Here is a 115,343-nt window from a genome sequence, read left to right on the forward strand (position 1 = left end):
TCCCCGTTCCCCGTTCCCCGTTCCCCGTTCCCCGTTCCCCGTTCCCCGTTCCCCGTTCCCCGTTCCCCGTTCCCCGTTCCCCGTTCCCCGTTCCCAGGCCCCAAGCCATGAAATTCGTCGACGAAGCAATCATCAAAGTCCAGGCCGGCGACGGCGGCAACGGCTGCGTCAGCTTCCGCCGCGAGAAGTTCATTCCGTTCGGCGGCCCCAACGGCGGCGACGGCGGCCACGGCGGTTCGGTCTGGCTGGTCGCCGACGAGGGTCTCAACACGCTGATCGATTTCCGCCACCAGCGCAGCTTCAAGGCCCAGCGCGGCGAGAACGGCATGGGCTCGGACATGTACGGCAAGGGTGGCGAGGACACCACCATCCGCGTGCCGGTCGGCACCGTGGTCACCAACGTGGATACCGACGAGACCATCGGCGACCTCACCCAGCACGGCCAGCGGCTGCTGGTGGCCGAGGGCGGCAAGGGCGGCCTGGGCAACATCCATTTCAAGAGTTCGGTCAATCGTGCGCCGCGCAAGTCCACGCCGGGCACGCCGGGCGAGGTGCGCGAGCTCAAGCTGGAGCTCAAGCTGCTGGCGGACGTGGGGCTGCTGGGCTTTCCCAATGCCGGCAAGTCCACCTTCATCCGCGCCGTCTCGGCCGCGACGCCGCGCGTGGCCGATTACCCGTTCACGACCCTGCATCCCAATCTGGGCGTGGTGAGCCTGGGCACCGACCAGAGCTTCGTGATCGCCGACATCCCCGGCCTGATCGAGGGCGCCGCCGAGGGAGCCGGACTGGGCATCCAGTTCCTGCGCCACGTTTCGCGCACGCGGCTGCTCCTGCACCTGGTGGACATCGCGCCGATCGACGACACCGATCCGGTGGAGCAGGTGCGCGCCATCGAGCAGGAACTGGTCAAGTTCGACCCGCAGTTGCTGGAGCGTCCGCGCTGGCTGGTGCTCAACAAGGCCGACGTGCTGCCGCAGGACGAGCGCGAGGCGGTGGCCCAAGAGATCGTCACGCGGCTCGGCTGGCAGGGACCTTGGTTCCTGGTGTCGGCGATCGCGCGCGAGAACACCATGGCGGTGTGCCAGCAGGTGCAGCGCTTCTTCGAGGCGCAGCACCAGGCGCGCGAGGAGCGCACGGACATGCTGCCGGGAGACGTACGACTGCGTGGCGAGCCGTAGGCGGTCTTCCCCAAGGCTTCCCCATCAGCCTGTCCGCAACTTCCCCCCGTAGGCGGGAGGAGGTCTCAGTAGTGGGGCGTTGCGCACGGTCTCGCGCAGGACTGCCGAAGGCTCGCCTGTCCAGCCTCGATGACGCATCATGCGGAGCCTCTACCCGAGGAATCCTCTGCCCATGCCCTCCCGCCGCGAGTTCCTGAAGGCCTCCATGCTGACCGCCGGTGCGCTCGCCGCGCCACGCTTCGCGGCCGCCGCCACCGCACCATCGAGGGGCGCCCTGCCGGGCGCGGGCGGCGCCCGCGTGGTCTCCACCTGGGATTTCGGCGTCCCCGCCAATCGGGCGGCCTGGAGCGTACTCGCCACCGGCGGCAAGGCGCTGGATGCGGTGGAGCGGGGCGCGCAGGTGCCCGAGTCCGACCTCAACAACCACAGCGTCGGCAAGGGCGGCTATCCGGACCGGGACGGCCACGTCACCCTGGACGCCAGCATCATGGACGGTGACGGTCGATGCGGCGCGGTGGCCTGCCTGGAGCGCATCGCCCATCCGATCCGCGTGGCGCGCCGGGTGATGGAGGCCACGCCGCACGTGCTGCTGGTCGGCGACGGCGCGCTGCAGTTCGCCCGCGAACAAGGCTTCCACGAGGAGAACCTGCTCACGCCCGAGGCCGAGCAGGCCTGGCGCGAGTGGCTCAAGACGGCCAGGTACAAGCCCGTGGCCAACAGCGAGAATCTCGACTACCACCGCAGCATGCTGCCGGGCGGCAAGCACAACCACGACACCATCGGCATGCTCGCCGTGGACGCGCATGGCCACCTGGCCGGCGCCTGCACCACCAGCGGCATGGCGTGGAAGATGCACGGGCGCGTCGGCGACAGCCCGATCATCGGCGCCGGACTCTACGTGGACGGCGAGGTCGGCGGCGCCACGTCGACCGGCGTGGGCGAAGAGGTGATCCGCAACGCCGGCAGCTTCCTGGTGGTCGAGTTGATGCGCCAGGGGCGCAGCCCGCAGGAGGCCTGCGAGGAGGCCGTGCGGCGCATCGTCAAGAAGCGGCCCGACGGCGCCAAGGAAATCCAGGTCGGTTTTCTCGCGCTGCGGCGCGACGGCGCGGTGGGCGCCCATGCGATCCAGCGCGGCTTCACCTACGCCGTGTGCGATGCGGGCAAGCAGGACGGCCTGTTCGCATCACCCAGCGTGTGAATCGCCCAGGGTTTCCTGAAGTCCTCGGCTCCGGCGCACAGCCGGGGCCGCCTGCCTTTCTTGCGGACAAACGAAAAGGCCGGCTTGCGCCGGCCTTTCCACCAACCCGGATGGGACGCTGGCTTACGCCAGCTCGCGGATCTTCGCGTTCAGGCGGCTCTTGTGGCGAGCGGCCTTGTTCTTGTGGATCAGGCCACGCGCGGCGTAGCGGTCCATGACCGGCTGGGCGGCGGCGAAGGCTTCCACGGCGGCGGCCTTGTCCTTCGCCTCGATGGCCTTGACGACCTTCTTCAGGGCGGTGCGCACCATGGAACGGGCGCTGACGTTGCGCAGGCGGCGCTGCTCGGACTGGCGCGCGCGCTTCTTCGCGGACTTGATGTTGGCCAAGGTAGAACTCCAGAGAAGGCTTGGGTTGGAAAAAGACGGGCAATTATGGGCCCAATGCATTGGCCGGTCAACTGTTTAGGGCCTCTGCCGCGGCAAGGGGCGCGCCAGCCACCACGCCGCCACGCGGCCGCTACCTGCGCGCCCCGGCAGGCTGTCACACTACGCGCTTTGATCGCGCCCGGATTCCGTTCCACGCATGAAGTCTCCCAGCATGTTCCGCGGGCTGCTCTCCTTCAGCAGCATGACGATGGTTTCGCGCGTGCTCGGGCTGGTGCGCGACATGGCGATCAACGCCGCCTTCGGCGCGAATGCCGCGACCGACGCATTCTGGGTGGCGTTCCGCATCCCCAATTTCATGCGCCGGCTGTTTGCCGAGGGCTCCTTCTCCACCGCCTTCGTGCCGGTGTTCACCGAGGTCAAGGAGAAGGGCAGCCACGCGCAGCTCAAGGACCTCATGTCCCGCGTTTCCGGCACGCTGGGCGGCGTGCTGCTGCTGGTGACGGCGCTGGGCCTGATCTTCGCTCCGCAGGTCACCACGCTGTTCTCGCCGGGCGCGCTCGACGAGCCGAGGAAGTTCGAGCTGACGGTCGAACTGCTGCGGCTGACCTTCCCGTTCCTGCTGTTCGTCTCGCTGACGGCGCTGTGCGGCGGCGCGCTCAACAGCTTCCACCGGTTCGGCCTGCCGGCGCTGACGCCGGTGATCCTCAACCTGTGCATGATCACCGGCGCCTTGTGGCTGTCCCGGCGCCTGCAGACGCCGATCCTGGCGATGGGCTGGGCGATCCTGGCCGCGGGCATCCTGCAGTTGCTGTTCCAGTTGCCGGCGCTGCGCGGGCTGGACCTGCTCACGCTGCCGCGCTGGGGCTGGGGCCATCCGCAGGTGCGCCGGATCATGCGCCTGATGGTGCCCACGCTGTTCGGCTCTTCGGTCGCGCAGATCAACCTGCTGCTGGACACGGTGATCGCCTCGCTGCTGATCGCCGGGTCGCAGAGCTGGCTCTCGCAGGCGGACCGGTTCCTGGAGCTGCCCTTGGGCGTGTTCGGCGTGGCGCTGGGCACGGTGATCCTGCCGTCGCTGTCGCGCCACCACGTGGCGACCGACCACGCGGGGTTTTCCAAGGCGCTCGACTGGGGCCTGCGCACCACGCTGCTGATCGCGGTGCCGGCGATGTTCGGGCTGATGCTGCTGGCCGAGCCGCTGGTGGCCACCTTGTTCCAGCACGGGCATTTCAATGCCTTCGACACGCGCATGGCCACCTTGTCGATCACCGCGCTGAGCTTCGGGCTGCCGGCCTTCGCCCTGGTCAAGGTGCTGCTGCCGGCGTTCTACGCGCGGCAGGACACGCGCACGCCGGTGCGCGCCGGCGTGGCTTCGCTGATCGCCAACATGGTGTTCAACCTGCTGTTCGTGACGCTGCTGTTCGCGCTGTGGGCCACGCCGGCGCAGAAGCAGGCGCCGTGGCTGCAGGCGCTGGCGCAGGTGCCTGGCCTGCACATGGCGCTGGGCATGGCCAGCGCGCTGGCCAGCTACATCAACCTGGGCCTGCTGTGGCACTGGCTGCGCCGGGCCGGGGTATACGAGCGCCAGCCGGGCTGGACGCGCCATGCGGCGCGCCTGGCGGTCGCCTGCCTGGCGATGGTCGCGGTGCTGCTGTTCGGGCGCTGGCTGTGGCAGGACTGGACGGCGGTATCGACCTTCACGCGGGCCTGGCGCCTGGCCGTGCTGGTCGGAGCGGGCGGGCTGACCTACATGGTTTCGCTGTTCGCCATGGGTTTCCGGCTCGGCGAGTTGCGCGGGGTCTGAGGCTCTGGGCCTGCCTGCGGGCGGGAGAGCGCACAGGACGTCGGCACGGCTTTCGTATACTGGCCGGATGACAACACTTTCCCGGGACCTCGTGGGCCCCTGCCTGGCGCCTGCGGGCAGCGTGGTGGCCATCGGCGCCTTCGACGGCCTGCATCGTGGCCACCAGGCCCTGTTGGCCGAGGTGCGCATCCGCGCCCAGGCGCTGGAGGCGACGCCGGCGGTGATCAGCTTCGAGCCGTTGCCGCGGGCCTTTTTCTCGCACGAACCGGTGCCGCGGCTGTCGAGCGCGCGCGAGAAGCTCCAGGGCTTCGCCGCCGCCGGCATGGCACGGGTGCTGCTGCTGCGCTTCAACGCGGCGCTGACCGCGCTATCGGCGGAGGATTTCGTGCGCCGCGTGCTGGTCCAACGGCTGGCCGCCCGCGAGGTCTGGGTGGGCGAGGACTTTCGCTTCGGGCACAAGCGGGCCGGCGACGTCGCCCTGCTCGAGCGCATGGGCGCCGAGCTGGGCTTCGGCGTGCGGGTGATGCCGCCGGTGCTGCTCGAAGGCACCCGCGTTTCGGCCACGCGCGTGCGCGCGCTGCTGGCCGCGGGCGAGTTCGCCGGCGCCGCGCCGCTGCTCGGGCGGCCGTTCGTGATCGAGGGCCGGGTCGAGCGCGGCAACCAGCTCGGTCGAACGCTGGGGTTTCCCACGGCCAACATCCACCTGCGCGGGCGCGCGAGCCCGGTGCAGGGGATCTTCGCCGTGCGCGTGGGCCTGGGCGAGGCCCCATGCAGCTGGCCGGGAGTCGCCTCGCTGGGCCTGCGGCCCACCGTCAACCAGGTCGCGCAACCGCTGCTCGAAGTGCATCTGTTCGATTTCGAGGGCGATCTCTACGGCCGCCGCATGGCGGTGGAGTTCGTCGCCAAGCTGCGCGACGAGCAGAAGTTCGATGACCTGGCGGCGCTCACTGCGCAGATGCATTCCGACGCCCGCCTGGCGCGCGAGCTGCTAGGCATGAACCCGCGGCTGGCCGAAGCCTGACCCGCTTTGATCGGGGCGCTTCGGGCGCGGCCGGGCACCGAGGTCTCGCCTGCCGCTACCGCAGCGCAGCAATTTCCACTAGCTTTAATGGTTCGCCAGCGCGTGTCGCGTCTTGCGCGACCCACGGACACCCACCATGACGCACGACTACAAGAGCACGATCAACCTGCCGCAGACGGAATTTCCGATGCGCGGCGACCTGCCCAAGCGCGAGCCGCACTGGCTGGCCGAATGGGAGCGGGTCGGCCGCTACGCGCAGATCCAGCAGCACGCCGCCGGGCGCGACAAGGCCTTCGTGCTGCACGATGGCCCGCCGTACGCCAATGGCGCGATCCACATCGGCCATGCGGTCAACAAGATCCTCAAGGACATGGTGGTCAAGTCCAAGCTGCTGGCAGGCCATCGCTCGCCGTACGTGCCCGGCTGGGACTGCCACGGCCTGCCGATCGAGATCGCGGTGGAAAAGAAGTACGGCAAGCCGGGCGAGAAGCTGGACGCGCGCGCGTTCCGCCAGAAGTGCCGCGAGTATGCGCAGGAGCAGATCGACGCCCAGCGCGCCGACTTCAAGCGGCTGGGCGTGCTGGGCGACTGGTCGCATCCGTACAAGACGATGGACTTCCGCTACGAGGCCGACATGCTGCGTGCGTTGGCGCGCATCGTCGCCAACGGCCACGTGGTGCGCGGCGCCAAACCGGTGTACTGGTGCTTCGACTGCGGCTCGGCGCTGGCCGAGGCGGAGATCGAATACGGCGACAAGGTCTCGCCCGCGGTGGACGTCGCCTACGACGCGGTCGATCCGAAGGCGCTGGCGGGCAAGTTCGGCGTCGACCCGGGCGATGCCGTCGTCGCCGTGCCGATCTGGACCACCACGCCGTGGACGCTGCCGTCCAGCCAGGCGGTGGCGCTGGGTGCGGAACTCGAATACGCGCTGGTCGAAGGCCCCGCACGCGAGGGCCGGCGCGTGCTGCTGGCGATCGCCAGCGCGCTGGTCGAGCCGGCGCTCAAGCGCTACGGCGTCGATAACGCGAGCGTGCTCGGCCACGCCAGGGGAGCGGACCTCGACGGTCTCAGGCTGCGTCACCCGTTCTACCCGCGCGAAGTTCCCATCCTGCTCGGCGAGCACGTGTCCGCCGAGGACGGGACGGGCGCCGTGCACACCGCGCCCGACCATGGCATGGAGGACTTCATCGTCGGCCGCGACAACGGCATCGGCACGCTCAACTATGTCGGCTCCCGCGGCGCCTACCGCGAGGACGTGCCGGCGGCCGACGGCCTGGCGCTGGCCGGCATGCACATCTGGAAGGCCAACGACGCCATCGTCGAGCTGCTGCGCGGCCGCGGCGTGCTGCTGGCGCACGCGAAGATCGAGCACAGCTACCCCAACTGCTGGCGCCACAAGACGCCGGTGATCTTCCGCGCCACGCCGCAGTGGTTCATCGGCATGGAGCAGGCGGACCTGCGCGCGACCGCGCTCAAGGCGATCAAGGACGTCCGCTGGGTGCCGACCTGGGGCGAGGAGCGCATCGCCGGCATGGTCGCCGGCCGCCCGGACTGGTGCATCAGCCGCCAGCGCACCTGGGGCGTGCCGATCGCGCTGTTCGTGCACAAGGCCACGCAGGAACCGCACCCGGATTCCGTCGCGCTGCTGGAACAGGTGGCGAAGAAGGTCGAGCAGGGCGGTGTGGATGCCTGGTACGAACTGGATGCCGCCGAACTCCTGGGTGATCAGGCCGGCGACTACGAGAAGGTCACCGACATCCTCGACGTCTGGTTCGATTCGGGCGTCACCCATTTCTGCGTGGTCGGCCAGCGGCCGGAGCTGCAGCAGGGCGATGCCGCGCAATACAAGGTGATGTACCTGGAAGGCTCGGACCAGCATCGCGGCTGGTTCCAGTCCTCGCTGCTGACCTCCTCGGCGATCCACGGCCGCGCGCCCTACGACGAGGTGCTCACGCACGGCTTCACCGTCGATGCGTCCGGCCGCAAGATGTCCAAGTCGATCGGCAACGTGGTGGCGCCGCAGAAGGTGATGGACACGCTCGGCGCCGATGTGCTGCGCCTGTGGGTGGCCTCGGCCGACTACCGCAATGAGATGACCGTCTCCGATGAGATCCTGAAGCGCGTCTCCGACAGCTACCGGCGCATCCGAAACACCGCGCGCTTCCTGCTCGGCAACCTGGACGGCTTCGATCCGGCCAGGCACCTGCTGCCGGTGGAGCAGACCCTGCCGCTGGACCAGTGGGCCGTGCAGCAGGCCTACGACGTGCAGCAGGCGGTGATCGGGGCCTACGAACGCTACGATTTCCCCGACGTGGTCGCGCGCGTGCAGAACTTCTGCACCAACGAGATGGGCGCCTTGTACCTGGACATCACCAAGGACCGGCTCTACACGATGCCGACCGACAGCCACGGCCGGCGCAGCGCGCAGAGCGCGATGTTCCGCATCGCGCAGGCGCTGGTGCGCTGGCTGGCGCCGATCCTGGCTTTCACCGCCGAGGAGATCTGGCAGCAACTGCCCGGTGCGCGCGGCGAAAGCGTGTTGTTCGAGACCTGGTACGACGGCCTGGCCGCCACGCAGGGCTCGCCCGAGCAGCGCCGCTGGTGGGCCGACCTGCTGGCGATCCGCGAAGCCGGCGCGCGCGTGCTCGAGGGCATGCGCAAGGCCGAGCGGATCGGTGCGTCGCTCGAAGCCAGCCTGGCGATCCACGCCGATCCCGCGCTGGCGGAGCGCTACGCGTCGGCGCAGGAAGAATTGCGCTTCTTCTTCATCACCTCCGAGGCCTCGCTGGGGCCGCTGATGCCGCGCGCGGACGATGCCGCCAAGGTGGAGCTGGCCAGTGGCGAGGCCTGGGTTTCCGCGGCGGCGACCGACGCGGCCAAGTGCGTGCGCTGCTGGCACCGCCGTCCCGACGTGGGCAGCCATCCGGATCATCCGGAGCTGTGCGGCCGCTGCGTGGAAAACGTGGCGGGGCAGGGCGAGACGCGCCGCTGGTTCTGACTTCGAGCCCCTCTCCCTCCGGGAGAGGGGGTTGGGGTGAGGGTTCGGGCGAGGCTCACTGTCGCGCTCCGCCCGAACCCTCACCCGCCCTGTCGGGCACCCTCTCCCGGTGGGAGAGGGAACAAGCGAGAGGCCCATGCACCCCAAACCCAACGCCTTGCCCTGGTTGTTTGTTTCCTTGCTGGTCATCGCACTCGACCAGCTCAGCAAGTTCTGGGCATTGCACGCCCTGCAGCCGGCCGGCATGCCGCACCCGGTGATCCCGGGTTTCCTCAACTGGACGCTGGCCTTCAACACGGGCGCGGCCTTCAGCTTCCTGGCCGAAAGTACCGGCTGGCAGCGCTGGTTCTTCGTCGCGCTGGCGCTGCTGATCAGCGGCGCCCTGGTGGCATGGCTGGCGCGGACCCCACGGCGCGACTGGCGTACCGCCCTGCCGTTGGCGTTCGTCGTCGGCGGCGCGCTGGGCAACCTGGTCGACCGCCTGCACGCAGCCCAGGTGACCGACTTCATCCAGGTCTACTACCGCCAATGGAGCTATCCGGTCTTCAACGTGGCCGACTGCGGCATCACGGTGGGCGCGGTGCTGCTGATCCTGTTCGGCATGCGGAGCGGGAAGGACGCGGGCTACGTGCGATAATCGCGTGATGTCCATGGATATCCTCCTTGCCAATCCCCGCGGCTTCTGCGCCGGCGTCGACCGTGCCATCGCCATCGTCGAGCGCGCGCTGGAGTCCTACGGCGCGCCGATCTACGTACGCCACGAGGTGGTGCACAACCGCTACGTGGTGGAAAAGCTGCGTGCCGACGGCGCCATCTTCGTCGAGGAACTGCACGAGGTGCCCGACGGCGCCACGGTGATCTTCAGCGCGCACGGCGTATCGCAGGCGGTACGCGAGGAAGCGGCCGGGCGCGGGCTCAAGGTGTTCGACGCCACCTGTCCACTGGTCACCAAGGTGCACATGGAGGTGGCCCGGCTCGGGCGGATCGGGCGCAGCGTGGTGCTGATCGGCCATGCCGGCCATCCCGAGGTCGAGGGCACCATGGGCCAGTGGAACGGTGCCCACAGCGGCGAGATCCTGCTGGTGGAATCGGTCGAGGACGTCGCCGGGCTGGCGCCGCGTTTCGCGCACCAGTTGTCCTACGTCACCCAGACCACGCTTTCGGTGGACGACACCAAGGCGATCATCGCCGCGCTGCGCGAACGCTTTCCCGATATCGAAGGGCCGCGCAAGGACGACATCTGCTACGCCACGCAGAACCGCCAGGACGCCGTGCGCCGGCTGGCCGGGGCGGTTGACCTGGTGCTGGTGGTGGGCTCGGTCAACAGCTCCAACTCCAACCGCCTGCGCGAGCTCGCGGAAAAGCAGGGCGTGCGCGCCTATCTCATCGACGGCGCGGAACACATCGAGCGCAACTGGCTCGATGGCGTGTCCCGCATCGGCCTCACCGCAGGCGCCTCCGCCCCGGACAAGCTCGTGCGCGATGTCATCGCCAGGCTGCAGTCCTGGGGCGCGGGCCCGGTGCGCGAGCTGGAGGGCGAGGCCGAAACCATCACCTTCGCCTTGCCTCGCGAGCTGCGCCTGGACGGCGGCAACGTTCCCGCCAGCCTCTGATCCGCGTCAGCAACGAAAAAGGCCCGCGCGAGCGGGCCTTTTTCGTTGCGACTGGTGCCGGAAATAGGATTCGAACCTACGACCTACGCATTACGAATGCGCCGCTCTACCAACTGAGCTATTCCGGCAAAGAGGCGGAAATTCTACGGATCGGCCGCGGCACACGCAAGCGCGGCGAGCGTGGCAAGCTTGAGGCCGGAGCGGTTGGCGCAGGGATCGACAGGGGGCGTCGCCCGCTACAGTTTCGAGTGCTCCGGCCGCTAAGGGGACGCATGCTGCCAGAGCTCGCCAGGGAAGGGCGCCCACCGGATTCCTGATCTTGCCCATACTGACGCCTCGAACAACACTGACGCTGCGATTCGTGTCGATGTTGTTGTTGTGCGTCCTGCTGGGACGCGCGTTCGCGACCGTGCCTCCGGGCAAGGCGGAGGCGTTCGACCAGCTCGCCGGCAAGCTGGAGCGTGGCGAGATCGCGCCTGACAACCAGGCGGGCATGCTCCAGGTGCTCGAGCAGGTGAAAGGCCTGGTGCCTCCAGGCGACGCGCGCCGCGAGCTGCGCTACCGCTACCTGTTCTGCATCCTGGGCATGGACGCTTCGCCCGCCGAAGGCATCGCCTATGCGGAGCGGGGGTTGGCCGACGCCCGGCGGATCGGCTACGCGGAAGCCGAGATCAACTTCCATTTCTGCCGCGGCTCCAACCAGGAGGCGCTTACCACGTCGCGTGATGCGCTGGTCGACTACGACGCCGGCATCGCGCTGGCGCGGAGCCACGAGAACACGCGCCTGGTCGCCGACGGCCTGACCTGGCGCGGCAGCGTGCAGTCGCTGCTGGGCGAGCACGCCCTGGCGCTGGTGGATTTCCTGGAGGCGCAGAAGTTCTACGCGACCAGCGGCGCGCCGATCGAAAGCGAGCAAAACCTGTTCAACATCGCGGTGGCCTACCGGCGGCTCGGCGAATCGGCGCAGGCGCGCGAGTACCTGGACAAGCTGTTGGCCCTGGGCGAGCAGCGCCACGACCGGGCGCAGCAGCTCGCCGCCCACATGCAACTGGGTTTCCTCGACAGCGAGGTGGGTGAGCAGGCGTCCGCCGAAAGCCATCTGCACAAGGCGCTGGCGCTCGCCAGGGCAGTCGACAACCGCTCTCAGGAAGCCGGCATCCACCTGGGGCTGGCGCAGGTGGACAACCAGCAGGGGCGCTACGCCCAGGCGCTGGACGAGCTGGCTCTGGCGCAACCCGGGTTTGCGCGCATGGGCGACCGTTCCAACCGCGACATGATCTTGCTGCAGACCGCCAAAGCCCATGCGGGCCTTGGCCAACACGACCAGGCGATCGCCGAGTACGCCCAGGCCGAGACGCTGCTCCAGCAGAGCGGCAACCTGCGTTACCTGGCCGAACTGCTCGATGCGCGTGCGCGCAGCTACCAGGCGCTGAACCGTCTGCAGCCGGAGGTGACGGATCTGCGCCGCCTGGTAAAGGTGCGTGAGGCGCTGGACCGCAAGGCGCATTCGGACAACGCCACACTGATGAACTACCAGTTCCAGACCGCCCAGCGCGACCAGGAGAACCGTCGCCTGGCCGCCGACCGCGCGCTGAAGGAACAGCAGCTGCAGTCGCTGGAGCACGTGCGGCACTGGCAGCGGGTGGCGCTGATGCTGGGCGGAGTGCTGATCCTCATGCTGCTGTGGCTCGCGGCCCGCCAGTTCCGCCGTTCGCGCAAGCTGCACAGGCTGGCGATGACCGATCCGCTCACCGGCATCGCCAACCGCCGCCACATCGAGGAGCTGGCGCGGCGCGCCCTAAACGATGCCCGCGCGCAAGGCGAGTCCCTGTGCGTGCTGGTGGTGGACGTGGACCACTTCAAGGCGGTGAACGATGCCTTCGGCCATGCGGTGGGCGATCAGGTGCTGGTGCGCATCGCACAGGCCTGCAGGCAGGTGTTGCGCCGCTTCGACATGCTGGGCCGGATGGGCGGCGAGGAGTTCCTGATCGTGCTGCCGGACACCTCGCTGGAGGTGGCCCTGCAGATGGCCGAGCGGCTGCGGCGCAAGCTCGAATCGCTGTCACTGGCCAATCTCGCTCCGAGCCTGAAGGTCACCGCCAGCGTCGGCGCGGCCGAAGCCGACCACGAGTCCGACGACCTGTCCGAGTTGATCCGCCGTGCCGACACGGCGATGTACCGCGCCAAGGACGCCGGCCGCAATCGGGTCGAAACCCTGGCGGCACGGGCCGCCGTAGTGTGACGTTCGCCACGGCCGGCTGAGGCTCCGCTACCGCTAATCGGGGAAAAGCCACCTTTCGTCTGCTGACGTCTGGCAGGCCGCGCCGTGCTGCCTATGCTGGCGGCCGCGTGATCCGGGAGGGGCCGAATGAATCGTTACGCACCGCGCAGCCAGCGCGGCGTCTCGCTGATCGAGGTATTGGTGGCCGTGCTGGTCTTCAGCGTGGGCATGATCGGCGTGGCCGGCCTGCTGATCATGGCGACGCGCTCCAACCACACGGCCTACCTGCGCACCCAGGCCGCCTTCCTCGCCAGCAACATGGGCGACCGCATGAGCGCCAACCCGGTGGGCGTGTGGATGGGCAACTACGATTCCTCCAGCTATCCGGTCAGTGCCAGCACGGCGGCCAACAACGATTGCAGCGCGGGCTGCACGCCTGATGCCCTGGCGCAGTCCGACCAGCGTGCCTGGAGCCGCCAGCTGAAGACCTTCCTGCCGCAGGCATCTGCCAGGATCCGCTGCGACAAGACCAACGCAGGGTACACGCCGGACGCCTGGGTGCCGCCCTCGGCGTCGACCAGTCCCACGGCGCCCGTCACCACACCCGGCCAGATCGGCATGCGCCCGCCTTATGGCGGCACCTGCTCGATGCACATCTCCTGGTACGAGCAGGACTCCCTCGGTCCCTCCAGCCAGCAAACGTTCGACTGGGAGTTCCAGCCATGAGGAGCTGGGCAATGCAGGGCGTGGCTCGCCGCCACGCGGGCGTGACGCTCATCGAACTCATGGTAGCCATGGTGCTGGGCCTGATCGTCGCGGCCGGCATCGTCTCGGTGTTTCTCTCGACGTCCAAGAGCAACCGTGTGCAGAACCAGATGGCGCGGCTGCAGGAGGAGGGGCGCTTCGCGGTGACACGCCTCAAGGACGAGCTGCGCATGGCGAACAGCCAGTACTGCACCAATTCCGGTGGCGTGGCCAAGGCCGCCCCGACCTCGCAGGTGTACCTGGACGGCCTGCGTTCGCCCAAGGTCTACGCCAAGGGCGGCAAGACCGTCACCGGCGCCATGGCCGACGTGACCACCGGCTGGGGGTCGACCAGCGGCACCAACACCTATCCGTCCGAGCCCACCGCGGCCTACAGCTTCCCTTCCTACCTGTCGATGCGCGGCTACGACTGCGGCAAGACCACCTGTGCGCCGGACGACCCGAACAGGACGGTGCCCGCCATTCCCGCCATGGGCACCGCGTTGAACAAGCGCGTGGTGGGCACCGACGTACTCACCCTCCGCTACATGGATTCCTCGCGCGGCTGGTCGGTGGTGGCGCCGGGCGTCACCGGCACGCACCTGGCGGTGTCGGCGAGCAGCCCCAACATCATCCAGAGCATCACTTTGGCGCAGGCTATTTCCAGCGAACCCCCCGCGAGTGATTTTGCTTCCGGCCACCTCGCGGTGCTTGCCGACTGCTCCGCGGCACAGGTGTTCGCGGTGGCCAAGGCGAGCAGCACGGTGCTCACGCCCGACAGCTCTAACAACTACGGTGCGCCCGCCCCGCAGCAGCCGCTGTCGGCGCCCAAGGTGTTCGACTTCAACACCGACTACCAGACCGTCACCTATTACGTGAAGGTGATCGACAACGGCAACGGGCAGCGCACCGGTGCCCTGATCCGGCGCGTCAACGGCACCGACCAGGAACTGGTGCGCGGTGTCGAGCGGCTGGATTTCCGCTACGGCGTGCAGGACGCCAGCGGCACGATCCGCTACATGCACGCGGGCGACGTCGACAAGGCGACTGGCATCACCTGTCCGCCCGGTGAGCCGCAGGCCATCACCACGGCTGGCTGCCTGTGGCGCGCCGTCGCCACCATCGAGGTGAACCTGGTGATGGATGGACAGGATCCGCTGTACACCCTGACGGCGGCGGACCTTGCATACAGCTATGCGATCGACGGCAACTACACGCCGGTGGCCCCGTCGGCGCATGCCATCAAGCCCAGCGACCAGGGCTTCGTCGATCCGCTGATCCGCCGCGAGTTCACCGCGGTGGTCGCCGTGCACAACTTCAATCCGTGACCGGCGAAATCCGACCCATGGTGCATGTCATGAAACATTCCCGTCCCCTGTGGAATCGCCGCCATGCCCAGAAGGGCGCGGTGCTGGTGGTGGCCCTCGTGTTCATGGTCCTGTTGACCATCCTGGCCATCAGCGCCTCCGGCCGGTCGCTGCTGCAGCAGCGCATGGCGGGCGGCCTGCGCAACGCCGGTCTGGCCGAAATGAGCGCGGAAACCGCCCTGCGCGGCGCGGAGTGGAAGCTGTGGACGAGCACCTCCAAGCTCACCAGCACCCCGCTGCTGTGCGGCACCGGCGTGCTGGCGGGGAGTTGCTACGTCTACGACCCGGGCAACGCCGCGGTCTACGGCTCCAGCGGCATCGTCACGACGTTCCGCACGAGCCCTACCTGGACCGACGCCGGCGCGCAGACCTACAAGGGGCCGGGCAGCTCCATTGACTACACAAGCAGGACCACCACCGACCGGCTCGCCAGGAATCCGGTCTACCTCATCGAGGACATGGGCGTGGAGCTCCCCCCGGGCGTGAACGGCGGCCTGCACGAATCCGGCGCCACCGGGGCGGGTGGCGGCGGGGTGGGCAGCACCAGCCGCCACATCTACCGCATCACCGCCCGCGCCACGGGTGGCGACAACAACACGGTGCGCGTGCTGGAGAGCACGTTCGCCGCCAAGAGCAACTGAGCCGGAGTCATTGCCATGCTGCGTATCCGTTCCGCACCGTCTGGCAAGCACGCCCTCGCCATCGGCCTTGCGCTTTCCCTGCTCGGCGGGTGGGCAGCGCCGTTCGCGCCGCAGGCGCGCGCCGAAGGGTCGGCCCTCTGGGTCGGCGCGGCGCTGGCCGTTGCCGCCACCACGAGCACGCCGGTCGCGGCGGTCGAACTGAGTCCGACCCCGCCCAACGACACCCAGGGCGTCGCGCCGAACATCGTGGTGACGTTCGACGACTCCGGTTCGATGGCGAGCAACTACATGGGCGACAACCGGCCGTTCGACAACGGCAGTTGGAGCGGCCCGTGGCGCTGTGCCGGTGTGATCGACCCCCGCATCACCGATGCCACCGATATCCGCTCGAACGCCATGAACGGCGTGTACTACAACCCCAACGTGCGCTACGTACCGCCCATCAAGGCCGATGGAACATCGTTCCCGAATGCCGATGCCACCCTCGTGCGAGTGCCGCAGGACGGCATCGGCGTCAACCGGCCCTACAACAAGAAGACGCTGGCCGCGGCCGGCGGCTACAACAACAATCCCAATCTCACCTTCGACACGACCGCAGCCACCGACCTGACCGGCACCGTCAAGGTGACCTATCCCACGGTAGTGACCACCTACGCCGCGTTCGGTAGCACCTGTCCGGCCGACGCAGACGCCGGTTCGTGCTCGAACAATACGTCGGGCACCTCCGGCAGCGGCAGCAATGCGGTCTATGCGTTCTGGTATTCGGGAGCCGGCAACGTCAGCGGTTCGGGGGCGAGCATCGTCGTGTCGGGCGTGGGCCTTGTGATCAGCAGGACCTCCAAGAACAACTATATGGTCGCCACCGGCGACAAGACCAGTCAGAGCAACACGCCCACCAAGAATTACGTGACCTGGACGGTGACGAGCACCAACACGTCGGGCACGCCGACCTTCAGCAGCGACAACCGCTGGAAGTGCGGCTATGGTTCCTCGCCGATGGATCCGAGCAAGACGGGGCCGGACGGCAGCACCTACCCCAACGGCGGCCCCTATTACTACCGGTACAAATCGACGGCTCCCGCCATCACCACGAATGCGTACGGCAAGCCCGATGCCGGCGGCCTGGCCAATCTCTACACGGCCGGCAACTGGGAGGCGGTGGCCATCCCCAACACCAACACGACGATCAACGGCGTCACCGTCAACCAATGGCAGAACTTCGCCAACTGGTATGCCTATTACCGTACGCGCAACCAGATGACGCGCACCTCGCTGTCGCGCGTATTCGGCGGCCTGGGCAGTGCCAGCTCCAGCGGCGGCTACGGCAACCCGTTCCGGGTCGCCTGGCAGAACCTCTATACGACCAGCACCTTCAACTTGCAGGCGAACACCATCATCAGCGCCCTGATGGATACGAACTCGCCATCGACGTGCGATGCGAGCCAGACCGATCCGGTCGCCGTCGGGCTGGTGGCAGGCTCGGCCAAGACTCCGCCAGGCTGCTACCGCAGCGCCTTTTTCAACTGGATCTTCAGCGTCAACGCCACCGGCGATACGCCAGCGCGCGCCGCCGCGATCCGTGCCGGCAAATTCTTCCAGCGCGGGTACAACGCCGCCACCAGGACGGGCAACACGGGGGCGACGGGCGACCTCCACGATCCCTACTGGGAACCGCCCAAGACTTCCGGCGCCGACGGTCTGGAGCTCGTCTGCCGGCAGAACTTCCACATGCTGGTGACCGACGGCTACTGGAACGAAACCAACCCGGCCCTGCCTACGCCCTTCAAGGACGGGCAGACGGCCACGACCCTGCCCGACGGCACGGCGTACAGCGTCACCGCGGCGGAGTCGCGCGTGTTCTGGAACGTGCAGGGAGCCAAGCTGGCGTCATCGCAGGCGAACATCGCCTACAACTACTGGGCCACCAACCTGCGCCCGGACCTGTATGACCCGGCCAACGGCAAGGTCGTGCCTCCCTACATGCCCGATACGTCCACCGGCGTGATCTCCGGCGCGACCTCCGCGAGCCTGGAAAAATATTTCAATCCCAACAACGACCCGGCCAACTGGCCGCACATGGTCGAGTACATGGTCACCCTGGGCGTGCCGGGCAACCTGATCCATTCCAGCGACGTCGACTGCAACAACGCCACCGCCAACGACATCTGCGCCCTGCGTCGGGGCAGTACGAATTCCACCGGCGCCATCGGCTGGTCCACACCCCTGAACAACGATCCGACCGGCATCGACGACACCTGGCACGCGGCGATCAACAGCCGCGGCGCCTATTTCAATGCCGCCAATCCGCAGAATCTGGTGGACCAGATGAGCGCGATCCTCACCAACATCAGCGCGCGCAGTGCGCCTGCGCTGACCGGTGCGGTGAACACGTCCGTGCTCGTACCGGGGGCGCTGGCCTTCAGTACCGGCTACAGCACGTCCGACTGGTCGGGTGTGCTGCAGGCGGTGGGCGTCAATGCCGACGGATCCCTCTCGAAGTCGGCGCTGTGGGACTCGGGCGCCCTCCTGGACGATGCGACCAAGACGCCGCCCAGCTCCCGCGCGATCTATACGGCGAAGGAGGGGAGCGACGGCAGCTTCGCCGGCGGCGTGGATTTCAGGACCTTCACGGCCCTGGACACGGCCGCCCAGGCCTTGCTGGGCGGTACGCCGGCAAGTGCCGGCGCGACCGACACCGGCCAGGCCCGGCTCGACTACCTGCGCGGCGATCGGACGAACGAGGGCGCGACCTTCCGTACGCGCGCCCATCTGCTGGGCGCCATCATCGGTTCGCAGGCGCTCTACCTGTCCTATCCGGCCAGCGGCTATCGCAGCACCTGGCCTGCCGGAGCGCCGGAGAACGATGCGGCCGGCTGCGCCAGCGCCACGCCGCCGAGCTGCCATAGCTACGAGTATTTCGTGAACGCCCATCTCGACCGCAAGCCGGTGGTGTACGTGGGCGCGAACGACGGCATGCTGCACGCTTTCGACGCTTCGCAGTACGAGGACACCTCCGTGACCCCGAGCGTCATCAAGCCGACCGCCGGAGCGGGCAAGGAGCTCTTTGCCTATGTGCCGCGCTCGGTCTACGCCAACCTCGGCGCGTTCATGTCCAAGAGCAACTTCAAGTTCATGCCCACCGTGGATGGCACGCTGGCCACGCGCGACGTGTACTTCAGCCAGGACGTCAGCTCGCCCGTCAGCACCAGCAAGGGCTGGCACACACTGCTGGTCGGTAGCCTGCGCCTGGGCGGGCGTGGCATCTATGCGCTGGACGTCACCGACCCGACGTCGATGTCGGCCAGCAAGGTGCTGTGGGAGTTCAACGCCGACCAGCCCGACCAGAGCACCTGGACGGACGGGACCCACACCAACCCCGGCGGCAAGCCTGCCCATCTCGGCTATACCTTCGCCCAGCCGAACATTGGCCGCCTGCCCAACGGCAAGTGGGTGGTGCTGGTGGCGGGCGGCTATTTCCCGGATTGCAGCAAGGCGCCCTTTACCTCGTCCAATTGCTCCTATCCGGCAGCGGCATCGAACAAATACAGCTCGCTGTTCATCCTCGATGCGCAGACGGGCAAGCTCATCCGGGAGATGACCACGCCGGATCCGGCCGCGGTTCCTGGAGCGGTGGCGAGCCATGGCCTGGCCACGCCCGTGCTCGGCGACTACAACAACGACCAGGTGGACGACGTGGCCTTCGCCGGTGACCTGGACGGCAACGTCTGGCGCTTCGACCTGAGCTCGTCCGATCCGAACCAGTGGAGCGTGAGGCTGCTGTTCAAGCCGGCGACGGCCGGCGCGCAGCCGATCACCTCGATGCCGCGCCTGTTCGCCGATCCGGTGAGCAGCCGCTTCATGGTCGTGTTCGGCACCGGCAAGTACCTGGGCACCTCCGACAACACCAGCGGTAGCGCCACGACCCAGGCCGTCTACGGCATCCGCGACAACAACACCAACCCGTGGACGGCGGCGGACCTCATCCAGCAGACGCTGAGCGAGACGACGTCCACCGACGGCAAGACGCTGGCGCGCGGACTCACCAATTACGCGGTGCCCAGCGCAAAGGGCGGGTGGTACTTCAACCTCGGTCCCAGCACGTCCTCGCAGGGCGAACGCGTGGTGGTGACGCCGGGGGCGCTTTTCGACACGGGGCGAGTGGTGATCCAGACGCTGATTCCCGGCACCAACGATCCCTGCAGCGCCACCATCCAGGGCGCACTGATGGTGGTGGACGCCTCCAGCGGCGGCTCGGGTGGTGGCCTGGCCGGTCCGCCGGTGTCCGGCTGGGGCGGCGGGAACCCCGGCGACACCTCGGTGGTCGGCGGGCGCGTGGACAACCCCCGCACGAACGGGTCGGTGCCGCTGGTCACCACCATCGGCGGCGGCAACATCCTCATCCCGGGCCTCAAGCTCTCGGGCGGCAATGTGCTCAACATCAACGACGCCATCTGGCGCCGCCGCTCGTGGCGGCAGGTAAACAACCCATGAGGAGGCGCTGCATGCGCAAGTACAGGGGCTTCAGTTTGATCGAGCTGATGGTGGTGGTCGCCATCATCGCGATCATCGCCGCGTTTGCCGTGCCGAGTTACCTCAACTACGGCATCCGCGCCCGCCGCAGCGACGGGCAGAACATGCTTCTGCGCGTGGCGGATGCGCAGGAGCGCTATTACGCGGCCCACAACAGCTACGGCTCGCTCAACCAACTGGGCTACACCACCGCTGCCTCCAAGCTCTCCGAGAAGGGTTACTACCAGCTCGGTATGGAACCGTCCTCGGACAGCACATCGGCGGTGGCGTACACGGCCACCGCAACGCCCGTGAGTGGCAGCCCGCAGGTCAAGGACACCTGCGGTGCGCTCACGATCGACAATGCGGGCGTGAGAGGGCAGGCCGGCAGCACTACCAACGGCACCTGCTGGTGAGCGCCATGAATGCGCAGGGACAGGGCCGGGGGTTCACGCTGCTGGAGCTGATGGTCACGCTGGCGGTGGCCGCCATACTCGCCGTTATCGCCTTGCCGAGCTTTCGCGACCTGCTGCGCAAGAACCAGGTGGGCTCGGCGAGCAACGCCTTGCTGGCGGATCTTTCCTACGCGCGCAGCGAAGCCATCACGCGCGGAAACATCGTCTCGATCTGCCCCTCCTCGGACGGAGCGAGTTGCACGACGAACGGGCAGGCCTACGAGTCGGGCTGGCTGGTCTACAGCTACACCCCCGGCAACGGCAAGGCCACGACCGCCTTCGATTCATCCAAGGCGAGCGCAACGGGCACCAACCAGCTGCTTCGCTATACCCAGGCACGCGCCGGGGTATCCGTGCAGTCGAACTCCACCAGCATCATCAGCTTCGGTCCCCAGGGGCAGACCCTGCCGGCGACCAGCACGTACACCTTCTGGACCTGTTTTCGCGCCGAGGGCGAGCCCGGCACCGGCACCAGCACCACGCGCGTGCCCGGTACGGCGCTTTCGGTCAGCGCATCCGGCAGCGTGACCTCGCAACCGCTGGGCAGCCAGGCGGCTTGCACGCCGTCCTGACGCGAGCGCGCGGGCAAAGAAAAACCCGGCACGAGGCCGGGTTTTTTTATGCGTGGTGGGCGATGCAAGGATCGAACTTGCGACACCTGCCGTGTGAAGGCAGTGCTCTACCGCTGAGCTAATCGCCCGCCGGGAGCGCGAAACTATACGGAGGCGGCGGCGGAAGGTCAATGGGTGCGGCGGCGATCCATGGCGTTGGGTAGAATGCGCGCCTTTCCGGCACGGCCAATCCCATGGGCATCTTTCCGCACATCATCGAGTCCATCCAGCGTTTCCAGCTCACGCCATGGAAGCTGGTGGGGTTCGCCGGCACCTTCATGTTCACCAGCCGCTGGTTCGTGCAGCTGTACTACACGCGCAAGCACAAGCGGGTGGTGATGCCGCTGTCGTTCTGGTGGCTGTCGGTGTTCGGCAGCGCGCTGCTGCTGGCCTACTTCGTCGTGGGCAAGAACGATTCGGTGGGCATCCTTTCCAACTTTTTCCCGGTGTTCGTGTCGGTCTACAACCTCATCGTGCACCTGCGTCACCGCAGGGACAGCGTCACCGGCGACGAGGTATGAAAGCCTGATCCAGCAAACGGGCGGAACTTGCCTGCATAGGCCCTGCCTTAGCTGAAGCTGGATTCCCGTTTTCGCGGGAATGACGACACGGAAGCGAGCCGCCGTCGGTTCAGTCGGGGTCGTAATCCAGGTTGGAAGCGAGCCAGCGCTCGGCTTCCTGGAGGCTCCAGCCTTTGCGCCGCGCGTAATCCTCGACCTGTTCGCGGGTTAGGCGGCCCACCACGAAATACTGGCTGTCCGGGTGCGAGAAATACCAGCCCGACACCGCGGCTGCCGGGTACATCGAGAAGCCCTCCGTGAGTTCGATGCCGGCGTTCGCGGTGGCGTCGAGCAGGCGGAAGAGGGTGGTCTTCTCGGTGTGGTCGGGGCAGGCGGGATAACCGGGGGCGGGGCGGATGCCCTGGTAGTTCTCCGCGATGAGCGCCTCGTTGTCCAACGCTTCGCTCGGCACGTAGCCCCAGAACTCGCGGCGCACGCGTTCGTGCATGCGCTCGGCGAAGGCTTCGGCGAGGCGATCGGCCAGGGCTTTGAGGATGATCGCCGAATAGTCGTCGTTGTCGACGCGGAAGCGTTCCAGGTGGGGCTCGATTCCCAGACCCGCGGTTACGGCGAAGCCGCCGATCCAGTCGGGTTTGTCGTATTCCTTCGGTGCGATGAAGTCGGCCAGGCAAAGGTTGGGCCGTTCGATCGGCTTGTCGGCCTGCTGGCGCAGATGGTGGAGCGTCACCTTGCCGCCGTCCGTCCGGATCTCGACGTCGTCCATCACATTGGCGGCCGGCCAGAAGCCGATCACCGCGCGGGCGGTGAGCCACTTCTCCGCGATGATGCGATCGAGCATTTTCTGTGCGTCGCCGAACAGTTCGGTCGCCTGTGCACCGACCACCTCGTCGGTGAGGATGGCCGGGTAATGGCCGGCCAGTTCCCAGGCCTGGAAGAACGGTGTCCAGTCGATGTAGCGGCGAAGCTCCGCCAGGTCGTAGTCGTCGAACACGGTGAGCCCCGGCTTGGCCGGCTGCGGCGGCTCGTAGTTCGCCCAGTCGCAGGTGAAGCGCTGCGCGCGGGCCTTCTCCAGCGGCACCAGCTGCTTGCCGGGGCCACGATGGCGGTGTCGCTCGCGCACCTCGGCGTACTCGGCGCGGATCTTCGCCATGAAGCCGTCGACCAGCTCCTTGCTGACCAGCGACTGCGCCACGCCGACCGCACGCGAGGCGTCCTTGACCCAAACGCAGGGCGACTTGTAGTGCGGCTCGATCTTGAGCGCCGTATGCGCGCGCGAGGTGGTGGCGCCGCCGATCAGCAGCGGCACGGTGAAGCCCTGGCGCTGCATCTCGCGGGCGACGTGGCCCATCTCTTCCAGAGACGGCGTGATCAGGCCGGACAGGCCGATCATGTCCGCCTTCTCCGCGATGGCGGTGTCCAGGATCTTCTGTGCAGGCACCATCACGCCCAGGTCCACCACGTCGAAGTTGTTGCAGCGGAGCACCACGCCGACGATGTTCTTGCCGATGTCGTGCACGTCGCCCTTGACCGTGGCCATCACGATCTTGCCGTTGCTCTTGCCGACGTCGCCGGTGCGCGCCTTTTCGGCTTCGATGTAGGGCAGCAGATAGGCCACCGCCTTCTTCATCACGCGCGCGGACTTGACCACCTGCGGCAGGAACATCTTGCCGGCGCCGAACAGGTCGCCGACGACGTTCATGCCGTCCATCAGCGCTCCCTCGATCACGTCCAGCGGCCGGGCGACCTGCTGGCGGGCTTCCTCGGTGTCCTCGACCACGTACTGGTCGATGCCGTGCACCAGCGCGTGGGCGAGCCGTTCGCGCACGGGCTTCTCGCGCCAGGCGAGGTTCTCGACGACGGCCTCGCCTTTCTTCTTCTTGTAGTTGTCGGCGATCTCGAGCAGGCGCTCGGTGGCATCGGGACGGCGGTTGAGCACCACGTCCTCCACGCGCTCGCGCAGCGTGGGGTCGAGGTCGTCGTAGATCGCCAGCGCGCCTGCATTGACGATGCCCATGTCCATGCCCGCCTTGATGGCGTGGTAGAGGAACACCGAATGGATCGCCTCGCGCACCGTGTCGTTGCCGCGAAAGGAGAACGACACGTTGGAGACGCCGCCGGAGACGTGGCTGGCGGGGAAGCGTTTCTTCAGTTCGCGGGTGGCCTCGATGAAGTCGACCGCGTAGTTGTTGTGCTCCTCGATGCCGGTGGCGATGGCGAAGATGTTGGGGTCGAAGATGATGTCTTCGGGCGGGAAGTCGAGCTGTTCGGTGAGCAGCTTGTAGGCGCGCGAGCAGATCTCGATCTTGCGCTCGGCGGTGTCGGCCTGGCCTTCTTCGTCGAAGGCCATCACCACGGCGGCGGCGCCGTACTGGCGCACCTTGCGCGCGTGCTCGAGGAACGCTTCCTCGCCTTCCTTCATCGAGATCGAGTTGACGATGCCCTTGCCCTGCAGGCAGCGCAGGCCGGCCTCGATCACGCTCCACTTGGAGGAGTCGACCATCACCGGCACGCGGGCGATGTCCGGTTCGGCGGCGATCAGGTTGAGGAAGCGCACCATGGCCGCTTCCGAATCGATCAGGCCTTCGTCCATGTTGACGTCGATGATCTGCGCGCCGTTGGCGACCTGCTGGCGCGCCACCTCCACGGCTTCCTCGTAGCGATCTTCCTTGATCAGCTTCTTGAACTGCGCCGAGCCGGTGACGTTGGTGCGCTCGCCGACGTTGACGAACAGCAGGTCAGGGGTGATGACCAGCGGCTCGAGGCCGGAAAGACGGGTGTGGCGGATAGTGGTCATGCGTCTACTTTGGCTTTTGCTCCCTCTCCCGCGTCCTTCATCAAGGATCGGGGAGAGGGCTGGGGTGAGGGGGCGGGGCTTGCGAACAGACCCGAAAGAGCCGGCCTTGATGCCGGGATATCGCTAGAGCGGCCCCTCACCCCAACCCTCTTCCCCATCCTGGACAAGGGACGGGGGAGAGGGAGCTGGTGCGCGGTGTTCATGCAGCCACCTGCACGGCGCCGGGCAGCCGCCTGGGCGCACAGCCCCGCACCGCCTCGGCGATCGCAGCGATATGCGCCGGCGTGGTGCCGCAGCAGCCGCCGACCAGGTTGAGCAAGCCGTCGCGGGCGAATCCGCCGATCACCGCGGCCATCTGCGCGGGCGTTTCGTCGTACTCGGCGAAGGCGTTGGGCAGGCCGGCGTTGGGATGGGTGCTGACGTAGCAGTCGGCGATGTCGGCGAGGGTCTGCACGTGAGGCCGCAGATCGGCCGCGCCGAGCGCACAGTTGAGGCCCACGGCCAGCGGCCGGGCATGGCTGACCGAGTAGTAGAAGGCTTCGGCCGTCTGGCCCGAGAGCGTGCGGCCGGAGCGGTCGGTGATGGTGCCGGAGATCATCACCGGCACGCGCGCGCCGCGCTGGCGGAACAGTTCGGACAGCGCAAACAGGGCCGCCTTCGCATTGAGCGTGTCGAAGATGGTCTCCACCATCACCACGTCCGCACCACCGTCGACAAGGCCGGCGGCCGACTCGGCGTAGTTCGCCGCCAGTTCCTCGAAGGTGACGTTGCGGAAGCCCGGATCGTTGACGTCCGGCGAGAGCGAGGCCGTGCGGCTGGTCGGGCCGAGCACGCCGATGGCGAAGCGCGGCCTGTCCGGCGTTTTGGCCGTGAAAGCGTCGCAGGCCAGGCGCGCCAGCCGGGCGCCTTCCCGGTTCAACTCGTAGGCCAGATGCTGGAGGTGATAGTCGGCCTGGCTGATGCGGGTGGAGTTGAAGGTATTGGTCTCGACCAGGTCGGCGCCGGCCGCGAGATAGGCCTCGTGCACGCCGCGGATCAGCTCCGGGCGGGTGAGCGTGAGCAGGTCGTTGTTGCCCTTGAGGTCGCAGCCGCCGGGATGGGCATGGTCGTGCTGGCTGTCGTGCCCGTGGGTGAAGCGCTCGCCGCGGAAGCCGGCTTCGTCCAGCGCGTGCCCTTGCAGCATGGTGCCCATGGCGCCGTCGAGGATCAGGATGCGCTCGCGCAGCGCCCGTTCGAGCTGGGCGACGCGGTCGGGGTGAAGCCAGGGCAGGGTGGTCATGTTCGTTCTTCCAGCGGTTCGGGCCTGGGGCGGCTTGCCCATCGGCCCTTGGGCACTTTCCCCGCGCGGGGAGAGGATCGGGTTCAGGGCTTTCGGGCGAGCAGGCTGATGACTTCGAAGTGCGGGGCCTTGCGCTCGCGGCTCAGGCGGACGCAACTGGAAACGGTCAGCCCGGCGTCGGTAGCCAGGCGGGAAAGCTCGTCCGCGGCGAACCCCAGGTTGCGGTGGTCGAACGGCTCGACGACCGCGCGATGGGCGTGCTTGCCCAGCGTCACCGCCAGCAGCCGGCCGCCGCTGCGCAACAGACGCGCGGCCTCGGCCACGGCCTGGGCCGGGCGCTCGGCGTAGGTCAGCGCGTGCAGCATCAGCACCAGGTCGAAGCGGCGCTTGCCCAGGTCCAGCGCATGCATGTCGCCCTGGCGCACTTCGACGTTGCCGAACGCTTTCAGGCGCTGCGCGGCAGCGGCCGCTACGCGCTCGCTGGAATCGACGCAGACGATCGAGCGCGCATGCGGCGCCAGCAGCTCGGCGGTGACGCCGTCGCCCGAGGCGATGTCCAGTACGTCGCCGGTTTCCAGCAGTTGCAGCAGCGAGCGGGCGAGGGTTTCCCAGGTGCGGCCGGGGGAGTAGTGGCGCTCCATGTCGCCGGCGACGGTGTCGGCCCAGCCTTCCTCGCGGGCGCGGTTGGCGAGCACCGCTGGCAGGCGCGCGGCATCCTCGCGCAGCAGCGCGTCGTCGATGCTCTCGCGCAGCGAGTGCAGCAGCGCGTGCTGGTGCGAGTCGCCCTCGTTGTTGGCGCGGTAGTAGGCGGACACGCCGGCGCGGCGGTCGCGCACCAGTTCGGCCTCCTTGAGCTTGGCCAGGTGCGTGGAGACGCGCGGCTGCGCCAGGTGCAGCACCTGCGCCAACTCGGCCACGGTCAGTTCCTCGCGCTCCAGCAGGGCGAGCAGGCGCACGCGGGTCGGGTCGGCCAGCAGGCGCAGAACGCCGGAGGCGGTCGCCAGATCCATTTCCATCCTTTTATCGCGATGCGAAGATGGATAGGCTAGGCGGCGATGCCATGGGCGTCAAGGGCGGCGCGCCGTTGGTGCGGGATCGCGGGCCCGATCCACCCCACGGGGGCGCACGCCGATCCGCTAAACTAGCGGGCTTCGCCAAGCCTTGGAGCCGCCCATGGATTTCCGTTTTACCGAAGACCAGCTCTCGATCCAATCCATCGCCCGCGATTTCGCGCAAAAGCGCATCGCGCCGGTGGCGGCCGAGCTGGACGCCAAGGGCCAGTTCCCGCTCGAGAACATCCAGGAAATGGGCCAGCTCGGCCTGATGGGCATCGAGGTGCCGGCCGAGTACGGCGGTGCCGGCATGGACCCGATCGCCTACGTGCTGGCGATGATCGAGATCGCCGCGGCGGACGCCGCTACCTCGACCATCATGTCGGTCAACAATTCGCTGTTCTGCAACGGCATCCTCAAGCACGGCACCGAGGAGCAGAAGCAGACCTACGTGCGCGCGATCGCTTCGGGCGAGGCCATCGGCGCCTATGCGCTGACCGAGCCGCAATCCGGCTCCGACGCGTCCAACATGCACACCCGCGCGGTGAAGAACGCCGACGGCGACTGGGTGATCAACGGCAAGAAGAGCTGGATCACCTCAGGTCCCGTGGCGCGCTACATCGTGCTGTTCGCGATCACCACGCCGGGCATCGGCGCCAAGGGCGTGTCGGCGTTCATCATCGACACCAAGCGCCCGGGCTTCCACGCCGGCAAGACCGAGCCGAAACTCGGTATTCGCGCATCCGCTACCTGCGAGATCGAGTTCAACGACTACGTCTGCCCGAAGGAAAACCTGCTCGGGCAGGAGGGCAAGGGTTTCGCCATCGCCATGGGCGTGCTGGATGCCGGCCGCATCGGCATCGCCTCGCAGGCCGTGGGCATCGCCCGCGCCGCCTACGAGGCCACGCTGCAGTGGTCGCGCGACCGCAAGGCGTTCGGCACGCCGATCGGCACGTTCCAGATGACCCAGGCCAAGATCGCCGACATGAAGTGCAAGCTCGATGCGGCCACCCTGCTCACCCTGCGCGCCGCATGGGCCAAGGGCGAGGCCGAGAAGAACGGCGGGCGCTTCGGCACCGAGGCGGCGATCGCCAAGCTGACCGCTTCGGAGGCGGCGATGTGGATCAGCCACCAGGCCGTGCAGATCCATGGCGGCATGGGCTACTCCAAGGAGATGCCGCTGGAGCGCTATTTCCGCGACGCCAAGATCACCGAGATCTACGAAGGCACCAGCGAGATCCAGCGCATCGTGATCGCCCGCAACGAGACCGGGCTGCGCTGAGCCCCCTGCTCCCTTCTGGAGCGGGGTGAAGGTTTGCGGTAACGGTGACCATCGCCAGGTGGTTTGCACGCTTGGCAAGGACACAAGTAAAGAGCCCGGGCATTGCCCGGGCTTTTTCTTTGCGAGTCCGAGGCGAGCCCCGGCCCCTCACCCGGGCTCTCTCCCCCATCCTTGATAAGCAACGGGGGAGGGAGCGTCGGTCGGCTAGTGCCCGCGACGTGGATCCGAATCGAAGGTGTGCGGACCGTCCAGGCCGGGCCTGGCCGGGCCGTCGCCATCGAGCTTGTCGCCCAGCAAGCGGCGCACCACCACGTAGAACACCGGGATCAGCAGCACGCCCAGGAAAGTGGCGAACAGCATGCCGCCGATCACGCCGGTGCCGATCGCATGACGGGCGTTGGCGCCGGCGCCGGAGGAAATGAACAGCGGGAACACGCCCAGGATGAACGCCAGCGAGGTCATCAGGATCGGCCGCAATCGCAGGCGCGCCGCTTCGATCACGCCGGCGCGCAGCGTCTGGCCGTGGGCTTGCTGCTCCACCGCGAACTCCACGATCAGGATCGCGTTCTTCGCCGCCAGGCCGATCACCGTGATCAGGCCGACCTTGAAGTAGATGTCGTTGGGCAGCCCGCGCAGCAGTGTGAACACCACGGCGCCGAGCAGGCCCAGCGGCAGCACCAGCAGCACCGACACCGGGATCGACCAACTCTCGTAGAGCGCGGCCAGCGCCAGGAACACGATCACGATCGACAGCACCATCAGCAGCGTGGCGGCGTTGCCCGAGAGGATCTCCTGGTAGGACTGGCCGGTCCAGTCGAAGCCGTAGCCCTTGGGCAGATCGTTGGTCACGATCTTCTCCATCTCGTTCATCGCCTCGCCCGAGGCGTGTCCGGGGGCGGGCGAGCCGACGATCTCCACCGCGGCGTAGCCGTTGTAACGGGTCAGCGAAGGCGAACCCATCTGCCAGTCCGCATGCACCACGTTCGACAGCGGAATCATGTCGGGCGTGCCGGCACCGGCGGTCTGCGTGCTGCTGGGCGTGAAGAAGTGCTGCAGCGCATCCGGGCTCATGCGATAGGGCGCGTCGGCCTGCATGATCACGCGCTTGACGCGCCCACCGTAGGTGAAGTCGTTGACGTATACGGGGGCCAACATCAGGCCGATGGCGTTGTAGATGTCGCCTACCGACAGGCCCATCGACTGCGCCTGCACGCGGTCCACGTCCAGGTGCAGCTGCGGCGAATCCTCCAGCGCATTGGGCCGCACCCCGGTCAGCAGCGAATCCTGGCTGGCCTTGCCCAGCAGCATGTTGCGGGCCTGCGTCAGCGCCTCGCGGCCGGCGCCGCTGCGGTCCTGCAGGTACATGTCGAAGCCGCCGAACTGGCCCAGGCCCTGCACCGTGGGGATGTTCACCACGAAGATGCGCGCGTCATGGATCTGGAACAGTTCGCCATTGGCGCGCTGGATGAACTCCGCCGCGGTGTCCTTGCGGTCGGCCCAATCCTTGAGCTTGATGAACGCCATGCCCGCGTTCTCGCCCGAACCGATGAAGCTGAAGCCGGCCACCTGCAGCACGGTGTCGACCGAGGGATCCTTCTTCAGGATCTTCAGCATCTGGCCCATCACTTCTTCGGTGCGCTGCTTGGTGGCGCCCGGCGGCAGCTGGATCACCGAAAGCGCGTAGCCCTGGTCTTCCTCCGGCAGGAAGCTGCCGGGCAGGCGGGTGTAGAGAAAGCCGGCCAGCACCGCGATCAGCACGAACAGGAGCATCCAGCGCGGCGCGTGCCGCACGGCGCCGCCGACGTGGCCGGTATAGGTGCGCGTGGTCCATTCGAAGAACTGGTTGAACTTGCGGAAGACCACGTTCTTCTTCTTGTGGTGTTCCGGCTGCAGGAAGCTCGCGCACAGCGCCGGCGTGAAGGACAGCGCCAGGAAAGCCGAGAACGCCATCGACACCGCGATGGTCAGCGCGAACTGCTTGTAGATGATGCCCGAGGCGCCCGGCTGCAGCGCCGAGGGCACGAACACCGCCGTCAGCACCACGGTGATCGCCACCACGGCGCCGGTGATCTGGGCCATCGCCTTGCGGGTGGCCTCCTTCGGCGGCAGGTTCTCCTCGGTCATGATGCGTTCGACGTTCTCGATCACCACGATCGCGTCGTCCACCACGATGCCGATGGCCAGCACCATGCCGAACAGGGTCAGCTGGTTGATCGTGAAACCCAGCACCAGCATGCCCAGGAAGGTTCCCAGCAGGGCCACCGGGATGACCAGCGTCGGGATGATCGTGGCGCGGATGTTCTGCAGGAACAGCCACATCACGAAGAATACCAGGATGATCGCCTCGATCAGCGTGTGCACCACCTCGTCGATGGAGATCCTCACGAACGAGGTGCTGTCGTACGGGCTGAACCAGCTCACGCCCGGCGGGAAGCTGGGGGCGAGCTCGTCCATCTTGCCGCGCACCGCGGTGGCCACGTTGAGCGCGTTGGCGCCGGGCAGCAGCTGGATCGCGAAGGCGCCGATCGGCTTGCCGTCGACGGTGGTGTCGAAGCCGTAGTTGCCTGGGCCGAAGCTGATACGCGCCACGTCGCCGAGCTTGACCGTGGTGCCGTCCGGATTGGCGCGCAGGATGATCCCGGCGAACTGGTCGGGGCTGGTGAAGCGGCCCTCGGTCGACACCGTTGCCGTGAAACCCTCGCCGGGCAGGGCCGGATCGGCGCCGATCGAACCGGCGGCGAACTGCACGTTCTGCTCCTTGATCGCGTTCAGTACCTGGGTGGCCGACAGGCTGTAACCCTGCAGCTTGTCCGGGTCGAGCCAGATGCGCATGGCGTACTCGGAGCCGAACTGCTGGGTGCTGCCCACGCCGGGTACGCGCGAGATCTGGTCGAGCACCTGCGAGCCGACGATGTCGCTCAGCCGGTCGCGGTCGATGTTCGGATTGTCGGACTTCAGCGCCACGACCATCAGGAAGCCGGCGTTGGCCTTGGCCACCACCACGCCTTGCTGGGTCACTTCCGAGGGCAGGCGCGGCGTGGCCAATGCGACCTTGTTCTGTACCTGCACCTGCGCGATGTCGGGATCGGTGCCGCTTTCGAAGGTCAGCGTGATGCTGGCGCGGCCGCTGGAGCTGGAGGAGGAGCTGAAGTACAGCAGGTGGTCGATGCCGGTCAGCTGCTGCTCGATCACCTGGGTGACGGCTTTCTCGGTGGTCTCGGCGCTGGCGCCGGGGTAGGAGGCGTTCACCGTCACCGAAGGCGGCGCGATGTTCGGGTAGGACTCCACGCCCAGGTTGAGGATGGCCAGCACGCCGCCCAGCGAGATCAGGATGGCCACCACCCACGCGAAGATCGGGCGGTCGATGAAAAAACTCGGCATGGTCTTGGCTCCGTTACTTGCCGCGCGCGGTCGCGGCGGCGGCAGGGGCCTTGCCAGCGGATGCCGGCGGCTGCCACGGAGAGGCATTGGCCGGGGCCCCTTCCTTGACGTTCTGCACGCCCGAGACGATCACCTTCTCGTCCGCCTTGAGGCCGCCGGTGACGACCCAGTCGTTGCCGGCCATCCCGCTGGTGGTCACGTCGCGGCGGACGACCTTGCCGTCGGCGCCGACGGTGAAGACGTAGGCGCCCACCGTGTCGCGCAGCACCGCCGGCTGCGGGACTAGGAACACGTTGTGGCGCTGGCCCAGCGAAGCGGCGATGGTGACGTACATGCCCGGCAACAGGGTGCGCTGCGGATTGGGAATGCGTGCGCGCAGCTTCACCGCACCAGTGGCCGGATCGACCGTAGTGGAAGAAAAGTCCAGCGTGCCCGCCTCGCCGTACGTGCTGCCGTCGGGCAGCGTCACCCGCACGGTGGCGTTGGCGTTGCCTGCCAGCGACACGTTGCCCTGGCCCTGCGCCTGGCGCAGCTGCTCCAGCTCGGCCACGCTCATGGTGAAGTTCACGTACAGCGGGTCGATCTGGTCGACGGTGGTGAGCAGCGTGGCCTCGCCCTGACCGACCAGCGCGCCCTCGGTGACCTGCTGCTGGCCGGCGCGGCCGTCGATCGGCGAGCGAACGTCGGCATAGCCCAGGTTGATCTGCGCCGACTGCACGTTGGCGCGCGCCTGCTGCATGGCGGCCGCGGCGCTGCGTTCGGCGGCCAGCGCATTGTCCAGGTCGGCCTTGGACACGTAGCCCTTGGGCGCCAGCTCGCGGGCTCGCTGGGCATTGATCTTGGCGTTGGTGTAGCTCGCCTGCGCCTGCGCGAGGTTGCCCTGCGCCGCGCCCAGTGCGGCCTTCAGCGGCGCCGGGTCGATCTGGAACAGCAACTGCCCCTGCTTGACGTCGGTGCCTTCCTCGTAAGTGCGTTTGACGAGCACGCCGGGCACGCGGGCCCGCACGTCCGCGCTGCGGAAGGCCGACAGTCTGCCGACCAGGTCCTTGGTCAGCGGCACGGTCTGCGGCTTGACGGTGATGACGCCCACTTGCGGCGGCGGCATCTGCTGCTGCCCCTGCGGCTGGCCCTTGCCGCAGGCGGCCAGGGTGAGCAGGCCGAGGCACAGGGCCAGGGTGCGCGTTGTCGTGGACTTCATGGGAACTCCATTCTTCTTATGAGGCGTGTCAGGGTGCGGCGAGAAAGCCGGCGAGCATACGAGCGTCGCCGTGACCGACCAGTGCCAATGGTCGTGGCGCGGCGTGTCGACGGCGGGGCCACCGCCGGCTGGAAATGCGCAACTATACCGTCGAGTTTACATTTTGCGAACCGCGCCAGCCAGGACTTGCGCGTTACCGAGCGTTGTGAACAAAGCCGGTCGCAAGGGATGCCTCATCGGTCGGCACCGGAGCACGACGAAGCTCGGCACCGGCGATCGACATGAGCCTCGATGAAAAGCGCGCAACGGGCTTGAGCCCCCGCAACTTCAGGCTCCGTCGGTGGAATCGCCCTGACGCCCGGCGTATCCTTTTCGGGCTTTGCGCGTCCCCGGCGCGGGCACTTTCGTTTCCACTGACAAGCAGATGCCATGAATGCCATTCGCGCGACCAGCGACAGTGCGGTTCCCCCGGCTGTTTTCGAGGAACTGAAGAACAGCGGCTTTCCGACCCAGCGCCTTGATGAGGCGCAATTTTTTATCGGCGCCTTCTTCGCGCGGATGGCGCACAGCGACGTGGACCTGCATACGCCGGCGGAATGGGCCTCACTCATCGCCGGTCTGCTCGATTTCCTTCAGCAGCGCGAGCCGGGCCGCGCCAAGGTGCGCGTGCTCAACCCCGGGCGCGGCCATGCGGGCCGCAGCGTGGTCGAAGTGGTCACGGACGACATGCCCTTCCTGGTCGACACGGTCAGCATGATCGTGTCGGAACAGCTGCAGATCCATGCGGTGATCCATCCGGTGGTCAAGGCCGCACGCGACGCCAGGGGCCAGCTCCAGCGCCTGGGCGGCGAGACCGGCGCGGCCGAGTCGGTGATGCATTTCGAGGTCGACCGCGTGGCCGACGAGGCCGCTCAGGCCGCGCTCCAGGCCCGCGTGGAAGCGGCGCTGGAAGACGTGCGCGCCGCGGTGGGCGACTGGTCGGCCATGCGCGACAAGGCGTTGGCGGTGGCGGCCGAGCTGCCGCAGCGCAAGCTGCCGATGGACGAACGCTCGGTGGGCGAGGCCGCCGATTTCCTGCGCTGGCTCGCCGATGACAACTTCACCTTCCTCGGCTACCGCGAGTACGAGGTGACCGAGGCCGACGGCGAGGACGTGCTGCGCGCCATCGACAGCTCCGGCCTGGGCATCCTGCGCGGCAGCGAGCGCTCGGTGGCGCCGCGCTCGTTGCGCAGCCTGGTCGCCTCGGAGTTGCCGCAGTCCGGCGCCACCGATGCGATCATCCTGACCAAGACCAACGCGCGCTCGCACGTGCACCGCCCCGGCTACATGGATTACGTGGGCGTGCTCAAGTTCGACGCGAGCGGCAGGCCGGTGGCCGAGCAGCGCTTCCTCGGCCTGTTCACTTCCAATGCCTACATGGTCCGCCCGCAGGACGTGCCGCTGGTGCGCCAGCGGGTCGAGGCGGTCATGTGCCGCTCCGGCCTGAAGCGCGATTCATATTCGGGCAAGTCGCTGCGGCACATCCTGGAGACTCTGCCGCGCGACGAGCTGTTCCAGAGCAGCGAGGAGGAACTGTTCTCCATCGCCAGCGGCATCCTCGAGCTGCGCCAGCGTGCGCGCACGCGCCTGTTCGTGCGTCGCGACCGCTATGGCCGCTTCTACACCTGCCTGGTCTACGTGCCTCGCGAGCGCTTCAACACCACCGTGCGCGAGCGCATCGAGCACCTGCTGCGCGACGCCCTGCACGGCGAGCACGTCGATTCGGCCGTGTTGATGGGCGAGGCCGCGCTGGCGCGCCTGCACGTGGTGGTGCGCCCGAAGATCGGCGACCGCACGGCATACGACACGGCGGCCCTGGAGCAGTCCGTGGCCTCGATCGTGCGCAACTGGCACGACGACGTGCGCGACGCGTTGGTGCGCGCGCGCGGCGACCACGAGGGCGTGGTGCTGGCCAACCGCTATGCCAAGGCGTTGCCGGTCGGCTACGCCGACGAGGTGAGCCCGGAGGTGGCCGCCGAAGACGTCCACGAGCTGTCGCTGCTGGAAGGCGACGATGCCGTGCGCATGTCCTTCTACCACCCGCCGCAGCGGCCGGACGAGCTGCGTTTCAAGGTCTACCGCTCCGGCGGCGACATCGCCCTGTCCGAAGTTCTGCCGCAGCTGGAGAACCTGGGGCTGCGCGTGCTCACCGAGCACGTCTACGACGTCGACACCGGCGGCACGCCGCTGTTCATCCAGGACTTCGAGGTGCAGCCGGTCGGCCATCTCACCTTCACCGTGGAGCAGGTCGGCACGCTGTTCGAGGACGCCTTCGAGCAGATCTGGCGCGGCAACGCCGAGAACGACGGCTTCAACCGGCTGGTGCTGGGCGCCAAGCTCAACTGGCGCCAGGTCGCCATGCTGCGCGGCTACTGCAAGTACCTGCTGCAGACCGGCGTGTCGTTCTCGCAGGCCTACATGGAGGATGCGCTCAACCGCTATCCGGCCATCGCCGGCCTGTTCGTGGAATTGTTCAACGCCAAGTTCGATCCGCGCCGCGAGAGCCTGTCGGCCGCGGAACTCAAGACCGCCGGCGAGCTGCTCGACGCCGAGATGCGCTTGCTGATCCCGGGCAACGTGCAGGCGGCGCAGCCGGGGCTGGTCGATGGCCTGGTGGCGATGCTCTCGCGTCCGCGCGCCGAGCAGGTGTCGACCATCGAGGAGGCCATCGGCCTGCTGCTGGAGAACGTCGCCAGCCTGGACGACGACCGCATCCTGCGCAGCTTCCTGGGCGTGATCCGCGCCACCTTGCGCACGAGCTTCTTCCAGCAGTGGGACGGCGCCTATCGTCCGTACATCAGCTACAAGTTCGACTCGCACAAGGTGCCCGACCTGCCCAAGCCGGTGCCCTACCGCGAGATCTTCGTCTCCGCCGCGCGCGTGGAAGGCATCCACTTGCGCTTCGGCGCGGTGGCGCGCGGCGGCCTGCGCTGGTCCGATCGCCGCGAGGACTTCCGCACGGAAGTGCTCGGCCTGGTCAAGGCGCAGATGGTCAAGAACACCGTGATCGTGCCGGTCGGCTCCAAGGGCGGCTTCTTCGTCAAGCGCCCGCCTATGCCGACGGGTGGCGGCGGCGACCGCGACGCGCAGCTGGCCGAGGGCATCGCCTGCTACAAGATGTTCATCAACGGCCTGCTCGACATCACCGACAACCTGGTCGAGGGCAAGGTGGTGCCGCCGCACGAGGTGGTGCGCCACGACCTGGACGATCCGTACCTGGTGGTCGCGGCCGACAAGGGCACGGCGACGTTCTCCGACATCGCCAATGCGATCTCGATCGAGCACAACTTCTGGCTGGGCGACGCGTTCGCCTCCGGCGGCTCGAACGGCTATGACCACAAGGGCATGGGCATCACCGCCAAGGGCGCCTGGGAATCGGTCAAGCGCCACTTCCGCGCGTTGGGCCGCGACTCGCAACGCCAAGACTTCACCTGCGTGGGCATCGGCGACATGTCCGGCGACGTGTTCGGCAACGGCATGCTGCTGTCCGAGCACATCCGCCTGCTGGCCGCGTTCGACCACCGACACATCTTCCTGGACCCCAACCCGGACGCGGCCAAATCCTTCGCCGAGCGCCAGCGCATGTTCAAGCTGCCGCGTTCGAGCTGGGACGATTACGACAGGTCGCTGATCTCCGAAGGCGGCGGCATCTACGCCCGCAGCCTGAAGTCGATCCCGGTGTCCCCGCAGGTGCGCGAGGCGCTGGGCATCAAGGGTGACGCCACCCACCTGACGCCCGCGGAGCTGATGAGCGCGATTCTCAGGGCGCCGGTCGACCTGCTGTGGAACGGCGGCATCGGCACCTACGTGAAGTCTTCGCATGAGAGCAACGCCGACGTCGGCGACCGCGCCAACAACGCCTTGCGCATCAACGGCGCCGAGCTGCGCTGCAAGGTCGTGGGCGAGGGCGGCAACCTGGGCTTCACCCAGAAGGGCCGCATCGAGGCCGCCCAGCACGGCGTGCTGCTCAACACCGACTTCATCGACAACTCCGCCGGCGTGGACACCTCCGACCACGAGGTGAACATCAAGATTCTGCTCAACGACGCGGTGCGCCGCGGCGAGCTGACCGAGGAAGGCCGCAACAAGCAGCTGGCCGCGATGACCGACGAGGTCGCGCAACTGGTGCTGTGGGACAACTACCGCCAGAACCAGGCGATCACCCTGATGGAGCACCAGTCGGTCAAGCGGCTGGGCTCGATGGCGCACTTCATCCGCGAACTGGAGGCCGAGGGCCTGCTCGACCGCCAGGTCGAGAACCTGCCCTCCGACGCGGAGCTGACCGAGCGCAAGACCCGCCACCAGGGGCTGACCCGGCCGGAGCTGGCGGTGCTCTTGTCCTACGACAAGATCAAGCTGTTCCAGCAGCTGCTCGAGTCGGACGTGCCGGAAGATCCGTACCTGTCCAAGGAGCTGGTGCGCTATTTCCCCGAGCCGTTGCACGGGAAGTACGCGGCCAACATGCAGCGCCATCGCCTCAAGCGCGAGATCATCGCCACCGCGGTGACCAACTCCACGATCAACCGCATGGGCGCCACCTTCATGATGCGCATGCAGGAGGACACCGGGCAGGGCCCGGCGGCGATCGCCAAGGCCTACACCGCCGCGCGCGAGATCCTGGATGCCCGCGAACTTTGGGCGCAGATCGAGGCGCTGGACAGCAAGGTCGCGGAGGACACGCAGATCGACGCGATCATGCAGATCTGGTCGCAACTGCGGCACATGACCCGCTGGCTGCTCAACCGCCCCGGCGGCACGCTGGACATCGCCGCCAACGTGGAGCGCTACCTGGGCGGCGTCACCGCGCTGCGCAAGGCGTTGCCCGATGCGCTTACCGAGACGGGCAAGGCCGACTTCGAGCTGAGCTGCGAGAAGTGGGAAGGCCTGGGCGTGCCCAAGGAACTGGCCGTGCGGCTGGGCCGCATATCGGTGCTGCGCGCCGTGCTGGACATGTGCGAAGTGGCCCAGCAGAGCGGCCAACCGATCGCGACCGTCGCTCGCGTGTTCTACGAACTGGGCGAGCGGCTCGACCTGGAGTGGCTGCGCGGCCAGATCGAGGCGCTGCCGGTGGAAGGCCACTGGCACGCGCAGGCACGCGGCTCGCTGCTGGACGAGCTCAACCACCAGCATCGTGCGCTGGCCCAGCAGGTGCTGGCCCTGGCCGGCGACCGCAAGGATGTCTCGCCGGTGCAGGCCTGGCTGGATCGCGACGACGCCACGCTCAAGTACACCCGCAGCATGCTGGCGGAGATCCTGACCCAGAACGCCGACTATCCGATCGCCTCGGTCGCGGTGCGGCGCCTGGCGCAGCTGGCGCAGGTGCCGGTGCAATAAGGCCGCGGACCGGTTCCCGCTGCGGCGGGAACCGGTCCGACCTGTCGCGGCGCTGCCGCGCCAGTGCGCGCCATCACGTGTTGGCGTAGGGCTTTTCTGATATTCCGCGCTGGCGTCCAACCGCTGGTAACTGCGGAGCTAGACTGCGCCCTCTCCTAGGGATGGGGGCGCAGCCATGAGCGGCAGAGCCAAGGCGCTTGCGGTCGGCATGTCAGGCATGACCGCACTGGTCGCGGGCGCCTACCTGGCGGGTTTCCTGACGCTGTGGCTGCTGGAGCTCGCGATTCCGCTGGATCCTGTGCCTTTCGCCCGATCCGCGGGTGCGGATCAGCGAACTCCAGACCCATCGGCGCCATTCTCTAATCCGACGATCCGCACACGGACTCGTCCTGGACCGCGCAGGCGCGCACGGCCTTCTTCGGTTTCGCCTCCCTCATCTTCGAAAGCCGGGACCAACTGGTCCGTCGGCAGGCCGCTTCGGACCCGAACACCGATTCCTCCTTTCCGAGCTTCGAGCGGACCTACCGGCTGTCCTCCGGCAACGGCCAGGCCAGCCTGAAGGAGCAGATCGCATGCTGGCTGGCCGGTGCCGATTTCCTCGGGGAGCAGACGCGCACCGCGCTGTCGGGCCTGTGTGGCCTGGCAGCGATTGCGGCGACTCGGGGTGAGTCCGAAATCGGCGCCGCGCGTGGGCGAATAGCGGCGGGGTACCGGCCACGCTGATGCAGCGTGCGGCGAGGTGAGCCGGACAACTTCATTCAAACGTGTTCAGGCTTCTTGCTGCCGGACACGTCGCTTCCTCGGGGTGCAGCGATGATCCGTGAGAGGGGGAGAAAAGATGAAAGCTCAACCGATCCTTGGTGCGTTTGTGCTCGGCCTTTCATCCATGTGCGTGCCCGTGATTTCGCCCTCGGCGAGAGCCGAGTCCGTGCCGGAAGCCGGCTTGACGATGTGCGAAAAAGCCGACCAGGTCGTTTTCTCGTGCCCGTTGAGCGGAGGAAAGGTCGTATCGATCTGTGCCGCAGCCGAATCGGGCCAGCAGAGCGTCCGCTTTTACTACGCGTTTGGACGTCCGGGGGCGTCGGAATACCTCTATCCGAATGCAAACGCTGACGCGAGGAGCGCCTTTTTCAGCTCGCACCTGGTGTATGGCAGGTCGACCGGCGGCATGGCTTACTCGTTCGCCGATGGCGTCTACAAATACGTCGTCTATTCGATCTCCGGAGCCGGGGCGCAGGCCGGAGGGGTGCTCGTCCAGAGCATCGAGGCGCCGTATGCGGCCAGCGAAATGAAATGCCAGCCCGGCAAGATAATCGAGTCCGACAATGACGCCTTGATGGATTCGGTCATGACGTGGGGCCGCGATCCGGACATAGCCAAGCCCCCGGGCTGCCTGCAAACGTCGATCGTTTGTTTCCAGGCATGGGCCCCGGCGGTGGAACTCGAACGTCAGAGTCGTTCCCCGGTTCGTCGATCCGGCGGGCAGATCCCGCTCTCGGGGGGATGAAGGCGGAAGTTTTCCGTCCCCACGTATGGCCGCCGCAACCCCTGGCTCGCGCATGGGGCCACGCGGCGGCTCGCTTGCATCGCCGCGCCGGCCGCTGCGTTAAGCTCATGGTATTTCCGCCATACCGGACGCCCATGCGCTTTGCCTTCGTCGCCAGCGAGACTGGCATCGCCCAGCAGGCCCGCCGCAAGTTGGTCGAGCGCTACGGTGACGTGCCGCCGCTGGAAGCGGAGGTGATCGTGGCGCTGGGCGGCGACGGATTCATGTTGCGCACGCTGCATGTCCATCGTGCACTGGACCTGCCGGTGTACGGCATGAAACTGGGGCGCGTCGGCTTCCTGATGAACAAGCACCAGCTCGACGACCTCCCGGGGCGGGTCGAGCGCGCCCACGCGGCCGTGCTTTATCCATTGCAGATGCGCACCACCGACGTGCACGGCAACGAACAGCAGGCCCTGGCCTTCAACGAGGTGTCGCTGCTGCGCCAGACCAACCAGGCGGCGCACCTGGAAGTGAGCCTCAACGAGGCGGTGAAGATCCCGGCGCTGGTCTGCGACGGCATCATGGTGGCCACGCCCGCCGGTTCCACCGCGTACAACCTGTCCGCACACGGCCCGATCCTCCCGCTGGATGCCAACGTGCTGGCGCTGACGCCGATCAGCCCGTTCCGCCCACGCCGCTGGCGGGGTGCGATCCTGCCGCATCGCACGCTGGTGACGCTGCGCGTGCTCGACCCGGGCAAGCGCCCGGTAAGCGCCACCGCCGATTTCCTGGAGGTGCGCGACGTGCGCACGGTGACCATCTGCCAGGCGCAGGAGCGCGGCGTGAAGCTGCTGTTCGATCCGGAGCACAACCTGGAACAGCGCATCCTGGACGAGCAGTTCGCGGCGGAATAGGGCGGTTCCCAACCGAGACCTCCCCCGTTCCGCTGCCCGAATTTGAGCCGCCCTGACCGCCTCGTAGGGAAAGGTGCCGGCAGGACGGATGGGACGATTCGTCCCACGCCTACCGTTCGCCTTTGCTAGATTGGAACGCATGACCGCACCCGATGCCCATGATCCCGGCGCCAGCACGGACAACCGCCTGGTGGTTGCCATCTCCTCGCGTGCGCTGTTCGACCTCGGGGACAGCCATGCCTTGTTCGAGCGCGACGGGCTGGACGCCTACCGCCGCTTCCAGATCGAGCACGAGAACGAGATCCTCCCGCCCGGCGTCGCCTTCCCGCTGGTGCAGAAGCTGCTGGGCCTCAACAAGCTCGCGGGCGACGTGCCGCCGGTGGAAGTGATCCTGCTTTCGCGCAATTCCGGCGATACCGGCCTGCGCATCTTCAACGCCATCCAGCACCACGGGCTCGAGATCAGCCGTGCCGCCTTCACCAGCGGCGCGCCGACCTCGGACTACATCGCGCCGTTCAAGGCCGACCTGTTCCTCTCGGCCAACGCCGAGGACGTGGGCCGGGCGCTCGCGGCCGGCGTTGCGGCGGCCACCATCCTTCCCAGCACCGCGCCGCCCCGCGCCAGCGAGCAGCTGCGCATCGCCTTCGATGGCGATGCGGTGATCTTCGGCGACGAGGGCGAGCGGGTGTCGCGCGAGGAAGGCCTCGAAGCGTTTCATCGCCGCGAGACCGAGCATGCCGCCGAGCCGCTGTCGGTAGGCCCTTTCCGCGGCTTCCTCACGGCGTTGCACCGCCTGCAGACCGCATTTCCGGCGGAAGACTCGCCCATCCGCACCGCGCTGGTCACCGCCCGTTCCGCCCCGGCGCACAAGCGCGTGATCCTCACCCTGCGTCGCTGGGGCGTGCGCATCGACGAGGCGCTGTTCCTGGGCGGACGCGACAAGGGCCCGTTCCTGGACGCCTTCGGCGCCGACATTTTCTTCGACGACTCGCTCGCCAACGTCGAGTCGGCGCGCAAGCACGTCGCCACCGGGCACGTGCCGCACGGGGTGAGCAACCGCTGAGGGAGCCCGGGCACGGATGAGCTATGGGCAGTGGGATCCGGCTGTTCGCCGCGGACTCGCTGCTGGCCCGGTGGGTCCTGCGCTGGGGCGGCGCCGCGTGGCTGGAAGGCTGGCGCGCAAGCGTGCTCCTGGACTGGATCCACGCCGGCTTCTGGAGCGGGGAGCAGATCAAGCTCTACGTACTGCTGCTCTGGCTGCTGCACGCGGGCTGGTTCCTGCTCGGGCTGTTCCAGCCGTCGCTGCGCCAGCTCAGACCAGCTTCATGCGCCGCCACCAGCCGCTCACCTGGTCCTCGCGCACCAGCGTGAACAGGCCGGCGCCCAGGATCATCGCGATGCCGACGAGCATCGGCCAGTCCAGGCGGTCCCCGAACAGCCAGTAGCCGAAGCCGATCGCCCACAGCATCTGGCTGTATTGGGTCGGCGCCACGCGGTTGGCAGGCGCAGCCTGGGTGGCGAGCATCAGCAGCACGCCGGCCAGCGCCGCGAGCAGGCCGTAGCCGGCCAGCAGCCACCATTGGTGCAAGGTCGGCCAGACGAACGAAGGCAGCATCAGCACAAAGCCGGTCGCCAACGGGCCGACCACGCCGGCGCCGTACAGGCTGATGCGCTTCTCGTGGGCGCCGGCCATGCGCAGCGCCACCACCGAGATCGCGCCGGCCATGCCGCAGGTGATGGCGGCGAAATGGCCCAGTCCCAGGTGACGGAAGCCTGGCCGCAGCACCACCAGCACGCCCAGGAAGCCGGCGAACACCGCCGACCAGCGCCGCCAGCCCACGTGTTCCTTGAGAAAGATCACCGACAGCACGGTCACGAAGATCGGCATCAGGAAGATCAGCGCGAAGGTCTCGGCCATCGGCAGGTGCGTGAACGCGACCACGGCGGACAGGTTGCTGACCGCGCCGGTGACCGCGCGGATCCACCAGAGCGAAGGCCGGTTGGCGACGAACACCTCGTGCCAGCGGTCGCCCGGCTTGCGGATGAACGGGATGGCGGCCAGGCCGAGCAACGCGCCGAAGAACACCGCCTCGAAGACGGGCAGCGAACCGTGCAGCGACTTGACGAAGGCGTCGCTGACCGCATAGGCCGCGTAGCAGGCGAAGCCGAGCAATACACCCTTGAACATGCGTTCTCCCGACGGCGGCGCACAGGTTGGCGCAAATGCGGCCGAACCGGCCCCCAGTGGCATGACCATACCCGCTGGCGGCGCTAGAATGCCGGGCTTGTCCCAACCACTGGAACCGAAGCATGGCCGCCCGCCTCGACCCGCTCGACCTGTACGACGTCCGCTCGCTGCTTACCGACGAGGAGCGCATGGTGCAGGACACTGTCGGCCGCTTCGTCGACGAGAAGGTGCTGCCGATCATCGGCGATTGCTTCGACCAGGGCCGCTTTCCCAAGGAGCTGATCCCCGAGATCGCCAACCTGGGCCTGCTCGGCGCGACGATCCCGGAAAAGTACGGCTGCGCCGGTATGAACGGCGTGAGCTACGGCCTGATCTGCCAGGAGCTGGAGCGCGGCGACTCGGGCCTGCGCAGCTTCGCCTCGGTGCAGAGTTCGCTGTGCATGTATCCGATCTACGCCTACGGCAGCGAAGAGCAGAAGATGCACTACTTGCCCGAGATGGCGGCGGGCGAGGTGATCGGCTGCTTCGGCCTGACCGAACCGCACGGCGGTTCGGACCCGGCCAACATGAAGACCAACGCCAGGAAGGACGGCGGCGACTGGGTCATCAACGGCGCCAAGATGTGGATCACCAACGGCAACATGGCGCACATCGCGATCGTCTGGGCGCAAACCGAGGACGGTATCCAGGGCTTCATCGTGCCGACCGATTCCAAGGGCTTCGCCGCGCAGGAGGTGCACAAGAAGATGAGCCTGCGCGCCTCGGTCACCAGCGCGCTGTTCTTCGACAACGTGCGCGTGCCCGACGCCAACCGCCTGCCCAACGTGAAGGGCCTCAAGGGCCCGCTGGGCTGCCTGACCCAGGCCCGCTACGGCATCACCTGGGGCCCGATCGGCGCCGCGCAGGCCTGCCTGAAGGAGGTGCTGGACTACACCGCCGAGCGCATCCTGTTCGGCCGCCCGCTCGCCTCGAACCAGGCGATCCAGTTGAAGCTCGCCGACATGGCCCGGCGCATCACCACCGCGCAGCTGCTCTCGCTGCAGCTGGGGCGCCTGAAGGACGCCGGCGCCATGCAGCCCACCCAGGTCTCGCTGGCCAAGTGGAACAACGTGCGCATGGCGCTGGACATCGCCCGCGACTGCCGCGACATCCTGGGCGGCGCCGGCATCACCACCGAGCACTCGGCGATCCGCCACGCGCTGAACCTCGAATCGGTGATCACCTACGAGGGCACCGAGACCGTGCACCAGCTGGTGGTTGGTCGCGAGCTGACCGGCATCAACGCGTTCTGATGCTCCTCCCCTCCGGGAGAAGGTGGCGCGAAGCGACGGATGAAGGTTGGGCTCGGTGCGCGACGGTGACGTCCGCGCAAGTCCCGCACCCTTTCCCCAACCCCTCTCCCCGGCGGGAGAGGGGCTTTAGGAGCCAGGCCTTGCACGTTCCGGACATCCGCATCGAAACCGACCGACTGGTCCTGCGCCCGACCGGGCCGGAGGATTTCGAGGGTTGGGCCGCGCTGATGGGCGACGAGGACAACTCGCGCCACATCGGCGGGCCGCAGGCACGCCCGGTGGCCTGGCGGGGGTTCCTTTCCATGGCCGGGGCGTGGGCGATCCAGGGCTACGGCATGTTCTCGGTGATCGAGAAGGCCAGCGGCCGCTGGATCGGCCGGCTCGGCCCCTGGTGCCCGGAAGGCTGGCCCGGCACCGAGGTGGGCTGGGGCCTGCTGCGCGAAGCCTGGGGCAAGGGCTACGCCACCGAGGGCGCAGCCGCGGCGATCGACTGGGCGTTCGCCCACCTTGGCTGGACCGAGGTGATCCACACCATCGCGCCGGACAACCTCGCCTCGCAGCGGGTCGCCCGGCGGCTCGGTTCCAGCCCGCAGGGGCCGGGCCGACTGCCCGAGCCGTTCCAGGACCTCGTCGTCGAGGTATGGGGCCAGAGCCGCGAAACCTGGATGCGCCGTCGCGCATGAGCCATATCCCGCCCGCGCTGTTCGTCGCGCTCGCCGAAGCGGTGCCGGAACTGCACGTGCACTGCGCCGATCCGTGGTGCCTGATCGGCAGCGCCGCCGCGCGGCTGCTCGGCGCCGAGGTGGGCGTGGCGGACGTCGACGTGCTGGTGTCGCGGGCCGATGCGCAGGTCCTGGCCTCGCACTGGGCTGATCGCCGCGACGCCAGCTACGCCCCCGCCGACGGCGACCGCTTCCGCTCGCATTTCGCCCGCTTCCGCTTTCCCGGCATGCCGGTGGAGCTGATGGGCGGGCTGGAGCACGACGCGGGCGAAGGCTGGCGGGCGGTGCCGCCCGGGCGCCTGGTGCTGGTCGGCCTGGAAGGCCTGGCGGTGCCGGTGCCCTCGCTGGACGACCAGATCCGCATCCTCGAATCCTTCGGCCGCGACAAGGATCGTGCTCGCGCCACCGCCCTGCGGCAATTGCGCCAGCCGGCATCCGTGCTGCCCATCGTTCCTTCTTCCTGACGGCCGCTTCGGCCACTCCCCGTACCGGTACGAGTCCATCATGACCACTGCGCTTCCCATCACCGCCCGCCACAAGGGCTTCAACCGCGCCGAGATCGTCGACCAGAACTTCACCGAGTTCGTGAAGCTGTGGCAGGGCGACGTGCATGCTGCCCCGCGCGACGATGCGCCGGTGCTGCCGGGCAGTGCGCTCGATGCGCGCGGTTTCCGCGAGCTGCTGGAGTCGCAGCTGATCAGCCGTCATCTCGATCTGATGGCGCGCGTGCTGCGCGTGCAGAACAAGGTGTTCTACACCATCGGTTCGTCCGGCCACGAAGGCAACGCGATGGTGGCGCGGCTCACCCGCCACACCGATCCGGCCTTCCTGCACTACCGCTCGGGCGGCTTCATGGCCGAGCGCTTCCGCAAGCTGCCGGGCATGGATCCGGTGATGGATTCGGCGCTGTCCTTCGCCGCCAGCAAGGACGATCCGGCCTCCGGCGGCCGCCACAAGGTGTGGGGCAGCAAGCCGCTCTGGGTGCTGCCGCAGACCTCGACCATCGCCTCGCACCTGCCCAAGGCGCTGGGTACGGCCGTCGCCATCGATCACGCGCGGCGCATCGGCCACACGCTGCCGGTGCCGGATGATTCGATCGCGATCTGTTCGTTCGGCGACGCATCGAGCAACCACGCCACCGCGCAGACGGCGTTCAACGCGGCGGCGTGGACGGCCTACCAGAAGCTGCCCGCGCCGGTGCTGTTCGTGTGCGAGGACAACGGCATCGGCATCTCGGTGAAAACGCCGACCGGCTGGGTGGCGAGCAATTTCCAATCGCGCTCCAACCTCGACTACTTCTTCGCCGACGGTCTGGACCTCGCCGAGGGCTACGCCCAGGTGCAGCGCGCGGTGGAGCATTGCCGCGGCACGCGCCGGCCGACCTTCCTGCACCTGAAGACCACCCGCGTGATGGGCCACGCCGGCACCGACTTCGAGATCGAGTGGCGCAGCATCGAGGAGCTGTGCGCGGTGGAGGCGACCGATCCGCTGCTGCGCTCCGCCGCGATCGCGCTGGAATCGGGCCTGTATTCGAAGGACGCGCTGCTGGCGCTGTACGAGGCCACCCGCAAGCGCTGCTTCGCCGCCGCCGAGGAAGCCGACCGCCGGCCCAAGCTCGAGCGCCTGGAGGACGTGATGGCGCCGCTCGCACCCTACACGCCGGCCAGGGTGAAGGCCGAGGCCGAGCGCGCCGACTACGCCGACGCGCGCCTGAAGGCCTTCGGCAGCGAGGACAAGCTGCCCGAGAACCAGCTGCCGCGGCACCTGGCCATCCAGATCGGCCAGGCGCTGCACGACATCATGGCCAAGTACCCCGAATCGCTGCTGTTCGGCGAGGACGTCGCGCAGAAGGGCGGCGTGTACACGGTCACCAAAGGCCTGCACAAGACGTTCAGGAACACCCGCGTGTTCAACACCCTGTTGGACGAAACGGTGATCCTGGGCCTGGCCCAGGGCTATGCCAACATGGGCATGCTGCCGATCCCGGAGATCCAGTACCTGGCCTATTTCCACAATGCGGGCGATCAGATCCGCGGCGAGGCGGCCAGCCTGCAGTTCTTCTCCAACGACCAGTACCGCAACCCGCTGGTGATGCGCGTGGCTTCGCTGGGCTACCAGCGCGGCTTCGGCGGCCACTTCCACAACGACAACTCGATCGCCGCGCTGCGCGACATCCCGGGCCTCATTGTCGGCTGTCCCAGCCGCGGCGACGACGCGGCCACCATGCTGCGCACGCTGACCGCGCTGGCGAAGGTGGACGGGCGCGTGTGCGCCTTCCTCGAACCCATCGCGCTTTACATGACCAAGGACCTTTACGAGGCCGGCGACGGCGCCTGGCAGTTCGCCTATCCCGCACCCGGCGAGGCGATGGCGCTGGGCGAGGGCCGCGTCTACGGCGAGAAGGCGAACGATCTGGTCGTGTTCACCTTCGGCAACGGCGTGCCGATGGCGCTGCGCGCCGCGCGCACCATCGAGGCCGAGCTCAAGTGGAAGGTGCGCGTGGTCGACCTGCGCTGGCTGGCGCCGCTCAACGACGACTTCATCGCGGCGCAGGCGAAGAGCGCCAAGCGCATCCTGGTGCTGGACGAGGGCCGCAAGAGCGCCGGCGTGGGCGAGGGCGTGATCACCGCGATTGTCGAGGCCGGCCTGGGTGCCACGCCGCTGGAGCGGGTGGTCGGCGCCGATACCTTCACCCCGCTGGCGGGAGCGGCGTTCCTGGTGTTGCCGGGCGAGGCGGACGTGGTGGCAGCGGCGCGCAAGCTCGCCGGCTGACGCCGTCCCCGGGAAGGGCGGTCCGGGCAGTTCCTGCCCCGTCCGCCCGTCGGCACTTTCCACCCAAGCGCGGGCTCACGTGGCGGGGCAGGCCGGTGGCTATCTTCGCGCCACCGGGATTTGTGCGAAGAGCGGGCGGGCGCGCTTCAGTCGTCCACTTCGCTTACCTGCGGCCAGGGCTGATTCTCCAGGCCGCGCGGCCGATCGTACATGCGCGCCTGGTTGCGGCCGTTCACCTTGGCCTGGTACATCGCCTGATCAGCGCGCTCGATCAGCGCCTCCAGGGTGTCACCGAAGGTGCGCATGGCCACGCCGATGCTGACGCTCAGCATGAACTCCTGGTTGACCGGGATCTCCAGCCGGTGCACGCGCCGGCACAGGCGCGTGGCCACCTGCATCGCCTGCTCCTGCACCACGCCGTCGAGCATGGCGATGAACTCCTCGCCGCCGTAGCGTCCGAGCAGGTCGGACGGCCGCAATTCGGCGCGCAGCGCTTCGGCCACCTCGATCAGCGCACGGTCGCCGGCGCGGTGGCCTTGCTGGTCGTTGAGCAGCTTGAAGCGGTCGAGGTCCAGGAACAGCAATGCCAGCGGCCGCCCGGCGCTGTCGGCCAGCATCGTTTCGGCCGCTTCGTTCCACGCGCGCCGGTTGAGCACGCCGGTAAGCGAGTCGTTGTCGGCCAGCGCACGCACCATGTCGCGATCGCGGCGCATGATCAGCGCGCGGTCGCCCAGGCCGATCGACAGCACGATCGCCTCGAACGCGCCGGCCACCACGCTGGCGTCGCTGATCCAGCCCATGCGGGGCAGGGCGCCGCTCAGCTGGGCGGTGGACAGGGCGGTGAGCGCCAGCAGCGGCGTCCAGCCGACCAGGAAGAACCAGGCGTGCCGCGAACCGTGCGCGGCCGCCACGATCGCGGTGAGCAGCATCAGCATCGCGGCGAGAATCAGCAGCGGATCGACCAGTGCCTGCGACACATCCACCAGCAGGCCGATCGAACTGCTGCGCATCAGCACCAGCATCGGCATGCCGATGGCCAGCGCCAGCACCGGCGCGCGCAGCAGCGGAGCGAAGCGCTGCAGCTCGCAGAAGCGCGCCATGAACAGCGCGGCGAACGCCACCGACAGCGCGATCGCCGCGGACTCCAGCAGGCCGGCCGAGGGCGCCAGCCAGCCGAATTCCAGCGGGTGGAACAGGAATCCAGTCTGCACGCTCTGGATCAGCGCGTAGCAGAAGATGTAGCCGGCGTACCAGGAAAAGGTGTTGTCGCGGAGCATCAACGCGAAGCACAGCGCCATCATCGCCATCGTCAGCATGACCGCGAAGCAGGCGCTGAAGAGCGTCAGCCAGTGCGCGTCGTGCGCGAGGAAGGAGCTCAGCGATTCCAGGTGGAAGCTCAGCGGCGGGGCGATCCCCTCGGTCGGCTCCAGCCTGATCAGGATCAGGGTGGCGGCCGGAACGTTCGCCGGGTAGCGGTAGGCGAGCCGGCCGTGGCCGAGCGGCAGGCCGCCGGTTTCGTCCAGCGCCAGGCTGGCGATCGGCCCTTTCTGGTCGTAGATCGTGATGCGCCCGGGCGCGGGCGGATAGATCGTCAGCACGCGTTCCTCGTCCACCCAGGGCGGTTGCGGGCGCAGCACCACCCAGGTGCCCAGCCCCGCGCGCGGGAAGCTGTGCAGCAATGACGGGTCGAACGCGGCCAACTGGCCCTTGCGGAACTGCTCGATCACCGCGGCGGGAGTGTCCCCCTCGCGAACCTCGCGCCAGCCGCCGTCGAGCGGCACGGCTGCCCGCACCACGCCGAACCACAGCCACAGCAAACCGAGCACGCACCCGGCAACCGGGAGCCTGCACTGGTTCCATAGCCTTGCTGCGGCAAGCCTTCGCATTCCCCCTGGACCCCGCTGGCGGCCTTGGCTTGATTCCGCCGGCCGTATCCAACCCCTGGCCAGGCCAGCCGGCTGCTGCGCAGCGGCGTGCCTGGGCCTCGAACGATCCTAACCCGAACCGTCTGCCTGCCCGCCTGGTTTTTCGCGGACACACCAGAGGCTGTTCTAGCAGGGTCTGTGCCAATGCGGAAACCCGGTCGCACCAGCGCTCACGGCTCCTTGGCAGCGCAAGCGGCATGCTCGCCGAATCGCGGCCGTGTCTGACCCTGTGGGGTAGCTATGGACCCAACCGAGCAGTCACGGCACGCCCTTCGCCAACCACCATGCCCGCTGGCGGGCCATCAGCGGAGAAGTCCATGAGCATCAAAGTAGCCGTACTGGTCGGCAGCCTGCGCAAGGATTCCTACAACCGCCGCCTGGCCCGCGCCGTGGAAAAGCTGGCTCCGCAGGAGCTGGCCTTCGAGCACGTGCGCATCGACGACCTGCCGCTCTACGACCAGGACTTCGACGCCGACTACCCGCCGCGGTGCCAGCAGCTCAAGGCCCAGATCAAGGCGGCCGACGCGATGCTGTTCGTCACCCCGGAGTACAACCGCTCGGTCCCCGGCGTGCTCAAGAACGCGATCGACATCGCCTCGCGGCCCTACGGAACCAGCGCCTTCGCGGGCAAGCCGGGCGCCGTCATCGGCGCATCCGTCGGCGCCACCGGCAGCGCGCTGGCCCAGCAGCACCTGCGCAATACGCTGGCCTACCTGAACGTGCCGCTGCTGGGCCAGCCGGAGGTCTTCGTGCAGTTCAAGGACGATGGCCCGGTCGACGCCAACGGCGAAATCACCGTCGACAGCACGCGCAAGTTCCTGCAGGGCTTCGTCGACCACTACGTGGCGTGGGTGCACCGCATCCTCCAGCGATAGGTCCGCGCGGATCCGAGGTCTCCACCCGTTCCGGCCGCGGCGGGCTGCGGTGCGACGTACTTGCGCTTGACTCTGGACCTGGATCATAGGTCTAGACTTTCGCCATGAACCCGGAAACCGCTTCCCCGCTCACCATCGGTGCCGTCGCCAAGCGCGCCGGCGTGGCCATCGACACCATCCGCTACTACGAACGCGAGGGGCTGCTGCCCGAGCCGGCGCGGCGTCCTTCGGGCTATCGCAGCTATGGCGAGGACACGGTGGCGCAGCTGCGCTTCATCCGGCGCGCCAAGAACCTCGGCTTCACCCTGGAGGAGATCCGCGAGCTGCTGGCGCTCTCGGCCGACCGGCAGCGCGGCGTCAGGGCGGTCAAGCAGCGCGCACAGCAGCGCCTGGCCGAGATCGAGGCGCGCATCGAGGAGCTCCAGCGCGTGCGCGCCGGGCTGGCGCAATTGATCGAGGCCTGCCCGGGCCACGGCAAGCCCGAGCAGTGCCCGATCCTGCGCGCGCTCGACGGGGACCGGCCATGAGCAGTTGCTGCCACGCCCAGGTCCACCCGTCACATGCGGCCGTGAAGGACCCGGTCTGCAGCATGAGCGTCGACCCTCATGCGGCCGAGCACCGCGCCGAGCACGCGGGAAAGACCTGGTACTTCTGCAGCGGGCGTTGCCGCGAGCGTTTCGTCGCCGCTCCGGAGCGCTTCCTGGGCGGGCAGCAGGCGCCGCCGGCGGATGCCGGGGACATCTATACCTGCCCGATGCACCCGGAAGTGCGCCAGGTCGGTCCGGGCGATTGCCCCAAGTGCGGCATGGCGCTGGAGCCGCTGGCGCCGGGCGCGCAAGCGGACGATGGCGGCGAACTGCACGCGCTGTGGCGCCGCTTCGCCTGGCTGGCCGTGCTGACCCTGCCGGTGGTGGGGCTGGCCATGGGGCCGCACCTGGCCGGTCATCCCTGGCCGGCAGGCTGGATCGGTCTGTCCGGCGGCATCGAGGCGCTGCTGGCCAGCGTGGTGGTGCTGTGGGGCGGGGCGCCGTTCTTCCGGCGCGGCTGGCGTTCGCTCAGGCCCTGGTCGCCCAACATGTACACCTTGATCGCGCTCGGCACCGGCGTGGCCTGGGGCTACAGCGTGCTTGCGCTGCTGCTGCCGGGCCTGTTCCCGGCCGGCTTGCGCATGCATGGCCGCGTGGGCGTGTACTTCGAGTCGGCGGCTGTGATCGTCACCCTGGTCACGCTGGGCGACCTCCTGGAGCTGCGCGCGCGCCGGCGTACCGGCGAGGCGCTCAGGGCCTTGCTCGGACTGGCGCCGAAGATGGCCCACCGCGTGGAGCACGACGGCGAGCGCGACGTGCCGCTGGGGCAGGTGCAGGTCGGCGACCTGCTGCGCGTGCGCCCCGGTGAAAAGGTGCCGGTCGACGGCGTGGCGACCGAAGGCGAGAGTCACCTTGACGAGTCCATGCTCAGCGGCGAGCCGATGCCGGTGGCCAAGGGGGCGGGCGACCGCCTCACCGCCGGCACGGTCAACCAGGACGGCACGCTGCTGCTGCGCGCGCAGAAGGTGGGCGGCGACACGATGCTCGCGCAGATCGTCGCGCTGGTGGCGCAGGCGCAGCGCAGCCGCGCGCCGCTGCAGCGCGTGGCCGATCGCGTGGCCGCGTGGTTCGTGCCCGCCGTAGTGGCCACGGCGGTGCTCGCCTTCGCCGCGTGGGCGGGGTTCGGGCCGGAACCGGCGCTGGCGCACGCGCTGGTGGCCGCGGTGTCGGTGTTGATCATCGCCTGTCCCTGCGCGCTGGGCCTGGCCACGCCGATCTCGATCATGGTCGCCAGCGGGCGCGGCGCACAGGCGGGCGTGCTGTTCCGCGATGCCGCCGCGATCGAGGCGTTGCACCGCGTGGACACGCTGGTGGTGGACAAGACCGGCACGCTGACCGAGGGCCGTCCCACGCTGCGCGAAGTGGTGGCGCTGGGCGATCTTCCGAAGGAGCGGCTGCTCGCCCTGGCGGCCGCGTTGGAGCAGGCCAGCGAGCATCCGCTGGCGCGCGCGATCGTCGCCGGGGCGCAGGCCGTGGGCGGGCGCATGCCGCCCGCGGATGGCTTCCGCGCTCTCACCGGCCGCGGCGTGTGCGGGCGTATCGAGGGTGCCGAGGTCGCGCTTGGCAATGCGCGCCTGCTGGATGAACTCCACGTCGCACCGGACCGGGCCGCCGCAGCGCAGGCCGAACGGTTGCGCGCCGGGGGCGCCACCGTGATGTTCCTGGCGGTGGATGGCAGGCTGGCGGGCCTGCTCGCCGTCGCCGACCGCATCAAGGCCGATACGCCCGCCGCGCTCGACGCCCTGCGCCGCGAGGGTCTGCGCATCGTCATGCTCAGCGGCGACCACGCCACCACCGCGCAGGCGGTCGCACGCGAGCTCGGCATCGATGAGGTGCATGCCGAGGTCTCGCCCGCCGACAAGGCGGCCGTGGTCGAACGCCTCCGGCGCGAGGGCCATCGCGTGGCGATGGCCGGCGACGGCATCAACGATGCCCCGGCGCTCGCCAGCGCGGACGTGGGCATCGCCATGGGCAGCGGCACCGACGTGGCGATGGAGAGCGCCCAGGTCACCCTGGTCAAGGGCGAGCTGTCCGCCATCGCCCGCGCCCGCGCGCTTTCGCAGGCGACGGTGCGCAATATCCACCAGAACCTGTTCTTCGCCTTCGTCTACAACGCGGTGGGCGTGCCGGTGGCGGCGGGCGTGCTGTATCCGCTGTTCGGGGTGGTGCTCTCGCCGATGATCGCGGCGCTGGCGATGAGTCTGTCGTCCGTTTCGGTGGTGACCAACGCCTTGCGGTTGCGCAGCGCGCGCCTGTGATCCTTCCTTCGTCTGCGGGTGCCCGATGGACGTATGGAGGTTTCCCGGAGCTTTACGCTTCCTTGGTTTGGCCCTTGCGTGGCCTCCTCGCGACTTGGCTCGCCTGCGGCGGGCTTCCGATCGCCTTCGGCGCTCGGGTCACTTTCTTTGCTGGCCCAAAGAAAGTAACCAAAGAAACGGCCTGTTCAGCCCGGTGAGAGATAAGAGCTAGGCGCCATTGCGCCTTGCCGAGCAGGTCTCTTGCTCATAGAGGAGCCGCAGCCGCTTTGCCGCGGGCGCTCGGGAGTTGAGGCAAGAGAGGTAATGCCGCAAGTTTGGAAGTGTCGCCCTAGCGTTCCCGCTGAATGGATGCCGCAGGGGCGCACAACTGAGTTCGAGGCGAGCGGATTGAGATCTACCTTTCAAGAAGCATCGTTGGGTGCACTTCAGCCCATCAAGCAGACATGGGTCGACGTACCTGACTGCAACTACAGCGACGGACCACGCACGACGGGCAATTCTCCCTTGCCCCAGCTTCCGAGCGCCCGCGGCAAAGCGGCTGCAGCTCCTTTATGAGCATGCGACGTACCAAGCAAGGCGAGGCGGCACCTAGCTCTTATCCCTCACCGGGTTTAGTGAGGCCGTTTCTTTGGTTACTTTCTTTGGGCCAGCAAAGAAAGTGACCCGAGCGCCGAAGGCGATCGGAAGCCCGCCGCAGGCGAGCCAAGTTGCGCGTAGGCCTCGCAAGAACAAAGGCTCAAGCGCAGCATCACCGACCTCGATGCCTTAAGCTGCGCGCGCCCGCGCCCCAAGGGACCCCCCATGCCCCGCACGCTCGCCGAATGGCTGGCCTACCAGGAACACGTCAACCCGCGCAGCATCGAGCTCGGTCTCGAACGCGTACGCACGGTCTGGCAGCGGATGGGCGCACCCGCGCCGGCGCCGTGCGTGGTGACCGTGGGCGGAACCAACGGCAAGGGTTCGACCGTCGCCCTGTTGGAAGCGACGCTGCGTGCCGCGGGCCGGCGCGTGGGCTGCTACACCTCGCCGCACCTGCTGCGCTACAACGAGCGCGTGCGCATCGACGGCCGCGATGCGACGGACGAGGCGCTGGTCGGCGCGTTCGAGCGCATCGAGGCGGCACGCGGCACGGGCGCCGATGCAGTGCCGCTGACCTATTTCGAGTACGGCACGCTGGCTGCGCTGGATCTTTTCGCGCGCACGGAGCTGGACGTGGCCGTGCTCGAAGTCGGCCTCGGCGGTCGCCTGGACGCGGTCAACATCGTCGACGCCGATGCGGCGGTGATCACCACCATCGACCTGGACCACATGGACTGGCTGGGCAACGACCGCGACAGCATCGGCCGCGAGAAGGCGGGCATCGCGCGGCGTGGCCGGCCGGCAATCCTCGGCGAGCTGGACCCTCCCGTCGGTCTGCTCGATGCGCTGGCCGCCAGTGGCGCGCGGATGCAGCGGGCCGGGCAGGACTTCAGCGCACAACGGCTGGAGCGGGGCTGGCGTTGGCGGCATCGGGACGGCACCGCGTTCGATCTGCCCGACCCGGCGCTCGCCGCGCCGGTGCAGTACGCCAATGCGGCGGCTGCGGTAGCCGCGCTGCATGCGCTGGGCACCGAAGGCCGCATCGGCCCGATCGCGCTGGGCCAGGCGGCGGCCGATGGCCTTCGTGCCGTGCAGGTGCCGGCGCGCCTGCAATCGCTCGGCGGCGACCCGCTGCTGGTCGTGGACGTGGGCCACAACCCGCAGGCCGCCCGGGCCCTGGCCGACTGGCTCCAGGCACGCGGTTTCCCGCGCGTGCATGCGGTCTACGGTGCGCTGGCGGACAAGGACGTGGCCGGCGTGCTGGCCGCGCTCGGGCCGCAGGTCGATCACTGGCACCTGGCCGGCCTGGATGGCGCTTCACCGCGCGGGCTGCCGATCGGCGCACTGGCCCAGGTGTTGCGGCAGGTCTTGCCACAGGCCGTGTCCGACGCGCATGCGGACGTGCCCGCTGCGCTGGCCGCGGCGCGGGCGCGGGCGCGGCCGGGGGAATGCATCCTCGCGTTCGGCTCCTTCTTCGTCGCCAGTGCGGTATTGGCTGAACCGGCAGTCTGAGCGGACCGTGCCACAGGCACGGGCAGGTATAATCCCGCTACTTGAGTGCCGTGCGGCCTTGGAGCTTCAGTCTTGAAAACACGCCTGCTGGGTGCCTTCGTCCTGATCGCGTTGATGGTGCTGTTCGTGCCGATGTTCTTTTCCAGCACGCCGCCCACCACTGCCGGCGACCAGGCAGTGAGCCTGGCCATCCCTCCGGCGCCGGACCGCGACCTGCAGACGCGCACGATGAGCCTCAACCCCGGTGCGCCCGCCAGCGCGGGCAGCGCCGTCAGCCCTGCCGGCGCCGCGCCGGTGATCCCGGCGAGCACCCAGTCGGCCGCCGCGGCGCCGTCGGACCGCCTGGCTACCGTCGACATCGCCTCGCGCCGTCCGCGCGACGTGGAAATGGAGCCGAACGCGGGCACGTCGAACGCGGGCACGTCGCCGGCGGCTCCCGTGATACCGGCCAAGCTTGCGCCGCCCGCACCGCAGCCGGCCGCCCAGCCGGTACCCGCCAGTTCCTCCCAGGACACCGCCGGAACCGCTGCGCGCGGCAGTTACACGCTCAATCTGAGCGCCTATTCCAGCACCGGCGCGCAGCGCCTGATGCAAAAGGTGCGCGAGCTGGGTTATCCGGTGGCCGGCCGCCCGGTCAGCCAGGGCGGCAAGGCGCTGACCCTGGTCACCGCCGGCCCGTTCCAGACGCGTACCGCCGCGGAAGCCGCGCGCCTGAAGATCAGCCAGAGCGTCCCCGGCGCGCCGGTGCACCTTGAAAGTGGCGCCAGCGACCAACACGGTGATGTGGCTGCCACCCCCGCCACTGCCGGCGCCCCCGCACGCGCGGGCGGCTTCGCGGTGCAGGTGGCGGCGATGGGCAGCCAGGCCGACGCCAGTGCGTTGCGCGACAAGTTGCGCGCGGCGGGCTTCGACGGCTTCGTCGACACGGTCACTTCCGGCGGCCGCCAACTGTGGCGCGTGCGCGCCGGCCCACAGGTCCAGCGCGCCGACGCCGAGCGCGTACGCGACCAGATCAAGGCGCGGCTGGGCCTGGCCGGCAACGTGGTGAGCGTGCCGTAAGGCGCGCTGGCAAGGGGCAGCGATGAACTGGATCGACTACGCCATCCTGGTCGCGTTGGCCCTGTCCGTCCTGGTCGGGCTATGGCGCGGGCTGATGTCGGAGGTGCTTTCCCTAGCCGCGTGGATCGCGGCGTTCTGGGTGGCATGGGTGTTCGGGCCGCTGGTCGCCGCGCAGTTCGAGCACAGCATTTCCCTGCCGGCGGGACGCATCCTGCTCGGCTACGGCTTGTGCTTCGTGGCGGTGCTGATGCTCGGGGCGCTGCTGCGATTCATCGTGCGGAGGCTGCTGTGGAGCACCGGCCTGGGCGGCCTGGACCGGCTGCTGGGCATGCTGTTCGGTTTCGCGCGCGGCGTGCTGCTGGTGACGCTGGTCGTGTTCCTGGCCGGCTTCACCGCGCTGCCGCGCGAGCGCGGCTGGCACGAATCGACGCTGTTGCCGCAGTTCCAGGTCGCCGCCGGCTGGCTGGGCGAGCGGGTACCGGCGAACGTGCGTCGCTACCTGCATCCGCCGGCCGGGCTGCCGAAGCTGCCGTCGGGCTTGCCGGCGCTGCCGATCCTTCCGGGCGGTTCACCTGCGCCGGCGCAGTCTGTGCTTTCGGCCGCGCAGGCCACGCTTACCTGAACCCAAGTTCATCTCGATACGCAGGCATCAAAACATGTGCGGAATCATCGGCATCGTCGGTACCACCGAAGTGGCATCGGCGCTCTATGACGGACTCACGGTGCTGCAGCACCGCGGCCAGGACGCGGCCGGCATCGTCACCGTCGATGGCGCGCACCTGCGCCTGCACAAGGGCAACGGCCTGGTGCGCGACGTCTTCAACCAGGGTGCGATGAGCCGGCTGCGCGGGCACATCGGCCTCGGCCATTGCCGCTATCCGACCGCCGGCTCGGACAACGCCGACGAGGCGCAGCCCTTCTACGTCAACTCGCCCTACGGCATCGCCTTCGCGCACAACGGCAACCTGGTCAACACCGAGGCGCTGCGCCGCGAGATGTTCCAGGACGACCGTCGCCACATCAACACCGATTCGGATTCTGAGGTGCTGCTCAACGTGCTGGCGCACGAGCTGCAGATCCAGGACCGCATGGCGCTGACGCCCGACCAGATCTTCAAGGCGGTCGCCGGCGTGCATGCGCGCGCGCGCGGCGGCTACGCGTGCCTGGCGTTGATCCAGGGCTACGGCCTGCTGGCCTTCCGCGACCCGCACGGCATCCGCCCGCTGGTGCTGGGCGAGCGCGTGACGCCGGAAGGACGCGAGTACGCGGTGGCTTCCGAATCGGTCGCCTTCGACGTGCTGGGCTTCAAGCGCGTGCGCGACGTGGCGCCGGGCGAGGCGGTGTACATCACCGTCGACGGCCAGCTGCACGCGCGCCGCTGCGCCGAGGGCGCGGTGCATGCGCCGTGCATCTTCGAGTACGTATACCTGGCGCGGCCCGACTCGATGATCGAGGACGTCTCGGTCTACAAGGCGCGCCTGCGCATGGGCGAGAAGCTGGCGCAGAAGATCATGCGCGAATGCCCCGACCACGGCATCGACGCGGTGATCCCGATCCCCGACACCGCGCGCACCGCCGCCAGCTCGCTGGCCAACGTGCTGGGCGTGCCGTTCCGCGAGGGCTTCGTCAAGAACCGCTACGTGGGCCGCACCTTCATCATGCCGGGGCAGGGCGACCGCGTGAAATCGGTGCGCCGCAAATTGAACGCGATCGACCTGGAATTCCGCAACAAGACGGTGCTGCTGGTCGACGATTCGATCGTGCGCGGCACCACCTCCAAGCAGATCATCCAGATGGCGCGCGACGCTGGGGCGAAAAAGGTCTATTTCGCCTCCGCCGCGCCGCCGGTGCGCTATCCCAACGTCTACGGCATCGACATGCCCTCGGCCAGCGAGCTGGTCGCCGCCGGCAAGAGCGAGAAGGAAGTCGAACAGCTGCTGGGCGCCGACTGGCTGATCTACCAGAACCTGGACGACCTGGTCTGGGCCGTGCAGGACGGCAACGAGGAGCTGAAGCAGTTCGATACCTCCTGCTTCTCCGGCGAGTACGTCACCGGCCTGGACCGCGACTACCTGCAGCAGATCGAAATGCTGCGCTCGGACGACGCCAAGGCGGCGCGCCGCAGCGCCTGACCCCCGTCAGCCGATGTTGTGGCCGATGTGCCACAACACGCCCGAGGGATCGATCAGATGGAAGTCGCGCATGCGCCACGGACGGTCCGCCGGCGTGGTCATGCGCACGTTGTGCTCGCCATAGCGGCCGACGAGGTCCTGCTCGACCAAGCGCCGGTGCCAGGCGTCGGCGTCGTCCACCAGCAGGTGCATCATGAAGTTGTCGGCATGCGCCTGGTCGTAGAAGCGCTGCAGCAGGAAGCTGCATTCGTCCAGGGCGAAGTAGGCCACGCCTTCGAATTCCGATCGCTCCTGGAAGCCCATGTCGGCGTAGAAGCGCCGCGATACCTCGTAGTCCCGGGCCGGGACGAACGCCTTGATCTCGATCGCATGAAGGTTGGGCATGTCCGGTTCCATGGCAACGGCGGGACGCCACTATGCAGCCGCGGCACTGGCCCAGGCAACGCAAGCCACGACGTAAACTTGCCGCATGAACGATCTGCACCAAGCTGCCCGGCGCTGCATCGACGCCAGCGATCCGCAAGAAAAGCTGCGCCTGACCCATGAGACATGGCGCGCCCTGACGGCGGGCGAACTGCGCCCCGGCCCGCTGGGGCCGCCGCCGGGGGCGATCGGAGCGCCGGGCCGGCCGTCACGCCCACGCCTGGTCGAGGCGCGCCAGGTGCCGCAGCGCGGCCTGGGCACGCCGGAAGGCCGCGCCGCGCTCGTCCATGCCATCGCGCACATCGAATTCAACGCGATCAACCTGGCCTGGGACGCGGTCTACCGCTTCCGCGGCTTTCCCGCCGACTACTACCGCGACTGGGCCAGCTGCGCCCACGACGAGGCGCGCCACTTCGCCATGCTCGATGCGCGCCTGTCCGAGCTCGGCCACGCCTATGGCGACTTCGACGCCCACAACGGGCTGTGGGAGATGGCCGAGAAGACGTCCCACAGCGATCTCGCCCGCATGGCGCTGGTGCCGCGCGTGCTGGAGGCCCGCGGCCTGGACGTCACACCCGGCATGATCGAACGCCTGCACGGCGTCGGCGACCGGCGCACCATCGAGATCCTGCAGGTGATCCTGCGCGAGGAGGTCGCCCACGTGGCGGCCGGCACGCGCTGGTTCCGGTGGTGCTGTGAGCGCGACGGGGTGGAGCCGCGCGCGACGTTCGTGCAGCTGCTGCGCGAGTTCATGGGCGGCAACGTGCGCGGGCCTTTCAACCGTTCCGCGCGGCTGGCCGCGGGCTTCGACGCGGAAGAAATGGACCAGCTCGCCGCGCTGGCCGTCTGACCGTAGGCAAGGCCGCCGGGCCTGTTGCCGCGCAGGGCGCCGCCTTGCCGAAAGCGCAAAGAAAAAGGCCACCGCTAGCGGTGGCCTTTCCTCGAACCTTGGTCGGGGTGACATGATTCGAACATGCGACTTCTACGTCCCGAACGTAGCGCTCTACCAGGCTGAGCTACACCCCGTGGAGCCGCGTATCTTAGTGAGCCGGCGAAAGCTTGGCAACATCCCCGCCAAATTTTCCCGCGGCGCGCGCCGGGCGGCACGTGGCCATCTGCTAACCTAGGCGGCTGCCGTTGCGCGGCTTGGCCGCGCGTCCGTTACCCGCAAGCAGAGGATTCCATGGCGCTTACCCCGGCCCGCACCATGCCCGGCGTGCTCGAGCTGCTGCCGCTGGACCAGATCGCGTTCCAGCGCATGCTCGACATCATCCGCCGCAACTTCGAGCGCTTCGGCTTCCTGCCGGTGGAAACGCCGGCGATCGAGTTCTCCGACGTGTTGCTGACCAAGACCGGCGGCGAGACCGAGCGGCAGGTGTACTTCGTGCAGTCCACCGGTGCGCTGGCCAAGGAGGGCACGCCGGAACTGGCGCTGCGCTTCGACCTCACGGTGCCGCTGGCCCGCTACGTGGCCGAGCACGAGCACGACCTGAGCTTTCCGTTCCGCCGCTACCAGATGCAGCGCGTGTACCGCGGCGAGCGCGCCCAGCGCGGGCGCTTCCGCGAGTTCTACCAGTGCGACATCGACGTGATCGGCAAGGACAGCCTGACCACGCGCTACGACGCGGAGCTGCCGGCGGTGATCTACAGCGTGTTCCGCGAGCTGGACATCGGCGCCTTCACCATCCAGCTCAACAACCGCAAGCTGATGCGCGGCTATTTCGAAAGCCTCGGCATCGCCGACCCCGAGCAGCAGATGCTGGTGCTGCGGGAGGTGGACAAGCTGGACAAGCGCGGCGCCGATTACGTGCGCGACACGCTGACCGGCGACGCTTTCGGGCTTGCCGCGGACGTGGCCGCGAAGATCCTGGACTTCGTGCAGGTGCGCTCGACCTCGCTGGCCGACGCGTTCGCCAGGCTCGACGCGCTGGGCAGCGGCCCGCAGGCGCTGGAGCAGGGCAGGGCGGAACTGAAGGAGGTGCTCGGCTTGATCCGCGACTTCGGCGTGCCCGAATCGCACTTCGCGCTGAACCTCTCGATCGCCCGCGGCCTGGATTACTACACCGGCACCGTCTACGAGACCACGCTCAACGATCATCCGCAGATCGGCTCGATCTGCTCGGGCGGCCGCTACGAGAACCTGGCCAGCCAGTACACCAAGTCCAAGCTCCCCGGCGTGGGCATCTCCATCGGCCTGACCCGCCTGTTCTGGCAGCTGCGCGAAGCCGGCCTGCTCGGCAGCGCGCGCAGCACGGTGGAGGTGCTGGTGACCCAGATGGATCCCGCGCAGCTGCCGGCCTACCTGGCGATCGCCAGCGAGCTGCGCGCGGCCGGCATCGCCACCGAGGTGGTGCTGGAAACGGGCAAGCTCGCCAAGCAGTTCAAGTACGCCGACCGCGCCGGCATCCGCTTCGCGCTGGTGCTAGGCGAGGACGAACTGGCCAAGGGTGTGGTCACGGTCAAGGACCTGCGCCGCGGCGACCAGTTCGAAGTGGCGCGCGGCGAACTGGCCAAGGCGCTGCGGGTGGAACTGGAGCAAGCGGCGGTGATGGGCTGAGACGCCCGCACCGGTACGAGCGAGGACGCGAAAACATCCACCCGCCAGACGTCATCCCGCGAAAGCGGGAATCCATTTCGCTCTGGCGAGAGAAAACCAACGGAGCACCCGTGGACAAGATCATTCTCGATGGCCGCAGCCTGACCCGCGCCCAGCTCGTCGCCGTGGCGCGCGAGGGTGCGGCCGTGGCGCTGGATCCGGCGCAGCTCGAGCGCGTGCGGCACGCGGCCGATTTCCTGGCCGAAAAGGTCAGCTGCGGCGAGCCGACCTACGGCGTCACCACCGGCTTCGGCAGCAATGCCGACAAGTTGCTGGGCGGCCATCGCATGCGCGACGAGCTGGTGATGGACCGGGCCGATCCGCGCCATCCGGCCCGGGAAGGCGTCAGCCTGATGGAGGAGCTGCAGCACAACCTGATCGTCACCCACGCGGTCTGCGTGGGCAAACCGTTCGCGCCGGAAGTGGTGCGTGCGATGCTGGCGATCCGCATCAATACGCTGATGCGCGGGCACTCGGGCATCCGCGTGGCCACGCTCGAGGCGCTCACCGCGATGCTCAACCGCGGCGTGGTGCCGGTGGTGCCGGAAAAGGGCTCGGTGGGCGCCAGCGGCGATCTCGCGCCGCTCTCGCACCTGGCGATCGTGCTGCTGGGCGGCGGCGAGGCCTTCTTCGAGGGCGAGCGCCTGCCGGGCGCCGAGGCCTTGGAACGCGCGGGGCTGGAGCCGATCCGCCTCTCCTTCAAGGAAGGCCTGGCGCTCAACAACGGCACGGCGCAGATGCTCGCCACCGCGGCGCTGGCGCTGGACGAGCTGGAATACCTGCTGGACGTGGCCGACCTCGCCGCGGCGACGACGCTGGACGCCTTCGCCGGCCGCAGCGGCGCGCTGCGGCCCGAAGTGCACGCGCTGCGCCCGCATCCGGGCCAGGTCGACACCGCCGCGCACGTGCGCGAGCTGCTGGGCGGCTCGACGCTGGTGGACATCCCCTATCACCTGGTGCCGCGCTTCAAGCCGTGGAACGCCGAGGCCTGGGATCGCCCCGAAGACCAGGCGCTGTCCTTCGACATCGGCTGGGACTGGGTGCCGGCCAACCAGCGCCATGGCCGCGAGGCCTTCTACGACCGCTTCCTGCCGTTCAAGGGCGGCAAGAAGCACCAGCCGCAGGACGCCTATTGCCTGCGCTGCATGCCGCAGGTGCACGGCGCGGTGCGCGACGCCTGGCGCCAAGCCTGCCGGGTGATCGACATCGAGCTCAACTCGGTGACCGACAACCCGCTGATCTTCCCCGACGCCGAGGACGCACAGTTCATCGAGGAGCAGGTGATCTCCGCCGGCCACTTCCACGGCATGCCGCTGGCGCTGGCGATGAGCTACGTCAAGGCCGCGATCCCGGTGCTGGCCTCGATCTCCGAGCGGCGCCTCAACAAACTGGTGGATCCGGCCACCAACGACGGCCTGCCGGCCTTCCTCACCGGCAACGAGGACGGCACCGATTCGGGCTTCATGATCGTGCAGTACACCGCTGCGGCGCTGGTCAACGACCTGGCCACCCGTGCGCATCCGGCCAGCGTGTACTCGGTCCCGACCAGCGCCAATGCCGAGGACCACGTCTCGATGGGCGCCAACGAGGCGCGCCACGTGCTGGAGATGATGGAGGACCTGGGCCACGTGCTGGCGCTGGAGCTCTACACCGCCGCACAGGCGCTGGATTATCGCCGCGAGATGCTCAACGCGGCGCGCCGGCTGGCCGCGCGCGGCGACTGGCGCGCGCTGGCCGGGAAGATCGGCAACGCGCCGCGCGAAGGCCATCCGCAGCATGCCCAGTTCGAACAGGAAGTGCGCCAGCTGATGGCCGCGCTGGCGCGGAGCGAGGAGTTCCACGCCGGCGCCGCCGTGCAGGCCGCCCACACGCTGCTGCGCGAACGCATCGCTTTCATGCACCGGGACCGCGCGATGGACGGCGACGTGCGTGCCGTCTGCGAACTGCAGCGCCGCCGCGCCTTCGCGGCCGCCGCGCGTCCCTGACCGGTCGCCGGCCTCGGCGATTACCCTGATTCCCGGAGTTCCCATGAGCCTCATTCAAGTCCCGGTTTCCTACGGCGAGCTGATCGACAAGATCACCATCCTGGAGATCAAGTCGCGCCAGATCAGCGATCCGGCCAAGCTCGCCAACGTGCGCAACGAGCTGGACCTGCTCAACGCGACCTGGGCCAACGACGCGGCCTCGCAAACCGACATCGGCGGCGAGCGCGCGCGCCTGCTGGCCGTCAACGAGGCGCTGTGGGACATCGAGGACCGCATCCGCCTGAAGGAGAAGGCGCAGGCCTTCGACGGCGAATTCGTCGAGCTGGCGCGTTCGGTGTACTTCCGCAACGACGAGCGCGCGGCGGTCAAGCGCGAGATCAACTTGAAGCTGGGCTCGCAGCTGGTCGAGGAAAAGTCGTACCAGGATTACCGCTCGCCGGGCGCGTAAAGCGGGCCTTCGACTCCGGCGCCGCGCGCCTACGTCCAGGGCGACCGATCGCCTGAACCGTTCGCGCGCAGGGCAACGTCGAAGCGCAACCCAGGCAAGAGGTCAGGCAAGCCCGCGCGACGAAACGAACGCCTCGAACCGCTCGATCACGTCGTCGACGCCGATCAGGTCCATCACGCCCGGCCGTTCGATCTTCGTACCCCACGCCAGTTCGCTGGCCGGTTTGCCCAGAAAACGCCGCGCCGCCTCGTCGTATTTGTCGACGCACCAGCGGCGGTCGGAGTAGGGCCCGGATCGGTTCGGGTTGCTCGCCGCATGCAGTCCCAGCACTTTGGTGCCCATCGCGTTGGCCATGTGCATCGGTCCGGAGTCGGGCGTGAGCAGCAGCTGCGCGCGACTGCACATGGCGAGCATCCGCTTGAGCGTGTCCTTGCCGGTGAGGTCGGGCGGCGGGCGTTTGCAGGCGCCCAGCACCGCATCGGCCATCGCCCGCTCCCCGGGCGAGGGGCCGCCGACCAGCGCCACGCGCCAGCCGCGCGACAGCACGTGGTCGACCACCGCCGCGTAGCGTTCCGGGCGCCAGTTGCGCAGGGCATGGCTGGACGTAGGGCTGACCAGCAGGGTGGGCGTGTCGCCGGGCAGTTGCTGTGCGGCCCAGGCGTGCGCCTCCTCGGGCACCGGGATGTCCCAGCGCACCTGCGTCTGCTTCATACCCAGCGGTTCGCAGAAGCTGCCGAGCGCGTCCAGCACGTGCTCGCCGCTGCGAGCGGGAATGCGCTCGTTGATGACCAAGCCATGCAGGTCCTTCGACCGCGCGGGGTCGTAACCGATGCGTCGATGCGCCCGAACGCCCAGGCTCAGCAGGTTGGAGCGCAGCGCCACCTGCATCTGCAGCAGCGCGTCGAAGCGGCGGCCGTGCAGTGCATTCCACACGGCGCGCATGCCCGCCCGGCCGGCGCCCTTGTCGAACGTCACGAACTCCACGCCCTCGATGTCGCCGACCAGTTTGCGTTCCAGCTTGCCCACGATCCAGGTGAGCGCGGTCTGCGGCCAGGCCTGCTGCAGCGTGCGCACCAGCGGCACCACGTGCGTGACGTCGCCGATCGCCGAGGTGCGCAGCAGGCACAGCGCAGCGGGGGCGGGCAGAGGGCTTGGGCTAGAATCGCGGGACATGAACCTCTCCTTCGGCCGCCCATGATGATGCAGGAGCAGATCCGCGCGGAAGCCGGCGGCGCGGTGCTGAGCGACGCATCGCTCGCGCCTGCGGCTGATGCGCGCTGGTTCGATCCGGCGTACTGGCGGCAAAGCGGCGCCCTGCACCCGCTCGGCGGCGGACGCGGAGGGGTGGCGGTGATCGACACGCCGGCCGGAACCGGCGTGCTGCGCCATTACCACCGCGGCGGCCTGGTCGCCCGGTTCAACCGCGACCGCTACCTGTGGACGGGCGCCGACCGCACGCGCAGCTTCGCCGAGTTTCGCCTGCTCGCGCAGGCCGCGGCGCTGGGCCTGCCTGCGCCGCGACCCATCGCGGCACGCTACGTGCGCCATGGGCTCTTCTACGCGGCCGACCTGATCACCCGCCGCATCGAAGACGCCCAGACGCTGGCGCAGTGCCTGGCCGCCGGCCGGCTGGATGCGGACCTCGCGCGGGAGACCGGCGCGCTGGTCGCGCGCTTCCACCGCGCGGGCATCTGGCATGCCGACCTCAACGCGCACAACGTGCTGGTCACCGGCGCGGCGCTGTACCTGATCGACTTCGACCGCGGCGAGCCGCGCGCGCCGGCCGGAGGCTGGCGGCTGGCCAACCTGGCGCGGCTGCGCCGGTCGCTGCTCAAGCTCGGCGCCGCCACGCGGATTCCCGATTTCCAGGCGGCCGTCTGGGAGCCGCTGCTCTACGGCTACGAACGGACGCTGGGCGCATGAACTGGTCGCTACGTTTTCTGGGCGTGGGCGCCGCCCATGCGGTGGAACTGGGTTCGTCCGCCGCCGTGCTCGAGCGCGATGGCGAGCCCTTGCTGCTGATCGACTGCGGGCCCGATACGCTGGACCGCTATCGCGCCGCCTACGGCGGGCTGCCGCGCGCCATCTACATCACCCATACGCACCTGGACCACGTCGGCGGCATGGAGCGGCTGTTCACGCGGCTATGGTTCGACGAGGCGCTGCGCGGCAGCGTGCGTGTGTTCGTCCATGCGGCGCTAGTGCCGTGGCTGCAGGCGCGCGTGGCCGACTACCCCGGCGTGCTGGCCGAGGGCGGCGTCAACTATTGGGAAGCCTTCCGGCTGGTGCCGTGCAGCCGCGGCTTCTGGCTGGACGGCTGGTGGTTCGACGTGTTTCCCACCCGCCACCATCGCCCCGACACCTCGTTCGGCCTGGCGCTGCACGGCAGCTTCGTCTTCACCGGCGACACGCGGCCGGTGCCCGAGATGCTGGCGCGCTACGCGGCCGCGGGGGAGCGCGTGCTGCACGATTGCGGGCTGGTCGGCAATCCTTCGCACAGCGGCGTGGACGACCTGGAGCGCGAGTACGACGAGCCACTGCGCCGGCAGCTGGTGCTGTATCACTACGGCAGCGCCGCCGATGGCGAACGGTTGCGCGCGCGCGGTCATGCGATCGCCCAGCCTGGCGAACGGATCGAACTGCCGGCACCGCGGCCACCGCGAGCGGATGCAGGCTAGCCGCACGGCTACCTCTCCCTGGCTGCACCGCGGTAGAGGGAGCACGAGCGATCGCTTGTCTATGCGAGGGCGTGTCGCTATCCTTCCGCTTCTTTGCCGCGCCTTAAGGGCCCGGCAGGGAAGATCCGGAGAGGTGTCCGAGTGGTTGAAGGAGCACGCCTGGAAAGTGTGTATACGGCTTATCCCCGTATCGCGGGTTCGAATCCCGCCCTCTCCGCCAGTTTTTGAGCAGGGCTCATAGCGCCCCGCACGTCCATGGTGGCCCCGTCGGTCCCCCCGCGACGATAGTCCGCAAACCCCGCCAGGTCCGGAAGGAAGCAACGGTAGTGGATGATTCGGGTGCCGGGGTGTGGCTGGCGGGGCTACCGCCATTTGGGCTCCGACGCGCTCGGCTGACTTGCCGGCGTCGACTTGGCACAATCGGGGTTCGCCCTCAGGTATAGCCCATGTCCTATCAGGTCCTCGCCCGCAAGTGGCGCCCGCGCAAGTTCGTCGAGCTGGTCGGGCAGGAACACGTGGTGCGCGCGCTGACCAACGCGCTGGACACCGGGCGCATGCACCATGCCTACCTGTTCACCGGCACCCGCGGCGTGGGCAAGACCACCATTGCGCGCATCTTCGCCAAGTCGCTCAACTGCGAGCGCGGCGAGTCGGCCGATCCCTGCGGCGAGTGCGCGGTCTGCACGGCGGTGGACGCGGGCCGCTTTGTCGACCTGCTGGAAATCGACGCGGCCAGCAACACCGGCGTGGACGATGTGCGCGAGGTGATCGAGAACGCGCAGTACGCACCGGCCCGCGGCCGCTTTAAGGTGTACCTGGTGGACGAGGTGCACATGCTTTCCAAGCCGGCCTTCAACGCGCTCCTGAAGACGCTGGAAGAGCCGCCGCCGCACGTGAAGTTCCTGCTCGCCACCACCGACCCGCAGAAGCTGCCGGTGACGGTGCTGTCGCGCTGCCTGAAGTTCAACCTCAAGCGCCTGCTGCCCGAACAGATCGCCGGGCAGATGCGCCACATCCTCGGCGCCGAGCAGATCGCCTACGAGGACGCCGCCATCGGCGAGCTCGCACGCGGCGCCGACGGCTCGCTGCGCGACGGCCTCTCGCTGCTGGACCAGGCGATCGCCTACGGCGGCGGCGCGCTCAAGGCCGACGACGTGCGCGCCATGCTGGGCAGCGTGGCGCGCGGCCAGGTGCTTGGCGTGCTCGACGCGCTGGCCGCCGGCGACGGCGCACGGCTGATGGCCGAGTGCGAGCGCATCGCTTCGTACTCGCCCGACTTCGGCGGCGTGCTCGACGATCTCGCCGCCACGCTGCACCGCATCCAGCTGATGCAGCTGGTGCCCGGCTACCGTGGCGAGGGCGACGGGGAAGGGGAGCAAACCCTGGCCGCGCTGGCCGAGCGCATGCAGCCTGAGGATGTGCAGCTCTATTACCAGATCGCCACCACCGGTCGTCGCGACCTGGCGCTGGCGCCCGATGCGCGTACCGGCTTCGAGATGGCGCTGCTGCGCATGCTGGCGTTCCGCCCGGGCCTACCCGGCGAGCCGATGCCGGCCGAACGTGCGGCGGCTCCCGCGGCCGTGCCGCGGCCGGCCACGCCCGAGATGTCCGCTCCACGCGCACCTGCGCCGCACAGGGAACCGCCCGCGCCACCGGCAGCAGCCCCGGCCGCCCGTCCCGAGGTGGCGCCATCCGCAGCCAGTGCTCCGGCCGCGCGTGCTCCGCTGGCGACCGACGCCCGTGGCCTGCCTCGCTGGGACGCGCTGATCGAGCAGGCCGGCCTGCGTGGCCCGCTCGGCCAATTGGCCAGGAACGCGGCATTGCGCGAACGCGACGGCAGCACGCTGGTGCTGGCGTTGCAGCCGGCGCACATGCATCTTGCCGTCGAGCCGATGGTCGGCCAGATGGCCGACCGCATCGGCGACGTGCTGGGCGAGCGCATCAAGCTGCGCTTCGTCGCCGACACCCAGGGCGCCAGCGAGACGCCTGCCGCGCGCGCCGCCTCGGCCCGGGAAAGCGCGCAGAGCGCGGCTGAGCAGGCGATCGAGAACGACCCGCTGGTGCAGTCGCTCAAGCGCGACTTCGGCGCCCGGGTGGTGCCGCAATCGATCAAACCCATCGAAAGCTGAGTGGAGTAGTGCCATGAGAGGTCAGATCGGCCAGCTGATGCAGCAGGCCCAGCGCATGCAGGAAGACATGAAGCGTGCGCAGGAAGAGATCGCGAAGATGGAAGTCACCGGCAGCGCCGGCGGCGGCCTGGTCACCGTACTGATGACCGGAGCACACGAGGTGCGCCGCGTGCAGATCGACCGCAAGCTGTTCGCGGACGACCCGGAGATGGCCGAGGACCTGGTCGCCGCGGCCGTCAACGACGCGGTCAACAAGGTGGCCGAAGCCAGCCGCAGCAAGCTCGGCGGCGTGACCGCCGGCATGAGCCTGCCGCCCGGCTTCAAGATGCCGTTCTGAGCGGGAATGGGGAATGGGGAATCGTTTCGAGCCAAGCGCTTGGGCGCGGAGCCATTTGCCTTTGCCATTTCCTATTGGCCATTGACGATCCACGAATAGACAAATGCCCGGTTCCCCCCTCCTCGCCGACCTCGTCGAAGCCCTGCGCTGCCTGCCGGGCGTGGGCGGCAAGAGTGCGCAGCGGATGGCTTTTCATCTGCTCGAGCGCGAGCGCGCACGTGGCCTGAAGTTGGCGGACGTGCTGCGCGAGGCGATGGAGCGCATCGGCAACTGCACGCGCTGCCGCAATTTCAGCGAGGAGCCGGTGTGTGCGCTATGCGCCAGCGCCAGCCGCGACCGCCACGTGCTGTGCGTGGTCGAGTCGCCGACCGATCTGGCCGCGATCGAACAGGCCACCGGCTACCGCGGGCAATATTTCGTGCTGCTGGGGCGGCTGTCGCCGCTCGACGGCCTCGGCCCGGAGGAACTGGGCCTGGCGCAGCTGAGCGCGCGCCTGGGCGAAGGCGAGATCGAGGAAATGATCATCGCCACCAATCCCACCGTCGAGGGCGAAGCCACCGCGCACTATCTGGCGCAACTGGCCCGCGCCGGCGGGGTGAAGCCCACCCGCCTGGCCCACGGCGTGCCGCTGGGCGGCGAACTCGAATACGTCGACCGCGGCACGCTCGCGCACGCTTTCGGCAGCCGCCAGGCGCTGGAGTGAGCTGGCAGCGGTTCCGGCTGAGCGCGGCATGCTCGCAGGGTATGCTGCTGCGCCTGTGAATCCACGCGAGGGACCTGGGCATGGGCGATACGATTTTCGGCAAGATTCTCCGGCGGGAGATCCCGGCGGACATCGTCTACGAAAACGACGATGTGGTCGGCTTCCGCGACCTGAACCCGCAGGCGCCGGTGCACGTGCTGTTCGTTCCCAAGCAGCCGCTGCCGACCCTGGACGACGCACGGCCGGAAGACGCGGAACTGCTCGGCAAGGTGCTGCTCGCCGCGGCCGACTACGCCAGGCGGGAAGGGGTGGCGGAGCAGGGCTACCGCACGGTGATCAATTGCAACGAGCACGGCGGGCAGACGGTGTTCCACCTGCACGTGCACCTGCTGGCAGGCCGTCGCATGAGCTGGCCGCCGGGCTGATCTCTCTGGTCGGCAAAGAAAAACGCCGGCACGTGGCCGGCGTTTTTCCATACGAGGACGCTTACCTGCCGCTCGGCTTGGGCGCGGGGGCGGGGACCGGCGCCGGACGCACCACGATCACGCGCGGGCGGTTCCAGAACGGATCGCCCCACGGCCCCCAGTACGGACCCCAGCCCGGACCCCAGAACGGGTCGTAGTAACCCGGCGGATAGCTGACGGTCACCGGACGCTTGGGCCACAGATAGACCACATCGGCTTCCACGCGCGGGTAGGCGTAGTCGTAGTCGCCCACCTTCTTGGTCACGGTGCCGTGCAGCGTGCCGGTGACGGTCAACTCGCGTCCGCGGGTGAACACCTCCGGATCGTAGAAGCCCTCATGGCAGGCGACGAAGCGGCCGTCGGTCGCGCCGCTGGTGCCCATCTGCGGCCGCGCCTGGTCGTCCAGCGGGCGCGAAAGCACGTAGAAGCAGGTCTGCTGCGGGCCGGGTTCGGTCGAGATGATCTCGCCACCCCAGCGCACCTTGGCGCCGCCGGCGCCGCCCTGCTGGGCGCCCGCGGTGGTCACGTTGGAGTAAGTGCCCTGCAGCGGCTGGGGCACCGTTGCGCAGGCGGTCAGCAGGCCAAGGGCGGTAGCCAGGGCCAGAGGGCGATAAGGAACGGACATGGTGGTTCTCCCTGGGATAGCGGTCGCGTAAGGCGACCGCGTCGACATTCATTTGACCACGCGCCGCGGCCGGAATTCCCGTACCGCTCGCTGGAACCGTCGCAGCAATTCAGGCGAGGGTTCGTCGCTGGCATAGCGCAATTCGAGATAGCGCTTCATCAGTAGCTCCAGTTCGCCGCGTTGTGCAGGCAGGGCGCGCGCTGCGCGGCGCAGGTAATGCTGGGGCCCTTCGCTGCGACGGCGCCTGACGCCGCAACGGCCGAGCTTGGCCTCCAGCCGGCGCAACGCCTGCCGCAACGGCTCGGGCCGCTCGTGCCGCCACAGCGCCCAACCCACGCCCAGCGCCACGAACAGCGACGTGCCGACCGCGAGCAGCAGGCCCAGCGTGGCCGTGCCGGTTTCCTGTATGCCGAAGGAGGTCAGCAGGCCGCGCTGGCGCAGCGCATCGAAGCCGATAACGCCTTCGGTCCACCAGTGGTTGACCACGTCCCAGCGGTTGCGCAGCCCCGCCAGCCAGCCGCTCTGCGCCCAGCCCAGCTGATTGCCGGCGGCGGCCGCGGCGCCCAGGCTGACCCGTTCGGGCCGCACCGCGGCGGTGGGGTCGACCCGTACCCAGCCACGCCCGTCCAGCCACACTTCGCTCCACGCGTGTGCGTCGGACTGGCGCACCAGCAGGTAGTCGCCCAGCGCGTTCCAGTAGCCGCCCTGGTAGCCGGTGACCACGCGGGCGGGAATGCCGGCCGCACGCATCAGCACGGTGAAGGACGAGGCGTAGTGCTCGCAGAATCCCTCGCGTGTGCCGAACAGGAAGTCGTCCACGGCGTCGCGGCCGAGCGGCGCGGGCGCCAGCGTGTAGCGGAAGCCGCCGTCGTGGAACAGCGCCAGCGCGGCCCGCACGATCGCCGGGTCGTCCTGGCCGTAGCGCGCGCGCCATTGCGCGGCCAGCGCCTGCGTGCGCGGATTGAATCCCCGCGGCAGGCGCAGCGCGAGGCTACGGGCGGTCTGCGGCAGCTGCGCCTGGAGCCGGTAGCGCACGGCCGAGCGCATGGCGTAGTGCAGCGGTTCGCGCACCGGCTGGTCGGCGAAGACCTCGCGGTCGGGGCTGAGCCGCGCGTCGGCCGGCGCGTCGAGAGGCACGTCCAGGGCAGGCAGCACGGTGCGGTCGCTCGGTTCCAGGTCGATCCGGTAGCTCGTGCCGGTGGCCGCTTCCACCGTTTCGACCGGCCGGGCGCGGCCGTCGGTCTCGCGCCACTGCGCATGCTCCCAACTGCGCCCGTCGTAGCGCCACATCACGTAGGCGCGGAAGTAACGCTGTTCGGGCGCCGGCGGGGGGCCGTCGAACGCGACCCGCATGGCCGGGCGATCGTCGGTCAGCAGGTCGGTGAAGTTGCCCGGCGACATGCGTTCGCTCAGGCCGGTATGCGATTCGGCGGGATTGGGCGCGCCCCACAGGGGCGAGCTGAGACGTGGCACCAGGGCGAAGGCGAGCAGGGCCAGCGGCACGGCCGCCAGGAGCAGCGCGAGGCCTGGCACGAGCGCCTGGGGAAGGGCGGTGGCCGGCTGGGCCGGCTCCAGGGCCCGCAGCGCGGCCAGCGCCGGCAGCAGGCCGAGCGCCACCACCAGGGTCGCAACCAGGCCCTGGTCGAACAACAGCGCCGCCATCAGGCCGAAGCAGGCGAAGCTGACCCCCACGCGCGCATCGCGCGGCGTCTCGCTCTCCAGCAGCTTGAGCACCAGCAGGCCCACGGCCAGCGCCGAGCCCGGCTCGCGGCCGAAGATCGTGCCGTAGCTGAAGACCACCGCGACCGCGAGCAGGCCGATCAGCGGCAGCTTGAGCAGCAGCGGCGAGCGTGCGCCGTGGCGGCGGCGCTGCCACCAGCGCACGGCCAGCACGATCGCCAGGGCGGCGGTGAGCCACCACGGCAGGTGGCCTGCATGCACGCCGAGCACGCCGGCCATGGTCAGGCTGAGCAGGTCGAACGCGCGGGGGTCCAGCCGCTGGTCGGTCGAAGGACGGCGAGCTAGCCCGATCACGGCAGCGAGGCCAGTGCGCTCATGCATCGCGCGTAGTGGCCCGGGCCGCTGCCCACCTCGATCGGCTGGCTAGGCAGCCACAGGCTGTGCCGGCGCCCCTGCGCATGGGCCTCGCCCAGCCAGCGGGCGAGCCGGGCGATGCGCGCCTCGGTGTCCATGCCGTCCAGTTCGCGCCAGTCCAGGCGCCATTCGGGCCGCGACTCGGGTTGTTCGAAATCCTTGCTGAGCAATTGCCCGAGCCGTGCGCTGGCCTTCCAGGCGATGTGCTTGCGCGGGTCGCCGCTGCGGTAATCGCGCAGGGCCGCGAGGTCTTCGCCATGGTGCAGGCGCGGGCGCAGGCCCTCGTCGGCCGGCAGGCGTGGCGGCGGGCCGCCGCCTTCGGGCCGCGGCCACACCAGCACCGACTGCTCCGGATGCAGCCAGCTCCATGCGCGGAACAGTCCCAGCGGCCAGGTGGTCCACACGCGCAGCCGCGGCAGCGGTTGCCAGCCGCGCTTGACGGTGGCCAGCGGCAAGGTGACGTTGGCCTTGCCGGAGGCGTCGACGGCGAACGCCTGGCAGGTGGCGCCCAGGTCCACGCGGATCGCGTTGCGCGGCCGGGCCGACTCGAATTCCAGGGTCAGCGCGAGCATCTCGCCGGCGATCGCCTGGCCGGCACGTACGCCGGTCAGGGCGAGGCCGTCGAGCGCGCGGAAGGCGATCAGCATGCTCGCCGCGCCGGCCGCGCCCAGCATGCAGGTGAGCAGCAAGGCGGCGTTGTTGGCGTAGTTGAGCGAACCGACCAGCATCACCAGCAGCAGGATCGTGAAGCCGACGCCGAAGCCGGTCGGCACGATGTAGATGCGCCGGCGGTGCAGCTCGATCGGCATGGGCTCGGCCCGCCGGAAGCGGGTCAGCGCGGGCAGCCGGCGCTCGGCCAGCTGCTGCAGGCGGCGCAAGGCCTCGCGCACGTTCAGTCGACCGCGGTATCGGCCAGCAGGGCCCGGGCCAGCGCGTCGCCGCTGGCCCCGCGCGAGGGCACCAGCCGGTGCGCGGCCAGCGGCACGAACAGCGCCTGGATGTCCTCGGGCAGCACGTGGCCGCGGCCGCTCAGCAAGGCCCAGGCGCGCGCGGCGCCGAGCAGCGCGATGCCGGCGCGCGGCGACAGGCCGACCCGGATGTCGGCGTGGCGGCGGCTGGCCGCGAGCAGCGCCTGCAGGTAATCGAGCAAGGCGCCGCTGGCGGTGATGCCCTGCGCCTGGCGGTGCAGCGCGGCGAGGCTGGGAGCATCCAGCTGCGGGGTGAGTTGGGCGAGCAGGTCGCGGCGGTCGCTGCCGGCCAGCAGCGCGCGTTCGGCGGCGGCGTCAGGGTAATCCAGCGAAATGCGCAGCATGAAACGGTCCAGCTGCGAGTCGGGCAGCGGGAAGGTGCCGTGCAGGTCCAGCGGGTTCTGCGTGGCGACGACGAAGAAGGGCTGCGCCAGCGTGTGCGTCTGGCCATCCACCGTGACCTGGCCTTCGGCCATCGCCTCCAGCAGCGCGCTCTGGGTCTTGGGCGTGGCGCGGTTGATCTCGTCGGCGAGCATCAGGCCGGTGAAGATCGGGCCGGGATGGAAGCGGAACTGGCCGGTCTCGCGCTCGAAGACGCTCACTCCGATAATGTCCGAGGGCAGCAGGTCGCTGGTGAACTGCACGCGCTGGAACTCCAGCGCGAAGCTCGCGGCCAGTGCATGCGCCAGCGTGGTCTTGCCCACGCCGGGCACGTCCTCGATCAGCAGGTGGCCGCCGGCGATCAGGCAGGTGAAGGCGAGCTTCACCTGGCGCGGCTTGCCGAGCAGTACCCGGTTGACCTGGGCCATCGCCGTTTCCAGGCGCGGATGGAGCGTTTCTTCGGGCAGGGGAGTGGTGGCGGACATGGGTTCCTGGCAGTTGCAGACGGAACGCGGGGAGGGCCGGTCGAGTGTAGCGGCGCCTCTTGCGCGCTGGCGAGGCGCGTTCCTCATCGCGTTCGCTGCCTTGCTGGCATGCAAGTGCATCGTTGCAGCGCACATGTCGCCATTCGGCGACGAAGCGTTCTATTGGCAGGAAAGCCGGTATCCCGCGTGGGGCTACAGCGACCTGCCGCCGCTCACCGCATGGCTGATCTGGCTGGGCGAACGCGTCGCCGGACATGGCCTGTTCGGCATGCGCTGGCCGTTCCTGCTGCTGGGCAGCGCCTTGCCGTGGGTGGTCGTCGCGTTCGGGCGCCGCGCGTTCGACGCCCGCACGGGCTGGCAGGCCGGCCTGTTGTGCCTGGCGCTGCCGCTGGCCGGCAGCCTGGGCGTCATGGCGCTGCCGGACGTGCCGCTCACGCTGGCCGCCGCCGTGGCGCTCCTGGCATTGCTGCGCGCGCTGGAGGAAGGCCACCTGCGCGACTGGCTGCTGCTGGGCCTGGCGCTGGCGATCGCATGGCTGACCCATTACCGCGCGGCGATGGTCATGCTGGCCGGCCTGCTGTTCCTGCTGTGCACGGCGCGCGGCCGGACGCAGTGGCGCCGCGGCGGTCTCTGGCTGTCGCTGGCGGTGGCAATGCTGGGGCTGGTGCCGCTGGCGCTTTCGAACTGGCGCCAGCACGGCGCGGGGCTCGCCTTCCAGCTGGTCGAACGCAATCCATGGCAATTCCACGCCGATGCGCTGGTGCAACCGCTGGAGCAGGCGATCGCCTGCACCCCGGTGCTCTACGTCCTGCTGCTGTGGGCATGCTGGCGAAGCTGGCGCCGGCGCGGCGACGGCGCCCCCTGGGATCTGATTGCATGGAGCAGCCTGGGCTTCCTGCTGCCGTACTTCCTGTTGGGCCTGTTCGCCGACGACCTGCGGTTCCGCGCCCACTGGCCTCTGCCGGGCTATCTGCCGTTGCTGGCCGCCTTGCCGGCGCTTTGCCGTCCGGCGGGTCGCAACTGGCGTGTGGCCACGCTGGCCGGCGGCGTACTGGGCGGCATAGGTACGCTGCTCGGCCTGGCCTATCTGGCGCTGGCGGCCAGTGGGCCGGGCGTGGACGTGCTGGCCGCGAGCAAGGCCTTCCCGTTCAACTTCGTCGGCTGGCGCGAGAGCGCGGCGCAGGCGCAAGCATTGCTGGCGCACCAGGACGCGGTGCTGGTGGCCGACAACTTCATGCTCGCCGCCGAGCTTCAATTCCAGCTCGATGGACGCCGCCCGGTGTATTCGCTGGACGCCCCGCTCAACGTCAAGCACGGCCGCACGCCGCAACTGGCGATCTGGGGACGCGACGAGGCCGGACTGCGCGCGGCGCACTCAGGCGCGCCGATGCTGCTGGTGGTGAGCGAGGTGATGCGCGAGCGCGAGAAGCTGGCCTGGCTCGGCGCCATCTGCGGCCGGATCGAAGCGCCCCGCCTCGTCGACCGGCTGGTGCTGTTCGATGGACGCAAGCAATTCGCGTTCTATCGCGGTTTCGTACCGGCTGCGCCGCCGGTGGCGCCGGCCGACCCGCGGCAATGCCTCATCTGGCGCAATGCGGTGAGGGCCGCACCGCAGGGCTGACCGTATAGGACGCAGCGATGGCCGCCAGCGGCTAGGGCACCGCCAGGCCGGCCTCGCGCAACATCCTGGCGAGCGCGATCAATGGCAGGCCGACCAGCGCGGTGGGGTCGCTGCTGTCGATGCGCTCGAACAGCGCGATACCCAGGCCCTCGCACTTGAAGCTGCCGGCGCAGTCGAGCGGCTGCTCGCGCTCCACGTAGCGTGCGATCTCGGCTTCGGCGAGCGGCCGGAACCGCACGCCCGTGGTGTCCACGTGCGTACGCCGCCGACCGTCGCGGGTGTCGAGCAGGCACAGCGCCGTGTGGAAACGCACTTCTCGGCCGGCGCAGCTTGCCAGTTGGACACGGGCGCCTTCGGCGCTGCCGGGCTTGCCCAGCGCGTCGCCGTCCAGTTCGGCGATCTGGTCCGAGCCGATCACCAGCGCATCGGGCCATCCTCGGGCGGCGCCTTCGGCCTTGGCCATGGCCAGCCGCAGGGCGCCCTCGGCTGGCGCTTCGCCGGGCCGCAGGGTTTCGTCGGTGCCGGGAGCACGTTGCTCGAACGTCGGCACCAGCCGCCGCAGCAGTTCGGCGCGGTAGCGGGAGGTGGAGCCGAGCACCAGGCGCCTCACGCGTCCGGCTCGCGGCGGATGTGTTCGCGCATGGCGTCGTCCAGGTCGTGGTGCGCGCGTTCCAGCGCGTGCACCAGCGGGCGCAGGCGGGCGCGGGTCTGGCTCATGTCCGCGGCGGCTTCGTCCAGGCCCTGTTGGCTCGCGTCGGGGGCGCAGTCGCGGATCCACAGGCGCTGTTGCAGCAGGGAGCGCAGGCCGGCGTCGATCGCCTGCTTGGCCTCCTGTTCGCCGGCGGCCGGCTGGTCGGGGTTGAGCGACATCACCGCGTGGGCCTGCTTCAGGCCGCTGCGGCAGGTCTTCAGGTCGGCCTCGAGCTGGTCGGCCAGCTCCAGCAGCCGGTGCATGCTCTCGGTGCGGCGGTCCAGCTGGCGCCGCCGGCCCAGCAGCACGAACGATGCCGCGCCCACCATGAGCAGCAACATCGCAGCGAGGCCGAAAGCGAGGGACATGGGCACAAGGCGGGAACCGGCAGCGGTCGGGAGGGCAGTCTGCCCCAGCGTCCGGCGGCAGGCAAAGCGAGCCTGGCGCGGTTGACTTGAACCCCCGCCGACCTTAAGATTTCGCGATTATGTCCGTGACACTGCCAGAGTCCGTGGACGCTTGGCGCATGGTCTCGGCGCGGCGTTCGTTTGCCGGGACGCTTCCCGTGGCCGCCATGTCCCGCCTGTGCGGGATGCTGGCCGGCAACGAAGGGGCGGCGCAGTATGCGCTGGATTTCGGGCGCGACGAGTTCGGCACGAACTACCTCCAGGTGCACGTCGAGGCACCGCTGACACTTACCTGTCAGCGCACCTTGGAGCCGTTCGTGCTGCCGCTGACGGTGGACAGCCGGCTCGGCCTGATCCGCAGCGAACGCGAGGAAGCGGCGCTGCCGCCCGGTTGCGAGCCGTTGCTGGTCGACGAGGACGGCAAGCTGAACCCGGCCGACGTGATCGAGGACGAATTGCTGTTGGCACTGCCGCTGGTACCGGTCAATCCGGACAGCAGCCTGCCATCCGAAGTGACCGGCCCCGGCCCGGAGGAATCCGCGGCAGAGGCTACCGACAACCCGTTCGCGGTCCTGCGCGAACTCAAGCACAACGATTGAAGCTGGAGATACACCCATGGCCGTTGCCAAGAGCCGCAAGACCCCGTCCACCCGCGGCATGCGTCGTTCGCACGACAAGCTCAAGACCGTGCAGCTGGCGACCGACCCGACCAGCGGCGAGGTGCATCTGCGCCACCACGTCACCAAGGACGGCTACTACCGCGGCAAGAAGGTGATCGACACCGCCGGGGCCGTCGACGCCGAGTAAACGGTTTCCATCGGATGCAGCAGGGCGGCGCGGCGACGCGCCGCTTTGCGTTTCGGCGTCCGCGAACGTAACGTTGCGGTTTCAGCGTGGCCGGGAGCCTGGGCGGTGGAAGCCCCCGGACTTCGCCTCGGGCGTTTCCACCGTCCGGGTGCCAGGCCAGCGCCCCGCCTGCAGATGGAAAGTCCATGGCTTCGACCTACGCCCGTATCACCGGCACCGGCAGCGCGCTGCCCGAGCGCGTGCTGACCAATTTCGACCTGGAGAAATTCGTCGAGACCAGCGACGAGTGGATCCACACCCGCACCGGCATCCGCCAGCGCCACGTCGCAGCGGAGGGCGAGACCACCGGCGACCTGTCGTTGCTCGCCGCCGAGCGCGCCCTCGCTGCGGCCGGCGTCAAGGCCTCGGAGCTCGACCTGATCGTGCTGGGCACCACCACGCCTGACCTGATCTTTCCGTCGACTGCCTGCCTGGTGCAGGCGCGCCTGGGCGCCAACGGCTGCGCCGCGTTCGACGTCAACGCCGCCTGTTCGGGCTTCGTCTACGCGCTCGGCATCGCCGACAAGTTCATCCGCAGCGGCCAGTCGAAAAAGGTGCTGGTGATCGGTGCCGAGACGCTGACCCGCATGATCGACTGGAAGGAGCGCGAGACCTGCGTGCTGTTCGGCGACGGCGCCGGCGCGGTCGTGCTCGAGGCCAGCGACGAGCCGGGCATCTATGCCACCTGCATGCATGCCGACGGCGGCTACAAGGAGCTGCTGTGGAACCCGGTCGGCGTGTCGGTCGGCTTCCGCGACGAGCCCAACCACGGCGTGCGCATCCAGATGGCCGGCCGCGAAGTGTTCAAGGTCGCGGTCAAGACGCTCGACTCGCTGGTCGAGCAGACCCTGCAGGCCGCCGGCATGGAGCCCTCGCAGCTGGACTGGCTGATTCCGCATCAGGCCAACCTGCGCATCATCGAGGCCACCGCCAAGCGCCTGAACATGTCGATGGAGCAGGTGATCGTGACCGTCGACAAGCACGCCAATACCTCCTCCGGTTCGGTGCCGCTGGCGCTGGACTACGCGGTGCGTTCGGGCAAGGTGCAGCGCGGGCAGAACCTGCTGCTGGAGGCGTTCGGCGGCGGCTTCACCTGGGCCTCGGCGCTGCTGCGCTACTGAGTCTTCGCTTCACGCGCGATGCCGCCTTCGGGCGGCATCGTCGTTTTGGGGTGTTCCACGCAAGGAGTCACGTTGCGCGAAACACCGGATACGGCTGCGTACGCGCGCCGCTGCTGGCATCATCGCCTCTTTGCTTCGACGGATCCCTTCGATGACAGACACTTCCGCCCCGCTCGCCTTCGTCTTCCCCGGCCAGGGTTCGCAATCGGTCGGCATGCTGGCCGAGCTTGCCGCCGCGCACGCGGAAGTGCGGGCGACGTTCGAGGAAGCCTCGCAAGGCGCGGGCGTGGACCTGTGGCAGCTCAGCCAGCAGGGTCCGGAGGCCGAGCTCAACCGCACGGAAAACACCCAGCCGGCGCTGCTGGCGGCGAGCGTGGCGGTGTGGCGTGTGTGGGCCAAGCTCGGCGGCGCGCGTCCGGCGCAGCTGTCCGGGCACAGCCTGGGCGAGTACAGCGCGCTGGTCTGCGCCGGTGCGCTCTCGCTGCACGACGCGGCCGCGCTGGTGGCCGCGCGTGGCCGCCTGATGCAGGCGGCGGTGCCGGCCGGCGTGGGCGCGATGGCGGCGATCCTCGGCGGCGACGACGCGCAGATCGCGGCAGTGTGCGAAGAGGTCGCGCAAGGCCAGGTCGTGGCGCCGGCCAACTACAACTCGCCCGGCCAACTGGTGATCGCCGGCAACGCCGAAGCGGTCGACCGGGCGCTGGCGAAACTGGCCGAGCTGGGCGTGAAGAAGGCGATCAAGCTCGCCGTATCGGTGCCTTCGCACTGCGCGCTGATGCGCGAGGCTGCGGACCGGCTGGGCGAGCGCATGGTAGGCATCGACTGGTCGTTGCCCACCATCCCGGTGATCCAGAACGCCGAGGCACGCAGCTATGCCAGCGTCGAGGAGATCCGCGGCGCGCTGCAGCGCCAGCTCTACCTGCCGGTGCGCTGGACCCAATGCGTGCAGGCGCTCGCCGCCGGCGGCGCCACCCGCGTGCTCGAGTGCGGCCCGGGCAAGGTGCTCACCGGCCTGGTCAAGCGCATCGACAAGGGCCTGGACGCGCGCGCCATCGGCACGCCGGACGAACTCGAGGCCGCGCGGGCGTAATCACCATCACCCGGGCGGGCATTCAGCCCGCCTGGATTCCTGCAGAAGGGCATGACGATGAGCAAGATCCTGGAAGGAGAGGTCGCGCTGGTCACCGGCGCCAGCCGCGGCATCGGCGCGGCGATTGCCGACGAGCTGGCCGCCATGGGCGCCACCGTGGTCGGTACGGCCACCAGCGAGAACGGCGCCAAAGCCATCGGCGAGCGCCTGGCCGCGAACGGCGGCCACGGCCGCGTGCTGGACGTCACCGACGGCGGCGCGGTCGAGGCGCTGATCGACGCCGTCGCCAAGGAGTTCGGTGCGGTCTCGATCCTGGTCAACAATGCCGGCATCACCCGCGACCAGCTGCTGCTGCGCATGAAGGACGAGGACTGGCAGGCCATCCTCGATACCAACCTGACCTCGGTCTACCGCACCTCCAAGGCGGTCATGCGCGGCATGATGAAGGCGCGCAAGGGCCGCATCATTTCGATCGCCTCGGTGATCGGCCTCACCGGCAATCCGGGCCAGGCCAACTACGCCGCGGCCAAGGCCGGCATCATCGCGTTTTCCAAGTCGCTGGCGCGCGAGATCGGTTCGCGCGGCATCACGGTCAACGTGGTCGCGCCCGGTTTCATCGATACCGACATGACGCGCGCGCTGCCGGAGGAATCCAAGCAGGCGCTGCTGGGACAGATCGCGCTGGGCCGGCTGGGCGAAGCGAGCGACATCGCCAAGGCCGTGGGTTTCCTCGCGTCGCCGGCGGCCGCGTACATCACGGGCGAAACGCTGCACGTCAACGGCGGCATGTACATGCCCTGACGTATGGCGCGGTTGTCGCCAACGACCGGTTTTTAGGCGACAATTGATCTTTCGCGCCGGTCGCAAGGCAGCGCGTTTCAATCCTGTCGGCGGAGCAATGGCGGCCCGCCCGCTTAGCCACTACAATTCGCCGTCCTTTTGCCGGACCCGTGCCGGCCCGACAAAAAAGCACACCCCTTGGGAGGTTTGGCAACATGAGCACCATCGAAGAACGCGTCAAGAAGATCGTCATCGAGCAGCTGGGCGTGAAGGAAGACGAAGTCACGGCGAACGCTTCGTTCGTGGACGACCTGGGCGCCGATTCGCTGGACACGGTGGAACTGGTGATGGCTCTCGAGGAAGAGTTCGAGACCGAGATTCCCGACGAGGAAGCCGAGAAGATCACCACCGTGCAGCAGGCCGTGGATTACATCAAGGCCCACACCAAGGACTGATCGACCGTGCCGGAACCGCGCACGTGCGCGGCTTTCCGTTCACGTGGCGATACCGAAAGCTGCGCCACCTTGGCGCAGTTTTCGTTTCCGCGTTTTGAAACGTCCGATACCGTATGGTCTGGGGGCGCTGGCCGTTGCCCGGCAACGCACCCGGAACAAGCAAGGATCCAATCCAAATGAGCGAACGACCCATGAGCAGAAGGCGCGTTGTGGTGACCGGCATGGGCATCATCTCGCCCGTCGGCAATGACATCGCCACCGCCTGGGACAACATCCTCAAGGGCGTCAGCGGCATCGGCCCGGTGACCCATTTCGACGCCACCGGTTATGCCACGCGCATCGCGGGCCAGGTGCGCGACTTCGACCCGACGCAGTGGATGCCGCCGAAGGACGTCAAGAAGATGGACCCCTTCATCCACTACGGCATCGCGGCCGGCACCCAGGCGCTGCGCGACTCCGGGCTGGAAGTGACCGAGGCCAACGCGCCGCGCATCGGCGTGGCGGTCGGTGCCGGCATCGGTGGCCTCAACACCATCGAGGACACCTCGATCGAGCTGCACGAAAAGGGCCCGCGCCGCGTGTCGCCGTTCTTCGTGCCGAGTTCCATCATCAACATGGTCTCGGGCCACCTGTCGATCATGTTCGGCCTGAAGGGACCGAACATCGCCTGCGTCACCGCCTGCACCACGGCCACGCACAACATCGGCCTGGCCATGCGCATGATCCAGTACGGCGATGCCGACGCGATGATCGCCGGCGGCGCCGAGTTCGCCACCACCGGCACGGCCATGGCCGGCTTCTGCTCGGCCAAGGCCATGTCCACCCGCAACGACGAGCCGGCCAAGGCGAGCCGCCCGTGGGACAAGGACCGCGACGGCTTCGTGCTGTCCGACGGCGCCGGCGTGCTGATGCTGGAAGAGTACGAACACGCCAAGGCGCGCGGCGCGAAGATCTACGCCGAGCTGGTCGGCTTCGGCATGAGCGGCGACGCCTATCACATCACCGCGCCCAGCGAGGGCGGCGAGGGCGCCGCGCGCTGCATGCAGGCGGCGCTCAGCGACGCGGGCCTGGAGCCCACCGACGTGCAGTACATCAACGCGCACGGCACCTCCACGCCGCTGGGCGACCTGGGCGAGGTGATGGCGGCCAAGAAGGTGTTCGGCGAGCACGCCTACAAGCTGGCGATGAGCTCGACCAAGTCGACCACCGGCCACCTGCTGGGCGCGGCCGGCGGCGTCGAGGCGATCTTCACCATCCTGGCGCTGCGCGACCAGGTGCTGCCGCCGACGATCAACCTGGACGAGCCTGGCGAAGGCTGCGACCTGGACTTCGTGCCGAACACCGCACGCAAGGCCGAACTGGACGTGGCGATTTCCAACTCCTTCGGCTTCGGCGGCACCAACGGCACGCTCGCGTTCCGCCGCGTTTGAAGCGGCCCCACGCGAGAGTCCTCGGCGGCCGGCGCGATCTGCTCGCGCCGGCCGCCGCGTTTCCCGGCCGCTATCCCTGCCTGCTGCAGAGCGTGGTGCACGGCACGGCGCAGGCGCGCTATGACATCCTGTTCGGCTTTCCGCAGGAGCAACTGGCGCTGCAGCCGGACGGCCGCCTGACCGATGCGAACGGGCGGGCGAGGGCCGGCCGCTTCCTCGATGCGCTCGATGCGCAGTGGCGGGCCGAACGGCGCGATGCGCCCGACGACGGCCTGCCGTTCCACGGCGGCTGGGTACTCATGCTGGCCTACGAGCTGGCGGGCGAGATCGAGCCGCGATTGCAGCTGCATTCCGCCGGTCCGCTGCCGGTGGCACTGGCCTTGCGCTGTCCTGCGGCGGTGATCGTCGATCATGCAGGAAACCGTACCGTGCTCGTGGCCGAGGCCGGGCACGAGGCCTTGCTCGACGCCATGGAGGCGGATCTCGATGCGCGGGTGTCGGTGCCGGCGCTGGCTTCGCCGCTTTCGATCGCGGAGGACGCACCCGAACGCTTCCTCGATGGCGTGGCGCGCATCCACGAGCACCTGCATGCAGGCGACATCTTCCAGGTGAACCTCTCGCGGGCCTGGCGCGCGCACTACGCGCAACCTCCCGCGCCGGCAGCGCTCCACGCGGCGCTGCGCCTGGCCAATCCGGCGCCGTTCGCCGGCCTGTTGCAGCAGCCCGGCTGGGCCATCGTCAGCTCCTCGCCGGAGCGGCTGGTGGAGGTGCGCGATGGCGTCGCACAGACCCGGCCCATCGCCGGCACGCGGCCGCGCGTGGCGGGCGACGACGACGCGGCGCGTGTGCGCGAACTCGCCGCGCATCCGAAGGAGCGCGCCGAGCACGTCATGTTGATCGACCTGGAACGCAACGACCTGGGCCGCGTCTGCGTGCCCGGCACGGTGGTGGTGGACGAGCTGATGGCGGTGGAGAGCTACGCCCACGTGCACCACATCGTGTCCAACGTGCGCGGTCGCCTGCGCGAGGGCGTGACGCCGGGGCAGGTGATCGCGGCGACCTTTCCCGGCGGCACCATCACCGGCTGCCCCAAGGTGCGCTGCATGCAGATCATCGCCGCGCTGGAGGACGCGCCGCGGGGCGCCTACACCGGAGCGCTGGGCTATCTCGACCTGAGCGGCGAGCTGGACCTCAACATCCTGATCCGCACGCTGACCCAGGTCGGCCACGAGGTCAGCCTGCGCGCGGGCGCGGGGATCGTCGCCGACTCGGTGGCCGGCAAGGAGCTGGACGAAACCCGCGCCAAGGCGCGCGGCCTGCTGCGTGCGCTGGGAGCGGCCGGATGAAGCCGCGCGTGCTCGTCGACGGGCAGGCGCACGATCAGGTGTCCGCGCTGGACCGCGGCCTGGGCTATGGCGACGGGCTGTTCGAAACCGTTCGCTTCGTGGGCGCCCATGCGCCGCTATGGGCCCGCCACATGCAGCGCCTGGGTGAAGGTTGCCGGCGGCTGGGCTTGCCGATGCCGGACATGGCGCAGTTGCTGGCCGAAGCGCGCGCGGCTTCGGACGGCATGGCGCACGCCGTCGTGCGGATCACGCTCACCCGGGGCGTCGGCGCGCGCGGCTATGCAGCGCCGGCCCAGCCCAGGCCGACCCGCGTCGTCGCGGCCTTCGAGCCGCCGCAGCAGGACGAGGCGGCGCAGGGCGGCGGCATACGCGTGCGCCTGTGCGAGCTTCGCCTCGCCCGGCAACCGCTGCTGGCCGGCCTCAAACACCTCAACCGGCTGGAGCAGGTGCTGGCGCGGGCCGAATGGGACGACCCGGCGATCGCCGAGGGCCTGCTCTGCGACGCGGACGGCCTGGCCATCTGCGCCACGGCGGCCAATCTCTTCGCCGTGCATGGCGGGGCGATCGCCACGCCGGCGCTGGACCGCTGCGGCGTCGCCGGCGTCGCCAGGGCGGAGATCCTGGCATGCCGGCCGCAGGCGCAGGTGCGCCCGATCCCGCTGGCGGAACTTCGACGGGCCGATGAGCTCTTCCTATCCTCGAGCGTGCGCGGCATCCTGCCCGTTCGCGAACTGGACGGCGTCGCTTTAGGGGTCGGTCCGGTCACGCGCGCGCTGCAGGCGCATTGGCGCGCGCTGGGCTTTTGAAGGAGTCATCGATGGGGCGCAAGAAGGTGCGGGGGCGCGTGCTGCGCACCCTGGCGTGGCTGGTCGTGCTGGCGGTGCTGGCCGCGGTCGCCGCCGGCTGGTATGGCTTCGAGCGGTTCAGCCGCGCGCCGCTGGCGGTCGGCCCGCAACGGCAGACGCTGGACGTGGAGCGGGGCAGCAACCTGCGCGGGATCGTCGCGCAGCTGCACGCGCGCGGGGTCAGCGGCGCGCCATGGCTGTACTGGCGCCTGCTTGCCGCCCGCATGCGGGTCGCCGACCGGCTGCACGCCGGCGAGTACGCGCTCGATCCGGGCGTCACGCCCGCCAGCCTGCTCGATGCGATGGCAGCGGGCCGCGTCCTGCAGCGCAACTTCACCATCGTGGACGGCTGGACCTTCGCCCAGCTGCGCGGCGCGCTGGCGCAGGTGGCCACCCTCCGCCACGAGGCCGCCACACTGGGCGATGCCGACCTCATGCGCCGCATCGGCGCGGGCGGCGAAGCGCCGGAAGGGCGCTTCCTGCCAGAGACCTACGCCTACGTGAAGGGCGACAGCGACCTGGACATCCTCAAGCGCGCGCACCAGGCGATGGCGCACACGCTGGCCGAACTGTGGACCGGTCGCGACAAGGGCCTGCCGCTGGCGTCGCCCTACGAGGCGCTGATCCTCGCCTCCATCGTGGAGAAGGAAACCGGGCGCGCCGACGAGCGGCCGAAGATCGCCGGCGTCTTCGTGCGCCGCCTGGAAAACCACATGCTGCTGCAGACCGACCCCAGCGTGATCTACGGCATGGGCCAGGCCTATGCCGGCACCATCCACAAGAGCGACCTGACCACCGATACGCCCTACAACACCTACACGCGCCCCGGCCTGCCGCCCACGCCCATCGCGCTGCCGGGTCGGCCGGCGATCCTGGCGGCATTGCATCCGGAGCCGGGCGACGCGCTCTATTTCGTCTCGCGCGGCGACGGCACCCACGTGTTCGCCAGCTCGCTGGCCGAGCACAACCGCAACGTCGCCTGCTACCAGCTCAAGCGCTGCCATGACTGAGCGGCGCGGGCGCTTCATTTCGCTCGAAGGCGGCGAGGGCGCCGGCAAGAGCACCCTGCTGGCCGGCCTGCGCGCGCACATCGCAGGGCAGGGCATCGACCTGGTGCAGGCCCGCGAGCCCGGCGGCACGCCGGTAGGCGAGGCGGTGCGCGCGATCGTGCTCGATCCTGCCCTGCGGGGCATGGCCGCGGAGACCGAACTGTTGCTGATGTTCGCCTCGCGCGCCCAACTGGTGCGCGAGACCATCGCGCCGGCGCTCGCGGCCGGGCGATGGGTGTTGTGCGATCGCTATGTCGATGCCAGCTACGCCTACCAGGGCGGCGGCCGCGGCCAGCCGCCCGCGCGCATCGCCGAACTGGAGCGCTGGACATGCGACGGCGTATCGCCCGACCTGACCCTGCTGCTCGACCTGCCGGTGGCCACCGGTCGCGCGCGCGCGGCCGGGCGTGGCGGCGCGGACCGCATCGAGGCCGAGGCGGATGCCTTCTTCGAGCGCGTGCGCGAACGCTACCGCGCCCGTGCCGCGGCGGAGCCGGCGCGTTTTCGCGTGATCGATGCCGGCCAGTCGCCGGAGGACGTGCTGCGCGCCGCCGTCGCTGCGCTGGAACCCCTGTTTGCAGAAGGTGCCGCATGAGCACGCCGCCCTGGCACGAAGAACATTGGCGGCGGCTGCAATCGCGCCTGGCGCGCGGTGCGCTGCCGCATGCGCTGTTGCTGTGCGGTCCGGCAGGCCTGGGCAAGCGCGCCTTCCTGCAGCGCTTCGTGCGCGGCCTGCTGTGCGAGCGGCCGCGCGACGGCGAGGCCTGCGGGCAATGCCGCGCCTGCCTGCTGCTCGAGGCCGGTACCCATCCGGACTTCGTCACCATCAGCTACGGCCTGCGCAAGGATGGCGTGCAGCGCAAGGAAATCGTGGTCGAGCAGGTCCGCGAGTTGTCGGCGCGCCTGGCCATGGCCAGCCAGTTCGGCGGCTGGCAGGTGGTGGTGATCGATCCGGCCGACGCGATGAACGCCAATGCCGCCAACGCCCTGCTCAAGACGCTGGAGGAGCCCTCGCCGCAAACGCTGCTGCTGTTGGTCGCCGATGCGCCCTGGCGCCTGCCGCAGACCATCCGCAGCCGCTGCCAGCGCATCGAATTCCAGTTGCCGCCGCAGGCCGACGCCCTGGCCTGGCTCGCCGCGCAGGGCGTGGCCGATCCGGCGATCGCGCTGGAGGCCGCCGGCGGCAATCCCGGGTTGGCCCGGGACTGGGCCGCGCAGGGTGCGCTGGCGCGCCGGCAGGCCGTGCGCAAGGACATGGCCGCGCTGGCGTCCGGCCGCGCCGAACCGATGGAGGTCGCGCGGCGCTGGCTCGAGGCCGAGCCGGAGCAATGCCTCTGGTTCGCCTCGCAGGCCGCCGTCGACGAGGCGCGCGCGCGCGCGGCCGGCACGTCCGCGCCGCTGGGCAGCCACCTCGACGCCGAGGCGCTCGCCGACTGGTTCGGTGCCGCCAACCGTGCGCGCGATGCCTTGCGCGGACCACTTCGCGGCGACCTGCTGCTGCTCGAACTGCTGGCGCAGTGGCGTTGATGCCCGTGGCGCGCGTGGTGGCCCGCAGAATTCCCGCCGGACGCTACACACCGCACGAACGCAGTGTGCAGCAAGCTGGCACGCATCGACGCCCGCGCCCGACGCGCCGGCGTTCTCCATACCTGGGCGCGGGAGGCGCCACCCCATGCCGTTGAGCCCGGAGCTGTACAGCCCCGACGCGCGGACCCGCCTGCTGGTGGTCGCCCCGCATCCCGACGACGAAACCATCGGTACCGGCGAACTGTTGCAACTCGTGCGCGCCTCGGGCGGCGAGGTGCGCGTGCTGCTGCTGACCGACGGCGACGACAACCCATGGCCGCAGCGCTGGCTGGAGCGGCGCCTGTGGATCGGCGGCGAGGACCGCGCGCGCTGGGGCCGCCGCCGGCGTGGCGAGGTGGCCCAGGCCCTGCAGCGGCTCGATATTCCCCTCGGTGCGCTGCAGGCCATGGGTTGGCCCGACATGGGCCTGACCGCGCTGTTGCGCGAGCGCGCCCCGTCCGCGCTGGCGCGCCTGGTCGAGCAACTGGTCGCCTTTCGGCCCAACGTGGTGGCCTTGCCGGCGCTGGGCGACCGCCATCCGGACCACGGCAGCGCGCACGTGCTGATGCGGCTGGCGCTAGCCGAGGGCGGCATCGAGCCGCCGCTGTTGCTGGGCTATCTGGTGCATGGCCGCGAAGAGCCGGCCGGCAACGTTACGCCGCCGGCCGATGTTGGCCGCCACGCGGCCAAGCTCGGCGCGCTGTCGGCGCACGGCAGCCAGATGGCGCTGAGCGCAGGCCGCATGCGCCGCCTCACCGACCGCCCGGAACGCTACGACCGCGTGGCACGCCCTCCCGGCGACCGCGAGGCGGGTGCACTGCCGTGGCAACCCAGGGCATGGCATTCCCGCCTGCGCCTGACCGTGGCCAGTCCCGACGGCGTGCAGCACTGGCGATGGAACCAGGCGCCATTGCGGCGCGACGGGCAGGGACGCTACCGCCTGGTCGACGTGCCCACCGCACCCTGCTTCGCGCGGCTGGACATGGACGTGCCCTCGCCGTGGATCTTCGACCGCTGGGGATGGTGCGAGCTGTAGCTTTCGCGTGGCCGTGCCGGGGCGCGGGCGCTTTGCGCCGGTTCCCCGCGCTCGCTACGATGCCGGAGCGCCGGCGCCAACGCCGGTCCGGAGCCCAAGCATGACCCCCATCGCCGCCCGCCAGGGCATCATCTCGCTGAAGATCAAGGACGCCGCGTCGCTGTACAACGCGTACATGCCGTACCTGAAGAACGGCGGCCTGTTCGCACCTACGGCGCAGCGCTACGCGCTGGGCGACGAGGTGGTGCTGCTGATCACGCTGATGGACGAGACCGAGCGCCTGTCGGTGGTGGGCAAGGTGGCCTGGATCAGCCCGCTCGGCGCGCAGGGCAACCGCACCGCCGGCATCGGCGTGCACTTCAACGAATCGGGCGATGCCGAGGCGGCGCGCCAGCGCATCGAGAACATCCTTGCCGGCGTGCTCGGGTCGGAGCGACCTACGCACACCATGTAACAGCCGCGCCAGCCGGCGCCCGAAGCCTCGCCTTCCCGGCTGCCCGCAAGGCAGGCAACCGCATTGCCTGTCATGTTCACAACCCTTGGCGTTGTCCCCGCGCCCGCTGATACAATGCGCCGGTTACACGAATGGAATTCGTGGAAATCGGACGCTCGCGGCCCCCACGCGTGCGATCGTGGCCGGACAGCCCTTGCCGCGCGCGGCCTGCCGAACTGGAACCTGCCGGACCGTCACCCGCGGTCACTGATGCGCCCCAAAGGCGCGGAGGTACGTTGCACCGTGCTCGCTCAATACTGGCCCATCCTGCTGTTCATCGGCGTTGCCACCGGCCTGGGGCTAGTGCTCCTGGCCATCGGCATGCTCGCCGGCCCGCGCCGTCCCGAGGCGATCAAGCTGGCCGCTTACGAATGCGGCTTCGAGGCGTTCGAGGATGCGCGCATGCGTTTCGACGTGCGCTATTACCTGCTGGCGATCCTGTTCATCATCTTCGACCTGGAAATCGCCTTCCTGTTCCCGTGGGCGGTGGTGTTCCAGCACATCGGCATCGTCGCGCTGGTCGAGATGGCGCTGTTCCTGCTGCTGCTGGTGGTCGGGTTCGCCTACGTGTGGAAGAAGGGAGCACTGGAATGGGAGTGATGTCTTCCATCGACCGGGTGATGCACAACCCGGAGCCGCTGAACCTGGTCGACGACATCCTGCGCCCGGCCGAGGACAACCCGGTCGTGCAGCGCGGCTTCGCCACCACCTCGATCGACGCGCTGATGAACTGGGCGCGCACCGGCTCGATGTGGCCGATGACCTTCGGCCTGGCCTGCTGCGCGGTCGAGATGATGCACGCCGGCGCCGCGCGCCTGGACCTGGACCGCTACGGCGTGATCTTCCGCCCGAGCCCGCGCCAGTCCGACGTGATGATCGTGGCCGGCACCCTGGTCAACAAGATGGCGCCGGCGCTGCGCCGTGTATACGACCAGATGCCCGATCCGAAGTGGGTGATCTCCATGGGCAGCTGCGCCAACGGCGGCGGCTACTACCACTACTCGTACTCGGTGGTGCGCGGCTGCGACCGCATCGTGCCGGTGGACATCTACGTGCCCGGCTGCCCGCCGACGGCCGAAGCGCTGATCCACGGCATCCTGCAGCTGCAGAAGAAGATCCGCCGCACCAGCACCATCGCCCGCGGCTAAGGCTAAAGAGCCATGACCGATACGCAAAACACCTCGCTGGCCGCCCGTCTCGCGGCGCGGTTCGGCGACACCCTCACGCTGCTGCCTGCGCGCGGCGGCGAGACGACCGCCGAACTGGCTGCCGCCGACCTGCTCAGCGTCGCCGTCGCGTTGCGCGACGAGCCGGAGTTCCGCTTCGAGCAGTTGATCGACGTCTGCGGCGTCGACTACCTGGGCTACGGCCAGGACGAATGGGCGACCGAACGGGTCACCGCGACCGGCTTCTCGCGTGGCGTGGAAGGCCAGGCGATGGGCCGATTCGACTGGGCCGAGCGTCCCCGCGATGCCGACATGCCGCGCCGTTTCGCGGCGGTCGTGCACCTGCTTTCGATCACCCACAACCGGCGGCTGCGCCTGCGCGTGTTCTGCCAGGACGACGCGCTGCCGATGGTGCCGTCGCTCACCGGCATCTGGCCGGTCGCCAACTGGTTCGAACGCGAGACCTTCGACCTCTACGGCATCCTGTTCGACGGCCATCCGGACCTGCGCCGCATCCTCACCGACTACGGCTTCGTCGGCCACCCGTTCCGCAAGGACTTCCCGCTGATCGGCAACGTCGAGGTGCGCTACGACCCCGAGCAGCAGCGCGTGGTCTACCAGCCGGTGACCATCGAGCCGCGCGTGCTGGTGCCGCGCGTGATCCGCGACGACGCCGACCTGATCCAGGCCAAGGCCGAAGCCGCCGACAACTGGCGCCAGAACTGAAGGGCCGCGACGTCATGCAAGAAATCCGCAACTACACGATGAACTTCGGCCCGCAGCATCCGGCCGCGCACGGCGTGCTGCGCCTGGTGCTGGAGATGGACGGCGAGACCGTGGTGCGCGCCGATCCGCACGTGGGTCTGCTCCACCGCGGCACCGAGAAGCTGGCCGAGTCCAAACCGTTCAACCAGTCGATCGGCTACATGGATCGCCTCGACTACGTGTCGATGATGTGCAACGAGCACGCCTACGTGCGCGCGATCGAGACCTTGCTGGGGATCGAGGCGCCGGAGCGCGCGCAGTACATCCGCACCATGTTCGACGAGATCACCCGCATCCTGAACCATCTGATGTGGATCGGCTCCAACGCGCTCGACCTCGGCGCGATGGCGGTGTTCCTGTACGCGTTCCGCGAGCGCGAGGAACTGATGGACGTTTACGAGGCGGTCTCCGGCGCGCGCATGCACGCGACCTACTACCGCCCGGGCGGCGTCTACCGCGACCTGCCGGACCGCATGCCGCAGTACAAGGAATCGCCCTGGCACAAGGGCGCGGACCTGAAGCGCATCAACAGTGCGCGCGAAGGCTCGATGCTGGACTTCATCGAGGAGTTCACGCGCATCTTCCCCAGCCGCGTGGACGAGTACGAAGACCTGCTCACCAACAACCGCATCTGGAAGCAGCGCACCGTCGGCATCGGCGTCATCAGCCCGGAAATGGCCAAGGCCTGGGGCATGACCGGCGCGATGATCCGTGGTTCGGGCGTGGAGTGGGACCTGCGCAAGAAACAGCCCTACGCCAAGTACGCCGAGATGGATTTCGACATCCCGGTCGGCGTCAACGGCGACTGCTACGACCGCTACCTGGTGCGCGTGGAAGAGATGCGCCAGTCCAATCGCATCATCAAGCAATGCGTGGACTGGCTGCGCGCCAACCCCGGTCCGGTGATGGTGAAGAACTTCAAGGTCTCGCCGCCTTCGCGGGCCGAGATGAAGGAGAGCATGGAAGCGCTCATCCATCACTTCAAGCTGTTCACCGAGGGCTACGGCGTGCCCGCCGGCGAGACCTACTGCGCGGTCGAGGCGCCCAAGGGCGAGTTCGGCTGCTACCTGGTCTCCGACGGCGCCAACAAGCCCTTCCGCGTGCATCTGCGCGCGCCGGGCTTCGCCCATCTCTCGTCGATGGATGCCACCGTCAAGGGCCACATGCTGGCCGACGTGGTGGCGATGATCGGCACCTACGATCTGGTGTTCGGCGAGGTGGACCGGTGATCGGGTCGGGGAATGGGGAACGGGAAACGGGGAACGTCCGGTTCCCTGATGCCCGTGTCGTTTCCGCATGTCCGGCTCCCTCAGGGCGAAGCGCGCGCCTGCCCGTTCCCCATTCCCCGTTCCCCGTTCCCGCTTCCATCCTGGGGCCCCAAGCATGAAAGCCACCGGCAACTACAACCAAGTCAAGCACGTCGATCCGCTCGTCGTGCTTAACGAGCACACCCGCCACCACATCGACCTATGGGTCGCCAAGTTCCCACCGGACCGCAAGCGCTCGGCGCTGATCCAGGCGCTGTTCGCCGCGCAGGAGCAGAACCGGGGCTTCCTCACCGACGAGCTGATCGTGGCGGTGACCCGGTACCTGGATCTGCCCACGGTGTGGGGCTACGAGGTGGCGAGCTTCTACTCGATGCTCGAGACCAAGCCGGTCGGCCGCAACAACGTGGCGATCTGCACCAACATCTCGTGCTGGCTCAACGGCGCCGAGGACCTGGTGCGCCACTGCGAGAGCAAGCTCGGCATCAAGCTCGGCGAGAGCACGCCGGACGGGCGCGTGTACCTGAAGAAGGAAGAGGAGTGCATCGCCGCCTGCGTGTACGCGCCGGCGATGACGGTCAACGGGCATTACCACGAGCGGCTCACGCGCGAGAAGCTCGATCAAATTCTCGACGGTCTGGAGTGAGGCAGGGCAATGGCTAGCAGCAACGGTCCGGTCGGACCCGCACCGCAGGACCACCAGGTCGTCTACACCACGCTGCACTTCGACACGCCGTGGTCGATGGACAGCTACGAGAAGGTCGACGGCTACAAGGCGTGGCGCAAGATCCTGGCCGAGAAGCCCGATCCGGCCGCGCTCGTGGAGGAAGTGAAGAAGTCCAGCCTGCGCGGCCGCGGCGGCGCGGGCTTCCCCACCGGCCTGAAGTGGTCTTTCATGCCCAAGGGCACGATGCAGAAGTACATCCTCTGCAATTCGGACGAGTCCGAGCCCGGCACCGCCAAGGACCGCGACATCCTGCGCTACAACCCGCACGCGGTGATCGAGGGTCTGGCGATCGCCTGCTACTGCACCGGCTCGACCGTGGCCTACAACTACCTGCGCGGCGAGTTCCACCACGAGCCGTACGAGCACTTCGAGGCCGCGCTCAAGGAAGCCTACGCGGCCGGGCTGCTGGGCAAGAACGTGCAGGGCTCGGGCATCGACGTGGACATCTACACGGCGCTCGGCGCCGGCGCCTACATCTGCGGCGAGGAAACCGCGTTGATGGAGTCGCTGGAAGGCAAGAAGGGCCAGCCGCGCTTCAAGCCGCCGTTCCCGGCCAACTTCGGCCTGTACGGCAAGCCGACCACGATCAACAATACCGAGACCTACGCCTCGGTGCCGGCCATCCTGCGCAATGGCGCGGACTGGTTCCTGAATCTCGGCAAGCCCAACAACGGCGGCCCGAAGATCTTCTCGGTCTCCGGCCACGTCAACAACCCGGGCAACTTCGAGATTCGCCTGGGCACGCCGTTCAAGGACCTGCTGGCGATGGCCGGCGGCGTGCGCAACGGCAACCAGCTCAAGGCGGTGATCCCGGGCGGCTCCTCGATGAAGGTGCTGCCGGCATCGACCATGCTCGAGTGCACCATGGACTACGACAGCCTGATGAAGGCCGGTTCGGGCCTGGGTTCGGGCGCGGTCATCGTGATGGACGAGACCACCTGCATGGTGCGCGCCTGCCACCGCATCGCGCGCTTCTACATGGCCGAATCCTGCGGCCAGTGCACGCCCTGCCGCGAAGGCACCGGCTGGATGTACCGCGTGCTCAGCCGCATCGTGGAAGGCAAGGGCACCGAGGACGACCTGCATCGCCTGAAGGCGGTCGCCGGCCAGATCGAGGGCCACACCATCTGCGCCTTCGGCGAAGCCGCCGCCTGGCCGGTGCAGGGCTTCCTGCACCACTTCTGGGATGAATTCGAATACTTCGTGCGCAACGGCCGCTCGATGGTGGACAGCGAGATGCTGGGAGCCGTGGCATGAGCAATGTTTTGTTTCGGGAACAGGGAACAGGGAACAGGGAACCGGAAGCCTCCCGTTGCCCGAGGTTGCCCGTCCCCCGTTCCCCGTTCCCCGTTCCCCTGCTTCCCGAGGCCGCCTGATGAGCGCGCAGCCGACCACCACCGCCGCCCCCGATCTGGTCAACATCGAGGTCGACGGCAAGCCCACGCAGATCCGCAAGGGCGCCATGATCATCGAGGCCGCCGATTCCATCGGCGTCGCCATTCCGCGTTTCTGCTACCACCGCAAGCTCCCCATCGCCGCCAACTGCCGCATGTGCCTGGTCGATGTGGAGATGGGCGGCAAGCTGATGCCCAAGCCGCAGCCGGCCTGCGCCACTCCGGTGGCCGAGGGCATGAAGGTGATGACGCGCTCGGACAAGGCGCTGAAGTTCCAGAAGGACGTGATGGAGTTCCTTCTGATCAACCATCCGCTGGACTGCCCGATCTGCGACCAGGGCGGCGAGTGCGAGCTGCAGGACGTGGCGCTCGGCTATGGCCGCAGCGTGTCGCGCTACACCGAGCGCAAGCGCACGATCGCGGACGAGAACATCGGGCCGCTGGTCGCCACCGAGATGACCCGCTGCATCCAGTGCACGCGCTGCGTGCGCTTCACCAGCGAGATCGCCGGCACCTACGAGCTCGGCGGCATGAACCGCGGCGAGAACCTGCAGATCGGCACGTATATCGGAAAGACGGTGGAGACCGAGCTTTCCGGCAACATCATCGACGTCTGCCCGGTCGGCGCGCTGACCAACAAGCCGTTCCAGTTCAAGGCGCGCGCCTGGGAGCTGATCGCGCGTCCCTCGATCGGCTACCACGATGCGCTGGGTTCCAATCTGTGGCTGCACACGCGCCGCGGCGAAGTGCTGCGCACCGTGCCGCGCGACAACGAGGCGATCAACGAGTGCTGGCTGTCGGACCGTGACCGCTTCAGCCACGAGGGCCTGTACGCCGCCGAGCGCCTGCATGCGCCCGAGATCAAGCGCAACGGGCAATGGCAGCGCGCCAGTTGGGAAGAGGCCCTTTCCGTCGCCACGGAGGCGCTGAAGTCGGTGCCCGGCAGCGAGCTCGGCATCCTGGCCTCGCCCGCCACCACCAACGAGGAAGGCGACCTGCTGCTGCGCCTGGCCCGCGGCCTGGGCAGCGCGCACGTCGACCATCGCCTGCGCCAGCTGGACCTGTCCGACCGCCCGGTCGCGGCCCGCTTCGAGGTTCCCGTCGCCGAGGTGAGCCAGGTCAAGGGCGCGCTGCTGGTGGGCTCGGACCTGCGCTACGAAATGCCGCTGCTCAACCACCGCCTGCACCAGGCGGTCAAGCGCGGCGCCAAGGTGTACGCGGTCAACCCGGCGCGCTTCGGCTTCAACTACGCGCTGGCCGGCGAGGCCATCGTGTCGCCGGCGGCGCTGGTCGATGCGCTGCTCGCGCTGGCCAAGGCCGCGGTCGCCGACGGCGCCACCGCGCCCGCCATGCTGGCCGACGCCATCAGCGGCGCACAGAGCGACCAGGGCGACCGCGACGCGATCGCGGTGCTCAAGGCCGGCAAGGCCGTGGTCGTCCTGGGCGAGGCGGCGGCGACGCATCCGCAGGCGTCGTGGCTGCGCGCCATCGCGCGCTTCATCGCGCAGGCCACCGGCGCCGGCTACAACGAACTGCCGGTCGGCGCCAATGCGCTGGGGCTGGGGCAGGGCGGTCTGCTGCCGGGCAACGGCGGCCTGGATGCGCAGGCGATGCTTGCGCAGCAGCGCAAGGGTTACGTGCTCTACGGCGTCGAGCCGCCGCACGACTTCGCCGATGGCGCCAGGACTATGGCCGCGCTGCGTGCCGCGCAGGCGGTGGTGGCGTTCAGCGCCTACGCCAGCCCCGCCTTGCGCGAGGTGGCGAACGTGATCCTGCCGATCGCGCTGTTGCCGGAGATCGACGGCACGCTGGTCAACGTGGACGGGCTGGCGCAGACGACCCTGGCCGGCGCCAAGGCGCCCGGCGAGGCCCGCGCGGGCTGGAAGGTGCTGCGCGCGCTGGGCGGCATGCTGCAACTGGCCGGCTTCGAGTTCGACGACCTGGCCGGCCTGCGCGCCGGCATCGCCGAGCGTCCGCTGCCGGCGCACGCCGGCACGCTGGCCCCGCGCCAGGGCGCAACGGGCGGCCTGGTGCGCCTGGCGACCTGGCCGATCTACCGCAGCGATGCGGTAGTGCGCCGGGCCGCGGCGCTCAACGCCCATCCGATCAACCGCGCGCCGGCCGTGCGCCTGAACGCGAACGAGGCGATGCGCCACGGCCTGGTCGCCGGCGCGCAGGTGCACGTCGGCGATTCGCGGCTGCCGGTGGCGATCGATGCGGTCGTGCCCGATGGCGCCGCATGGATCGAGGCCGCGCACGACCTGACCGCCACGCTGCCGCCGTACGGCGCCGCCCTTACCTTAGCCAAGGCGTAACACGATGCTGGATCAACTCATCCATCAAGTGGGACTGCCGGTCCTGTACATCCTGTGCATCGCGGTGCCGCTGATCCTGGCGGTGGCCATGTTCGTGTACTGGGAGCGCAAGGTCATCGGCTGGATGCACGTGCGCATGGGACCGAACAAGATCGGTCCCTTCGGCATGCTGCAGGCCTTCGCCGACGTGGTGAAGCTGCTGATCAAGGAAGTGATCCTTCCCTCCAGCGCCAACCGCGTCCTCTACTACCTGGCCCCGCTGCTGGCGCTGGTGCCGGCGTTCGCGGCCTGGGCGGTGGTGCCCTTCGGCGAGAAGATGGTGCTGGCGAACGTCAACGCGGGCCTGCTCTACCTGCTGGCGATGACCTCGCTGGGCGTGTACGGCATCATCCTGGCCGGCTGGGCGTCCAACTCGCGCTACGCGCTGCTCGGCGCCATGCGCTCGGCCGCGCAGGTGATCTCCTACGAGCTCGCCATGGGCCTGTCGCTGGTCTGCGTGCTGGTGCTGGCCGGCTCGCTCAACCTCACCGACATCGTGCACGCGCAGGCCGGCGGCAAGGGCTTCTTCGACTGGTTCTGGCTGCCGCTGCTGCCGGTGTTCGTCGTCTACTTCGTCTCGGGCGTGGCCGAGACCAACCGCGCGCCGTTCGACGTGGCCGAAGGCGAATCGGAGATCGTCGCGGGCTTCCATGTGGAATATTCCGGCTCGGCCTTCGCGATCTTCTTCCTGGCCGAATACGCCAACATGATCCTGGTGAGCTTCCTCGCCTCGATCTTCTTCCTGGGCGGCTGGCTGAGCCCGCTGCGGGGCTGGATCCATGCCGACGCTCCCGGCTGGATCAACTGGATCTGGACCGGCGGCTTCGTCTGGCTGCTGATCAAGGCCTTCCTGATGTCCTTTCTGTTCCTGTGGTTCCGCGCGACGTTCCCGCGCTACCGCTACGACCAGATCATGCGGCTGGGTTGGAAGGTGTTCATTCCCATCACGATCGTGTGGGTCCTGGTGGCCGGCTGCATGAAGTACTTCGGCTGGGTCATCGCCGGCACGGGGGCGTGAGATGAGAGCGTTTCGCGAGCACCCGCCCCTCATCCGCCCTGACGGGCACCTTCTCCCCGGAGGGGAGAAGGGTGATATGACGAGAGCCCACCTATGAGCCGCATCACCAATTACTTCAAGAGCCTGTTGCTCATCGAGCTGCTCCAGGGCATGGCGCTGACCCTGCGCTACATGTTCAAGCCCAAGTACACGGTGCGCTTCCCGATGGAGCACATCCCGCGCTCGAACCGCTTCCGCGGCCTGCACGCGCTGCGCCGCTATGCCAACGGCGAGGAGCGCTGCATCGCGTGCAAGCTGTGCGAAGCAGTGTGCCCCGCGCTGGCGATCACCATCGACTCGGCTCCGCGCGAGAGCGACGGTCAGCGCCGCACCACTCGCTACGACATCGACCTGTTCAAGTGCATCTTCTGCGGCTTCTGCGAAGAGAGCTGCCCGGTCGACTCGATCGTCGAGACCTCGGTGATGGAGTACCACTTCGAACAGCGTGGCCAGAACGTGGTGACCAAGGCGCAGCTGCTCGCCATCGGCGACCGCTTCGAGCCGGAAATCGCCGCGGCCCGCGCGCAAGACGCGGCGTTCCGCTAAGGGCACCGACATGATCGATACCAATCTTTTCCAACTGATCTGCTTCTACGGCTTCGCCGCCGTCACCGTGGCCGCCGCGCTGGCGGTGATCACGCTGAAGAATTCGGTGCACGCGGTGCTCTCGCTGGTGCTGACCTTCTTCAGCACCGCCTGCATCTGGCTGCTGGCCGAAGCGGAGTTCCTCGCCATCGCCCTGATCGTCGTCTACGTCGGCGCGGTGATGGTGCTGTTCCTGTTCGTGGTGATGATGCTGGACATCAAGCAGGAACATGTCCGCGAGGGTTTCATCCGCTACCTGCCGGTGGGCATCGTCGTCGCGCTGGTCATGCTGGCTGAAATGCTGGCGCTGATCGGCGTGCGCGTGATGCACGCGCAGGTGATGGGGGCCGATCCCGCCACGGTCGCGGGCCTGTCCAATACCGCGTGGCTGGGCCAGGCGCTGTACACGCAGTACCTGCTGCCGTTCGAGATCGCCGCACTGATCCTCACCGTGGGTGTGGTGGTCGCCGTGGCGCTCACCCTGCGCCATCGCGGCGACAAGCGCCACGAGTCGGCCAGCGAGCAGGTGCGCGTGCAGGCGCGCGACCGCATCCGCGTGGTCAAGATGGCGCCCTCGCGCCCGGATGAGCCGACCGCTTCGCAGGAGCCACGCCAATGATCACGTTGTCGCACTTCATCGTGCTGGGCGCGGTGCTTTTCTGCATCGCCGTGGCCGGCCTGTTCATCAACCGAAAGAACGTGATCGTGCTGCTGATGGCGATCGAGCTGATGCTGCTCGCGGTGAACATGAACTTCGTGGCCTTCTCGCGCTTCCATGGCGACGTGGCGGGCCAGGTGTTCGTGTTCTTCATCCTCACCGTCGCGGCCGCCGAGTCCGCGATCGGCCTGGCGATCCTGGTGCTGCTGTTCCGCAACCGCAGCACGGTCAACGTCGCCGAAATCGACTCGATGAAGGGCTGAGCCGATGCAATTGTCCACGAACATCCTGCTGATCATCGCGCTGGCGCCGCTGGCCGGCTGCCTGCTCGCCGGCTTCCTCGGCAAGCAGATCGGGCGCGCGGGCGCGCACAGCGTCACCATCCTCGGGCTGTTGATCTCCTGCGCGCTGTCGTTCTACGTGCTCTACCAGATCACGGCAGGCGGCGCGCCGGCCTACAACCAGGACATCTACACCTGGTTCGAGATCGGCCGCCTGCACGTGAGCGTCGGCTTCCTGGTCGACCGCCTCACCGCCATGATGATGGTGGTGGTGACCTTCGTGTCGCTGCTGGTGCACGTGTACACCATCGGCTACATGGCCGACGACGACGGCTACCAGCGCTTCTTCAGCTACATCTCGCTGTTCACCTTCGCGATGTTGATGCTCGTGATGAGCAACAACTTCATGCAGCTGTTCTTCGGCTGGGAAGGCGTGGGCCTGGTGTCCTACCTGCTGATCGGCTTCTGGTACAAGCGCCCGACCGCGATCTTCGCCAACCTCAAGGCCTTCCTGGTCAACCGCGTGGGCGACTTCGGCTTCCTGCTGGGCATCGCCGCGGTGCTGTACTTCCTGGGCACGCTGGACTACGCCACCGCCTTCGCCGGCGCGCCCAGCCTGGTCGGCAAGACGCTGGCGCTGACCGCGAACATGCATTGGGACGCGGCCACGGTGATCTGCGTGCTGCTGTTCATAGGCGCCATGGGCAAGTCCGCCCAGGTGCCGTTGCACGTGTGGCTGCCCGATTCGATGGAAGGTCCCACGCCGATCTCCGCGCTGATCCATGCGGCGACCATGGTGACCGCGGGCATCTTCATGGTCGCGCGCATGTCGCCGATCTTCGAGCTGTCTTCCGGCGCGCTGAGCTTCGTGATGGTGATCGGCGCCACCGGCGCGCTGTTCACCGGCCTGATCGGTATCGTCCAGAACGACATCAAGCGCGTGGTGGCGTATTCCACGCTTTCGCAGCTGGGCTACATGACCGTGGCGCTGGGCGTGTCCGCCTACGCCGGCGCGGTGTTCCATCTGATGACCCACGCCTTCTTCAAGGCGCTGCTGTTCCTGGGCGCGGGCTCGGTCATCATCGCCATGCACCACGAGCAGGACATGCGCTACATGGGCGGCCTGCGCAAGTACATGCCGATCACCTGGATCACGATGTGGATCGGCTCGCTGGCGCTGGTGGCGATCCCGTTCACCTCGGGCTTCTACTCCAAGGACGCGATCATCGAGGCGGTCGGCGAGTCGCATCGCTGGGGCTCGGGCTACGCCTACGTCTGCGTGCTGGCCGGCGCCTTCGTCACCGCGCTGTACACCTTCCGCCAGATGTACCTGACCTTCCACGGCAAGGAACGCTTCGTGGTGGTGCACGGCCATGACGCGCATGCGTCGCACGGCCACGCCCACGAGGACGCGCACGAGCACGGCGACGCCCATGCGGCGGTCGGCCCGGACGAGCATCCGCACACCGAGCCGGGCCACGGCGAGCCGGGCGTGCTGCACCACCCTCCGCACGAGTCGCCCTGGGTGGTGACGCTGCCGTTGATCCTGCTGGCGATCCCGTCGCTGTTGATCGGCTTCTTCACCGTCGGGCCGATGCTGTTCGGCCAGTGGTTCGGCCAGGCGATCCACGTGGAGGAAGCGAACAATGTGCTGGGCGAACTGGGCGGCGAGTTCCACGGCGCCGCCGCGATGGCGCTGCAAGGCCTGCTGAGCTGGCCGTTCGCGCTGGTGGTGCTCGCCTTCGTGATCACCACCTACATCTACCTGTTCAACCCGGCGATGGCGGGCAAGATCAAGAACGCGCTCAAGCCGCTGTGGACGGTGCTGGACCGCAAGTACTGGGTCGACGCCGTCTACTTCGCGATCTTCGCCCGTGGCGGTGTGAAGCTGGGCCGGCTGTTCTGGAAGGCCGGCGACGCTGCGGTGATCGACGGCGCCATGGTCAACGGCTCGGCCGCGCTGGTGCAGCGCATCGCCGCCGGCGTGCGCCGCCTGCAGTCGGGCTATCTCTACCACTATGCCTTCGCGATGATCCTCGGCCTGATCCTGCTGCTGGGCGGGTTCTGGGTCTTCGGGTCCGGGCTGATCGGGCAATAAGGAAGCGCGCTCCATGTTCAATCATTTGCTCAGCCTGCTGATCTGGCTACCCATCGTCGGCGCGATACCGGTGCTGCTGGCCGGCTCCGCGCGCCCGAACCTGGCGCGCTGGATCTCGCTGCTGGTGGCGGTGCTGGCCTTCGTGGCCAGCCTGTGCCTGCTGCCGGCCTACAACGCCGTCGACGGCACCATGCAGCTCACCGAAAGCCACGTGTGGATCGCCTCGCTCGGCGTGCACTACGGCCTCGCGGTAGACGGCATTTCGATCGCCCTGATCCTGCTCACGACCTTCGTCGGCATCCTGGTGATCGCCGGCGCATGGCAGGTGATCCAGGACAAGCCGCACCAGTACATGGCCGCGATGCTGGTGCTCGAGGGCCTGATGATCGGCGTGTTCTGCGCCACCGACGCCTTGCTGTTCTACGTGTTCTTCGAGGCGATGCTGATCCCGATGTTCATCCTGATCGGCGTCTGGGGCGGTCCGCGGCGCGTCTACGCCACCCTGAAGTTCTTCATCTACACGTTCTTCGGCTCGATCTTCATGCTGATCGGGCTGATCTACCTGTACCTGAAGGCCGGCAGCTTCGACCTGCACGCGCTGGCGGCGCTGCCGCTGACCATGAAGGAGCAGAGCTGGCTGTTCTTCGCCTTCCTGCTGGCGTTCGCGATCAAGGTGCCGATGGTGCCGGTGCACACCTGGCTGCCGGACGCCCACGTGGAGGCGCCGACCGGCGGCTCGGTGGTGCTGGCGGCGGTGATGCTGAAGGTCGGCACCTACGGCTTCCTGCGCTTCATCCTGCCGATCACGCCGGACGCGGGCGACCATTACGCCTGGCTCGTGATCGTGCTCAGCCTGGTGGCCATCGTCTACATCGGCTACGTGGCGCTGGTGCAGGAGGACATGAAGAAGCTGGTGGCGTACTCGTCCGTAGCGCACATGGGCTTCGTCACGCTGGGCATCTTCATCGCCTTCATGCTGGTGCGCGGCAGCGGCAACCTGGACGCGGCCAAGCTCGGCATGCAGGGCGCCATGGTGCAGATGATTTCGCACGGCTTCGTCTCCGGCGCGATGTTCACCTGCATCGGCGTCATGTACGACCGCATGCACACGCGCCTGATCAAGGACTACGGCGGCGTCATCAACGTGATGCCCTGGTTCGGCTTCTTCTACGTGCTGTTCGCCATGGCCAACTCCGGCCTGCCGGGCACCAGCGGCTTCGTCGGCGAGTTCATGGTGGTGCTGGCGAGCTTCGCCGCCAACCCGTGGATCGCGCTGTTCGCCGCGTTCACCCTGATCATCGGCGCGGCCTACACGCTGTGGATGGTCAAGCGCGTGCTGTGGGGCGACATCACCAACCCGCACGTGCGCGAGATGGAGGAGATCAACGGCCGCGAGACGTTCGTGCTGGTCGCCTTCGCCGCCGCCGTGCTGGCGCTGGGCATCTGGCCGCAGCCGCTGATCCACCTGATGGACGCCTCGGTGTCCCAGCTGGTGCAGCAGCTCGCCGTTCACAAGATCTAAGCGGAATCACACGCCCATGCCGACTTTCAACGACATCCTGATCATGCTGCCGGAGTTCTATCTGGTGGCGGCGGCGTGCCTGCTGTTGCTGCTGGACGCCTGGATGAAGCCCGAGCAGCGCACCGTCCTGCACTGGATCTCGATCCTGGTGCTGGTGGTGGGCATCTACCTGGTGGCGGCCGACCAGCCCGACATCACGGTGACCGCCTTCGACGGCATGTTCGTCCGCGACCGGGTCGCCGAGATCCTCAAGGTGTTCATCCTGCTCTGCACCGGCCTGATCTTCGTGTTCTCGCGGCCGTACATGGCCGATCGCAAGCTGTTTCAGGGCGAGTTCTACACCCTGATGATCTTCGCCACCATCGGCGCGATGCTGCTGGTGTCGGCCGGCAACCTGGTGATGATCTACCTGGGCCTGGAACTGCTGACACTGTGTTCGTACGGCCTGGTCGCGCTCAACCGCGATTCCCCGCTGTCGTCCGAAGCGGCGATCAAGTACTTCGTGCTCGGCGCGCTGTCCTCGGGCATGCTGCTGTACGGCATGTCGATGGTCTACGGCGCCACCGGCACGCTGGCGCTGGCGCAGCTGCACGGCGCGGTGGCCCACGCCGGCCTGGATCACCTGCTGGTGTTCGGCCTGATCTTCATGATCGTGGGCATCAGCTTCAAGCTGGGCGTGGCGCCGTTCCACATGTGGATCCCGGACGTCTACCAGGGCGCGCCGACCGCGGTCACGATCTTTGTCGGCTCCACGTCCAAGCTGGCCGCCTTCGGCATGGCCTACCGCCTGCTCGAGTCCGGCATGGGCGGCATGGCGGGGCAGTGGCAGATGATGCTCGCCGTGCTTGCGGTGGCCTCGCTGGCGATCGGCAACCTGGTCGCCATCGTGCAGACCAACCTGAAGCGCCTGCTCGCCTACTCGACCATCTCGCACATGGGCTACCTGCTGCTGGGCCTGGTCAACGCCGGCCCCGAGGGCTACGCGTCGGCGATGTTCTACGCCATCAGCTACGCGCTGATGAGCACCGCGGCCTTCGGCGTGATCCTGGCGCTGGCGCGCGCCGGCTTCGAATGCGAGGAGATCGACGACTTCAAGGGCCTCAACCAGCGCTCGCCGTGGATGGCCTTCCTGATGATGCTGGCGATGTTCTCGCTGGCCGGCGTGCCGCCGATGTTCGGTTTCTTCGCCAAGCTGCTGGTGCTGCAGGCGGCCATCCATGCCGGGATGATGTGGCTGGCGATCGTCGGTATCGTCTTCGCGATCATCGGCCTGTACTACTACCTGCGCGTGGTCAAGGTGATGTATTTCGACAAGCCGGCCGAAGGGTTGGAGATCCGCCCGCAGGCCGATGGTTTCCTGCGCACCATGCTCTCGCTCAACGCATTGGTGCTGCTGGCGCTGGGCCTGTACTGGGGCCCGTTGCTGGGCTGGTGCCGCGCGGCGTTCGCGGGCTGACGGACCGACATTCGCTTCGGGCACGGCGGGGCGAATGGATGGAAAACCGCTTCCAAAAAGCTTGCAAGAAATCGGCCATGCCGCTATAGTTTGCGGACTCTGATGCGGGGTGGAGCAGTCTGGCAGCTCGTCGGGCTCATAACCCGAAGGTCGCAGGTTCGAATCCTGCCCCCGCTACCAGATCTTTCTTAGAACAAGAAAGCCTCCTCGTGAGGCTTTTTTGTTGGGCGCAAGGATGCGTCGTGGTGCGGCGGCCGCCAAGCGGTCCGACGCGCCGCCGGGAAGAGCCTGGACGAGTCGGCACATCGTCGGGGTAAGGGAATGGGCCGTTGCGCCCATTTTTTGTTTCTGCAACCACGCAAACGACGACTATGGATACGCAGGCACTCGCGCAACGCTTCACCGACGTCCTGGCGGACCTTGGCCTGGAATGCATCGGCGTGGAGTTTTCCCCGTCGCAGGGGCAGAGTACCCTGCGCGTCTACCTGGACGTGCTCGACCACGCCGAGGGGCGCGAGGTCACCCTGGACGATTGCGAGGCCGCCAGCCGCGAGCTGTCGGCGCTGCTGGATGTCGAGGATCCGATCCCGGGCCACTACGTGCTGGAGGTTTCCTCGCCGGGCATCGACCGCCCGCTGTTTACCGCGGAGCAGTTCGTCCGGGTGGTGGGGCAGGAGGTGAAGGTGTTGCTGAAGGCGCCGATCGAAGGGCGCCGCCGCCTGCGCGGCAAGCTGGTCGCGGTGGATGGCACGCGGCTCAGTTTCGAAGCGGAAGGCAAGACGTTCGAATTCGACCATGACGCGGTCGAGAGCGCGCGCGTGGTGCCGGACTGGGCCGCGCTCGGCTACGTGCCGCAGCCCAAGCCCGGCGGCAAGAAAGCTACAAAGAAGACCGGCCAATAAGCACAACGAAGCCGGAAGAAATTTGAGAGTGCGGCCACGGATGGCCGCTGTTTGACCCTCGCGCTCAGGGATGAGCGCAAAAAAACAAAGAGTGCGGCCATGGATGGCCGCTTTTTGACTCTCTCGCATTCATGGACGAATGCACAAACGTCGGAGTTGCTGCAATGAGCAAAGAACTGTTGCTGGTCGTCGATGCGGTCGCCAACGAAAAGGGCGTGCCGCGCGAGGTGATCTTCGAGGCGATGGAAGCCGCGCTCGCTTCGGCCGCCAAGAAACGCTATCCGGACGAGGATCCGGACATCCGCGTGGCGATCGATCGCCAGAGCGGCGACTACGAGACCTTCCGTCGCTGGGAAGTCATCGCCGACGACGGCGAGATGGAGTCCCCGTTCCACCAGCTGCGCCTGATGGACGCGGTGGACGAGCGCGAAGACGCGCAGGTGGGCGACTACATCGAGCAGCAGATCGAGAACGCCGAGTTCGGCCGCATCGCGGCCCAGGCGGCCAAGCAGGTGATCGTGCAGCGCGTGCGCGAGGCCGAGCGCCAGCAGGTGGTCGATGCCTACAAGGATCGCGTCGGCGAGCTGATCACCGGCATCGTCAAGCGCGTCGAACGCGGCAACGTGTACCTGGATCTTGGTTCCAACGCCGAGGCCTTCATTCCGCGCGACAAGACCATTCCGCGCGAGTCGGCCCGCGTCGGCGACCGCGTGCGCGGCTATCTCTACGAGGTGCGCTCCGAAGTGCGTGGCCCGCAGCTGTTCGTCTCGCGTGCGGCGCCGGAATTCATGATGGAGCTGTTCAAGCTCGAGGTGCCGGAAGTTGGCCAGGGCCTGGTCGAGATCAAGGGTTGCGCCCGCGATCCGGGCGACCGCGCCAAGATCGCCGTGCTCGCCCACGACACCCGCACCGACCCGATCGGCGCCTGCATCGGCATGCGCGGCTCGCGCGTGCAGGCGGTGTCCAACGAGCTCAACGGCGAGCGCGTGGACATCATCCTGTGGCACGAGAACCAGGCGCAGTACGTGATCAACGCGATGGCGCCGGCCGAGGTGCAGTCCATCATCATGGACGAGGAAAAGCACTCGATGGACATCGCGGTGGCCGAGGACAAGCTGTCCCAGGCCATCGGCCGCGGCGGCCAGAACGTTCGCCTGGCCAGCAAGCTCACCGGCTGGCAGCTCAACGTCATGACCCAGGACCAGGTCACCGCCAAGAGCGAGGCCGAGCAGCAGGCCGCGCGCCAGCTGTTCATGGACAAGCTGGAAGTGGACGAAGAGATCGCCAACATCCTGGTGCAGGAAGGCTTCTCCAGCGTCGAGGAAATCGCCTACGTGCCCAGCGCCGAGCTGCTGGCGGTGGAGGGCTTCGACGAGGACATCGTCGAGGAACTGCGCGCGCGTGCCCGCGACGCCCTGCTCACCGAGGCGCTGGCGGTGGAAGAAGGCATCGCCGAGCCGTCCGAAGAACTGCTCGGCCTGCCGGGCATGGACGAGGCCACGGCCTATGCGCTGGCTGCACGCGAAATCGGTACGGTGGACGACTTGGCCGACCTCGCCGTCGACGACCTGATCGACATCGAGGGCATGGACGAGGAGCGCGCCGCCGCGTTGATCATGGCGGCCCGCGCACCGATGATCGAACGACTGGAGAAGGGCGGCTAACCGCGGACGGCGGCGCCTTCGGATGGGCGCGCCGAGGAAGCCTCATGCGAGGCTTCCGCCAGGGATGGAGGTGGACGTGCCGGCTTGGGGCCGCACGGACGATAAGCGCGGGAACGGCGGAGAAAGAACACGATGTCGGATGTAACGATCAAACAACTCGCCCAGGTGCTGGGCATGCCGGTCACCAAGCTGCTGGGGCAGCTGGGTGAGGCGGGCATGAATTTCTCCGATCCGGAGCAGGTCATCAGCAGCACCGAGAAGGTGAAACTGCTGGGCTTCCTGCGCCGCACCCACGGCAAGGGCGAGGTCGTCCCCGAGGTGGAAGACAGCGCCCCGCGCCAGATCACCCTCAAGCGCCGCAAGGTCAGCGAGCTGAAGGTCGCCACGCCCGGCGGCCGCGGCGCGGCCAGCAGCGCCAAGACGGTCAACGTGGAAGTGCGCGCCAAGCGCACCTACGTCAAGCGCAGCGTGATCGCCGAGGAAGCGAGCGCCGAGCCGGAGCGCGAGGAGGCCGTGCGCAAGCTGGCCGAGTCGCAGCAGCAACGCGAGCACGAGGAGCGCGAGCGCCTGGAGGCCGAGCAGCGCCGCCAGCAGGAGGCGCAGCAGCGTGCGCTGGAAGAACAGCGCCAGGCCGAGGAAGCCCGGCGCCAGACCGAGCAGGCAGCCGTCGGGCAACCCGCCGAAGCGCCGGCCGCCACGGAGGCGTCCGTGCAGGAAGAGGCCGCCGAAGTACCGGCGGCCGTGGCTGCCAAGGCCACGGCGGCCCCCGTGCCGCCCGCGCCCTCCAGCACCGATCACAGTGCGTTCGGCATGATCGTGCCGCGCATCCATGAGCCGCGTAAGCGCGAGAAGAAGGTCGTCGTCGCGGCGCCGGCTCCCGCGCCGGCCCCAGCGCCGGCGCCGTCCGACGCGCGCGGTGGCGCCAAGGCGCGCCATGGCCGTGACCGCGACGAAGGTCCGGGCGGCAAGCGCTTCGCCGGCGGCGAGTTGCACCTGTCCGACGCCGATCGCGCGCGCCGTTCCAGCAAGCGCGGCAAGCCCGGCAAGGGCGGCCGTGAAGTGGCCCGTGGCGGGTCCGGCGCCGCGGCCGGCGCGCATGGCTTCTCCCGTCCCACCGCGCCGGTCGTGCGCGAGGTGGTGATCGGCGAGGCCAACCTGGTCGCCGACCTGGCGCAGAAGATGGCGGTCAAGGGCTCCGAAGTGGTCAAGGCGCTCTTCAAGATGGGCGTGATGGCCACCATCAACCAGACCATCGACCGCGATACCGCGACGCTGGTGGTCGAGGAACTGGGCCACACGCCGGTCGAGGCGAGCGAGAACAACGCCGAGGCCGCGCTGGCCGCGCACACCCAGAACGCCGAGCTGGAAGGCGAGAAGTCCGCGCGCCCGCCGGTGGTCACCATCATGGGCCACGTCGACCACGGCAAGACCTCGCTGCTGGACTACATCCGCCGCACCAAGGTCGCGGCGGGCGAGGCCGGCGGCATCACGCAGCACATCGGCGCCTACCACGTGGACACGCGCAAGGGCGTGATCACCTTCCTCGACACCCCGGGCCACGCCGCGTTCACCGCGATGCGCGCCCGCGGCGCGCAGTCCACCGACATCGTGGTGCTGGTGGTCGCCGCCGACGACGGCGTGATGCCGCAGACGGCCGAGGCCGTGCAGCACGCGCGCGCCGCCAAGGTGCCGCTGATCGTGGCGCTCAACAAGATGGACAAGTCCGACGCCAACCCGGACCACGTCAAGCAGGGCCTGGGCAACCTGGAAGTCATCCCGGAAGAGTGGGGCGGCGACACGCCGTTCGTGCCGGTGTCGGCCAAGACCGGCATGGGCATCGACGACCTGCTGGACGCGATCTCGGTGCAGGCCGAAGTGATGGAGCTGACCGCCGTGTTCGACGGCCCGGCCACCGGCGTGGTGATCGAATCCAGCCTGGACAAGGGTCGCGGTCCGGTCGCCACCGTGCTGGTGCAGCAGGGCACGCTGAAGCGCGGCGACTTCGTGGTCTGCGGCGTGGAATACGGCCGCATGCGCGCGCTGGTCGACGAGACCGGCAAGACCGTGCAGGAAGCCGGTCCGTCCATTCCCGTGCAGGTGCTGGGCCTGTCCGGCGTGCCGGAGGCGGGCGACGACTTCGTGGTGGTGGCCGACGAGCGCCTGGCGCGCGAGGTGGCCGCCGAGCGCCAGCAGAAGCGCCGCGAGACGCGCATGGTCAGCAAGGCCAACCGCCTCGAGGACATCATGGCGCAGATGGGCCAGGGCGCCGAGCAGCAGACGCTCAACATCCTGGTCAAGGCCGACGTGCAGGGCTCGGTGCAGGCGCTGCGCGATTCGCTCAGCCAGATCGGCAACGAGAACGTGAAGGTCAACGTGATCGCAGCCGGCGTCGGCGGCATCACCGAGTCCGACGCCACGCTGGCGGCGGCGTCCAAGGCGCTGATCATTGGCTTCAACGTGCGCGCCGACGCCTCGGCACGCAAGGTGATCGATACCGCCGGCCTGGACGTGCGCTACTTCTCGATCATCTACGACGTGATCGACCAGGTGAAGCAGGCGGCTTCGGGCCTGCTGGGCGTGGAAGTGCGCGAGGAGATCATCGGCATCGCGCAGGTGCGCGAGGTCTTCCGCAGTTCCAAGTTCGGCGCGGTGGCCGGTTGCATGGTTACCGAGGGCACGGTCAAGCGGAACAAGCCGATCCGCGTGCTGCGCGACAATACGGTGGTGTTCCAGGGCGAGCTCGAATCGCTGCGCCGCTTCAAGGACCTGGTCGACGAGGTGCGCAACGGCATGGAATGCGGTATCGCCGTCAAGCAGTACAACGACGTCAAGGTCGGCGACCAGATCGAATGCTTCGAGCGCATCGAGGTGGCGCGCACGCTGTAACGCGTGGCGTTACAGCGTCGGGAATCGGAATGGTGAATGGGGAATCGTAGAGGCGATTCCCCGCGACCTTCCGGTTCCCGCGCCGGCCGCTCTTCCGATTCCCCATTCACGATTCCCGGCCTTTCAATGCCCTCACGCGACTTCAAACGTACCGACCGCGTAGGCGCCGAGCTCCGCCGTGAACTCGGCCTGCTGGTGCACGCCGCCGTGCGCGACCACGCGCTGCCCTCGGTGAGCGTGTCCGACGTGGAGGTCACCCGCGACCTCGACTGGGCCACCGTGTGGGTGACGGCGTTGCAGCCGGAGCGTGCCCAGGAAGCGGTCAAGGCCTTAAACGAACTGGGCGTGGAGTTCCGCCGCACGCTCTCGCGCGGCATGCGCCTGCGGCGCGTGCCGGAATTGCGCTTCAAGTACGACGACTCGGTCGACAAGAGCGAGCGCATCGAGCGCCTGCTGCGCGACTCGGGCGACATCCAGCCGGCGAGCGATGGCGAAGGCGAGCCGTAACTCCGCGCGCTCCCGCCGGGACCCGCTACCCACGCTCCGCGACCTGCACGGCATCCTGCTGCTCGACAAGCCGCTGGGCATGAGCTCCAACCAGGCTTTGCAGGCCGCGCGCCGGTTGCTGCGCGCGGCCAAGGGCGGACACACCGGCGCGCTCGATCCGCTGGCCACCGGCCTGCTGCCGCTGTGTTTCGGCGAGGGGACCAAGATCGCCGCCACGCTGCTGGGTTCGCGCAAGGCCTATCTGGCCGAGTGCCGGCTGGGCGCCACCACCACCACGGCGGACCTGGAGGGCGACCTGATCGAGCAGCGGCCCGTGCCGGCGCTGGACGAGGCGGCCCTCGAACGGGCGCTGGCTTCGCTGCGTGGCCGCATCGTGCAGATACCGCCCGTGTACTCGGCGCTCAAACAGGGCGGCGAGCCGCTGTACGTAAAGGCCAGGCGCGGCGAGGCGGTCGACGTGCCGCCGCGCGAAGTGGACATCCATCGACTCGAGCTGCTGGCGCACGAAGGCGACCGCTTGCGCCTGCTGGTCGAATGCGGCTCGGGCACCTACATCCGCAGCCTGGCGGCCGATCTGGGCGAACGGCTGGGTTGTGGCGCCCACCTGACCGAGCTGCGCCGGCTATGGGTCGAGCCGTTCCGCGAATCGGCCATGGTCACGCTTGCCGAACTGGAGCAGGCGGCCGGGCAGGGCGAGGCCGCGCTCGATGCCTTGCTGCTGCCGCTTTCCGCCGGGCTGGCCGAGCTGCCGGCGCTGCGGCTGGACCCGTCCCAGGCGCTCGCGGTCGCCCAGGGCCAGCAGATTCCCTGGCCCGGCTCCCCGGAGCAGGGCTCCAGCGCCGCCTTCGCCCCCGACGGCCGGCTGCTGGCGCTGGTCGAACCGGACCCGGCTGGCCGGCTGCGCATCATCCGCGGGTTCAATCTGCCAAGTCCCTGAGCCCGCCCTCGACTTCGGCGGAGTACCTCGGTCTTGCATCCGAGTCCTTCCCCCCCGCGAACGCGGAGGAGGAGGGGCTCGGTCGCAGCGAGCGCTAAATGGCGCCATTTAACGCTCTTGTTGCCAAGCGTCCGCCCTCGCTACAATAGCGAGCTTGTTCCAGAGCTTTACATCCAACCAGCGGAGCTTGTGCAACCTCATCGCGCGGTGAGGTTGCACAAGTTCCGCATCCGCATTTTGAAGGAAGAGATACCCATGTCCCTGACCGCAGAACAGACCAGCAAGATCATTGCTGACTACGGCCGCGTGCCGAACGACACCGGTTCGCCGGAGGTGCAGGTGGCCCTGCTGTCGGCCCGCATCGAGCACCTCACCGGCCACTTCAAGGAACACAAGCAGGATCATCATTCGCGTCGCGGCCTGCTGCAGCTGGTCAACCGCCGCAAGAGCCTGCTTGCCTATCTGAAGGATCGTGACCTTGGCCGCTACCAGGCCCTCATCGAGCGCCTCGGCCTCCGTCGTTAATCGGACAAGGACACAACACAGTGGCGAAAGTAACCAAGTCATTCCAGTACGGTAATCACGAAGTCACACTGGAGACGGGCGAAATCGCCCGCCAGGCGTCCGGTGCGGTCATGGTCAGCATGGGCGGCACCGTGGTGCTGGTCACCGCCGTGGCCGCGGCCAAGCCGCGCGAGGGGCAGGACTTCTTCCCGCTCACCGTCGACTACGTCGAGAAGTTCTACTCCGCCGGCCGCATCCCGGGCGGCTTCTTCAAACGCGAAGGCCGCCCGACCGAGAAGGAAACGCTGACCTCGCGCCTGATCGACCGTCCGGTCCGCCCGCTGTTTCCCGAGGACTACAAGAACGAAGTGCAGGTCATCGCACAGGTCGTTTCGCTGAACCCGGAAATCGACGGCGACATCCCCGCGATGATCGGCGCCTCCGCGGCGCTCAGCCTCGCCGGCATCCCGTTCAAGGGCCCGATCGGCGCCGCCCGTGTCGGCTACGCCAACGGCCAGTACCTGCTGAATCCGTCGGCGACCGAGCTGAAGACCTCCGACCTGGACCTGGTCGTCGCCGGCACCTCCGGTGCGGTGCTGATGGTGGAATCCGAAGCCAAGCTCCTGTCCGAGGACGTCATGCTCGGCGCGGTGATGTTCGGCCACAAGCACATGCAGGTCGCCATCAACGCGATCGCCGAGCTGGCCACCGAAGCGGCCCGCCCCTCCTCGGGCTGGCAGGCGCCGGCACGCAACGAGTCGCTGATCGCCGCGCTCAAGGGCCAAGTGGGCAGCAAGCTGGAGGAAGCCTTCCAGATCCGCGACAAGCTGCAGCGCCGCGACGCCATCGCCGCGATCAAGGCCGACGCGCTGGAAGCCCTCAAGCCGCAGGCCGAAGCCAACGCCTGGTCGTCGGCCGAGCTCGCCAAGGAGTTCGGCGAGCTCGAATACCGCACCATGCGCGACAGCGTGCTCAAGACCAAGGTGCGCATCGACGGCCGCAAGCTCGACGACATCCGCCCGATCACCGTGCGCGTGGGCGTGCTGCCGCGCACCCATGGCTCGGCCTTGTTCACCCGCGGCGAGACGCAGGCGCTGGTCGTGACCACGCTGGGCACCACCCGCGACGCGCAGATCATCGACGCGCCGGAAGGCGAGTCGAAGGATCCGTTCCTGTTCCATTACAACTTCCCGCCGTTCTCGGTGGGCGAGGCCGGCCGCTTCGGCGCGCCCAAGCGCCGCGAGATCGGCCACGGCCGCCTCGCCAAGCGCGGCGTGCAGGCGGTCAAGCCCAGCATCGAGGAATTCCCCTACGTGCTGCGCGTGGTCTCGGAGATCACCGAGTCCAACGGTTCGTCCTCGATGGCGTCGGTGTGCGGTTCCTCGCTGGCCATGATGGACGCTGGCGTGCCGCTGAAGGCGCCGGTGGCCGGCATCGCCATGGGCCTGGTCAAGGAAGGCAGCGACTTCGTCGTGCTGTCGGACATCCTGGGCGACGAGGACCATCTCGGCGACATGGACTTCAAGGTGGCCGGTAGCGCCGACGGCATCTCCGCGCTGCAGATGGACATCAAGATCGACGGCATCACCGAGGAGATCATGAAGGTGGCGCTGGAGCAGGCCAAGCGCGGCCGCCTGCATATCCTGGGCGAGATGGCCAAGGTCATCAGCACGCCGCGTTCGGAGATGAGCGAGTACGCCCCGCGCCTGCTCACCATCAAGATCCATCCGGACAAGATCCGCGAGGTCATCGGCAAGGGCGGCGCCACCATCCGCTCGATCACCGAAGAGACCGGCACGACGATCGATATCAGTGACGACGGCACCGTCATCATCGCCTCGGTCAACCGCCTGGCGGCCGACGAGGCCAAGAAGCGCATCGAGCAGATCGTCTCCGACGTCGAGCCGGGCCGCATCTACGAGGGCAAGGTCGCCAAGCTGATGGACTTCGGCGCGTTCGTGACCATCATGCCGGGCAAGGACGGCCTGGTGCACGTTTCGCAGATCTCCTCCGAGCGCGTGGAGAAGGTCTCCGACAAGCTCAAGGAAGGCGACATCGTCAAGGTGAAGGTGCTGGAAGTGGACAAGCAGGGCCGCATCCGCCTGTCCATGAAGGCCGTGGCCGAGGACGAAGCCGCCAACGGCTGAGCACGTTGCCCCTCCCACTCGGGAGAGGGCTAGGGCCGGGGCGCGTGACAGCCCCGGTCCACGCGAAAAAAACGGGCCGTTGGCCCGTTTTTTTTTGCGCTCGCAGTGTTCACGTCCGCCGCGCGTCATTCCCGCGAAAGCGGGATTCCATCCTCGCCTTCCAGGGCCAATGGATCCCCGCTTTGGGAATGACGGTTGGCAGAAATGGCGGTGGCGGGAATGAGCGGTACCGTCGACGTAGGGCGGACCGCGCTTCATCCCCGCAGCACCACGCGCCCAACCGAAACCTTCCCTCATACGGGTTTTGCTACGATCCCACCGATCCCCAGCAAGGCATGCCCGTGACCTCGCCCAATCCCGCCGCCGACTTCGAAACCCTGGGCCGCCAGGTATGGGATGCCTGGAGCCGTCCCTGGGCCGGCTCTGGCGCAGCACCCGCCGCCGCCGCGCCGATGTCCGGCATGGATGGCCTCAAGAGCTATTTCGACTGGATGCAGCAGGCCGCCGCCGCGATGACCGGGCAGGGCGGGCCGATCGCCTCGCCGGTCGCGCCGTTCGGCAACTGGTCTCTTCCCGGCACGGGCATGCCGCCGCTCGGCGTGGAGGCCCTGCGCGGGATGCTCGACACGCCGGCTTTCGGCTACAACCGCGAGCAGCAGGCCCAGCAGCAGGCGCTGATGCGTGCGCTGCTCGACCATCAGCAGGCGAGCGCGCGCTACCACGAGCTGCTCGCCCGCGCGCAGGCGCAGGGAGCCGAGCGGATGCAGCGCAAGCTGGCCGAGCCCGGCTTCCAGGTCGCTTCGCTCAAGGCCATGTACGACCTGTGGGTGGACGCAGCGGAGGAAGCCTATGCGCAGATCGCCTTGTCGGACGAGTTCCGCGAAGCCTACGCGGCGCAGGGCAACACCCAGATGCGCGTGCGCCAGCTGCAGCAGCAACAGATGGAGCAATGGTGCCGCGAGGCCGGGTTGCCTACGCGCAGCGAGGTCGCCACGCTCGGGCAGCGGGTGCAGGAACTGCGCCGCGAGTTGCGGCGCATGCAGGCGGCCGGCGCCGCGGCCCCGTCACAGATAGACGGAAAGGCCGTAAAGACGGCCAAAAGGCAGGCGTCTGCCAAGGCCGCCCGTGGCACCCGGACCAAGTCCGTCGCCAAGGCCACCTCCCGCCGCACATCGCGCAAATCGCGCTGAGGACCGTCATGCAGACCCCGTGGCCGTTGGACCCCGCCCGCATCCTCGAGGAGGTCACCACCTTCCAGCGCAAGCTGGCCGCAGGCGCCGCCAGCCTGCGCAGCGTGTCCGAGCCCGACTACGCCGACACGCCGCGCGAACTGGTCTACCGCGAAGACAAGCTCACCCTCTGGCGCATGCGCGGCGAGCGCGAGCCGACCGCCGGGACCCCGCTGCTGATCGTCTACGCGCTGGTCAACACGGTCTGGATGACCG

At 68.6% G+C, this 115,343-nt stretch carries 96 protein-coding genes, 5 tRNA genes and 1 other RNA gene (1 of these 102 running past the window's edge); 83 read left to right on the forward strand and 19 right to left on the reverse strand.

Features of this window, described 5'->3' with window-relative positions:
• Positions 1–107: 107 nt before the first annotated feature.
• Both cgtA and VGU03_RS00010 read left to right on the forward strand, forming a co-directional pair.
• On the forward strand, positions 108–1,178 hold the full coding sequence (cgtA, locus tag VGU03_RS00005) for an Obg family GTPase CgtA (RefSeq protein WP_327477566.1): 1,071 nt from the start codon (positions 108–110) through the stop codon (positions 1,176–1,178).
• A 172-nt stretch (positions 1,179–1,350) separates the two neighbouring features.
• Positions 1,351–2,376 carry a N(4)-(beta-N-acetylglucosaminyl)-L-asparaginase gene (locus VGU03_RS00010; protein WP_327477568.1) on the forward strand — a complete coding sequence of 342 codons (1,026 nt, stop codon included), beginning with the start codon at positions 1,351–1,353 and terminating at the stop codon, positions 2,374–2,376.
• A gap of 123 nt (positions 2,377–2,499) precedes the next feature.
• Here the strand turns inward: VGU03_RS00010 and rpsT are convergent, their stop codons facing one another.
• On the reverse strand, positions 2,500–2,763 hold the full coding sequence (rpsT, locus tag VGU03_RS00015; protein WP_017460878.1) for a 30S ribosomal protein S20: 264 nt from the start codon (positions 2,761–2,763) through the stop codon (positions 2,500–2,502).
• Between the two features lie 196 nt (positions 2,764–2,959).
• Here rpsT and murJ point away from each other — a divergent pair, with 196 nt between their 5' ends.
• From murJ to ispH, 5 genes are all read left to right on the forward strand, one after another.
• Complete coding sequence (gene murJ, locus VGU03_RS00020) at positions 2,960–4,567, forward strand: murein biosynthesis integral membrane protein MurJ (protein ID WP_327477570.1); 1,608 nt, start codon at positions 2,960–2,962, stop codon at positions 4,565–4,567.
• A 67-nt stretch (positions 4,568–4,634) separates the two neighbouring features.
• The gene (locus tag VGU03_RS00025; RefSeq protein ID WP_327477572.1) at positions 4,635–5,588 is read left to right on the forward strand and encodes a bifunctional riboflavin kinase/FAD synthetase; all 954 of its coding nucleotides are present in this window, start codon (positions 4,635–4,637) and stop codon (positions 5,586–5,588) included.
• Positions 5,589–5,724: 136 nt separating this feature from the next.
• Positions 5,725–8,586 carry an isoleucine--tRNA ligase gene (gene ileS / locus VGU03_RS00030; protein WP_327477574.1) on the forward strand — a complete coding sequence of 954 codons (2,862 nt, stop codon included), beginning with the start codon at positions 5,725–5,727 and terminating at the stop codon, positions 8,584–8,586.
• A gap of 136 nt (positions 8,587–8,722) precedes the next feature.
• Positions 8,723–9,223, forward strand: a complete 501-nt coding sequence (lspA, locus tag VGU03_RS00035; protein WP_327477576.1) for a signal peptidase II — start codon at positions 8,723–8,725, stop codon at positions 9,221–9,223.
• 13 nt (positions 9,224–9,236) lie between these two features.
• Positions 9,237–10,199, forward strand: a complete 963-nt coding sequence (ispH, locus tag VGU03_RS00040) for a 4-hydroxy-3-methylbut-2-enyl diphosphate reductase (RefSeq protein WP_327477578.1) — start codon at positions 9,237–9,239, stop codon at positions 10,197–10,199.
• 52 nt (positions 10,200–10,251) lie between these two features.
• Here the strand turns inward: ispH and VGU03_RS00045 are convergent.
• Positions 10,252–10,327 (reverse strand) — tRNA-Thr (locus VGU03_RS00045).
• Positions 10,328–10,566: 239 nt separating this feature from the next.
• On the opposite strand from VGU03_RS00045, the gene VGU03_RS00050 reads away from it, so the two are divergent.
• From VGU03_RS00050 to VGU03_RS00080, 7 genes are all read left to right on the forward strand, one after another.
• The gene (locus tag VGU03_RS00050; protein WP_327477772.1) at positions 10,567–12,441 is read left to right on the forward strand and encodes a diguanylate cyclase; all 1,875 of its coding nucleotides are present in this window, start codon (positions 10,567–10,569) and stop codon (positions 12,439–12,441) included.
• A 126-nt stretch (positions 12,442–12,567) separates the two neighbouring features.
• Complete coding sequence (gene pilV, locus VGU03_RS00055) at positions 12,568–13,146, forward strand: type IV pilus modification protein PilV (RefSeq protein WP_327477580.1); 579 nt, start codon at positions 12,568–12,570, stop codon at positions 13,144–13,146.
• Positions 13,143–14,492, forward strand: coding sequence for a PilW family protein (locus tag VGU03_RS00060; RefSeq protein WP_327477582.1), 1,350 nt, complete (start codon positions 13,143–13,145; stop codon positions 14,490–14,492). The genes pilV and VGU03_RS00060 overlap by 4 nt, the downstream gene beginning before the upstream one ends.
• Before the next feature lie 29 nt (positions 14,493–14,521).
• Positions 14,522–15,172: a pilus assembly PilX family protein gene (locus VGU03_RS00065; RefSeq protein ID WP_327477584.1), complete on the forward strand. Its 651-nt coding sequence runs from the start codon at positions 14,522–14,524 to the stop codon at positions 15,170–15,172.
• 15 nt (positions 15,173–15,187) lie between these two features.
• Entirely contained in the window at positions 15,188–19,663 is a 4,476-nt protein-coding gene (locus VGU03_RS00070) for a PilC/PilY family type IV pilus protein (protein WP_327477586.1), read from the forward strand.
• A gap of 11 nt (positions 19,664–19,674) precedes the next feature.
• Positions 19,675–20,097: a type IV pilin protein gene (locus tag VGU03_RS00075; RefSeq protein ID WP_327477588.1), complete on the forward strand. Its 423-nt coding sequence runs from the start codon at positions 19,675–19,677 to the stop codon at positions 20,095–20,097.
• Between the two features lie 5 nt (positions 20,098–20,102).
• Entirely contained in the window at positions 20,103–20,708 is a 606-nt protein-coding gene (locus tag VGU03_RS00080; protein ID WP_327477589.1) for a GspH/FimT family pseudopilin, read from the forward strand.
• Positions 20,709–20,761: 53 nt separating this feature from the next.
• Here VGU03_RS00080 and VGU03_RS00085 read toward each other — a convergent pair.
• A tRNA-Val gene (locus VGU03_RS00085) sits at positions 20,762–20,836 on the reverse strand.
• Between the two features lie 105 nt (positions 20,837–20,941).
• On the opposite strand from VGU03_RS00085, the gene VGU03_RS00090 reads away from it, so the two are divergent.
• Positions 20,942–21,268, forward strand: coding sequence for a lipid-A-disaccharide synthase N-terminal domain-containing protein (locus VGU03_RS00090; RefSeq protein ID WP_327477590.1), 327 nt, complete (start codon positions 20,942–20,944; stop codon positions 21,266–21,268).
• A gap of 109 nt (positions 21,269–21,377) precedes the next feature.
• On the opposite strand, the gene metH is transcribed toward VGU03_RS00090, so the two are convergent.
• From metH to VGU03_RS00105, 3 genes are all read right to left on the reverse strand, one after another.
• Positions 21,378–24,062: a methionine synthase gene (metH, locus tag VGU03_RS00095; protein ID WP_327477591.1), complete on the reverse strand. Its 2,685-nt coding sequence runs from the start codon at positions 24,060–24,062 to the stop codon at positions 21,378–21,380.
• A gap of 199 nt (positions 24,063–24,261) precedes the next feature.
• Positions 24,262–25,341 carry a homocysteine S-methyltransferase family protein gene (locus VGU03_RS00100; RefSeq protein ID WP_327477593.1) on the reverse strand — a complete coding sequence of 360 codons (1,080 nt, stop codon included), beginning with the start codon at positions 25,339–25,341 and terminating at the stop codon, positions 24,262–24,264.
• A gap of 83 nt (positions 25,342–25,424) precedes the next feature.
• Complete coding sequence (locus tag VGU03_RS00105; RefSeq protein ID WP_327477595.1) at positions 25,425–26,351, reverse strand: metalloregulator ArsR/SmtB family transcription factor; 927 nt, start codon at positions 26,349–26,351, stop codon at positions 25,425–25,427.
• A 163-nt stretch (positions 26,352–26,514) separates the two neighbouring features.
• Between VGU03_RS00105 and VGU03_RS00110 the strand changes: the two genes are divergently transcribed.
• Complete coding sequence (locus VGU03_RS00110; protein ID WP_327477596.1) at positions 26,515–27,675, forward strand: acyl-CoA dehydrogenase family protein; 1,161 nt, start codon at positions 26,515–26,517, stop codon at positions 27,673–27,675.
• Positions 27,676–27,879: 204 nt separating this feature from the next.
• On the opposite strand, the gene VGU03_RS00115 is transcribed toward VGU03_RS00110, so the two are convergent.
• On the reverse strand, positions 27,880–31,056 hold the full coding sequence (locus VGU03_RS00115; protein WP_327477597.1) for an efflux RND transporter permease subunit: 3,177 nt from the start codon (positions 31,054–31,056) through the stop codon (positions 27,880–27,882).
• Between the two features lie 13 nt (positions 31,057–31,069).
• On the reverse strand, positions 31,070–32,254 hold the full coding sequence (locus VGU03_RS00120; RefSeq protein WP_327477598.1) for an efflux RND transporter periplasmic adaptor subunit: 1,185 nt from the start codon (positions 32,252–32,254) through the stop codon (positions 31,070–31,072).
• A gap of 429 nt (positions 32,255–32,683) precedes the next feature.
• Between VGU03_RS00120 and VGU03_RS00125 the strand changes: the two genes are divergently transcribed.
• From VGU03_RS00125 to VGU03_RS00145, 5 genes are all read left to right on the forward strand, one after another.
• Complete coding sequence (locus VGU03_RS00125; protein WP_327477599.1) at positions 32,684–37,627, forward strand: NAD-glutamate dehydrogenase; 4,944 nt, start codon at positions 32,684–32,686, stop codon at positions 37,625–37,627.
• Between the two features lie 838 nt (positions 37,628–38,465).
• Complete coding sequence (locus VGU03_RS00130) at positions 38,466–39,134, forward strand: hypothetical protein (RefSeq protein WP_327477600.1); 669 nt, start codon at positions 38,466–38,468, stop codon at positions 39,132–39,134.
• 134 nt (positions 39,135–39,268) lie between these two features.
• Complete coding sequence (locus VGU03_RS00135; RefSeq protein WP_327477601.1) at positions 39,269–40,030, forward strand: NAD kinase; 762 nt, start codon at positions 39,269–39,271, stop codon at positions 40,028–40,030.
• A gap of 139 nt (positions 40,031–40,169) precedes the next feature.
• Positions 40,170–41,093, forward strand: a complete 924-nt coding sequence (locus tag VGU03_RS00140; protein ID WP_327477602.1) for a 5'-nucleotidase — start codon at positions 40,170–40,172, stop codon at positions 41,091–41,093.
• A gap of 23 nt (positions 41,094–41,116) precedes the next feature.
• Positions 41,117–41,401 carry a hypothetical protein gene (locus VGU03_RS00145; protein ID WP_327477603.1) on the forward strand — a complete coding sequence of 95 codons (285 nt, stop codon included), beginning with the start codon at positions 41,117–41,119 and terminating at the stop codon, positions 41,399–41,401.
• Here the strand turns inward: VGU03_RS00145 and VGU03_RS00150 are convergent.
• The gene (locus tag VGU03_RS00150) at positions 41,343–42,218 is read right to left on the reverse strand and encodes a DMT family transporter (protein WP_327477604.1); all 876 of its coding nucleotides are present in this window, start codon (positions 42,216–42,218) and stop codon (positions 41,343–41,345) included. The genes VGU03_RS00145 and VGU03_RS00150 overlap by 59 nt on opposite strands.
• Positions 42,219–42,340: 122 nt before the next feature.
• On the opposite strand from VGU03_RS00150, the gene VGU03_RS00155 reads away from it, so the two are divergent.
• From VGU03_RS00155 to VGU03_RS00170, 4 genes are all read left to right on the forward strand, one after another.
• The gene (locus tag VGU03_RS00155) at positions 42,341–43,510 is read left to right on the forward strand and encodes an acyl-CoA dehydrogenase family protein (protein ID WP_327477606.1); all 1,170 of its coding nucleotides are present in this window, start codon (positions 42,341–42,343) and stop codon (positions 43,508–43,510) included.
• A 140-nt stretch (positions 43,511–43,650) separates the two neighbouring features.
• On the forward strand, positions 43,651–44,193 hold the full coding sequence (locus tag VGU03_RS00160; protein WP_327477607.1) for a GNAT family N-acetyltransferase: 543 nt from the start codon (positions 43,651–43,653) through the stop codon (positions 44,191–44,193).
• Positions 44,190–44,696, forward strand: a complete 507-nt coding sequence (locus VGU03_RS00165) for a hypothetical protein (protein ID WP_327477608.1) — start codon at positions 44,190–44,192, stop codon at positions 44,694–44,696. The genes VGU03_RS00160 and VGU03_RS00165 overlap by 4 nt, the downstream gene beginning before the upstream one ends.
• Positions 44,697–44,736: 40 nt before the next feature.
• Positions 44,737–47,004, forward strand: coding sequence for a thiamine pyrophosphate-dependent enzyme (locus VGU03_RS00170; protein WP_327477609.1), 2,268 nt, complete (start codon positions 44,737–44,739; stop codon positions 47,002–47,004).
• A 146-nt stretch (positions 47,005–47,150) separates the two neighbouring features.
• Here VGU03_RS00170 and VGU03_RS00175 read toward each other — a convergent pair whose 3' ends face one another.
• Entirely contained in the window at positions 47,151–48,830 is a 1,680-nt protein-coding gene (locus tag VGU03_RS00175) for a diguanylate cyclase (protein WP_327477610.1), read from the reverse strand.
• Positions 48,831–49,246: 416 nt separating this feature from the next.
• Here VGU03_RS00175 and VGU03_RS00180 point away from each other — a divergent pair, with 416 nt between their 5' ends.
• The 7 genes from VGU03_RS00180 to purF all read left to right on the forward strand — a co-directional run bounded on the left by VGU03_RS00180 (position 49,247) and on the right by purF (position 57,931).
• On the forward strand, positions 49,247–49,804 hold the full coding sequence (locus tag VGU03_RS00180) for an NADPH-dependent FMN reductase (RefSeq protein ID WP_327477611.1): 558 nt from the start codon (positions 49,247–49,249) through the stop codon (positions 49,802–49,804).
• A 104-nt stretch (positions 49,805–49,908) separates the two neighbouring features.
• The gene (locus tag VGU03_RS00185; RefSeq protein WP_327477612.1) at positions 49,909–50,331 is read left to right on the forward strand and encodes a heavy metal-responsive transcriptional regulator; all 423 of its coding nucleotides are present in this window, start codon (positions 49,909–49,911) and stop codon (positions 50,329–50,331) included.
• A 62-nt stretch (positions 50,332–50,393) separates the two neighbouring features.
• The gene (locus tag VGU03_RS00190) at positions 50,394–52,649 is read left to right on the forward strand and encodes a heavy metal translocating P-type ATPase (protein ID WP_414655913.1); all 2,256 of its coding nucleotides are present in this window, start codon (positions 50,394–50,396) and stop codon (positions 52,647–52,649) included.
• An 801-nt stretch (positions 52,650–53,450) separates the two neighbouring features.
• Entirely contained in the window at positions 53,451–54,740 is a 1,290-nt protein-coding gene (gene folC, locus VGU03_RS00195; protein WP_327477614.1) for a bifunctional tetrahydrofolate synthase/dihydrofolate synthase, read from the forward strand.
• A 72-nt stretch (positions 54,741–54,812) separates the two neighbouring features.
• Entirely contained in the window at positions 54,813–55,799 is a 987-nt protein-coding gene (locus tag VGU03_RS00200; protein ID WP_327477616.1) for an SPOR domain-containing protein, read from the forward strand.
• A gap of 22 nt (positions 55,800–55,821) precedes the next feature.
• Positions 55,822–56,421: a CvpA family protein gene (locus tag VGU03_RS00205; protein WP_327477618.1), complete on the forward strand. Its 600-nt coding sequence runs from the start codon at positions 55,822–55,824 to the stop codon at positions 56,419–56,421.
• Between the two features lie 34 nt (positions 56,422–56,455).
• The gene (purF, locus tag VGU03_RS00210; protein ID WP_327477620.1) at positions 56,456–57,931 is read left to right on the forward strand and encodes an amidophosphoribosyltransferase; all 1,476 of its coding nucleotides are present in this window, start codon (positions 56,456–56,458) and stop codon (positions 57,929–57,931) included.
• Positions 57,932–57,937: 6 nt separating this feature from the next.
• Here the strand turns inward: purF and VGU03_RS00215 are convergent, their stop codons facing one another.
• Positions 57,938–58,315 carry a VOC family protein gene (locus tag VGU03_RS00215; RefSeq protein WP_327477622.1) on the reverse strand — a complete coding sequence of 126 codons (378 nt, stop codon included), beginning with the start codon at positions 58,313–58,315 and terminating at the stop codon, positions 57,938–57,940.
• An 85-nt stretch (positions 58,316–58,400) separates the two neighbouring features.
• Here VGU03_RS00215 and VGU03_RS00220 point away from each other — a divergent pair, with 85 nt between their 5' ends.
• Positions 58,401–59,204, forward strand: coding sequence for a ferritin-like domain-containing protein (locus VGU03_RS00220; protein ID WP_327477624.1), 804 nt, complete (start codon positions 58,401–58,403; stop codon positions 59,202–59,204).
• A 99-nt stretch (positions 59,205–59,303) separates the two neighbouring features.
• Here VGU03_RS00220 and VGU03_RS00225 read toward each other — a convergent pair.
• Positions 59,304–59,380: transfer RNA gene (locus tag VGU03_RS00225), tRNA-Pro, on the reverse strand.
• A gap of 157 nt (positions 59,381–59,537) precedes the next feature.
• On the opposite strand from VGU03_RS00225, the gene hisS reads away from it, so the two are divergent.
• The 3 genes from hisS (at position 59,538) to VGU03_RS00240 (ending at position 63,383) form a co-directional block, all read left to right on the forward strand.
• Complete coding sequence (gene hisS / locus VGU03_RS00230; protein ID WP_327477626.1) at positions 59,538–60,911, forward strand: histidine--tRNA ligase; 1,374 nt, start codon at positions 59,538–59,540, stop codon at positions 60,909–60,911.
• A 110-nt stretch (positions 60,912–61,021) separates the two neighbouring features.
• A complete protein-coding gene (locus VGU03_RS00235; RefSeq protein WP_327477628.1) occupies positions 61,022–62,935 on the forward strand; it encodes an aromatic amino acid ammonia-lyase in 1,914 nt (637 codons plus the stop codon).
• Positions 62,936–62,978: 43 nt separating this feature from the next.
• Positions 62,979–63,383: a DUF6165 family protein gene (locus VGU03_RS00240; protein ID WP_327477630.1), complete on the forward strand. Its 405-nt coding sequence runs from the start codon at positions 62,979–62,981 to the stop codon at positions 63,381–63,383.
• 102 nt (positions 63,384–63,485) lie between these two features.
• Here the strand turns inward: VGU03_RS00240 and VGU03_RS00245 are convergent, their stop codons facing one another.
• Entirely contained in the window at positions 63,486–64,556 is a 1,071-nt protein-coding gene (locus VGU03_RS00245; protein ID WP_414655914.1) for a glycosyltransferase family 9 protein, read from the reverse strand.
• A gap of 21 nt (positions 64,557–64,577) precedes the next feature.
• Between VGU03_RS00245 and VGU03_RS00250 the strand changes: the two genes are divergently transcribed.
• The 8 genes from VGU03_RS00250 to VGU03_RS00285 all read left to right on the forward strand — a co-directional run bounded on the left by VGU03_RS00250 (position 64,578) and on the right by VGU03_RS00285 (position 69,655).
• Complete coding sequence (locus VGU03_RS00250) at positions 64,578–65,306, forward strand: 3-deoxy-D-manno-octulosonic acid kinase (RefSeq protein WP_327477632.1); 729 nt, start codon at positions 64,578–64,580, stop codon at positions 65,304–65,306.
• A complete protein-coding gene (locus VGU03_RS00255; protein WP_327477633.1) occupies positions 65,303–66,061 on the forward strand; it encodes an MBL fold metallo-hydrolase in 759 nt (252 codons plus the stop codon). The genes VGU03_RS00250 and VGU03_RS00255 overlap by 4 nt, the downstream gene beginning before the upstream one ends.
• A 127-nt stretch (positions 66,062–66,188) precedes the next feature.
• Positions 66,189–66,281: transfer RNA gene (locus VGU03_RS00260), tRNA-Ser, on the forward strand.
• Between the two features lie 45 nt (positions 66,282–66,326).
• Positions 66,327–66,423, forward strand: an RNA gene (gene ffs, locus VGU03_RS00265) — signal recognition particle sRNA small type.
• Positions 66,424–66,507: 84 nt separating this feature from the next.
• Positions 66,508–68,190 carry a DNA polymerase III subunit gamma/tau gene (gene dnaX / locus VGU03_RS00270; RefSeq protein WP_327477635.1) on the forward strand — a complete coding sequence of 561 codons (1,683 nt, stop codon included), beginning with the start codon at positions 66,508–66,510 and terminating at the stop codon, positions 68,188–68,190.
• A 13-nt stretch (positions 68,191–68,203) separates the two neighbouring features.
• Positions 68,204–68,527, forward strand: a complete 324-nt coding sequence (locus tag VGU03_RS00275; protein ID WP_327474908.1) for a YbaB/EbfC family nucleoid-associated protein — start codon at positions 68,204–68,206, stop codon at positions 68,525–68,527.
• A 103-nt stretch (positions 68,528–68,630) separates the two neighbouring features.
• On the forward strand, positions 68,631–69,230 hold the full coding sequence (gene recR / locus VGU03_RS00280; protein ID WP_327477637.1) for a recombination mediator RecR: 600 nt from the start codon (positions 68,631–68,633) through the stop codon (positions 69,228–69,230).
• An 80-nt stretch (positions 69,231–69,310) separates the two neighbouring features.
• Positions 69,311–69,655 (forward strand): histidine triad nucleotide-binding protein, encoded by a 345-nt coding sequence (locus tag VGU03_RS00285; protein WP_327474912.1) that lies wholly within the window; start codon positions 69,311–69,313, stop codon positions 69,653–69,655.
• 61 nt (positions 69,656–69,716) lie between these two features.
• Here the strand turns inward: VGU03_RS00285 and VGU03_RS00290 are convergent, their stop codons facing one another.
• Genes VGU03_RS00290 through VGU03_RS00305 form a run of 4 tightly spaced genes read right to left on the reverse strand, consistent with a single transcriptional unit; the run spans position 69,717 to position 74,247 of the window.
• A complete protein-coding gene (locus VGU03_RS00290; protein ID WP_327477638.1) occupies positions 69,717–70,319 on the reverse strand; it encodes a Slp family lipoprotein in 603 nt (200 codons plus the stop codon).
• Positions 70,320–70,367: 48 nt separating this feature from the next.
• A complete protein-coding gene (locus VGU03_RS00295) occupies positions 70,368–72,353 on the reverse strand; it encodes a DUF3488 and transglutaminase-like domain-containing protein (RefSeq protein ID WP_327477640.1) in 1,986 nt (661 codons plus the stop codon).
• Positions 72,350–73,303, reverse strand: coding sequence for a DUF58 domain-containing protein (locus tag VGU03_RS00300; RefSeq protein ID WP_327477641.1), 954 nt, complete (start codon positions 73,301–73,303; stop codon positions 72,350–72,352). Before VGU03_RS00300 ends, VGU03_RS00295 begins: the two co-directional genes overlap by 4 nt.
• 2 nt (positions 73,304–73,305) lie before the next feature.
• Entirely contained in the window at positions 73,306–74,247 is a 942-nt protein-coding gene (locus tag VGU03_RS00305) for a MoxR family ATPase (RefSeq protein WP_327477643.1), read from the reverse strand.
• A gap of 133 nt (positions 74,248–74,380) precedes the next feature.
• Here VGU03_RS00305 and VGU03_RS00310 point away from each other — a divergent pair, with 133 nt between their 5' ends.
• Complete coding sequence (locus VGU03_RS00310; RefSeq protein WP_327477645.1) at positions 74,381–75,868, forward strand: ArnT family glycosyltransferase; 1,488 nt, start codon at positions 74,381–74,383, stop codon at positions 75,866–75,868.
• Positions 75,869–75,899: 31 nt separating this feature from the next.
• Here the strand turns inward: VGU03_RS00310 and VGU03_RS00315 are convergent, their stop codons facing one another.
• Together VGU03_RS00315 and VGU03_RS00320 are read right to left on the reverse strand one after the other, a co-directional pair.
• Entirely contained in the window at positions 75,900–76,478 is a 579-nt protein-coding gene (locus tag VGU03_RS00315) for a Maf family protein (protein ID WP_327477647.1), read from the reverse strand.
• Positions 76,475–76,927 carry a hypothetical protein gene (locus tag VGU03_RS00320; RefSeq protein ID WP_327477649.1) on the reverse strand — a complete coding sequence of 151 codons (453 nt, stop codon included), beginning with the start codon at positions 76,925–76,927 and terminating at the stop codon, positions 76,475–76,477. The genes VGU03_RS00315 and VGU03_RS00320 overlap by 4 nt, the downstream gene beginning before the upstream one ends.
• A 119-nt stretch (positions 76,928–77,046) precedes the next feature.
• Between VGU03_RS00320 and VGU03_RS00325 the strand changes: the two genes are divergently transcribed.
• The 38 genes from VGU03_RS00325 to phaC all read left to right on the forward strand — a co-directional run.
• The gene (locus tag VGU03_RS00325) at positions 77,047–77,565 is read left to right on the forward strand and encodes a YceD family protein (protein WP_327477651.1); all 519 of its coding nucleotides are present in this window, start codon (positions 77,047–77,049) and stop codon (positions 77,563–77,565) included.
• A 16-nt stretch (positions 77,566–77,581) separates the two neighbouring features.
• On the forward strand, positions 77,582–77,773 hold the full coding sequence (rpmF, locus tag VGU03_RS00330; RefSeq protein WP_327477653.1) for a 50S ribosomal protein L32: 192 nt from the start codon (positions 77,582–77,584) through the stop codon (positions 77,771–77,773).
• A 185-nt stretch (positions 77,774–77,958) separates the two neighbouring features.
• Positions 77,959–78,933, forward strand: a complete 975-nt coding sequence (locus tag VGU03_RS00335) for a beta-ketoacyl-ACP synthase III (protein ID WP_327477655.1) — start codon at positions 77,959–77,961, stop codon at positions 78,931–78,933.
• A gap of 151 nt (positions 78,934–79,084) precedes the next feature.
• Positions 79,085–80,023 carry an ACP S-malonyltransferase gene (gene fabD, locus VGU03_RS00340; RefSeq protein ID WP_327477656.1) on the forward strand — a complete coding sequence of 313 codons (939 nt, stop codon included), beginning with the start codon at positions 79,085–79,087 and terminating at the stop codon, positions 80,021–80,023.
• 57 nt (positions 80,024–80,080) lie between these two features.
• Positions 80,081–80,824, forward strand: coding sequence for a 3-oxoacyl-ACP reductase FabG (gene fabG / locus VGU03_RS00345; protein WP_327477658.1), 744 nt, complete (start codon positions 80,081–80,083; stop codon positions 80,822–80,824).
• Between the two features lie 194 nt (positions 80,825–81,018).
• The gene (acpP, locus tag VGU03_RS00350) at positions 81,019–81,258 is read left to right on the forward strand and encodes an acyl carrier protein (RefSeq protein WP_091336635.1); all 240 of its coding nucleotides are present in this window, start codon (positions 81,019–81,021) and stop codon (positions 81,256–81,258) included.
• Between the two features lie 191 nt (positions 81,259–81,449).
• Positions 81,450–82,688, forward strand: a complete 1,239-nt coding sequence (fabF, locus tag VGU03_RS00355) for a beta-ketoacyl-ACP synthase II (protein ID WP_327477660.1) — start codon at positions 81,450–81,452, stop codon at positions 82,686–82,688.
• Positions 82,685–84,034: an aminodeoxychorismate synthase component I gene (locus VGU03_RS00360; RefSeq protein ID WP_327477662.1), complete on the forward strand. Its 1,350-nt coding sequence runs from the start codon at positions 82,685–82,687 to the stop codon at positions 84,032–84,034. Before fabF ends, VGU03_RS00360 begins: the two co-directional genes overlap by 4 nt.
• Positions 84,031–84,840 (forward strand): aminodeoxychorismate lyase, encoded by an 810-nt coding sequence (gene pabC / locus VGU03_RS00365; RefSeq protein ID WP_327477664.1) that lies wholly within the window; start codon positions 84,031–84,033, stop codon positions 84,838–84,840. Before VGU03_RS00360 ends, pabC begins: the two co-directional genes overlap by 4 nt.
• 11 nt (positions 84,841–84,851) lie before the next feature.
• Entirely contained in the window at positions 84,852–85,889 is a 1,038-nt protein-coding gene (mltG, locus tag VGU03_RS00370) for an endolytic transglycosylase MltG (protein WP_327477665.1), read from the forward strand.
• Positions 85,882–86,523, forward strand: coding sequence for a dTMP kinase (gene tmk, locus VGU03_RS00375; protein ID WP_327477666.1), 642 nt, complete (start codon positions 85,882–85,884; stop codon positions 86,521–86,523). Before mltG ends, tmk begins: the two co-directional genes overlap by 8 nt.
• Positions 86,520–87,455: a DNA polymerase III subunit delta' gene (gene holB, locus VGU03_RS00380; protein WP_327477667.1), complete on the forward strand. Its 936-nt coding sequence runs from the start codon at positions 86,520–86,522 to the stop codon at positions 87,453–87,455. The genes tmk and holB overlap by 4 nt, the downstream gene beginning before the upstream one ends.
• Positions 87,456–87,600: 145 nt before the next feature.
• Entirely contained in the window at positions 87,601–88,530 is a 930-nt protein-coding gene (locus tag VGU03_RS00385) for a PIG-L family deacetylase (protein ID WP_327477669.1), read from the forward strand.
• 100 nt (positions 88,531–88,630) lie between these two features.
• Positions 88,631–88,984 (forward strand): PilZ domain-containing protein, encoded by a 354-nt coding sequence (locus VGU03_RS00390; RefSeq protein WP_327474957.1) that lies wholly within the window; start codon positions 88,631–88,633, stop codon positions 88,982–88,984.
• 282 nt (positions 88,985–89,266) lie between these two features.
• Positions 89,267–89,623 (forward strand): NADH-quinone oxidoreductase subunit A, encoded by a 357-nt coding sequence (locus VGU03_RS00395; protein WP_327477775.1) that lies wholly within the window; start codon positions 89,267–89,269, stop codon positions 89,621–89,623.
• Positions 89,614–90,171 carry an NADH-quinone oxidoreductase subunit B family protein gene (locus VGU03_RS00400; protein WP_327477671.1) on the forward strand — a complete coding sequence of 186 codons (558 nt, stop codon included), beginning with the start codon at positions 89,614–89,616 and terminating at the stop codon, positions 90,169–90,171. Before VGU03_RS00395 ends, VGU03_RS00400 begins: the two co-directional genes overlap by 10 nt.
• Positions 90,172–90,183: 12 nt before the next feature.
• Positions 90,184–90,915, forward strand: coding sequence for an NADH-quinone oxidoreductase subunit C (locus VGU03_RS00405; RefSeq protein ID WP_327477673.1), 732 nt, complete (start codon positions 90,184–90,186; stop codon positions 90,913–90,915).
• Positions 90,916–90,929: 14 nt separating this feature from the next.
• Positions 90,930–92,183 (forward strand): NADH-quinone oxidoreductase subunit D, encoded by a 1,254-nt coding sequence (locus VGU03_RS00410; RefSeq protein ID WP_327477675.1) that lies wholly within the window; start codon positions 90,930–90,932, stop codon positions 92,181–92,183.
• Between the two features lie 154 nt (positions 92,184–92,337).
• Entirely contained in the window at positions 92,338–92,865 is a 528-nt protein-coding gene (gene nuoE, locus VGU03_RS00415; RefSeq protein ID WP_327477677.1) for an NADH-quinone oxidoreductase subunit NuoE, read from the forward strand.
• Between the two features lie 9 nt (positions 92,866–92,874).
• Positions 92,875–94,203, forward strand: coding sequence for an NADH-quinone oxidoreductase subunit NuoF (gene nuoF / locus VGU03_RS00420; RefSeq protein ID WP_327477679.1), 1,329 nt, complete (start codon positions 92,875–92,877; stop codon positions 94,201–94,203).
• A 118-nt stretch (positions 94,204–94,321) separates the two neighbouring features.
• Entirely contained in the window at positions 94,322–96,655 is a 2,334-nt protein-coding gene (nuoG, locus tag VGU03_RS00425; RefSeq protein ID WP_327477680.1) for an NADH-quinone oxidoreductase subunit NuoG, read from the forward strand.
• A gap of 4 nt (positions 96,656–96,659) precedes the next feature.
• Positions 96,660–97,712: an NADH-quinone oxidoreductase subunit NuoH gene (gene nuoH / locus VGU03_RS00430; RefSeq protein ID WP_327477682.1), complete on the forward strand. Its 1,053-nt coding sequence runs from the start codon at positions 96,660–96,662 to the stop codon at positions 97,710–97,712.
• A gap of 93 nt (positions 97,713–97,805) precedes the next feature.
• Complete coding sequence (gene nuoI / locus VGU03_RS00435; RefSeq protein ID WP_327477684.1) at positions 97,806–98,297, forward strand: NADH-quinone oxidoreductase subunit NuoI; 492 nt, start codon at positions 97,806–97,808, stop codon at positions 98,295–98,297.
• A 10-nt stretch (positions 98,298–98,307) separates the two neighbouring features.
• A complete protein-coding gene (locus VGU03_RS00440) occupies positions 98,308–98,955 on the forward strand; it encodes an NADH-quinone oxidoreductase subunit J (RefSeq protein WP_327477686.1) in 648 nt (215 codons plus the stop codon).
• Entirely contained in the window at positions 98,952–99,257 is a 306-nt protein-coding gene (gene nuoK / locus VGU03_RS00445) for an NADH-quinone oxidoreductase subunit NuoK (protein ID WP_291190924.1), read from the forward strand. The genes VGU03_RS00440 and nuoK overlap by 4 nt, the downstream gene beginning before the upstream one ends.
• A gap of 4 nt (positions 99,258–99,261) precedes the next feature.
• Positions 99,262–101,373 carry an NADH-quinone oxidoreductase subunit L gene (nuoL, locus tag VGU03_RS00450; protein ID WP_327477688.1) on the forward strand — a complete coding sequence of 704 codons (2,112 nt, stop codon included), beginning with the start codon at positions 99,262–99,264 and terminating at the stop codon, positions 101,371–101,373.
• A 13-nt stretch (positions 101,374–101,386) separates the two neighbouring features.
• Positions 101,387–102,895: an NADH-quinone oxidoreductase subunit M gene (locus tag VGU03_RS00455; protein ID WP_327477690.1), complete on the forward strand. Its 1,509-nt coding sequence runs from the start codon at positions 101,387–101,389 to the stop codon at positions 102,893–102,895.
• Between the two features lie 16 nt (positions 102,896–102,911).
• The gene (gene nuoN / locus VGU03_RS00460; RefSeq protein ID WP_327477691.1) at positions 102,912–104,351 is read left to right on the forward strand and encodes an NADH-quinone oxidoreductase subunit NuoN; all 1,440 of its coding nucleotides are present in this window, start codon (positions 102,912–102,914) and stop codon (positions 104,349–104,351) included.
• A 103-nt stretch (positions 104,352–104,454) separates the two neighbouring features.
• Positions 104,455–104,531 (forward strand) — tRNA-Met (locus tag VGU03_RS00465).
• A 191-nt stretch (positions 104,532–104,722) separates the two neighbouring features.
• The gene (gene rimP, locus VGU03_RS00470; RefSeq protein WP_327477693.1) at positions 104,723–105,253 is read left to right on the forward strand and encodes a ribosome maturation factor RimP; all 531 of its coding nucleotides are present in this window, start codon (positions 104,723–104,725) and stop codon (positions 105,251–105,253) included.
• A gap of 164 nt (positions 105,254–105,417) precedes the next feature.
• Positions 105,418–106,917 (forward strand): transcription termination factor NusA, encoded by a 1,500-nt coding sequence (gene nusA, locus VGU03_RS00475; protein ID WP_327477695.1) that lies wholly within the window; start codon positions 105,418–105,420, stop codon positions 106,915–106,917.
• 132 nt (positions 106,918–107,049) lie between these two features.
• Complete coding sequence (gene infB, locus VGU03_RS00480; RefSeq protein WP_327477696.1) at positions 107,050–109,803, forward strand: translation initiation factor IF-2; 2,754 nt, start codon at positions 107,050–107,052, stop codon at positions 109,801–109,803.
• A gap of 126 nt (positions 109,804–109,929) precedes the next feature.
• Positions 109,930–110,310 carry a 30S ribosome-binding factor RbfA gene (gene rbfA, locus VGU03_RS00485; RefSeq protein ID WP_327477698.1) on the forward strand — a complete coding sequence of 127 codons (381 nt, stop codon included), beginning with the start codon at positions 109,930–109,932 and terminating at the stop codon, positions 110,308–110,310.
• Entirely contained in the window at positions 110,291–111,247 is a 957-nt protein-coding gene (gene truB, locus VGU03_RS00490; RefSeq protein ID WP_327477700.1) for a tRNA pseudouridine(55) synthase TruB, read from the forward strand. Before rbfA ends, truB begins: the two co-directional genes overlap by 20 nt.
• 255 nt (positions 111,248–111,502) lie before the next feature.
• Positions 111,503–111,772: a 30S ribosomal protein S15 gene (gene rpsO, locus VGU03_RS00495; RefSeq protein WP_267170063.1), complete on the forward strand. Its 270-nt coding sequence runs from the start codon at positions 111,503–111,505 to the stop codon at positions 111,770–111,772.
• A 20-nt stretch (positions 111,773–111,792) separates the two neighbouring features.
• Entirely contained in the window at positions 111,793–113,898 is a 2,106-nt protein-coding gene (pnp, locus tag VGU03_RS00500) for a polyribonucleotide nucleotidyltransferase (protein WP_327477707.1), read from the forward strand.
• Positions 113,899–114,233: 335 nt separating this feature from the next.
• The gene (locus VGU03_RS00505; protein ID WP_327477709.1) at positions 114,234–115,088 is read left to right on the forward strand and encodes a poly(R)-hydroxyalkanoic acid synthase subunit PhaE; all 855 of its coding nucleotides are present in this window, start codon (positions 114,234–114,236) and stop codon (positions 115,086–115,088) included.
• 8 nt (positions 115,089–115,096) lie between these two features.
• Positions 115,097–115,343 carry the start of a class III poly(R)-hydroxyalkanoic acid synthase subunit PhaC gene (gene phaC / locus VGU03_RS00510; RefSeq protein WP_327477711.1) on the forward strand. Its footprint extends 821 nt past the window's final position, so 247 of the gene's 1,068 nt are visible here — the first part of the coding sequence; it begins with the start codon at positions 115,097–115,099; the stop codon falls past the right edge of the window.

It is taken from the genome of Frateuria sp., assembly GCF_035944355.1.
Classification (GTDB): domain Bacteria; phylum Pseudomonadota; class Gammaproteobacteria; order Xanthomonadales; family Rhodanobacteraceae; genus Frateuria_A.

Excerpts from the sequence above, each read along its gene's own strand:
- fabG (WP_327477658.1), top strand. The coding sequence starts at position 80,081 with ATGAGCAAGATCCTGGAAGGAGAGGTCGCGCTGGTCACCGGCGCCAGC.
- VGU03_RS00335 (WP_327477655.1), top strand. The coding sequence starts at position 77,959 with ATGGCTTCGACCTACGCCCGTATCACCGGCACCGGCAGCGCGCTGCCC.
- ileS (WP_327477574.1), top strand. The coding sequence starts at position 5,725 with ATGACGCACGACTACAAGAGCACGATCAACCTGCCGCAGACGGAATTT.
- VGU03_RS00150 (WP_327477604.1), bottom strand. The coding sequence starts at position 42,218 with ATGTTCAAGGGTGTATTGCTCGGCTTCGCCTGCTACGCGGCCTATGCG.
- VGU03_RS00245 (WP_414655914.1), bottom strand. The coding sequence starts at position 64,556 with ATGTCCCGCGATTCTAGCCCAAGCCCTCTGCCCGCCCCCGCTGCGCTG.
- pabC (WP_327477664.1), top strand. The coding sequence starts at position 84,031 with ATGAAGCCGCGCGTGCTCGTCGACGGGCAGGCGCACGATCAGGTGTCC.
- nuoL (WP_327477688.1), top strand. The coding sequence starts at position 99,262 with ATGCAATTGTCCACGAACATCCTGCTGATCATCGCGCTGGCGCCGCTG.
- VGU03_RS00145 (WP_327477603.1), top strand. The coding sequence starts at position 41,117 with ATGGGCAGTGGGATCCGGCTGTTCGCCGCGGACTCGCTGCTGGCCCGG.
- VGU03_RS00065 (WP_327477584.1), top strand. The coding sequence starts at position 14,522 with ATGAAACATTCCCGTCCCCTGTGGAATCGCCGCCATGCCCAGAAGGGC.
- fabD (WP_327477656.1), top strand. The coding sequence starts at position 79,085 with ATGACAGACACTTCCGCCCCGCTCGCCTTCGTCTTCCCCGGCCAGGGT.
- holB (WP_327477667.1), top strand. The coding sequence starts at position 86,520 with ATGAGCACGCCGCCCTGGCACGAAGAACATTGGCGGCGGCTGCAATCG.
- VGU03_RS00050 (WP_327477772.1), top strand. The coding sequence starts at position 10,567 with ATGTTGTTGTTGTGCGTCCTGCTGGGACGCGCGTTCGCGACCGTGCCT.
- VGU03_RS00390 (WP_327474957.1), top strand. The coding sequence starts at position 88,631 with ATGACCCCCATCGCCGCCCGCCAGGGCATCATCTCGCTGAAGATCAAG.
- VGU03_RS00320 (WP_327477649.1), bottom strand. The coding sequence starts at position 76,927 with ATGTCCCTCGCTTTCGGCCTCGCTGCGATGTTGCTGCTCATGGTGGGC.
- VGU03_RS00110 (WP_327477596.1), top strand. The coding sequence starts at position 26,515 with ATGGATTTCCGTTTTACCGAAGACCAGCTCTCGATCCAATCCATCGCC.
- VGU03_RS00025 (WP_327477572.1), top strand. The coding sequence starts at position 4,635 with ATGACAACACTTTCCCGGGACCTCGTGGGCCCCTGCCTGGCGCCTGCG.
- VGU03_RS00155 (WP_327477606.1), top strand. The coding sequence starts at position 42,341 with ATGGCCGCCCGCCTCGACCCGCTCGACCTGTACGACGTCCGCTCGCTG.
- VGU03_RS00140 (WP_327477602.1), top strand. The coding sequence starts at position 40,170 with ATGACCGCACCCGATGCCCATGATCCCGGCGCCAGCACGGACAACCGC.
- tmk (WP_327477666.1), top strand. The coding sequence starts at position 85,882 with ATGACTGAGCGGCGCGGGCGCTTCATTTCGCTCGAAGGCGGCGAGGGC.
- dnaX (WP_327477635.1), top strand. The coding sequence starts at position 66,508 with ATGTCCTATCAGGTCCTCGCCCGCAAGTGGCGCCCGCGCAAGTTCGTC.
- acpP (WP_091336635.1), top strand. The coding sequence starts at position 81,019 with ATGAGCACCATCGAAGAACGCGTCAAGAAGATCGTCATCGAGCAGCTG.
- VGU03_RS00385 (WP_327477669.1), top strand. The coding sequence starts at position 87,601 with ATGCCGTTGAGCCCGGAGCTGTACAGCCCCGACGCGCGGACCCGCCTG.
- VGU03_RS00170 (WP_327477609.1), top strand. The coding sequence starts at position 44,737 with ATGACCACTGCGCTTCCCATCACCGCCCGCCACAAGGGCTTCAACCGC.
- purF (WP_327477620.1), top strand. The coding sequence starts at position 56,456 with ATGTGCGGAATCATCGGCATCGTCGGTACCACCGAAGTGGCATCGGCG.
- VGU03_RS00180 (WP_327477611.1), top strand. The coding sequence starts at position 49,247 with ATGAGCATCAAAGTAGCCGTACTGGTCGGCAGCCTGCGCAAGGATTCC.
- nuoF (WP_327477679.1), top strand. The coding sequence starts at position 92,875 with ATGGCTAGCAGCAACGGTCCGGTCGGACCCGCACCGCAGGACCACCAG.
- VGU03_RS00250 (WP_327477632.1), top strand. The coding sequence starts at position 64,578 with ATGATGATGCAGGAGCAGATCCGCGCGGAAGCCGGCGGCGCGGTGCTG.
- nusA (WP_327477695.1), top strand. The coding sequence starts at position 105,418 with ATGAGCAAAGAACTGTTGCTGGTCGTCGATGCGGTCGCCAACGAAAAG.
- metH (WP_327477591.1), bottom strand. The coding sequence starts at position 24,062 with ATGACCACTATCCGCCACACCCGTCTTTCCGGCCTCGAGCCGCTGGTC.
- nuoI (WP_327477684.1), top strand. The coding sequence starts at position 97,806 with ATGAGCCGCATCACCAATTACTTCAAGAGCCTGTTGCTCATCGAGCTG.
- folC (WP_327477614.1), top strand. The coding sequence starts at position 53,451 with ATGCCCCGCACGCTCGCCGAATGGCTGGCCTACCAGGAACACGTCAAC.
- VGU03_RS00125 (WP_327477599.1), top strand. The coding sequence starts at position 32,684 with ATGAATGCCATTCGCGCGACCAGCGACAGTGCGGTTCCCCCGGCTGTT.
- ispH (WP_327477578.1), top strand. The coding sequence starts at position 9,237 with ATGGATATCCTCCTTGCCAATCCCCGCGGCTTCTGCGCCGGCGTCGAC.
- VGU03_RS00070 (WP_327477586.1), top strand. The coding sequence starts at position 15,188 with ATGCTGCGTATCCGTTCCGCACCGTCTGGCAAGCACGCCCTCGCCATC.
- VGU03_RS00305 (WP_327477643.1), bottom strand. The coding sequence starts at position 74,247 with ATGTCCGCCACCACTCCCCTGCCCGAAGAAACGCTCCATCCGCGCCTG.
- VGU03_RS00115 (WP_327477597.1), bottom strand. The coding sequence starts at position 31,056 with ATGCCGAGTTTTTTCATCGACCGCCCGATCTTCGCGTGGGTGGTGGCC.
- VGU03_RS00090 (WP_327477590.1), top strand. The coding sequence starts at position 20,942 with ATGGGCATCTTTCCGCACATCATCGAGTCCATCCAGCGTTTCCAGCTC.
- nuoG (WP_327477680.1), top strand. The coding sequence starts at position 94,322 with ATGAGCGCGCAGCCGACCACCACCGCCGCCCCCGATCTGGTCAACATC.
- cgtA (WP_327477566.1), top strand. The coding sequence starts at position 108 with ATGAAATTCGTCGACGAAGCAATCATCAAAGTCCAGGCCGGCGACGGC.
- VGU03_RS00505 (WP_327477709.1), top strand. The coding sequence starts at position 114,234 with ATGCCCGTGACCTCGCCCAATCCCGCCGCCGACTTCGAAACCCTGGGC.
- VGU03_RS00135 (WP_327477601.1), top strand. The coding sequence starts at position 39,269 with ATGCGCTTTGCCTTCGTCGCCAGCGAGACTGGCATCGCCCAGCAGGCC.
- nuoN (WP_327477691.1), top strand. The coding sequence starts at position 102,912 with ATGCCGACTTTCAACGACATCCTGATCATGCTGCCGGAGTTCTATCTG.
- VGU03_RS00325 (WP_327477651.1), top strand. The coding sequence starts at position 77,047 with ATGTCCGTGACACTGCCAGAGTCCGTGGACGCTTGGCGCATGGTCTCG.
- VGU03_RS00010 (WP_327477568.1), top strand. The coding sequence starts at position 1,351 with ATGCCCTCCCGCCGCGAGTTCCTGAAGGCCTCCATGCTGACCGCCGGT.
- rbfA (WP_327477698.1), top strand. The coding sequence starts at position 109,930 with ATGCCCTCACGCGACTTCAAACGTACCGACCGCGTAGGCGCCGAGCTC.
- VGU03_RS00440 (WP_327477686.1), top strand. The coding sequence starts at position 98,308 with ATGATCGATACCAATCTTTTCCAACTGATCTGCTTCTACGGCTTCGCC.
- VGU03_RS00455 (WP_327477690.1), top strand. The coding sequence starts at position 101,387 with ATGTTCAATCATTTGCTCAGCCTGCTGATCTGGCTACCCATCGTCGGC.
- VGU03_RS00190 (WP_414655913.1), top strand. The coding sequence starts at position 50,394 with ATGAGCGTCGACCCTCATGCGGCCGAGCACCGCGCCGAGCACGCGGGA.
- fabF (WP_327477660.1), top strand. The coding sequence starts at position 81,450 with ATGAGCAGAAGGCGCGTTGTGGTGACCGGCATGGGCATCATCTCGCCC.
- VGU03_RS00130 (WP_327477600.1), top strand. The coding sequence starts at position 38,466 with ATGAAAGCTCAACCGATCCTTGGTGCGTTTGTGCTCGGCCTTTCATCC.
- VGU03_RS00405 (WP_327477673.1), top strand. The coding sequence starts at position 90,184 with ATGACCGATACGCAAAACACCTCGCTGGCCGCCCGTCTCGCGGCGCGG.
- VGU03_RS00215 (WP_327477622.1), bottom strand. The coding sequence starts at position 58,315 with ATGCCCAACCTTCATGCGATCGAGATCAAGGCGTTCGTCCCGGCCCGG.
- murJ (WP_327477570.1), top strand. The coding sequence starts at position 2,960 with ATGAAGTCTCCCAGCATGTTCCGCGGGCTGCTCTCCTTCAGCAGCATG.
- infB (WP_327477696.1), top strand. The coding sequence starts at position 107,050 with ATGTCGGATGTAACGATCAAACAACTCGCCCAGGTGCTGGGCATGCCG.
- VGU03_RS00240 (WP_327477630.1), top strand. The coding sequence starts at position 62,979 with ATGAGCCTCATTCAAGTCCCGGTTTCCTACGGCGAGCTGATCGACAAG.
- VGU03_RS00165 (WP_327477608.1), top strand. The coding sequence starts at position 44,190 with ATGAGCCATATCCCGCCCGCGCTGTTCGTCGCGCTCGCCGAAGCGGTG.
- VGU03_RS00120 (WP_327477598.1), bottom strand. The coding sequence starts at position 32,254 with ATGAAGTCCACGACAACGCGCACCCTGGCCCTGTGCCTCGGCCTGCTC.
- VGU03_RS00220 (WP_327477624.1), top strand. The coding sequence starts at position 58,401 with ATGAACGATCTGCACCAAGCTGCCCGGCGCTGCATCGACGCCAGCGAT.
- nuoH (WP_327477682.1), top strand. The coding sequence starts at position 96,660 with ATGCTGGATCAACTCATCCATCAAGTGGGACTGCCGGTCCTGTACATC.
- lspA (WP_327477576.1), top strand. The coding sequence starts at position 8,723 with ATGCACCCCAAACCCAACGCCTTGCCCTGGTTGTTTGTTTCCTTGCTG.
- VGU03_RS00185 (WP_327477612.1), top strand. The coding sequence starts at position 49,909 with ATGAACCCGGAAACCGCTTCCCCGCTCACCATCGGTGCCGTCGCCAAG.
- truB (WP_327477700.1), top strand. The coding sequence starts at position 110,291 with ATGGCGAAGGCGAGCCGTAACTCCGCGCGCTCCCGCCGGGACCCGCTA.
- VGU03_RS00080 (WP_327477589.1), top strand. The coding sequence starts at position 20,103 with ATGAATGCGCAGGGACAGGGCCGGGGGTTCACGCTGCTGGAGCTGATG.
- VGU03_RS00105 (WP_327477595.1), bottom strand. The coding sequence starts at position 26,351 with ATGGATCTGGCGACCGCCTCCGGCGTTCTGCGCCTGCTGGCCGACCCG.
- VGU03_RS00410 (WP_327477675.1), top strand. The coding sequence starts at position 90,930 with ATGCAAGAAATCCGCAACTACACGATGAACTTCGGCCCGCAGCATCCG.
- VGU03_RS00290 (WP_327477638.1), bottom strand. The coding sequence starts at position 70,319 with ATGTCCGTTCCTTATCGCCCTCTGGCCCTGGCTACCGCCCTTGGCCTG.
- VGU03_RS00060 (WP_327477582.1), top strand. The coding sequence starts at position 13,143 with ATGAGGAGCTGGGCAATGCAGGGCGTGGCTCGCCGCCACGCGGGCGTG.
- rpsO (WP_267170063.1), top strand. The coding sequence starts at position 111,503 with ATGTCCCTGACCGCAGAACAGACCAGCAAGATCATTGCTGACTACGGC.
- VGU03_RS00285 (WP_327474912.1), top strand. The coding sequence starts at position 69,311 with ATGGGCGATACGATTTTCGGCAAGATTCTCCGGCGGGAGATCCCGGCG.
- VGU03_RS00205 (WP_327477618.1), top strand. The coding sequence starts at position 55,822 with ATGAACTGGATCGACTACGCCATCCTGGTCGCGTTGGCCCTGTCCGTC.
- hisS (WP_327477626.1), top strand. The coding sequence starts at position 59,538 with ATGGCGCTTACCCCGGCCCGCACCATGCCCGGCGTGCTCGAGCTGCTG.
- nuoE (WP_327477677.1), top strand. The coding sequence starts at position 92,338 with ATGAAAGCCACCGGCAACTACAACCAAGTCAAGCACGTCGATCCGCTC.
- pilV (WP_327477580.1), top strand. The coding sequence starts at position 12,568 with ATGAATCGTTACGCACCGCGCAGCCAGCGCGGCGTCTCGCTGATCGAG.
- mltG (WP_327477665.1), top strand. The coding sequence starts at position 84,852 with ATGGGGCGCAAGAAGGTGCGGGGGCGCGTGCTGCGCACCCTGGCGTGG.
- VGU03_RS00275 (WP_327474908.1), top strand. The coding sequence starts at position 68,204 with ATGAGAGGTCAGATCGGCCAGCTGATGCAGCAGGCCCAGCGCATGCAG.
- VGU03_RS00075 (WP_327477588.1), top strand. The coding sequence starts at position 19,675 with ATGCGCAAGTACAGGGGCTTCAGTTTGATCGAGCTGATGGTGGTGGTC.
- rpmF (WP_327477653.1), top strand. The coding sequence starts at position 77,582 with ATGGCCGTTGCCAAGAGCCGCAAGACCCCGTCCACCCGCGGCATGCGT.
- rimP (WP_327477693.1), top strand. The coding sequence starts at position 104,723 with ATGGATACGCAGGCACTCGCGCAACGCTTCACCGACGTCCTGGCGGAC.
- recR (WP_327477637.1), top strand. The coding sequence starts at position 68,631 with ATGCCCGGTTCCCCCCTCCTCGCCGACCTCGTCGAAGCCCTGCGCTGC.
- VGU03_RS00255 (WP_327477633.1), top strand. The coding sequence starts at position 65,303 with ATGAACTGGTCGCTACGTTTTCTGGGCGTGGGCGCCGCCCATGCGGTG.
- VGU03_RS00100 (WP_327477593.1), bottom strand. The coding sequence starts at position 25,341 with ATGACCACCCTGCCCTGGCTTCACCCCGACCGCGTCGCCCAGCTCGAA.
- nuoK (WP_291190924.1), top strand. The coding sequence starts at position 98,952 with ATGATCACGTTGTCGCACTTCATCGTGCTGGGCGCGGTGCTTTTCTGC.
- VGU03_RS00310 (WP_327477645.1), top strand. The coding sequence starts at position 74,381 with ATGTCGCCATTCGGCGACGAAGCGTTCTATTGGCAGGAAAGCCGGTAT.
- VGU03_RS00400 (WP_327477671.1), top strand. The coding sequence starts at position 89,614 with ATGGGAGTGATGTCTTCCATCGACCGGGTGATGCACAACCCGGAGCCG.